The following is a 110,982-nucleotide window of genomic DNA, read 5'->3' on the forward strand; positions in this document are numbered from 1 at the left end:
CCGCATTTCTGCAGCATGAAGATCACGCAGGACGTGCGGGATTATGCGGCGGCGCAGGGCGTGAGCGAAAAGGACGCGCTGCAAAAGGGCATGCAGGAGAAGTCGGTTGAGTTCGTGAAGAAGGGGGCCGAGGTTTATCATCGGCAGTAGGTTTTGGACGTTGACATGTCGATGCTCCTGGGGCGCCCGGCACGTGGGCGCCCATGCATCGTGCTCGGCCGATTGAAACTTGACGTCGGCTGGGACGGACGGTGTGCCTAGGGGTCGCTCCACGGGCGGAGGTGGGTGGTGGATCTTGCAGGGCCCGCCCCAGGCCGGCCGCGCAGGCGGCCTCGTGGGGCGTACGCGGCGTCTTGCGTCGTGATGATGACGCTGCGCGTGTAGGGTGGTTTCTTTGTCAGGTGTCTTGTTTTTGTCAGGTGTCTGACACCCGTACGAAATGACGGCACGAATTGAAGAGATGCTCCCCGGGTGTCTGACACCCATGGGAAGATACTGTTGCCGCGGGTGGTGTCAGACACCCGTGGTGCGCTGCTTCAAGCTTGAAACGCCGTGCCGTAGGGTGTCAGACACCTGACTTGCAAGGACTCGATGAAAGTGGCGCACTTCTGCTCCATGTGCGGGCCGCATTTCTGCAGCATGAAGATCACGCAGGACGTGCGGGATTATGCGGCGGCGCAGGGCGTGAGCGAAAAGGACGCGCTGCAAAAGGGCATGCAGGAGAAGTCGGTGGAGTTCGTGAAGAAGGGGGCCGAGGTTTATCATCGGCAGTAGTTTTGGACGTTGACGTGTCGATGCTCCTGGGGCGCCCGGCACGTGGGCGCCCACGCATCGTGCTCGGCCGATTGAAACTTGACGTCGGCTGGGACGGGCGGTGTGCCTAGGGCTCGCTCCACGGGCGGAGGGGGCGGTGGATCTTGCAGGGCCCGCCCCAGGCCGGCCGCGCGGGCGGCCTCGTGGGGCGTACGCGGCGTCTTGCGTCGTGATGATGACGCTGCGCGTGTAGAGTGGTTTCTTTGCCAGGTGTCTTGTTTTTTGTCAGGTGTCTGACACCCGTACGAAATGACGGCACGAATTAATGAGATGCTCCCCGGGTGTCTGACACCCATGGGAAGATACTGTTGCCGCGGGTGGTGTAAACGCCGTGCCGTAGGGTGTCTGACACCTGACTTGCTTGCCCTGATATCACGGCTGGTGTCTGACACCCTGGATACTGTTGCCGCGGCTGGTGTCTGACACCCGTGGTGCGCTGCTTCAAGCCTGAAACGCCGTGCCGTAGGGTGTCAGACACCTGACTTGCCCTCGCCGCTGGTGTCTGACACGTGAAGAGAATCTTCCATCGTCGCGTCAACCACGGCGCCGGATGGGCGGCGCGCGGCGAGCTCTGCACGCGCAAGCAAGTGCCCAGCGCGCCGCCCATCACCGCCCTCCCCCCACATCGGCGGGACCCACCACCAGCAAACCCCTCCCCGCATTCGCGAAAGCGCACACCATCACGACGCACACGACCGCGTATGCCGATGTCGGCCGCCCGCGCGGCCGACATCGGCGGGCACGGCAAGATTCGACACCGACCACGGCTCCAGCAGCGCCACAGGCCTAGACGGCGGCAGCCCGTCGGCGCGGGCGACATGGACGCGAGCAACCTCGATGCGCCCGAGGGAATCTGAAGGAACCGCCGAAGGCGGTGACGAAGATGACGAAGGGGCAGTCCGGCGCCCGCGCGCCGGACCGCAATCGTGGGCGCGAGCGTCCATGTCGCCCGCGCCGACGGGCGACCTACGAAGACACCCAGACGAGCCTACGAAGACCTAAGCCCTAAGCCCTAAAGCAGCTTCCCAGGATTCATGATCCCCGCCGGATCCAGCACCGCCTTGATCTCCCGCATCAACCGCAACTCCAGCGGATCCTTGCTATGCAGGAAATGATCCCGCTTCAACTGCCCGATCCCATGCTCCGCCGAAATACTCCCCCCGTAGCGATTCACCTCGTCCAGCACCACGTCCGTCACCGCCGCGCCGTGCACCGCCGCCCAATCGCGGTCGGCGCCCGCGGGGCGCGACAGGTTGTAGTGCAGGTTGCCATCGCCAAAGTGGCCGAAGATGAATGGGCGGATGTCCGGGTAGAGCGCGCGCACGCGCGCCTCAGCGGATTCCATGAACTCGGGGATGCGTTCGATCGGCAGCGACACGTCGTGCTTCAGGTGCGGGCCGTCGGCGCGCTGCGCCTCGGAGATCTCCTCGCGCAGCTTCCACAGCGCCTGCAACTGCGCCAGCGACGCCGACACGGCGGCGTCCAGGCACAGGCCGCGCTCCAGCGCCGTGCCGATCACATTTTCCAGCAGGGTGTTCAGCGCGGCCTCGTCGGCGGTGTCGGCCAGTTCCACCAGCACGTAGCCCGGATAGCGCTGGGCGAAGGGTTCCTGCACGCCTTCGGCGTGCGCCAGCACCAGGTCCAGGCAATCGCCCGAAAAGTATTCGAACGCCTGCAGGCGCGCGCCGCATTGCTCGAACAGGAGTTCGAATAGCTGCAAGGCCTGGGCCGGCGATTCCACCGCGGCCAGCACCACCGAGCGCACGTCGGTGCGCGGGAACAGGCGCAGGGCGACGGCGGTGATGACGCCCAGCGTTCCTTCCGAGCCGATCAGCAATTGCTTGAGGTCGTAGCCGGTGTTGTCCTTGCGCAGGGTGCGCAGGCCGTGGAAGACCTCGCCGTTGGGCAGCACGGCCTCCAGGCCCAGCACCAGTTCGCGCGCCATGCCGTAGCGCACCACGTTCACGCCGCCGGCGTTGGTGGCGACGTTGCCGCCGATCTGGCTGGAATCCTCCGCCGCCAGGCTCAGCGGCAGCAGGCGGCCGGCCTCCTGCGCGGCGCGGCGCAGATTGCCGAGGATGGCGCCCGCCTCCGCCACCATGGTGTTGGCCACGGTGTCGATGGCGCGCACGGCGTTCATGCGGTCCAGGCTGAGCACGACGTTGGCCGCGCCCGAATCCGGCGTGGCGCCGCCGCACAGGCCGGTGTTGCCGCCGCGCGGCACGACCGGCACGCCGGCCTCCTGGCACAGCGCCAGGCAGATGGCGACCTCGTCCGTGGTGCGCGGGCGCACGACGGCCTGCGCCTGGCCCTTGTACAGGCCGCGCCAGTCGGACAGCCACGGCGCGATATCCGCTCCGGCGGTAAGGACGGTGTCGGGGCCCAGGGCCCGGACCAGGCGTTGTGTGAAGTCGGATGCGCTCATGATGTCTGCCTTGCGGCCGGAAAGAGGTGATCGAGTCGCAGGCGGCTGGCCGCCTGTTGTAGATGGCGGGTCGCCGCCAGCCGGGCGCGCTCGGGGTCGCCCGCGAGAATGGCCTCGTACACGGCCACGTGCTCCTGGTGCACGGCCGCGGTCAGGCCCTCCTGCAGGCGGCTGTTGCTGCGCGCGGTGCTGACGGCCAGCCGCAGTTGCAGGTTCAGGTACTGCAGCAGGTCCTGGTAGTAGCGGTTGTGCGTGGCGGCGGCGATGGCGACGTGGAACGAGATATCGTGCTCCACGCCCTGTTCGGGATGGTCGAGGTGCGCTTCCAGCGCGGCCAGGGCCTGGGCCATGGCCGCGAGGTCCGCGGCATTGCGGCGCACCGCCGCCAGGGCGGCCGCGCCGCCCTCCAGTTCCATCCGCAATTCGTAGACGCTGGCCAGTTGCTCGCGGTCCGCGATGCCGGCGGAGACCTGGAACCCCTGCGCGCCGGTGCGCGACAGCACCACGCTGCCCGAGCCCTGGCGGCTCTGGATCAGCCCCTGCGCCCGCAGGCGTTCGGTGGCCTCGCGGATGACCGCGGCGCTGACGCCGTACTGCTCGGCCAGGGCGCGTCCGGGCGGCAGCTTGGCGCCGACGGGGTGGACGCCCTCGGCGATGTCGCCCGCGATCCGGCGGGCGACCTGTTCGGTCAGGGTAAGGCTCTTGCTCAGCATGCGCCCATTATAGACAAACCTTTCAGGTTATCTGATAACTTTTGCCGGATGCAGGCCGGGATCGGCGCCCGCCGGCGCGTCAGGCCACGGCGCGCGCGCCGCCGGGCAGGATGCCGTTCTCGGCGTCGCCGGCCTCGTCGCCCCCGGCGACCGCGCAGCAGCGTCCACCGCGCGCCTTGGCGCGGTACAGCGCGGCATCGGCCGAATCCAGGGCGCCCTGCGGGCTGCGGTTGGCGCCCGACACGATGGAGATGCCGATGGACAGGCCCACGCTGACGCGCGTGCCGTCGGCCAGCCCGATCGGCTGCGACACGTCGTGCAGCAGGTGTTCGCCCAGCCGCAAGGCGGAGGTGGCGTCGATGCCGGTCACCAGCACGATGAATTCGTCGCCGCCGATCCGCGCCGCCACGTCGTCCACCCGCAGCATGGCCCGCATGCGCTGGGCGATGGTCATGAGCACCTGGTCGCCCGCGGCATGGCCGTAGGTGTCGTTGATCAGCTTGAAATCGTCCATGTCCATGTACAGCAGCGCCGCCGAACTGTCATGGCTGCGCGCGCTGGCGCAGACGCGTTCGAGCGCGGCCTGCAGGCCCGCCCGGTTCGCCAGGCCGGTGAGCGCATCCTCGCTGGCGCGGCGCTCGCTGTCGCGCTCGGCCAGCATCGTGGACACCAGGATGCGGTTGAGCCGGTGCGACGCGATGCTCATGCTGACCAGGTAGAACGGAATCTGGATGAAGACGATGGCCGTGACGTATTCGCCGGTGAAGGCCGCGCCCAGGCACATCGGCCCCAGGCTCAGGAAGATCATGGCGCCGACCAGCCTGGGCGCGCCGTAGTTGCGGAAGCAGATGCCGCCGGCCATGGCGCCGCAGGACACCCCCGCCAGCGTGGCGGCCAGCCAGTCGCCGTTGATGAACGTGACGAAGACGCCATAGCCCACGCTGAACGCCCACAGCAGCGCCAGCAGGATGTAGATGTCGGTATGCGTGTTGCCGCCCTTGGGCGCGGCCCGCAAGGCGGACCGCAGGACCGTGACGCGGACGGCGGCCAGGATCACCTCCATCGCCAGCCACGACAAGTACAGCGGCTCGGGCCGCCGCCAGGCGACGACGCCGGAAATCATGAGGGTGTTGATGACGCCGCCGGCAAAAATGGGAAGCGTGCCGAACAGGCTGGCGATCAGCGCCGCGCGGATGTCCGCGGGCGTATCGTGTCCGGAATGCGTCAGCCAGCGCGTGAGGCGCCATTTGGGTAAGCTGAACTTCAGTGCTGTATCCACGCTGTCACGTCCCTGGCCGCCTCTACCCGGATCAGATAGGCTGGCTGGCGTTATAGCAGGTATTTCAAGCCTTTAATATTGTCCGCCGGTTCAATATGCCGGGGCATTCAGTGCCCGCGGTGCCCGCAGACGGCGCATTCGGGATCGCGCTGGACGTTCACACTGCGCCACTGCATGGTGCGCACGTCCAGCCACAGCAGTCGGCCGGACAGGCTTTCGCCCACGCCGGACAGCAGCTTGAGCGCCTCTGCCGCCTGCATGCTGCCGATGATGCCGACGACCGGCGCAAACACGCCCATCGTGGCGCAGTTGGCCTCTTCGACGTCGTCGGCCTCCGGGAACAGGCAGTGATAACAGGGCGAATCGTCGTCGCGCAGGTCGTAGACGCTGACCTGGCCGTCGAAGCGGATCGCGGCGCCGGACACCAGCGGCTTGCGGTGCTGCACGCAGGCGCGGTTGATGGCGTGGCGGGTGGTGAAGTTGTCGGTGCAGTCCAGCACCAGGTCGGCCTGCGACACGGCGTCGGACAGGGCCTGGCCCTGGAGCCGCTCGACGCGGGCATGGACCCGCGCCTGCGGATTGAACGCCGCCAGCATGTCGCGCCCCGATTCGGCCTTGTGGCGGCCGACGCTGGCGGTGGTGTGCAGGATCTGGCGTTGCAGGTTGCTGAGTTCGACGACGTCGTCGTCGGCCAGGGTGATGTCGCCCACGCCGGCCGTCGCCAGGTAAAGCGCCGCGGGCGAACCCAGTCCGCCCGCCCCCACGATGAGCACACGCGCCGCCAGCAGTTTTTCCTGCCCTTCTATTCCCAGCTCGTCGAGCAGGATGTGGCGGGCGTAGCGCAGCAGTTGCTCGTCGTTCATTTGTCCTTGCTGGGCTCGACTCCGGTCGGCGTGATCTTCATGCGCTGGGCGGCGCCGCCGCCCGGCTTGGCGTCGGCCTTGGCCTGGGCGCGGGCCGAGCCCTTCTGCACCGGCTTGCCCGCCAGCAGGTTCAGCGCCTGCTGCAACTGGAAGTCGTCCTTGCCGCCGAATTCGAACACCTTGGCCGGCAATTCGACGTTGTCCTGGTCGGCGGTGGACTTCACTTCGTTGGCCGTCTGCTGGTTGGACAGGTGGCGCTGCAGGTCGGCTTCGCGCGGCAGGCGGAACAGGTCGCCGTCGGCCGTGTCGGCGACGACGTAGTCCGGTTCGATGCCGGTGGCCTGGATGGAACGGCCGCTGGGCGTGAAATAGCGCGACGTGGTGAGCTTGACCGCGGTGGTTTCCGACAGCGGCAGGATCACCTGCACCGAGCCCTTGCCGAAGGTGCGGTTGCCCAGGACCTTGGCGCGCTTGTGATCCTGCAGCGCGCCGGCCACGATCTCGGAGGCGGACGCGGAACCGACGTTCACCAGCACGACCATCGGCACCGTCTTGGTCCAGGCCGGCAGGCCGGACAGGTAGTTGCTTTCGCCGCGGGCGTATTCGGATGGCGTGGCCAGGTACTTGTGGCGGGCGTCGGGGGTGCGGCCGTCGGTGGACACCACCAGGGCGTCGGGCGGCAGGAACGCGCCCGACACGCCGATGGCGCTGGTCAGCAGGCCGCCCGGATCGTTGCGCAGGTCCAGCACCAGGCCCTTGGGGGCTTCCTTCGCGCCGAGGTCCTTGAGCTGCTTGGCCAGGTCGGCGCCGGTCTTTTCCTGGAACTGGGCGACGCGCACGTAGCCGATGCCGTTGTCCAGCATCTTGCTGCGCACGCTGCGCACCTTGATGATGTCGCGCACGATCTTCAGCACGATCGGCTGCGGACGGTCGGCGCGCATGATGGTCAGCGTGATCGGCGACTTGGGCGCGCCGCGCATCAGCTTGACCGCGTCGTTGAGCGTCATGCCCTTGGTGGGCGTGTCGTCGATCTTGATGATGAGGTCGCCGGCCATCACGCCGGCGCGGGCGGCGGGCGTGTCTTCGATCGGCGAGATCACCTTCACGAAGCCGTCTTCGGCGCCGACCTCGATGCCCAGGCCGCCGAACTCGCCCTGCGTGGCCGTCTGCATTTCGCGGAACGCGTCGGCATCCAGGTAGGCGGAGTGGGGGTCCAGGTTCGACACCATGCCGGAAATGGCATTGTCGATGAGGGTCTTGTCGTCGACGGCTTCGACGTAGTTGTTCTTGATGGCGGCAAACACGTTGCTCAGTTGCCTGAGCTCGTCCAGCGGCAAGGGGCTACCGCGCTGCGCGACCGCTGTCACGCCCACGCTGAGCAACACACCCGCCACCGCACCGATGGCAATCAGACCGAAACCGCGAAACTTACGAGTGCCCATGCACACTTCCCGAATTGTGTTTTCGCCGATGGGGTTTGGTAATTACCAACGACATCAATCTACTGCGCCAGCCACTGGGCCGGATCCACAGGAGCGCCACGATGGCGAATTTCAAAGTATAGGCCGGATTCCACTTGGCCGCCGGTTGCGCCCACCGTGGCGATCGTATCGCCACCCGTCACCGAATCTCCCACCCGTTTGAGCAGGCTTTGGTTGTAAGCATAGACCGTCAGGTACTGCTGCCCATGGTCCACAATGATGAGGTTGCCGAAGCCGCGCAGCCAATCGGCGTAGACCACGGTGCCCGGGGCCACCACCTTGACCGGCGTGCCCTCGGGCGCGCGCAGCACCACCCCGCGCCAGACGCCGCCGTCCGGGCGGTCGACCCCGAAACGGCCCTGCACCTGGCCGCGCACCGGCATGGCCAGGCCGTGGCGCAGGCCGTTGCCGCCGCCGGCCGGCGCGGCGCGCGCGGTCTGCTGGGCCGGTTCGCTGTGGGTTGAAGCGGGTTTTTCCTGCGCGGGCTCCGCCTTGGGGGGCGGTTCCGCGGGTTTGGCGGCAGGCGCCTCGCCGGGCGAGACCAGGCGGGACTGCCTTTGCTCGGCCGGACGCAGCCCGGCGGAGTCCGGATCGGCCACGGCGACGGGCCCGCGGCCCTGGCGCGAGGCCGCCTCGACCTGCTCGCGGGCCTGGGCCGCCTCGCGGGCGTCCCGGGCGTCGCGTTCGCGCCGCGCGCTGTCCGCGGCGACCTTGCGGTCGGCCTCGGCCTTCTTGCGGGCGTCCTCGGCGCGGCGCTCGGTTTCGGCGCGCTTGCGGGCCTCTTCGGCGGCGCGGCGCGCCTCTTCCGCCTTGCGGGCCTCTTCGGCCTTCCTGCGCGCCTCTTCGGCCTTGCGGGCTTCCTCGATCTGCTTGGCGATGGCCGCGTCCAGGTCGGTGATGAGGCGGGACAGGCGCTGGTCGTCGCGCCCCAGCTTGCTGGCTTCGGCCCGCTGGGCGGCGATCTGGCCTTCCAGCCGCGCCAGGAGCGTGGCGCGCTCCTTTTGCTGCCCGACCAGCGCGGTTTTCTGTTCGGTGGTTTCGGCCACGACTTTTTCGATCTCGGCGCGCCGGGCGTCGGCGCGCCCCTGGAGGGCGGCCAGGCGGTCGATGTCCGCCCTCAGGGCCTTCACGGCGGCGGCCCGGGCCTGCGAAACGTAATCCAGATAGCCCAGGTTGCGTCCCAGCACCTGGGGATCGTCGCCGGACAGCAGGGCCGTCCAGGGCGACAGGCCGCTGGTGTACTGGGTGCGGAGCTGTTCGGCCAGTTCGGTGCGGCGCTTGGCCAGCACGGCCTGCTGCGCGTCGATCTGCTTTTCCAGCCCGGCCAGGTCCACCTGGGCCTGGCGGTTGGCCTCGGCCAGTTCCCGCAGGCGCAGGTTGATCCCGGAAATGGCCGATTCCGACTGTTTGAGCGCGTCGGCCGCTTCCTTGCGGGCGGCCTCGCGGTCATCGATCTCCTTTTGCAGGTTCTCGATGCGGCCGCGCAGGGCGGCCTGCTGCTTTTCGGCGTCGGACTGGCGGCCGGCGAGGTCATTCGGCGCGGCGCCGGCCGGCAACGCCCCACCGGCCAGCATGACCGCCAACAACAACCCCGCCGCGCGACACATGGAAATATCAGTCCTTCTCAGGATGTCAGTCCTTCTTGGCCTTGCCCTGGGCGGCCACGGCCGCCATGGCCGCCTCGATCTCGGCGGCATCGCCCAGATAATAGTGGCGGATGGGGCGCAGGTCATCATCCAATTCGTACACCAGCGGCTGGCCGGTGGGAATGTTCAGGTTGACGATGTCGTCGTCGGACACGTTGTCCAGGTGCTTGATCAGGGCGCGCAGGCTGTTGCCGTGGGCGGCGATGAGCACCTTGCGGCCCGAACGGATGGCCGGAGCGATGGATTCGTTCCAGAACGGCAGCACGCGGGCCACGGTGTCCTTCAGGCATTCGGTGGCCGGCAGCTCGCCGGCCGGGATGCGGGCGTAGCGGCTGTCGAAACGCGGATGGCGCTCGTCGTCCAGCGACAGCGGTTCCGGGGCGATCGCATAGGCGCGGCGCCAGATCAGCACTTGCTCGTCGCCGTACTTGGCCGCGGTCTCGGCCTTGTTCAGGCCCTGCAGCGCGCCGTAGTGGCGTTCGTTCAGGCGCCAGTTGATGCCCACGGGGGTGTACATGGCGTCCATGGCGTCCAGGGCGATCCACAGGGTGCGGATGGCGCGCTTGAGCACCGAGGAGTAGGCCAGGTCGAAGGTGTAGCCTTCTTTCTTGAGGAGTTCGCCCGCCTTGCGGGCCTGTTCGCGGCCGGTGTCGGTGAGGTCGACGTCGGTCCAGCCCGTGAAGCGGTTTTCCAGGTTCCACTGGCTTTCGCCGTGGCGCATCAGAACAAGTTTATGCATGGTTTGGCGCGGATTTGCCGCGGGTTAAAGTTGGAAAATGGTCAGGGAATGCGCTCATTTTATAATTGAGTGATTTTGCCCTTGATTTTGCCCTGGCGCACCCGCCCATTTCGGTGGGGCTTCCCAGGGTTCGCCGATACCAGGCTAGCCGCCGCTCTTCAGGATGCCCCGTGGATCTTCTGCAATTCTTGCTCGATAAAAACAACATCTTCATTGTCGCCGTCGCGGTGGTTTCCGGCGTCATGCTGGCGATCCCCGCCCTGCGCAAGGGCCGTACCGGCTCCGCCGTCAGCACGGGCGAAGCCATCCAGATGGTCAACCAGCGCCAGGCCGTCTGGGTCGACGTGCGCCCGGCGGAACAGTTCCAGGCCGGCCACATCGCCCAGGCGCGCAACGTGCCGGCGGCCGACCTGGAGCAAAAGGCCGCCTCCCTGCCCAAGAACAAGCCGCTGGTCGTGGTGTGCGACAACGGCCGCGATTCCGCCCGCGCCGCCGCAAAGCTGCGCGCGCAGGGCTTCGCCGACGCGGTGCCGCTGGAAGGCGGCATGCGCGCCTGGGCGGCCGCCAGCCTGCCGGTGACCCAGAAGGGTTGAATTTCGGGGGCCTCGCCCCCATTTGCCTATTCTTGTACCCACAGGAGCGCCCATGAACAAAGTCGTCATGTACAGCAAGGACTATTGTCCCTATTGCGCGCGCGCCAAGTCGCTGCTGGAGCAGCGCGGCGTGACGGACCTGGAAATCATCCAGATCGACCGGGACCCGGCCCAACGCGACGTCATGATCGAACGCACCGGCCGGCGCACCGTGCCGCAAATCTTCATCGGCGATACCCACGTCGGCGGTTGCGACGACCTGATGGCGCTGGACCGCTCGGGCGGCCTCGCCCCCATGCTGAACGGCTGACCGCCCCTCCTTTTTGCCCTCCCACCAACGGAAACACTCATGGCTGATCAAGACCAAAACACCCAGCAAGAAGGCGGCAACGACGCTCCCTCGTTCAATCTGCAGCGCGTCTACCTGAAAGACCTTTCGCTGGAAATGCCGAATGCGCCTCACGTCTTCCTGGAGCAAGAAGCGCCCCAGGTCGAAGTGAGCATCACCGTGGGCGGGCAGCGCCTGGCCGAGACCGTGTTCGAAACCACGGTCACCGTGACCGTCACCACCCGCGTCAACGACAAGGTCGTGTACCTGGTCGAAGGCACGCAAGCCGGCATCTTCGAGGCCGCCAATATCCCCGAAGAGCAGCTCGACCCGCTGCTGGGCATCGTCTGCCCGACCATGCTGTACCCGTACCTGCGCGCCAACATCGCCGACGCGATCACCCGCACGTCGATGCCGCCGCTGCACCTGACCGAAGTGAACTTCCAGGCCCTGTACGAACAGCGCCTGGCCGAACTGCAGCAACAGCAGAACCCGGCCAACGGCAACGGCAGCGATTCCGGCATCATCCTGCCCCCCGGCGCGACCCGCCAGTAAGCCTGCCGCGGCGCCCCAATGGAAATCGCCCCCCTGCCGCCGCTGCGCGTCGCTATCCTGGGTGCGGGGAGTTGGGGCACCGCGCTGGCGGCGGCCGCCAGCCGCCGCCATGCCACCCGGCTCTGGGCGCGCGACGCCGCGCAGGCGGCCGACATGGCCGCCACGCATGAAAACGCGCGCTACCTGCCTGGCATCCCCTTGCCCCAGGCATTGAGCATCTCCTCCGATCTCGACGCCACGCTGCGCAGCCTGCAAGACGAAGGCGCGCAACGCCTCATCGTGCTGGGCGTGCCCGTGGCCGGCCTGACCGCCCTTTGCGGCGAACTGTCCCGCCGGCTGCCCGCGCTGGGATTGCAGGACACCCCTATCGTCTGGACGTGCAAGGGCTTCGAAGCCGACACGGCCAGGCTGCCCCACGAAATCATGCGCGAGGCCCTGCCCGGCGCAACCGGCGGCGCCCTGTCCGGCCCGTCGTTCGCGCGCGAAGTCGCGCAGGGCCTGCCCGTGGCGCTGACCGTGGCCAGCGACAGCGCCGCGTTGCGCGCCGCCACCACGGCCGCCTTCCATGGCGCGGCGCTGCGCGTCTACGCCAGCACCGACCTGGTCGGCGTGGAGGTGGGCGGCGCGCTGAAGAACGTCATCGCGGTCGCCTGCGGCATCTGCGAAGGCCTTGGCCTGGGCACCAACGCCCGCGCCGCGCTGATCACCCGCGGCCTGGCCGAAATGACCCGCTTCGGCGTGGCCCTGGGCGCGCAGGCCGAAACCTTCGCCGGCCTGACGGGCCTTGGCGACCTGGTGCTGACCGCCACCGGCGAACTGTCGCGCAACCGCCGTGTCGGCCTGGAGATCGGCGCCGGCCGCAAGCTGGCCGACATCCTGGCCAGCGGCATCACGGCCGAAGGCGTGCGCTGCGCCCGCGCCGCCCTGGAACGCGCGCGCGCCATCGGCGTGGAACTGCCGATCACCGACGCCGTCTGCGCCGTGCTGTTCGACGGAGTGGCCCCCATGACGGCCGTCTCCGCCCTGCTTGCCCGGGACGCCCGCTACGAAAGCGCGGCCGGCCTGCCGGACGACCCGCCGGACGGCCGGACCCACTGACCAACGACAAGACACCACGCCCCCACCGAGGAGACATCCTTCATGACGCAAACCCGCAAGTTCCGGGTCGGCCAACTGCTACGCGGCCTGTGCCTCAGCCTGGCCGCGATCCTGCCCGCCACCGCCCATGCCGACTGGCCCGACCGCCCGATCCACATGGTCGTGCCGTTCCCGCCGGGGTCCTCGCCCGACATCCTGGCGCGCACGATCTCGGAACCGCTGTCCCAGGCGCTCGGCCAGCCCATCGTGATCGACAACAAGCCGGGCGCGGGCGGCAACATCGGCACCCGCATCGTGGCGCAGGCCAAGCCGGACGGCTATACGCTGCTGTATACGATCAACGGCCCGCTGGTCACCGCGCCCACGCTCTATAAGAAGACGCTGGGCTACGACCCGCTGCGCGACCTGGCGCCCGTATCGCTGGTGGGCACCAGCCCCAACGTGCTGGTCGTGCCGGCCAGCCTGGGAGTCGACAACGTCCAGGACTTCGTCAAACTGGTGAAGGGCCGGGGCAATTCGCTGAACTACGGCTCCGTGGGCCCGGGCAGCTCGGCCCACCTGGCAATGGAGATGTTCAAGGAAAGCGCGGGCGTCGACCTGGCGCACATTCCCTATTCCGGCTTTCCGCAGGTGATCACCGCCATCATCGGCGGCGACGTCCAGGCCGGCTTCATGGTGCCCGCCATCGCCGCGCCCCAGGCGCGCGACGGCAAGGTGAAACTGCTGGCCGTGACCAGCCTGCAGCCCAGCGACGCGCTGCCGGGCGTTCCGACCATGGCGTCCCAGGGCTACCCGGACTTCGAGGCCATCTCGTGGAACGCCGTGCTGGTCCCCGCTGGCACGCCCGCCCCCATCGTCGAGCGGCTCAACAGCGAACTGGCGCGCATCATCGACAGCGAAGCCGTGCGCAAGCAACTGGCGTTGCAATACTTCACGCCCGCGCCCTCCACGCCGGAAGCCCTGACCGCCCGCATCAAGAATGAAAAGGCGCGCTGGGACCAGGTGATCGAAAAGCTGAAGCTGTCGCTGGATTGAGGGGGGGAACGTCTTTCCCTGGGTGCCTGACACTCGGGGAGGCTACACCTTCCACCGGTGTCTGACACCCGAGGAGACAAGCTTCGGCTTGCACCGGCGTTTCAGGGGTGTCAGACACCTGCATTGCACTGTCTGCCCACGGCAGCATGGGTTGCGCGCGCTGGATACTTGAGTTCTTCCTTAAGAACTCTCGCGCTCCACCCATCCTACACCCCGCCTTCGTACCCCTGCTGGCGCCAGGCCTCGAATACCGTCACCGCGACGGCGTTGGACAGGTTCAGGCTGCGCTGGCCGGCGCGCATCGGCAGCCGCAGCCGCTGCTGGGGCGGGAACATCGCCTGGTGTTCCTCCGACAGCCCGGCCGTTTCGCGGCCGAACACGAACACGTCGCCCGGCTTGAAGCCGATGTCCGCCACGCTGCGTTGCGCGTGCGTGGTCAGCGCATAGATATTGGACGGCGCGGCGCCCGTATCGGCCAGGGCCTCTTGCAGCGTATCGTGCACCCGGACCGGCTGCCATTCGTGGTAATCCAGCCCGGCGCGGCGCATGCGGGCGTCATCCAGTTCGAAACCCAGCGGGCGCACCAGATGCAATTGGGCGCCCGTATTGGCGCACAGGCGGATGGCGTTGCCGGTATTGGGCGGGATCTCGGGGCAGACGAGGATGACGTGGAACATGGCGGATGGAGTTCGGCTTGCGGCGCAGATGGCCGTATGGCGGGATTGTCGCCGATTTGCCGCCGGGCCGGCTCAGGGGGTGCGCGCCGCCACCAGCACCGTGACGCTCGCCGCCCCCGCGGCCAGCAGCGCGGCGGCGGCGGCATCGGCCGTGCTGCCCGTCGTCATGACGTCGTCCACTACGGCCACGTGCCGGCCCGACACCCCGCCCGCGCAGGCAAACAGGCCGACCGCGCCGCGCCGGCGGGCGCGCCGGCTTCTGCCGGTCTGGCGCGGCGCCTCGCGCCGCCGCAACAGCACGCCGCGCGCCAGGGGCAGCGCCAGTTCCGCCGCCAGGCTGCGGGCGATTTCGGCGGCCGGATTCATGCCGCGCCGGCGCAGCGAGGCCCGGCTGGCGGGGATGGGCACCAGCAGGACGCCGGCGGGCAAGGGGCCGTCGCGGGCGACGGCGGCCGCCATCAACCGGGCGAGCACGGGCGCCATGCCGAGCCGCAGCCGGGCCTTCAGCATCAGGATCAGCGCATCGGCGGGCGGTGCGTAGTCGAAAGCCGCCACCGTGCGCGCGAAGGACCGAGGCGCCCCCAGGCAGGCGGCGCAGCACGGGGCGCCCCGGGGCAGGCACAGGGCGCAGCGAGGACAGCGCGGCCGGGCGGCCGGCCCGGCGGCGAGAATGTCGGCCTCGCAGCCCGGGCAGAGCCGGGCTCCGGCCACCCGCGCGCCGCACAAGGGGCAGTCGCAGCCGATCCGGGACAGCAGCAGCCGCCCCATGGCCCGTAGGGACAATCGGGGCCCGCGGCCGGGATGCGCAATAATGGATGCCATTCCCCATGAAACCATGATCCGCTCCGCCACGAAGGCGCGGGCGCGACCGAAATGTCCCTGCCAGAACCCGCAACGCTCCCCTCCCTGCCCATCGTCGGCGCCGACGTGCCCAGGCAGTTCGCCCGCCGCGGCGACCTGTCCGGCGCCCAGTTCCTGTACGGAGAAATCGCCCGCCGCATGCTGGGCCGGCTGCAATACATCCGCATACAGCCCCAGGCCATGCTGGACGCGGGCTGCGGCGCGGGCGACAACCTGGCGCTGCTGCGCGAACGCTATCCCGAAGCCGCCTATACCGGGCTGGACAATTGCGCCCCGCTGCTGGACCTGGCGCGCAAGCGCCATGCGCCGGCCGGCCTGTCCGCCTGGATCGGCAAGCTGGCCCGCCGCGGCCCGGCCGCCCCGGTCTTCGTGGAGGCCGACCTGGCGGATACCGGGCTGCCGCCCGAATCGCTGGAACTGGTGTGGTCCAATCTGGCCATGCACTGGCACCGCGCCCCGCACGCCGTGCTGGCGGAATGGCGCCGCGTCCTTAAAGTGGGCGGGCTGGCCATGTTCTCCTGTCTGGGGCCGGCCACCTTGCGCGAACTGCGCCAGGCCCTGGCCGACGCCGGCCTGCGCACGGCCACGCCGTCCTTCGTGGACATGCACGACTTCGGCGACCTGCTGGTGGAAAACGGCTTTGCCGACCCGGTCATGGACCAGGAGATCCTGACCCTGACCTACCGCAGTCCCGAAAAACTGCTGGAGGACGTGCGTGCGCTGGGCGGAAACCCCGCCGAGGGCCGCCGGGGCGGGCTGGTGGGCCGGGATTGGCGCGACCGCCTGTGCGCCGCGCTGGAAGCGCAGCGCAGGCCGGACGGCGTCATCGCCCTGAGCATCGAAGTGGCCTACGGCCATGCCTGGCGCGCCGCCGCGCGCCGCACGACGGCCGGCGAAACCCACCTGTCCGTCAGCGCGATCGGCGGCCGGCACCGCGGGAACCCCTGAAGCCGGGCCCCCGGGGATACCGGCCCTAGTGCAGGCGCTCGGGCAGCGGCACGCTGACCCCGGGCTCCGAGGCCCGCAGAGGCTGCATGGGTTCGGAGGTGGCCCGGATGCGGCGCCGCAGGACCGCCGTGGGTTCGGCGGGCGCGGCCGCGCCCGCGGCCACGCCGCGCCATGCGTTCGACATGGCTTCCACGACCAGCGGCAGGTCGCGCAGGCGGTGGAACTGGCTGCGCAGCCAGCGCGAATCGTTGCCGCTGCGCAGGGATTCGTCGCGCAGGGCCGCGATCATGTCGCCGGTGCCCAGTTCTTCGGCCACCGGCATCAGGCGCTGGAACAGCGCCCGCAGGTGGTCCATCAGGCGCAGGCGCTGGCCGTCAGGCGTCACGTAGCTGCCCTGCAGGCCGAAGCGGCAGGCCTGGAAGTGGTTGCTGCGGTAGGACAGCCAGGCGCTGTCGCTGGGATCGTCCTCGCGCATCAGCAGCACCGCCAGGGCCTGGGCGAACGCCGCGATCTGGCAGGCCCGCTCGACCGTCAGCGGCGTGTCGCAGACGCGGATCTCGACCGTGCCGAATTCCGGCTTGGGGCGGATGTCCCAGTACAGGTCCTTGATGCTCTCGGCCAGGCCATAGGCGCGCAACTGGGCCAGGTGCGCCTCGAACTGGTACCAGTCCTTCACTTCGGGGGGCATGTGGCCCGCCAGCGGGAAGCTGTTGACCGCATTCAGGCGCGAGCACGAGAACAGTGTGTCCACGCCCTCGCAGTACGGCGACGAGGCCGACAGCGCGATGAAGTGCGGCACGTAGGGGGACAGGCGGCGCAGCAGTTTGATGGAGTCGTCGCCGCTTTTGACGCCCAGGTGGATGTGCTGGCCGAAGACAGTAAATTGACGCGCCAGGTAACCATACATTTCGGCCAGGTACTGGAAGCGCGGGGTGTCGGAAATGGAGCGCTCTTGCCAGCGCATGAAGGGGTGGGCGCCGCCGCCCGCGACCGATACGCCGACGGCGTCCGCCGCCTCGACCAGCGCGTCGCGCATCTCGCGCATTTCGGCCAGGAGGCCCATGGGGTGCTCGTGCACCGACGAATTCAATTCGATCATCGACCGCGTGATTTCGGGTTTGACGCGGTCTGCGATGGGGTGGTTGGCCATTTGGGCCAGCAGCTCGTCAGAGGCTGCGGTCAGGTCAAAACTGCGGGGGTCGATCAGTTGCAGCTCGAGCTCGATGCCCAGGGTGTTGGGGGCCGACGAAATGAACGGGATCTGTTCCATCTCGGACTCCTTTGAATGTTTGATGAGGGAATGCGCCGTTCGACCTTGAAGCCCGGCAACTTCCCGGGGGGCGCTAGACGGCGGCTTGTGCATGCATGATAGCCGCAACTTTGTGGCAAAACGATTGAGAATCGTGACATTTATGTGCAACATCGCGAAGCATCCGGTTTTCCCCTGCGAGAGAAAGTGAGCAAGCGCTTACGACATAGAAACGACGCGGGTTTCCGGCCCGCGCGGTCCGGATGGCCAGTCTGCAAGGGGCTTCCGGAGAGGGGTGGGATAACCCTATTTAGGGTTATTGCGGATCGAATCGGGGGGGCGGCGGGGGATCGAGGGGTGTCAGACACGGGGGGGGTGTCAGACACCCTTGCCGCGCCTGCGTGCCTTGGCGGTTGTCTCACCAGGGTGTCAGACACTTGACGGACGGTTGTCTCACAAGGGCCGCGGCCAGGTGTCTGACACCCCATGCGTTGCCGCCACGGCTTTGGGATCGTCTTCCCGGGTGTCTGACACCGATGGAATTCAGCCGGTGTCTGACACCCTTGCCGCGCCTGCGTGTATTGAAGGTTATCTCGCCAGGGTGTCAGACACCGGAAGAGGTTACTTACGCCAGAAGATCGGCGTGAACAGCACCAGCACGGTCAGCAGTTCCAGGCGCCCGATCAGCATCGCGAAGGTACAGACCCAGATCTGGAAGTCGGACAGTACGGCGAAGTTGCCCATGGGGCCGACGGGCCCCAGGCCCGGGCCGGTGTTGTTCACGCTGGCGAAAACGGCCGAGAACGCGGTGATAGGGTCCAGGCCGGACAGGAGCAGCAGGCTGGTGAAAACGGCGATGGAGAGGCCGTAGAACAGCATGAACGCCAGCACGGACGACATGGTCCGGCCCTCGACCGCCCTGCCATTGATCCGCACCGGGCTGATCGCGTGTGGATGCAACATTGTTACAAGCTCGTTGCGCGCCTGCTTGACCAGCAGGATCGCCCGGATCATTTTGATACCGCCCCCGGTCGATCCCGCCGACGTGGCGAAGCCCGAGAGCAGCAGCATCGTCAGCGGCGCGAACAGCGGCCACTGGGCGAAATCGGTATTGGCATAGCCGGTGGTGGTTGCCATCGAGATCGTGTTGAACATGCCGTACCGCAGCGCCTCCAGCGGTTCGGCGTAGACCCCTTTCAGGTAGAGGTACACGGAAATGACCAGCCCCACCCCCAGGACGACGACCAGGTACGGGATGGCTTCGGGGCAGCGCAGGTAGGCCCGCGGGCTGCGCTGGCGGAAGGCGTTGAAATGGGTGGCGAAGTTGATGCCGGCGATCAGCATGAACACCATCGCCACCATTTCCACGGCCACCGAATCGAAATGGGCGAAGCCGTCGTCCCAGGTGGAGAAGCCGCCCAGCCCCATGGTCGTGGCCATGTGGCACCAGGCCTCGAACCAGGACAGGCCGACGGCGCGGTACGCCAGGAAGCACAGGATGGAGAACACGAAGTACACCGCGTACAGCGCCTTGGCGGTGCTGGCGATGCGGGGCGTCAGCCGCTCGTCCTTCATCGGTCCGGGCGTTTCCGCGCGCACCACCTGGTGGCCGCCGACGCCGAGGAGCGGGAGGATGGCGACGGCCAGGACCAGGATCCCCATGCCGCCGATCCAGATCAGCGTGGCCCGCCACAGATTGATCGACGCCGGCAGGGTGTCGAGGTTGGTCAGGACGGTGGCGCCGGTGGTGGTCAAGCCCGACATGGCCTCGAAGTAGGCGCCGGTGAACGACAGCGGCGTCCCGGCGCCATGGAAATAGAGCAGCAGCGGGATGGCCGCCAGCAGGGGCAGGCCCGCCCACACGGCCGACACCAGCACGAAGCCGTCGCGCGCCCGCAGTTCGCAGCGGGCGCGGCGCGTCAGCGCGGCCAGGCCGCCGCCGATGCCCACCGAGATCAGGAACCCGTCCAGGAAGGCCTGGCGCGCCGCATCGCCGCCCACGTAGGCCACGCCCAGCGGAATCAGCATGGTGAGTGCGAACATCACCATCGTCAGGCCCAGGATGTAGAGGGTGCCCAGGACGCGCTTCATGGAGCTATCCGGCCGCGCGCGGCCCGCGAGGAAGGGAGGGGCCGGCGCGCATCAGAAGAAGGACGCCGAGACTTGGAACAATTTTTCCACGCGCGGCATCTGCCGGCGCGACGGCACGAACACGATGACGTGGTCGTCGGATTCGATCACGGTATCGGCGTCCGGCAGGATGATTTCGTCTTCGCGCACCAGCGCGCCGATGCTGGCGCCCTTGGGCAGGCTGATCTGCCCCACCGAGCGGCCGACCACCTTGGAAGTGGAGCGGTCGCCGTGGGCGATGGCCTCCAGCGCTTCCGCCACGCCCTGGCGCAGCCGGTGCACGGCGACCACGTCGCCGCGGCGCACGTGGCGCAGCAGTTCGCTCATGGTGGCCTGGGACGGCGACACGGCGATGTCGATATGGCTGCCCTGCATCAGTTCGCCGTAGGCCTGGCGGTTGATCAGGGCGATCACCTTGCGGGCGCCCAGGCGCTTGGCCAGCAGCGAGGACATGATGTTGTCCTCGTCGTCGCTGGTGAGCGCCAGCCAGGTGTCCATGTCTTCGATGTTCTCGCGTTCCAGCAGGGCTTCGTCGGTGCCGCTGCCATGCAGCACCAGCACGCGGTCGGGTAGCTGCGTGGCCAGGTATTCGCAGCGCTTCAGGTCGCGCTCGATGATGCGGACGCTGTATTTTTCCTCGGCGAGCTGGCGCGCCAGGCGCAGGCCGATGTTGCCGCCGCCGGCGATCATCACCCGGCGCACGTCGCGCTCGGCCTCGCGCAGTTTGCGGACCGCCCGGCGCGCGTCGCGCGAATCCACCACCAGGACCACTTCGTCGCCCGGGGCGATGACGGTGCCGCTGCCGGCGCGCAGCGGCCGCCCCCCGCGCAGCACGTCGATCACGCGGGCCTTCACGTCCGGCCAGACGTCGCGCAGCTTGTCCACGGGGGAATGCGCCATGGGGCTGCCATGCCCCACCCGCACGGTCACGACGCTGACGCGTCCCTCGGCGAACTCCACCACCTGCAGGGCCTCGGGAAACTCGATCAGGCTGTGCAGATAAGTGGTGACGCTGCGCTCCGGGCTGATCAGGGCGTCGATGCAGAAGCCCTCTTCGCTCATGAGTTCCGCGTGCTCGGCGAACTCGGCCGAGCGGATGCGGGCGATGCGGCGGGGAACATTGAACAGTTGGCGCGCGATCTTGCAGGCCACCATATTGGCGGTGTCGGAAGCGGCGCAGGCGATCAGGAGATCGGTGTCGGCGGCGCCGGCGGCTTCCAGCACCGATACCTGCGAGCCGTCGCCATGGACGACGCGCAGGTCGAAGTGCTCTTGCAGGTACTGAAGCTGGACGGGATCCGAATCGATGACGGTGATGTCGTTCTCTTCCGACACCAGGTTCTCTGCCACGCTGGTGCCTACGCGACCAGCGCCCATGATCAGGATCTTCATGTGCTCCGCTTGCGCGCGGACTCGATGCCCAATTGCTTGAGCTTGCGGTACAGGTGGGTGCGCTCCAGGCCGGTGCGCTCGGATACCCGGGTCATGCTGTGGCTTTCGCGGACCAGGTGGTATTCGAAATAGATGCGTTCGAACTCGTCGCGCGCTTCGCGCAGGGGCTGGTCCAGCGAGATGCTGCCCAACTGGCCGTTGGACGCGACCGGGATTTCGTTGGCGGGCGCGGCGGCCAGCACCGGGGGATCCAGTTCGTCTTCCAGCGCCACGGCGGGGCTGGCGGCGGCCGGATGCGCCGCGGCGGGCGTCGGGTGCGGCGCGCGGCCGCGGGCCAGGCCGGCGGCCACGGTCTTCAGCAGGCGCTGCAGCGTAATGGGTTTTTCGAGGAAATCCATGGCGCCGATGCGCGTGGCTTCGACCGCCGTATCGATGGTGGCGTGGCCGCTCATCATGATCACGGGCATGTCGAGCAGCCCTTGCGAGCCCCATTCCTTGAGCAGGCTCACGCCGTCGGTGTCGGGCATCCAGATGTCCAGCAACACCAGGTCAGGACGCATGCGCAAGCGTGCGGCGCGCGCTTGCGCCGCGTTTTCAGCCAGCTCGACCGTGTGTCCTTCGTCGTAAAGGATCTCCGACAAAAGCTCGCGTATACCGACTTCGTCGTCAACCACCAGAATTCTGGCCATAAAGCATCCACCTATTGCGTAGCCGCATTATCCTTTTCTTGCGCGGTCGCGTCCATAGTATCGGCCTCGGAAGCAAGCCGGGTCAACAAGATGGAGATCCGCGCGCCCCCCTCCTTGCGGTTTGCAAGGTCGATACGCCCGCCGTGTTCTTCCACGATCTTGCGGACGATTGCCAATCCTAACCCAGTCCCGTGGGACTTGGTGGTGACGTAGGGCTCGAACGCGCGCTGCATGACCTGGGGCGGGAAGCCGGGCCCGGTATCGGCCACGGTGAACCGGAGCGCCTTGTGGTCCGCGCGGTCGGGCTGTTCGCTGCGCATGAGCTGCGTCGTGACGCTGACCCGCCCCTGCCCGCCCTGCTCGGCGATCGCATCGCGGGCGTTGGACAGCAGGTTGTGGATCACCTGGCGCAACTGGGTGGGATCGCCTTCGATGTCCGGCATGTCCGGCCCCAGGGTCACATCCAGATTCAGGGCCTTCCCGCCGTGCCGCGGCGAACCGCCTTCGGGCTCCCAGCCGTACAGCGACAGCACGTCGGCCACCAGCGCATTGAAATCGATCCGCTGCATCACGGCCGGCGGCGTGCGGGCGTATTCGCGGAAATCGTCCACCATCTGCTTGAGCGAGGCCACCTGGTTGACGATGGTGTTGGTGGACCGTTCGACGATCTGGGCTTCGGCCGCGGGCAGTTTGCCCTCCAGTTTCATGGCCAGGCGCTCGGCCGATAGCTGGATCGGGGTCAGGGGGTTCTTGATTTCGTGCGCGAGCCGCCGGGCCACCTCGCCCCAGGCCACCGTCCGGTTGGCCGAGATCACTTCGGTGATGTCGTCGAACACCACCAGATAGCCGTTGCCGCGCCCGTCCACCTTCAAATGGGTGCCGCGCGCCAGCAGGGTCAGCGGCTGCGGCGCGACGGGCGCGCTGCCCTGGGCCGGACTGATCTCGAATTGCTGCTGCCAGTGCTGGCGTTCCGAACCCACCGCCGCGTGGGCGGAAAAGGCCTGCCGGACGATGTTGGCGAACTCCAGCATGCCGTCCGCCGTCTCCAGCGGGCGGCCGATCACCGAGCGCAGGTCGGCGCCCAGGATGGTCTGGGCGCCCTGGTTGACCGTGGTGACGCGGAACGACTCGTCGAACACCAGCACCCCGGAAGACAGGTTGGACAGCACGCTTTCCAGATAGACGTTGGAGCGTTCGAGCTGCTGGCGGTTGCTTTCCACCATGCGCCGCGCCTCGTCCAGTTGGCGCGTCATGGCGTTGAACGACCGCGTGAGCTGGCCCACTTCGTCGCGCTCCGGCGGCTCGGGCAAGGGCCGGTAGTCGCCCACGCCCACCGCCTGCGTGCCGCCCGCCAGGCTGAGCAGCGGACGCACCAGGCGCTTGGACAGCGACAGCGCCACCGCGATCGCGCCGAACGCGGCCAGCAGCAGCGCCAGGGTCAGGGTGATGCCGTACAGCTTGCGCAGCCCCAGCCGCGACAGCGCCAGTTCCTGGTAGTCGCGGAACCCCTGCTGCACCAGGTTGGCGTTGTGCGCGATCTGCTCGGGCACGGGTTGCAGCAGTTGCAGCCAGCGGGGCTCGGAAGCGGCGCCCAGCAGGTTGTCGTAGCGGTCCGGGCCGGCCAGCGGGATCACCACCCGCAGGTGCAGCCCCCCTTCGACGCCGGGCGTCATGGGGTCGTCGGCCTCGGCGGCGGAGTAGCCGCGCGCCAGCCGTAGCTGGTTCATGACGGTGGACGGCGGCATCGCCGGCAGCAGTTGGCCGTACTGGCTGGTGGAAAACGCCACCATGCGCCCGCTGCCGGTGAACACCATGGCTTCCTGCACGCCGTTGGCCTCGCGCAGCCGCGTCAGGGTCAGCGCCACGCCGCTATCGCTGTTGCGGTTCAGTTCGACCGCCATGGAGCGGGCGCGCGCGTCCAGGTCGGCCAGCAGCGAATCCAGCGCCGCCCGCCCCAGGTTCAGGCCCGCCTCCAGCGCGGAATCAACCCGCACGTTGAACCAGGATTCGATCGAGCGCGACATGAACTGCACCGACACGGTGTAGATCAGGGCGCCGGGCACGACGCCGATCAGGGCGAACGCCAGCGAAAAGCGGGCGGTCAGCCGCGCCCCGAACTGGCGGCGGCGGATCTGCCGGGCCAGCCGCACGGTCAGCGCCACCACCCAGACGAAAAGCGCCAGCGCGAAAATGCCGTTCAGGACCAGCAGCGTGTCGTAATAGCGGGCGAAGCGCGAGGCGTTGCCGGTGGACCAGGCCAGCAGGCCCAGCAGCGCCAGGCCGCTCACAGCGCCGATCATCAGGGCCAGCCGAAGCAAAAGCCTCATGAGGGGTCTTTCTCCTTGTCGCTCAGCACGAACGAGAAGTCGGTCCAGGGCGTCGCCTGCACCCACGAACTGCTGTTCAGGGCGTTGACCTGGAAGGGCCGCGGCAGCAGCGAGGTATCCAGGCGCAGGCGCAACTGGCCGCCATAGAGCACGTCCGCGTCGAACTCGGCGGCGTCCGCCACCGGCCAGTTGCGGACGTGGCGGACGACGCCCATGGCGTCATCGAGCGACGCGACCGGGAAGGACAGTTCGCCCACGCCGGCGCGCCACTGCCGGGTCAGCGCGTTGTAGACGATGCGCCAGGTCCGGGAAGTGTCCACCAGGGACTTGTCGAACCACCACCAGCGCTCGCGCGTGATGGTGAGATCGGCGGTGAAATACAAGGGGACGCCGCGCTGGGCGGCGTCCCGTAGCTGATCGTTCAGCACGAATTCGATGTCGGCGTCTATCTCCAGCTTGCCGTCGCGCACCGCCGGGCGCACTTGGCTGATCTTGGGCTCGGCTCCATGGGCCTCTCCGCCCGGTGCGAACGAAAGCAAGGCAGATACGAGCAACAACCCAAGAAATAAGCGCGAAATAATGGACATACGACACCGAGACTACGTCATGCCCCTATTCTTGGCGATTCAGGACTGCTTGGCAAACAAGGCGTAGAAAAACCCGTCGTGCTGCGCCCCGGGTGTTGCGTCGACCGCAACTGGCAGCAATTGGCCCGGCGCGTCCAGCCGGACCGCCTCGGGATGGCGCTGCAGGAACTCCAGCGCCTGGCGCGTGCCCTCGATGGGAAATACCGAGCACGTTACATAGAGCAGCCGGCCGCCGGGCGCCACGGTGCGCCACAGCGCATCCAGGATCCGGGCCTGCAGCGTGGCCGTGCGCCGCACGTCGTTCTCGCGCCGCAGCCAGCGGATGTCGGGGTGGCGGCGCACGATGCCCGAGGCCGTGCAGGGCACGTCGGCCAGCACCGCGTCGAAGGGCTTGCCGTCCCACCAACTGTCCAGGTCGGCGGCGTCGGCCGCCTGCAGCCGGACATGGCCGCCGGCCAGGCCGAGGCGCTCCAGGTTCTGCTCCACCCGGGCCAGGCGGCCGGCGTCGGCGTCCAGGGCCAGCAGGTCGATGTCGGCCAGTTCCAGCAGATGCGCCGTCTTGCCGCCCGGCGCCGCGCAGGCGTCCAGCACCCGCATGCCGGCGGCCGGGGCCAGCAGTTCGGCCGCCAGTTGCGCGCCGGCATCCTGCACCGACCACCAGCCCTCGGCGAATCCCGGCAACTGCGTCACCGGCCGGGGCGTGGACAGCGCCAGGCCGGACTGGCCCGTGGGTTCGGCGTCCAGCCCCGCCGCCTGGAATGCCGCCAGCACCTGCTCGCGGCTGGCGCGCCGGCGATTGACGCGCAGGGTCAGCGGCGCCGGCACGTTGGCGCTGGCGAGGATCTCGCGCCATTGCTGCGGATAGGCCACCGCCAGTTGCCTGACCCACCAGCCGGGATGGTTCCACTGGGCTTCCGGGCTGTCGGCGACCGCCGCCTCCAGCGCCGCGCGCTCGCGCAGGAAGCGGCGCAGGCAGGCGTTGAGCATGCCTTTGAACGCGGCCAGGCCGCGGTTGCGGGACGCCGCCGTCACCGCCTGGTCCACCACCGTGTGGGGCGCGTAGACCGGCATGCCGGGCAAGGCCGCGGCGGCCTCGCCCTCTTCCTTCAGCAGGGTCAGGGACACCAGCAGCAGCGATTCGAACAGCACGCTGGGGTAGCGCTGCACCAGTTCGCGGCCCACGGCGTCGGCCCAGCCCAGGTAGCGCATCGCATGGAACGACACGGCCTGGGAGGCGGGCCGCAAGGACGATTCCACGTCGGCGAGCGCGTCCGTCAGGGAACGGCCGTCCAGCACGCCCTCCACCACCCCCGCGCTGGAAAGCAGGACGGAGGAAAGCGGGGGAGCCAGATGGGGGGAGTCGGAACGCGTGGGCATGATGCGGATTCTGTGGATAAGACCGCTATGGTAGCCGGACCTGGACGAACCGCGGCCGGGGCGGCAAACTGGGTCCAGTTCCGGAGCCCGCCCATGACCCTCGCCACCCTGCTGCTTTTCGTCCTCGCCTCGGCCGTCACGATCGTCACGCCCGGCCCCACCGTCCTGCTCGCCATGAGCAACGGCTCGCGCCATGGCGTGCGGGCGGCGTGCTGGGGCATGGGCGGCGCGGTGCTGGCCGACCTGATCCTGATCGGCGCGGTGGCCTCCGGGCTGGGGGTGGTGCTGGCGGCGTCCGAGATCGCCTTCCAGGCGATCAAGTGGGCCGGCGCGGCCTATCTGGCCTGGCTGGGCTGGAAGATGCTGCGCTCGGACGCGGCGCTGGTCATGCCGTCCGCCCGGCCGGACGCCGCGCGTCCCGGCGGGCTGGCCCTGGGGCTGCGCAGCTTCGCCGTGGCGCTTACCAACCCGAAGGCGCTGCTGTTCATGTCCGCCTTCCTGCCGCAGTTCATCGACCCGGCCGCGCCCCTGTTCGCGCAATACGCCATCCTGGCCGGCGTCATGGCGTTCATGAACGTCGCCGTGATGCTTGCCTATGCCTCGCTGGGCGCGCAGATGGTGCGCGCCTTCCGGGGCGCCGGCCTGCGCTGGCTGAACCGCGTCTGCGGCGGCCTGCTGATCGGGCTGGCCGGCACCCTGGCGCTGTACCGGCGCGGGGGCCCCTGATCCCGGATACGCGGGCCGGCAATCGGGGACGCGGCGCGGCGCCTGAATCCGCCGCGCGCGGCGCGCTTATCCCGGCAGCCGGTCCGGCACGACGGGCCGTTCGGGCGCGGGGCCAGCCCGCTCGAACGATTCGGCGGCGGACAGCAGGTCGCTGTCGGCGTGGCAGCGGCCGACCAGTTGCAGCCCGATGGGCAGGCCGTCCCGCCCCCGCCCGCAAGGAACGCTGATCGCGGGATTGCCCGTCAAGTTGAAGAGCATCGTCCAGGGATACCAGTGGGCCCGGATATCGTCGAACGCGCGGCCGTCGATGACGATGGAATCGAAAATATCGGTGCCCAGCGGCACGGCGGTCCGCGAGATCGTGGGCATCGCCAGCAGATCGGCCCCCTCGAACAGCGCCTGGACCTTGCGGTAGATCGCCGTGCGCGCAAACATGGCCTCCTGGTACTGCACCGCGCTGAACTGCGCCGCCGACTCGATCTGCCGGCGCAGGGACGCGCTGTAGGCGTCGGGCGCCTGCTCGATCAACGGCAAATAGCGCGCGCGCCAGACCGTGTGATTGATCACGCGCCAGATCGGCTCCACATCGAAGCCGGCCCCGTCGAAGGCCTCCACCTCCGCGCCCAGGCCGGCCAGGCGCTCGAGCGCGGCGTCGAACGCGCGCCGCACGTCGGCATCCACGGGCCGGCCGGGCGGCGCGGCGCAATAGCGCACGCGCTTGCCCCGCAGGTCTCCGGGATGATCCGCCCGCAGGTAGTCGGTCTTCGGAATGCCCAGCGACCAGGGATCGCTGGGATGGGGGCCGCTCATGGCGGCCATCATCAATCTGGTATCGGCGACCGTCCGCGTCGTGGGCGTGACGTAGGTCTGGTTGCCGATGGCGTCGAGCGCCTGGCTGTGGGGAATGGCCCCCATGCTCTGCTTGAAACCCACCACGCCGTTACAGGCCGCCGGAATCCGGGTCGAGCCCCCGCCGTCCGTGGCCACGGCCAGGGCGGTGATCCCGGCCGCGGTCGCCGCCGCCGCGCCGCCGCTCGATCCGCCGCAGGTGCGGCCCAGGTCCCAGGGGTTGCGGGTGTGGCCGAAGAGCGGGGAATCCGTCATCGACTTGGCCCCGAACTCGGGCGTCGTGGTTTTCCCGATCAATATCGCGCCGTGTTCGCGCAGCCGCGCCACGGCCAGGGCGTCCTCGGTGGGCACGTTGTCGCGGAACGGCACGGCGCCGAAGGTCGTCCGGACTCCCGCGGTATTGACCAGGTCCTTCACCGTGAACGGCAATCCGTGCAGCACGCCCGGCGCATCGCCCCGCATGAGCGCCGCTTCGGCCGCCCGCGCCTCGTCCAGGGCCCGCTCCGGGCAAAGCGTGATGAAGCAGTTCAGCACCGGCTGCAGGCGTTCCGCCCGATCGAGGGCCGCGCGGACGAGTTCGACGGGAGAAAGGGACTTGCCGCGGATCAGGCGCGCCGCTTCGACGGCGGTCAACTCACAAAGGGAATCGCTCATGGCTTCGATCCCGGCGTCATTCGTCGAAGACGATGCCGGCGGCCTTGACGATGGGAGCCCAGTGCGCCCGCTCCGTTTCCATGCGGCGCTTGGCCTCGGCGGCGGGCTTCGGGTCCACCAGGAAGCCGCTGGCCTGCAGCTTGGCGATCAGCGCCGGATTCCTGCCCGCGGCCAGGAACGCCTGTTCCAGCGCGCCGACGGCCGCGTCCGGCGTGCCAGCCGGCGCGTAGATGCCATACCAGCTAGAGGCGTGCTGGTACTGGGGATAGCCCTGTTCCAGCAGCGTCGGCACGTCGGGCAGCATGGGCAGGCGGCGGCTGCCGGCCACGCCCAGGAATTTCAGCTTTCCGCCCGTATAGAGCGGCATCATGCTGGCCACCGCGTCCCAGCCCATGGAGACTTCGCCGCTGACCACGTCGACCAGCATGGGCGCGGCGCCCCGGTAGACCACCGGCTCGACCTGAAGCCCGTTCTGCTTGCTCATTTCGATCGTGCCGAGCTGCCCGGGGCTGCCCAGCGTCGCCAGCCCGAGATTCGCCTTGCCCCGCGCCTGCCTGGCCCATTGGACGTAGTCGGGCATGTCGCCGTAGGGCTGATTCGCCCCCGCCACCGCCGCCGTCGGCACATCGGCCACCAGGGCCACGGGGCGCAGATCGCGGTCCGGATCGTATCCGAGCTTGCGGTAGGTCAGCGGGAAGATCACGAACATCGGCGATGAACCCAGATAAAGCGTCAGACCGTCCGCCTTGGCTCTTTTCACCGCGTCGAAACCCAGACGCCCCGAGGCGCCCGGCCGGTTCTCGACGATGACGTTGGCGAAGCCGGCCGTCTGCAATTGCTCGGCGTAGGCCCGGGCCACGGCGTCGGCCGCCCCGCCGGCCGCGTAGCCGACCACCAGCCGCAGCACTTTGGCGTCGCCGCCGGCAGCCTGGGCCGCGGCGTCGAGCGGCATCCAGCAGGCCGTCGCGAGGGCAAGGAAAAATGCGTGGAGACGATGTCGGACTATCAAGGCGATTCTCCGGTTGGCAGTGAATGAATGAATCGGCGACATATCGCGCGGCCGCCAGGCTGGCCGCCCTGCTGCCGATGCGGGCATGATCGTGCCAGCCGGACTTGCCGTATAGTGAATTTTTCTACAAACAAATTGAGCAAATGGTTAACCGTAAGCCCATCGACCTGCTGGCTGCCCGGATCAAGCTGCGCCATTTGCAGATCGCCCTGGCGGTGCGGGACGCGCCCACCGCCAAGGAAGTCGCCCGGCACGCGAACATCAGCGAATCCGCGGTCTCGAAGACGCTGGCGGAGCTGGAGGAGCGGCTGGGCTTCAAGCTGTTCGAACGATCCGGCAATTCCAGGCGGCCCACGGCGATGGGGGCTCAAGTGCTGCCGGTCATGGAGGCGCTGGTCGCGCGGGCGCGCTCGATGGCCGGGATCATCGTCGACGTGCGTTCCGGATTCCAGGGCAGCTTGCGGGTCGGGGTCGCGACGGACATGGGGAAACTGGGCCTCGCCCCGCTCATCCATGCGTTCAACCAGGCGCAGCCCGGCATCGGGCTCGATGTGCAGACCGGCGGATTCCGGGCCATGGCGGAACTGCTCCAGCAGGACGGGCTGGACGCGCTGGTGTGCTACGACGACCACACGCTGGTGTCGCCCGAACTGGGACGCCTGCGCCTGGCGCCGCCGCAGCCGCTGGTGGTGGTCGCCAACGCCCGCCTGTCGCCGCTGGCGTCGCGGCAAAGCGTCACGCTGCACGATCTGCACGGCCAGCCGTGGTGCAAACCCAGGCCGGGCACCATGATGCACGCCAAACTGGCCGACCTGTTCCTGCGGGCCGAACTGGACCTGCCGCCCCGCGGCATCCACGTAAGCGACCTGCTGCTGACCGACGAGTTCGTTCGCTCCACGGATTATCTGGTCATGCTGCCGGTTGCGGCGGCCCTGCGGCTGACCGCGGGCCTGGACGCGGTCATCCTGCCCATCGAACTGGGCGCGCACAACCCGCCGACCATCGTCGTCTGGCAGCGCGCGCACGAATGGCAGCCGCCCCTGATGCGGTTCCTGGATTTTTGCCGGCACCGGCTCGGCCAGGAGGCCGCGTCCGGCGCCGCCGCGCAGTGAATGCCCGCGGCCCGAAGACCCGCTTCTGTTTACGCGGCCAGCATATGCAGGCCGCTGCCGAGATGGGCGGCGCCGTCGATCTGCAGCAGTTGGCCCGTCATGAGATGGCCTGCGGGAGTGGCAAGGAAGGCGACCAGTTCGGCGACGTCATCGACGGAGGTGGCACGGCCCATCGGCGTGGCGGCGATCAGGCGGTCCAGCATCGCTTGCGCGGCTTCGCCGGCCAGCCCTTCGGTGATCACCGCGCCCGGGCCGATGCAGTTCAGCGCGATGTCGTCGGCGGCCCATTCCAGGGCCAGGGTGCGCGTCAGGCCCAGCACGCCGGCGCGCGCGGCGATCGAATGGGCAATGCCCATGGAGCCGCGCTCCACGCCGGACAGCGAAATATTGATGACCGCCCCCTGGCGCCTCTTGAGATACGGGTAGGCCGCCTTGGTGATCACGAAGACCGCGTTGAGGTTGGTGTCGATCACCGCGTCCCAGCCCTTCCGGCTGATCTCCGTGGCGGGAGCGAAAAACTGGCCGCCGGCGTTGTTGACCAGAAGGTCGATGCCCTGGCGTTCGCCCACTTCGGCGATCAGCGCTTCGATGGCGGCGGTGTCGCGGATGTTCGCGCTGGCGTAGCTGAAGTCTCCGGGCAGCCGTTCGGCCATCGCCGCCGTTTCGGCCAGGGGCGCTTCGCGCCGCCCGATGCCGAACACGTCCATGCCCAACGCCAGCAAACGCAGGGCGATGCCGCGGCCGATACCGGAGCCTGCGCCGGTCACCAGCGCGCTGCGGCCGATCAGCACACCCGGCCGCATGACCTGGGTGGAATCCGCACAAGGGGAAGTATTCATCGTGCTCACCTGAAAGTAGGGGTTCAAGAGAGGTGCCGCAGCGCGCCGCCGACGGCCGGGGTGGGGCTGCGGGGAATGCGCTGCCCGTCGAACAGGGCGGGAAAGGCCGGCACGTGCTCGCCGCTGGCGAGCGCCTGCGAGACGGCGCCCGGCCGCAGTCCGCGGATGAGCGCCAGCGCCTCGCCGGGCGGCCGGACATTGCCGGCCGGAATCTGCAGGTCGCGCATCCGCCTGAGCACGGCTTCGCGGGTTTGCGGCAGGGTCCAGGCTTCCACCTGCGCATCGAAGTGCGCCGCGCGCCGTATGCGTTCCTTGATGGGGGCGTCGTCGGCGCCGATGAGCGGACGCAGGCGCGCCCAATAACTGTCCAGCCCGCCCAGGATGTAGACGTGGCCGTCGGCGCAGCGGTAAATGCTGGACGGCGCCGAGGCGCGGTCGCGGTTGCCCATGGGCGGGTCCAGCGTCTCGCCTTCGCTCAGCGCCAGCGCCGCCGGGCCCAGCAGCATCGCCGAGGCCACCTCCATCATGGAAAGATCGATCAGCCGCCCGCGGCCTTCGAGCACCGCCATCGCGCAGGCCAGCCCCGCGTACATGCCGCTGAACATATCCACGGGCCAGCCGGTCGACAGGCGCGGCGAACCGTCCTCGTCGCCGTTGAGCAGCGCGAAGCCCGATTCGCACTGCGCGATGGTATCCATGCAGATGCGGTCGTCATGCTGGCCGTAGCCGGAAATGAGCACGACGGTCAGGTGCGGATGCCGCGCGCGCAGCGCCTCGCCCCGCAGGTCGAGCCGGGCCAGCGAACCCGGCGCCAGATTGCAGATGAAGGCGTCCGCGTCCGCCAGCAGCGTCTCCAGGGCCTGGCGCCCTTCGGGCGACGCCAGGTCCAGCACTTGGCTGCGCTTGCCGGTATTGAAGCTGCGCGCGTAGAAGCTGCCGAAGCCGTTGCCCGGCAGGGTGCGCACGCCGTCGCCGCGCGGCGGTTCGATCTTCAGCACGTCGGCGCCGAAATCGGCGAGGTACTGCGCGGCGGTGGGGCCGGCGATGAACTGCGAGAGTTCGACGATGCGCCTGCCGGCCAGCGGCCTGGGAGTCGCGGACTCAGACATGGATCACCCGCTTGGCCTTGTGGACCGTGCGCGGCAGCGTGCCGTTCTCGACCACTTCGACGTGGAAGCGCACCTTCAGGCGGTCGCGCAGCAGCCGCGACAACTGTTCGCCGAGGTCGGCGCCAGCGCCGGATTCGCGCTCGACGCGCAGTTTCACGCCGGTGAGGAATCCCGTCTTCGGATCCTTCACGCTGTCGTCGATGATGATGACGTACTCGTTGCTGACCCCGGCAAAGCCGCGCACCACATCTTCGATGGCGGAGGGGAAGAGATTCACGCCGCGCACGATCAGCATGTCGTCGGAGCGGCCGAGCACGCCCCCGGGCAGGCGGGCATGCGTGCGGCCGTCCGGGCCCGGGCGGCTGTCGCGCACCACGATGTCGCCGGTCCACCAGCGCACCAGCGGGCAGGCCTGTTTGTCCAGGTGGGTGAGCACCAGCACGCCGCGCTCGCCGTCCGCCACCGGTTCGTGCGTGTCCGGATGCAGGATCTCGACGTAGATGAAATCCTCGGCCAGCGTGGGGCCGAGCTGCGCGGCGGTGTCCCAGCCGATGGGCTGGCATTCCAGCGCGCCGTAGCAGTCGAACATTTTCGCGCCCCAGAGGCGTTCGATGCGTTCGCGGGTGCCGGAAACGCTGGCGCCGGGCTCGCCGCCGACGCAGACCATGCGCACGCGCGATTCGCGCAGGTCCCGGCCCATGGATTGGGCCGTTTCGGCCATATGGGCCATGAAAGACGGCGTGCCGATGACGCAGTCCGTACCGTATTCAAAGATGGTCTCGACCTGGCGCTGCGTGTCGCCCGAAGAGGCCGGGATCACGAGGGCGCCGACCCGCTGCGCGGCCAGGGTGGCGCCCAGGCCGCCCACGAACCACGCGTAATTGAACATGCACTGGAAGACGTCGCCGCGCCGCAGGCCCTGGCCGTAGAGATACCTTGCGTAGAGTTCGGCCCAGCGGTCCACGTCATGCTGGGTCCAGAGCATCGGCGCGGGCTGGGCCGTGGTGCCGGAGGAAAAGTGCACCCGGACGGCCTCGCCGGGCTGGACGGCGGCCAGGGTGCCGAAGGGCGGCGCGGCGCGCAGGCCTTCGAGATAGTCGCGCTTGTGGGTGAAAGGCAGGCGTCTCAGGTCTGCCAGCGTCTTGAGGTCTTCGGGCACGAAGCCCGCGTCCGCAAACACCTTCCTGTAATGCACGCTGGTGTCGGCCACGCGCCGCAATTGCCGGCGCAGGGCGTCGAGCTGGAAACTCTCGATGCGATCCCGCGACCAGGTTTCGACCTCATCCCAAATGGTATTGGAATAAGGGGGTTGCTCTTGCTGCTTCATCGTTGGAATCCTTGAGTAGACCCCGCAGCGCATAGGCCGCGAGGGTGTGCGCGATATCGTCGATCGCCGCTTCGCTCTGCAGGCGCCGCTGGCTGTACCACACGGTGGCCCAGTTCAGCGCGCCGAAGAAAGGTTTACTCAACAGCCTGGCGGGAAGGTCCACGAAGGAGCCGGCGCGGATGCCGTCGTCGATCACTTCGACGAACATCTGCTCGTAGTCGTCGCGCATCTTCACCACGGAACGCAGCCGCTTGGCGGCCGCGGACGCTTCGAGCAGGTGGCGTTCCAGCCCTTGCACCGCCACCTTCTGCATCGGCAGTTCCTTGAGCAGAATCTGGGTATGGCGCAGCGCCATGGCCGACAGGCGCTCGACCGCGTCGCCGCTGCTGCGCGCGATCGGCTCGATTTGGTCGGTCAGGCGCGTCATCGCCGCCACCTGTACGTCGAAGAACAGATCTGCCTTGCTCCGATAATGGTGATAGATACGGCCTTTGGTCGCGCCCAGGCGCTGGGCGACAGCGTCGATGGAGGTGGCGGCGTAACCGAACTCCATGAAAAGTTCGGCGGCCGCCTGCAGAATTTCCTCTCGCGACTCGCCGCCGCTCATCTCTGCCGGATTCTGTTGTGCACTCACCATTACTACCTCGTGTCGGATTCGGGTCAATTAGCCAGCTCTTCCGCCTCCTTGCGCACCGCTCGCGACAACACCAGCCGCTGGATTTCGGAAGAGCCCTCATAGATCTCGAGTATGCGCTGGTCGCGGTACAGCCGCTCGGCCACCGTGGGCTTGCAGTAGCCCAGCCCGCCCCAGATCTGGACGGTATTGTCCACCACCCGGTGCGAAACCTCCGAGGCGAACAGCTTGGTCATGGCGCCCAGGTTGGACACGTCTTCGCCCCGGTCATAGGCCTGGGCGGCCTGGTAGAGCATCATGCGGGCGGCCGAGATTTCGGTCGCCATGTCGGCCAGGCGAAAACCGATGGCCTGGTTTTCCCCGATGGGTTGGCCGAACGTCCGCCGCTCGACGGCGCGGGCCGCCGCCACGCGGTAGCCGGCGAGCGCCACGCCCAGGGACTGGGCGGCGACCATGATGCGGCCGACGTTCAGCGTCTGCAGCGCCAGGCGCAGCGCGCGGTTGAGTTCGCCGACCCGGGCGCTGTCCGGCACCACCAGGTCCAGCTTCAGGTTCGAGGTCTGGGTGCCGCGGATCCCCATTTTGTCGGACAGTTCGTCGATGACGGCCCCCTCCTGCTCCTTGTCGACCATGAAGGCGCTGATGCCGCGTCCGCCGGCCGAGGGATCGGTCTTGGCGAACACGACGTAGTAGCGCGAAGCGCCGCCATTGCCGATCCAGTATTTCTCGCCGCGCAGGCGCCAGCCGCCTTCCTCGCGCACCGCCGTGGCTTCGATGGCCGCGGCGTCCGAGCCCGCGATCCGTTCGGAGAGCGCGAAACTGGTGGCGCGGCCGTCGGCCATTTCACGCAGGTAGAAGGATTTCTGCTCGTCCGTGCCGGCCAACAGCAGCGGGAAGGCGCCCAGTTGATAGGCGCACATGATGGCGGCGGTGGACGCGCAATGCGTGCCCAGCGCCTCCACGGCCGCCACGGTGGTGACCAGGTCGGCGCCCTGCCCGCCCCATTGCGTGGGCAGGAACAGGCCGGTGAACTTGTGCTCGACAAGCGCGGAGATGGTTTCCCAGGGATAGCGTTGTTCGCGGTCCAGCTCGGGGGCGAGCGGCGCGAAGCGTTCGGCGCCCAGTCGATGGGCCAGGGCTTGCCAGCGGGTGGCGGTATCGTCCAGCGTCGGATTCCAGATCACGGTCACTTCGGGTTCTCCAGGGTGGTCGCCATGGCCCGGGGCTGTTTGCGACGCGTCGCCAGCAGCCCCATGAGCCCTTGCGGAAAAAAGGCCAGGACAAGGATCAGCAGGCTGCCGAGCACAATCTTGTCGACATAGCCGCCAAAAGAAAAAAACTTCTCCTGGATCAGCACAAGCGCGGTGGCCAGCAGCGGCCCGAGCAACTGGCGGCGGCCGACGAGCACGACGGCGGTCAGCATCAGGATGAGGAAATAGGTTTCCAGGATGTCGGCGCTCACGTAGGCGCGCTGATAGGCGTAGAGCCAGCCGGCGCAGGCGGTGATGGGCGCGGAGAACAGGAATACCTGCAGGCGCACCTTGAGCGGATCGATGCCGTTCATGGTGGCCAGGCGCGGGTTCAGGTGCACCATGAGCGCCGCCTGTCCAAGACGCGAATGGCGGAAGCGGTCCACCAGATAGAGCGTGACCGCCAGCAGCGTGAACGCATAGGGCCAGAGCGCCTGGTCGTTGCCCGCGGTCAGCGGCCAGGCGCCGATCGACAAGTCCAGCGTCGGCAGGCCCCTGATGCCATCCGAGCCGCCCAGGAACGCCCAGTTCGCGGCCAGGGCCACGGCCACCACCGAGACGGCGTACGTCACCAGCGAAAAGACGAATTCGCGCAGGCGCAGGGTAACCAGGCCGACCACGGCCGCCAGGCCCAGCGCCACCGCGATGGACGCGGCCAGCGTCAGCCAGGCGCCCGCCCCGGTGCGGGTGGCGAGCAGGGCCGTGACGTAGGCGCCGGCAGCGAAGAAAACGGTATGGCCCAGGCTGACCTCGCCCAGATCGGAGACGATGACGTCCAGGCCGTAGGCCATGACCGCCATGATCGCGATCAGCACGGCGGCGCTGTAGAGAGCCTGGCTGCCGCCCAGCCAGGCGGGCAGGAAGAACACCACGGCGGCGCCCGGCAGCAGCGCGAGGCGGGAGGCGGAAAACGCGGCCATCAATGGACTCCTTTCATGGCGCCGGCGCTCAGGCCGCCGGGGCGCAGCACCAGGACGGCTATCAGCACGGCGAACGCGGCGGCCGTGGCATAGGCCGGCGAGATCAGGGCGCTGAAGAGCGCGGTGAACACGCCGAGCGCCACGCCGGCGACATAGCTGCCGGTCACGCTTCCGATCCCTCCCAGCACCACCACCACGAAGGTGATGATCACCTCCTCGAACCCCATGGAGGTCAGGATGGGCGTGCGTGGAGCCACCAGGCCGGCCGCCAGCGCGACGGCCGCGCCTTCGAAGGCGAACACGCCGTAATAGACCCCGCGCACATTGATGCCCGCCAGTTGCGCGAGCTTGGGATCCTCGGCCACCATGCGCACCAGCCGGCCGGCGCGGCTGCCGTCGAGCGCCCGCTTGAGCAGCAGGAACAGCAGAATGGCGGCCGCCACGATGGCCGCGTCCTGCCAGGTCAGCCAGAGGTCGCCGATTTCGATGTCGCGCTGGGACCAGGCAGTGTCCAGGATCTGGCCGGTCGAGCCGAAGGCCAGCGACGCCACGCCGTGCATCACATAGCCGAAACCCAGCGTCATGATCATGATCGACACCAGATTCTGTTCGAAGGTGGCGCGCAGCATGATGCGCTGCATGAAGAGCCCGATCAGCGCGCCGGCCGCCATGGCGAGCGGCAAGGCCAGCAGATAGGGCAGGCCGGCGGTGGTGGTGGCCCACCACGTGACGAAGGCGCCCAGCATGTACATCTGGCCATGGCCGAAATTGACCAGCCGGGCCACGCCCAGCAGCAAGGTCCAGCCGATGGCGATGAGGGCGTAGGCGTGGCCGAGCACCAGGCCGTTGATCAACTGCTGCAGGAGGCTCATGCGGTATGTGCTCCCAGATAGGCTTGGGCGATGCGCGGATCCACCCCGACCTCGGCGGCGGGCCCTTGCAGCACCAGCCGGCCGCGCTCGAGCAGCAGCAGGCGGTCGACCACCTGCAAGGCGGCGCGCACGTTCTGTTCGACCAGCAGGACGGCCAGGCCGGCGCTGGCCAGGGCGCGCAGGCTTTGCAGCACCTGCGTCACCAGCATGGGCGCCAGCCCGATGGAGGGTTCATCCAGTAACAAGGCGCGCGGCCCCATCATGAGCGAACGGCCGATACCCAGCATCTGCCGTTCGCCGCCCGACAACTGGCCGCCAAGATGATGGCGGCGTTCGCGCAGGCGCGGGAAGAGTTCATAGACGTCGTCGCGGCGGTAGTAGCGGCGTCCGGGTTCGTCGACCGGCGCGACCGCGGGGGTGAGATTCTCTTCCACCGTCATCCGCGAAAACACCAGGCGCGACTCGGGCACCAGCAACAGGCCGGCACGCACGCGTTCGTGTGTCGGCAGCCGGCCCACCGGCCGCCCCGACAGCGTGACGTCGCCGGTGACGGCGGGGCGGCCGCGCGACCAGCCCAGCAAGGCGTTGATGAGGGTCGATTTGCCCGCGCCGTTGGCGCCGATCACGCCGACGATCTCGCCTGCCCGGATGTCCAGTTGGTCGAGCTGGAGCACACGGTTGCCGGCATAGGCGACTTCCAGCCGGCGCGCGCTCAGCACAGGGGATGCGGAGGTCATGGCTCGCCTCCCAGATAGGCCTGCAGCACACGCGGATCGCGCTGGATTTCCGCCGGCGTTCCGCAGGCCAGCGGCCGGCCCAGGTTGAGGACGCAGATGCGGTCGGCGACGGACATGATGAGATCCATGTGGTGTTCGATGACCACCAGGGCCACGCCTTCGGCCTTGAGCGAACGCAACAGCGCGCTCAGGGCGGCCATGTCGGCGCCGCCGAGGCCGGCGGCCGGTTCGTCCAGCAGCAGCACCTCGGCGCCCGCGCCATAGGCGAGCGCGATCGACAGCATGCGCTGCATGCCGTACGAGATTTCGTCGGGCCGCAGGCCATGGCATTCCGGCGGCAGGCCGAAGCGCGCCAGGCAGTCGCCGGCCTGCTCGCGCAGCGCCTGCGCATGGCGGCCGGCCGCCAACGGACGCAGGATGCTGGTTCCCAGGCTGGCCGTGCCGCCCAGCGCCGCCACCATGTTGTCGCGCACCGTCAACTGGTCGAAGAAGGCGTTCTGCTGAAATGCCCGCTTGATGCCCAGCCGCGCCAGGCCGTGCGCCGGCACGCCGCTGATATCGCGTCCGTGCAAGTACACGCTGCCGCTGCGGGGCATCAGCGCCGACACCGCGTCGTAGCAGGAACTCTTGCCGGCGCCATTGGGGCCGATGATCCCCAGCAGTTCGCCCCGGCTGACTTCCCAACTGACGTCCTCCAGAGCGACCAGGGCGCCGTAGCACACGCCCAGGCCCTCCACCCGCAAGGCGGCGGTCATGGCCGTGGACGTCATGGCTTGACCACGATCTTGCGGCCTTTGACCGTAAACAGGTAGTAGTGCGACTGCAACTGGCCGTTCGGATCGAAGGTGATGTCGCCCATGAGCGTGCCCTTGAAGCTGCCGCCGCGTATGCGCTTGGCGACGGGTTCGCGATCGAGCGTCTTGAGCTCGTTGGCCGCCTGGGCCCACACCTGCAGCGAGGTCGCGCCCAGCGCCATGAACTTGTCGGGCGTGAGCTTGAACATTTCCTCCGTCTTGGCCACGAAGCGCTTGTTGGCGGGGTTCGAGGCGAAGGGCTCCACGTCGGGAAAGTAGATGTCGGCGCCGATCAGGCCGTCCGAGGCATCGCCCGCCACGCCGATGACGCTGGGCGCCACGGTGCCGACCGCGCTCACCAACTGGCCTGGCAGCCGCGATTGGCGGGCCTGGCGGATGATGGCGGGCATGCCCAGCCCTTCGTTGGCGTTGATGGCGACCGTGACGTCCGGCCTGGCCGCGCGCACGTTGGTCATGGCCACCCGGAAGTCGGCCTGGGTGAAGGGGAATTTCTCTTCGGCCACCTTTTCATAAGAATGCCCGAGCGCCTTCAAGCCCTTTTCGATGGACTCCTGCGCACCATTGCCGTAGGCATCGTTCTCGGTCAGAAAGGCGACCCGCTTGGCGCCCGCCGTCTTGGCGATGTAGTCGGCGATGACCGCGCCGTCCTGGGCGTTGGAGCTGTTCAGCCGGATGGCCAGCGGATTGCCTTCGCCGGAGAGAATCGGGTCCGCCTTGGAGATCGCGGTGATGTCCAGGACGCCGGCGCGCGCGATCACCGGCTGCATCGCCAGCGTTACGGGGCTGTTCCAGCCCTCGATGATGACCGATACCCCCGCGCTGACGAGTTCGGTGGCGCGGGACACGCCGACGGCCGGCGTGGATTCGTCGTCGCGCGACACGATCTCGATCGGGCGGCCGAGCACGCCGCCGTCTTCATTGATCACCGCGGCCATGGCCTGGATGGCCTGCGTGACGTGCTGGCCCTGCGGGCCCGCGCCGCCCGACAGCGGGAAGATGACGCCCACCTTGATGGGCGCCGCGGCGGCTTCCGCCGCTCCCCCCATGGCCATCGTGGCTGCCAGCGCCAGAGGGGGCGCCATCCGCAACAACTGTTGTAACCGCTTCATGCCTGTCTCCTGGTCTTGTGTCACCGGTCTGCGCCGGCGCTGCGGCGGCCGAGGCCGTCCGTGCTGCGTGAAGGGGGACTGCGTGGTGCAACGGCTGACGGCGGCTTCCCGCAGGGCCATGTCCGGCTGGAATCGCGTCTCGAAGCAAACATACCATTTGGTATCTTTGAAGGTCAATCTTCTATTTTGAATTTAGATCTAGGCATTTTCCCTAGGAAAAATATCGACTTAACTTTATCGTTGAAAAGATACCGCATGGTATGTATGATGAATTTTCCCTTTTCGGCACGGAGTCGATGGCATGAAGACAGAAGGCAGTAGCGCGCTGGTGACGGGCGGCGCGTCCGGGCTTGGCCTGGCAACGGCGCAACGGCTTGCCGCCCGGGGCGTAAAGGTGGTGATCGCGGATCTTCCGGGCTCGAACGGCGAAAGCGCCGCCCGTGAAATCGGAGCGCGGTTCGCGCCCGCCGACGTCACCCGCGAAGCGGACGTGCAGGCGGCCTGCGAACTCGCGGCCACGCTCGGTCCCCTGCGGGTGCTGGTGCACTGCGCGGGCCGGGGCGGGCCGGTGCGCCTGCTCGACAAGGAGGGAAATCCGGGGTCGCTGGAGACCTACACGGATATCGTCCGCATCAACCTGATCGGAACCTTCAACACGCTTCGGATAGCGGCGGCGCACATGGCCCGCAGCCCCCTGGACGACGAAGGCGAGCGCGGCGTCTGCATCCTGACCGCGTCGGTGGCGGCCTATGAAGGCCAGATCGGCCAGATCGGCTATGCCTCGTCCAAGGCCGGCGTGGTGGGGATGACCATCGTGGCCGCGCGCGACCTGGCCAGCAAAGCCATCCGGGTCTGCACCATCGCGCCCGGCATCTTCGACACCCCCATGCTGGCGCGCGTGTCGGAAGATGCCCGCAAGACCTTGTCCGCGTCGGTGCCGCACCCGGCCCGCCTGGGCACGCCGGCGGAATACGCGCTGCTGGCCGAACACATCATTGCCAATCCCATGCTCAACGGCGAGACCATCCGTCTGGATGGCGCCCTGCGCATGGCCCCGCGTTGATACGAACAGGAGACAGCCATGACCGCGACAACGGCGGAGCAGGACGAGGTGCTGCTGGAAAGCAGCGAAGGCATATTGACGATCACCATCAACCGGCCGCAGGCGCGCAATGCCGTGACGCTTGCCGTGGCGCGCGCCATCGCCGCGGCCGTGGACGAACTGGACGCCCGCGACGATCTGCGCATCGGCATCCTGACCGGCGCTGGCGGGTCGTTCTGCGCCGGCATGGACCTGAAGGGTTTTCTGCGCGGCGAACGGCCCAGCATCGAAGGCCGCGGATTCGGCGGCCTGACCCTGCGTCTGCCGAAGAAGCCGCTCATCGCGGCCGTTGAAGGCTATGCCCTGGCGGGCGGGTTCGAACTGGTGCTGGCCTGCGATCTGGTGGTGGCCGCCGAAAATGCCCAGTTCGGCGTCCCCGAGGTCAAGCGGGGCCTGGCCGCCACGGCGGGCGGACTGGTGCGCTTGCCCCGGCAACTGCCCTATCGCGTGGCGCTGGAGCTGGCGCTCACCGGTGATATGTTCCCCGCAACGCGGGCCCTGGGCTACGGCCTGATCAATCAGATCAGCCCGCCCGGCCAGGCGCTGGAGCGCGCGCGCGAACTCGCGCGGCGCATTGTCGCCAACGGGCCGCTGGCCGTGGCCGCAAGCAAGCGCGTCATCGTGGAGTCGCAGGGGTGGCCGGCGGACGAGGTCTGGCGCCGCCAGGCCGAATTGACCGAACACGTCTTCACTTCGGCCGACGCGCGCGAAGGATCGGCCGCGTTCGCCGAGAAACGCGCGCCCGTCTGGCAAGGGAGGTAACGCATGGCAAGCGATGCGCGTTTTGACGGACCGGGGCCCGACGCCCGCCATCAGGCGGGTCTGCGGGAAGGCCGGATTCTATTGCAGCACTGCGACGATTGCGCCAGCGTCCGGTTCCCGCCCGCGCTGGTCTGCCGGGCCTGCGGCAGCCCGCGGCTGACGTGGCGGGAATCTCCCGGCCTGGGCGTGGTGTATTCGACGACGACGGTGCGCGACCGCGCCGGCGATTACAACGTCGCGCTGGTCGACGTGGAAGGCGGAGCGCGCATGATGACCCGCGTCGAAGGCGCGGACGCGCCGGCCATCGGCCTGCCGGTGCGCGCCCGCATCGTCTCCGGCGACGAGGGCGCCTACATCGTGTTCGACGCGGCGGGAGAACGCCCATGAGCGCCCGCCTGCGCGGCCGCTGCGCGATCGCCGGCATCGGCAATACGCGGCGCTGGAACGCGCCCGGCCGGTCGCCCTTCGATCAACTGCAGGAAGCGGCAGTCCTGGCGCTGGAGGATTGCGGCCTGGGACTGCGCGACGTCGACGGCCTGTACTGCGCCATGTCCACCTCCGGCCTGCCGGTGCTCAACGTGGCCGAACGCCTGGGCATCCGGCCGCGGCACGCGGATGGCACGATGGTGGGCGGGGCGTCGTTCCTGTTCCACCTGCAATCGGCGATGGCCGCGCTGGAAACGGGCCTGTGCGACGTGGCCCTGATCTGCTATGGCTCGAACCAATTGACGGCCGGCGGCAAGCTGGCCTCCATGCCGGATCCGCAGCCCTATGAAGCCCCGTTCGCGCCGCGCTATCCGATCTCCAGCTATGCGCTGGCGGCCGCGCGGCACATGCATCAGTACGGAACCACGCGCGAGCAACTGGCGGACGTGGCCGTGGCCGCGCGCCTGTGGGCGCAACGCAACCCCGACGCCTACGCGCGCGGGGCGCTGACGCGCGACGATGTGCTGGCCTCGCGCATGATCAGCGATCCCCTCAGCAAGGCGGATTGCTGCCTGGTGACCGACGGAGGCGCCGCCGTGGTGCTGGTGAGCGCCGAGCGGGCGCGCGACCTGCGCAGGCAACCGGTCTATGTGCTGGGGACGGGCGTGGCGGTCAGCCACCGCCAGATTTCGGCGATGCCGGATCTGGCCGCCACCGGCGCGGTCGAGTCGGGGCGGCGCGCCTACGCCATGGCCGGGCTGTCGCCGCGCGATATCGACCACGTGATGCTCTACGACGCCTTCACCATCAACACCCTTCTGTTTCTCGAGGACCTGGGCTTTTGCGCCAAGGGCGAAGGCGGAAGCTTCGTCGCCAGCGGCGCGATCGCGCCGGGGGGCTCGCTGGCGGTCAATACCAATGGCGGCGGGCTGTCCTGCAATCATCCGGGCATGTATGGCCTGTTCACGCTGCTGGAATCGGTACAGCAATTGCGTGGAGAGGCGGGCGAACGGCAGGTGCCGAACGCCCGCGTGTCGCTGGCGCATGCCAATGGCGGCGTGCTGTCCAGCCAGGCAACGGCCATCCTCGGCACCGCCGACACCTTGTGAGGCCCGCATGCCCATCGATCCCGAAGCCCTGCTGGCCGCGCGCATTCCCGATTCCATCCAGCAATACGGATGGCGCGATTGCGCGCTGTATGCGCTGGCGCTCGGCGCCGGTCTGCATCCGGCCGACGAGGCGGAGCTTGCGTTCGTCGACGAAACCCGCCTGAAGGTCGAGCCGACCCTGGTCAATGTGCTGGCCGACCCGGGCTTCTGGCTGCGCGACCTGCCGCTGGGACTGGACTGGCGGCGCACAGTGCATGGCGAACAATCCATTCGGCTGCACCGGCCGCTCGCCACCGAAGGGCGGGTCAGAGGGGTCACGCGCATCGCCGACCTGGCGGACAAGGGGCTGGACAAAGGCGCCCTGCTGTATGCCGAACGCGATCTCTTCGATATGGCGGACGGCGCCCTGCTCGCCACCTTGCAGCAGACCGTGTTCTGCCGCGGCGATGGCGGCTTCGGCGGCGCGGCGTCGGTGCGCCCGGCGCCGCGGCCCTTGCCGGAGCGCGAACCCGACGCCCGCGTCGAGTGCCCGACCTCGCCGCAGGCCGCGCTCATCTACCGCCTGTCGGCCGACCTGAATCCCTTGCACATCGATCCGGCCGCCGCGCGCGAGGCCGGTTTCGACCGGCCGATCCTGCATGGCATGGCGAGCTTCGGCGTCGCCGGGCATGGCCTGGTGCGCCAATGCTGCGCCGGCGCGCCGGAGCGGGTCCGCGCCATGAGCGGCCGGTTTCGCGCGCCGGTCTATCCCGGCGAGACGCTGCGGCTCGATGTCTGGCTGGAGCAGCCCGGCCAGGCGCGTTTCCGCGCCGTGGCCGCGGGGCGCGACGCGATAGCCATCGACAACGGCACATTCGAATTCGGAGAAGCCCAATGACAGCAAGAAAAGTGCTGGTGGTCGGCGCCCTGGGGGTGGTGGGCCGCGCAGTGATGGAACACCTGCGCGACAGGCCCGGCGTGCTGCGCGCCGGCCTGTCGCGCCGCGCGGCCGACTTCGCCCCGGAGGCGGCCTGGATTTCGGCGGATCTGCGGGATGCCGAGGCAACGCGGCGGGCCCTGGCGGACCATGGCGACGTGACCCATCTGGTCTATGCCGCCTTGAACGAGCAGCCGGACCTGCTCAAGGGCTGGCGGGACCCCGACAATGTCGCCCTCAACACGCGGATGCTGGCCAATACGCTGTCGGCGCTGGACGGCGCGCCGCTCGCGCACGTAACGCTGATGCAGGGGACCAAGGCCTACGGCGTGCATACCGGCCGGATGATGCATGTCCCGGCGCGCGAGCAGGACGCCGTGCGCGATCATGCGAACTTCTATTTCGACCAACAGGACCTGCTGGTCGAGCTGGCGCGGCAGCGGGGATTCGAATGGACGATATTCCGTCCGCAGATCGTGCTGGGCGTTGCCCTGGGCAGCGCCATGAACCCGGTAGCCACCCTGGGCGCCTATGCCGCGCTGTTGCGCGAAGCGGGGCGGCCGCTGGCTTATCCCGGCCATCCGGAGTTGCTGACGGAGTGCACGGACGCGCGCCTTATCGCCCGCGCGGTCGAATGGGCCTGGGATGCGCCGGGAGCCTGGGGCGAAGCCTTCAACATCGCCAACGGCGACGTCATCGTCTGGCGCCATCTGTTCGAACGCCTGGCGAAATTCTTCGGCATGCCGCTGGGAGACACGGTGCGCACGCGCATGCGCGAGGCCATGCCGGGCGAAGCCCAGGCATGGCGCGAGATGGCGCGGCGCGAACGATTGCGGGTGGGAGAGCTGTCGGATCTTATCGGGCTGTCGTGGCAATACGCCGACGCGACCTGGTCCGCGCAGCACCCGCTGCCTTTGCCGCCGCTGGTATCCACCATCAAGCTGCGCCAGGCCGGCTTCGGCGATTGCATCGACAGCGAGGTGTCGGTGCTGGACCATCTGCGCGGGATGCAGGCGCTCGGCTATCTGCCGCGTTGAGCCGGGCGCCTGCGGTCCCTCCGTTCACTGCACCGGCGGGATCTTCAATTTCTGGATCAGATCGCCCCAGCGCTGGCTTTCGCGCAGGGTGATCTCGCGCAGTTCCTCGGGACTGCTGCTGCGCGGCTGGTTGCCGATCTGCTGCATGGTCTGGACGAATTGCGGCGACGCCGTGATCTTGCGCAATGCGCCATTGAGCCTTTCCACCACCGGCGCCGGCGTGCCGGCCGGGGCAAAGACCGCATACCAGGTCTCTCCGACGATCTCGGGGTAGCCCAGTTCGGCGAACGTGGGCACATCGGGCAGCAGCGGCTGGCGCTGCGGGCTCAACACGGCGAGGGCGCGGTATTGCCCTGCGCGCACATTGGGCACGGCGCTGGTAAGCGCTTCCACGTTGGAATCGACCACGCCGCCTATCATGTCCACGGTGGCCGGCGAAGCGCCCTTGTAGTGCACCTGGGTCACGTCCACGCCCATGCCGGTGGCGGCCAGTTCGCCAAGCAGGTGCACCATGCTGCCCAGCCCGTTGGTGGCATTGTTGATCTTGCCCGGGTGGGCCTTGGCATAGGCGGCGTAATCGGCCACGGTCCGGGCGGGGAAATCTTTCTTCACCACGAAGGCGAACGGGACCGTCGCGATGGCGGAGACCGGCGCGAAGTCATCCAGGGTGTACGGCATCCGCGTCATCAGATGCGGAGTGACGGTGAAGGTGCTGCCGGACGACAGCAGCAAGGTGTAGCCATCCTTGGGCGCGCGGGCCACGAAGGTGGCGCCGATCATGCTGGACGCGCCGGCCTTGTTGTTCACGACAAAGGTCCCGCCCAATTCCTCGCCCAGTTGCATGGCGAGCTGCCGGCCCACCACGTCGCTGGTGCCGCCGGGCGGGAAAGGAATGACGAGCGTCACGGGTTTGTCGGGATAGCCAGGGGCGGCTTGCGCCAGCGGCGCGAGGCTGGCCAGGGCCACGAGGGCCCAGGCCGGAATGCGAACGGACATTGCGGTCTCCGGAAAGAGGCAGTGAAAGCCGGGGCGGCGCCCGGCGGCGCTAGACGGTGGCGACAGGCGTGACGGGCGACCCCACGGCGCCGGGCAGGCGCAGGGGCGGAGCGGTCAACAGGAAGGTGCTGCGCCCATGCTCGCGCAGCCATTCCGCCAGTTCCGCGAAATACCAAAGCTCGCCAAGATGCAGCCCGAGTTTGAAGAGGCAATGCGCATGCAGGGGAAGGCCGGGATAGTGTTCGCCCTTGCCCGGCGTGGCCGGATAGGCCTCCACCGCGAAGTTGTCGGCGCAGATCGCCACGATGCCGGAGTCGGTGATCCATTGCAGCAGGCGTTCGTCGCGGCCGTCGAGCACGGCGCAGGAGCGCGCCAGCACGTCGCCATCCGGCTGCTTGTTCATTTCGAGCACCAGATCGGCGAAACCCGTATAGAGACAGAGAAAATCGCCCGGCAGCACGGTGACGCCCTCCAGCGCCGCCATCAGTTCGTCGTAGCCCACCAGCGCGCGCTCGCGCCCGTAACGGCGTTCAAGATCGACCATCACGCCGCGCCCCTGGACGCCGGCGGTGGCCATGCGCTCGATGCCGATGGCCTTGGCGCCCAGCCCGCTCTTGGCATCGTCCGGGCCGATCACTTCCAGCCCGCCGCGATAGCCGTTGTAGTAGACCTTCTCGGGAAGGCCGTCGCCATTGGCGTCGAACATCTGCCCGACATGGCCGAGCCCGTCCCATTGGGTCGAGTACTGCAGGAACATCAGGACCGCGTCGTCGGAGACGACATCGTTGAAGCAGGGGCAGACTTGCGATAGGCGGTAGTTGTAATTGTGGCCGTCGCCGCGCTTGTCGTACGAAAACTGCGGTTCCCGGCGATGCTGGAACAGCGTATTCCCGCCCGGGTAATCGAGCGGCAGGCTGAGGCAGAACGCCCGGCCCTCCTGGACCTCGCGAAACGCGCGCAAGCGCGTTTGGGGGGTCAGTAGATTCATGCGGCCAATCTGGTCGTCAGGACCGAAATCGCCCCAATTCGATCCCTCTGGGCGCTGCTTCCAACGGGGGGTATCCATATCTTTAGACATCCTTGCCATGGGTTGGTGAGCCTGTGTGTGTCCCCTTCGCGCGGTTGTCTCCTCCGCCGTGGTCACATCTTGGGATCAAACATACTATATGGTATGTATAGAAGTCAATTCAATGAATGATATTGGATTAATGCCCTTTAAAAATAAGGATTTATTTCAGAAAATCGTGGATGAAAATTAAGTACCAATCGGTATCTATTCGGGCGTTTTCATCATATTTGGCCTGCAAACGCGGTCGCGCCGGCCCACGCCCGCAAGGTATTCCGTGTCGCCGGACACGGCTTAGGCTGCGTCCGGTTTGCCTTTTTCGGAAAGTGATCACTAAAAGTGCTCTTTTTTCTTTCCGATCAAACCATCGCCACTTGGCGAAAGTTTATATAAAGTGTATTTTGATCACTATGAATGATCAAAAAAAAGGAAAACTAAACCTCCTGCTGACCGAACTGGGCGACACCAGCTTGGTGTCGAGTCGCTGGCTGCATGCTCACGGCTATTCCAACAGCCTCGTCGCGCGCTATGTGAGCAGCGGCTGGCTGGTGTCGCCCGCACGCGGCGTCTACCTACGCAAGGGTGGGCGCCTGCAATGGGAAGGCGCGGTTCGCAGCCTACAGACCAGGGAGGACCTGCGACTGCACGTGGGAGGCCGCTATGCGCTCAGTCTGCAAGGGCATGAACACTACCTGCGTCTGGGCGAAGCCGGCACGATCACCCTATATGGAGGGAAGAGGCCGCCGGCCTGGCTGGGCAAGCTGCCCTTGGCGCAGCGCTTCGAGTATCTAGGCAAAGGGCCATTCGATTGGCTGCCCGCGTCCTTCGCGGTGGAGAACTCCGAGGCGACATTGTCCGAACGGGGCCTGATGCGGCATCAGGCGGCACCCGGCGCCGATGCCTTGATCTGTTCCACCGCGGAACGGGCCATACTGGAACTGTGCGGCGACGTCTCGGACGCAGCCTTGATTTACGAGGTAGATGCATTGATGCAGGCCATGACCACCCTCCGGCCGCAGCGGGTCGGCCTGTTATTGCGCCATTGCCGCAGCATCAAGGCCAAACGGCTGTTCTTGGCGCTTGCCGAGCGCCATCGGCATGCGTGGCTGCCGCAAGTGCCGATGGATGGCGTCGATCTGGGGCGGGGGAAGCGCGCGCTGGTGCCTGGCGGCCGCCTGCATCCGATCTACCAGATCACCTTGCCAGGAGACCTCGATGAGCACTTGGCTTGACCACTGGGACAGGCGCTACATCGATCGGGTACGGCTGCTGGTCGAAATTCTGCCAGCGCTGGCGCATGAGCCTCGCTTCGCGCTCAAAGGCGGCACGGCGATCAACCTGTTCGAGCACGATCTGCCTCGATTGTCGGTGGACATCGATCTGGCCTGGCTGCCCGCGCACGACTATGCGGAGGACGCAAAGCTCATAGCCGACGCGCTGGGCCGGCTGGCCGATGTGCTGCGCGCCCGGCCTCTGCAACTGCAGGTTCAATTGTCGGCGAGCGAGGGCGCAAGCGCCACACGGCTGGTGGCCAGTCGCGGGCGCGCCCGGGTGCAAATCGAGACGACGCCGGTGATGCGCGGCACAGTGCATCCCGCGCGGAACATGGTGGTACGGCCGAAGGTGGAAGATGCGTTCGGTTTCGCCTCCGCACAAGTGCTGGACTTCGCCGATCTCTATGCTGGCAAGCTGGCTGCGGCATTGTCGAGACAGCACCCTCGCGATCTTTTCGATGTTGGCTTGCTGCTGGAAGACGAACGGGCGGATCAGAGACTCTGGCGGACGTTTCTCGTCTACCTGACTTGCAGCCCCAAGCCCGCCTGCGAAATGCTGGCGCCCCGCATACCCGCAGATTTTGCAGCGACCTTCGATGCGCACTTCAGGGGCATGACGACTGAACCCATCGAAGCTCAAGCCTTGCTGGACATCCATGCGCGACTGTTATCGCGTGTAGCCGGATGGCTGGACGAGCCGTCGTGCGCGTTTCTACGATCCATCGAGGATGAGCGGCCTGACTTCAATCTGATCGGCCTTCCGCGCGCGGCCGAACTGCCCGCCGTGCGGCGCAAGCTGCAAAATCTCGCCCAGCGCACCGGCGCCAAGCGCGCGACGGATCGAATCCTGTTGGAAGAAACGCTGGCGCGGATCGTGGGCGCCAAATCGTTGAGTTGACCAGCCCCTCATTGACCTACGGCAATGCCGTATAATTCAAAATTCGCCTTCGCCGCCATCATGGCGCGACGGCCTGAACCCCCGGGAAGCCACGCACAGGCGCCACCCGACTTTTGAACGAGCCATGAAGAATGCAGCCCCGACGGCGCGCAGCGTACGGTGGCAGGCATCGCATATCAGCGAAGCACGCAGCCGCGTGGGCCTGCCGCAGACGGATTTCGCTGAACTGCTGGGCGTAAGCGTGCGCACTCTGCAAGATTGGGAACAAGGACGGCGCAACCCCTCGGGCGCGGCGAAGACCCTGCTGCAGGTGGCAATGCTGCACCCAGAGACCCTGCGAGAGCTGCGCCCGTGGCGCGCCAGCGAGCACGCCGAATCCTGAAGCCCGCCGCCCCGGCATCGCCCGACACGAACAACACATCCGCCGCGCGACACGTTCGCCGCGCGGTTTTTTGGTGAACGACATTGGAAATCCTCGAAACCTCCCGGCCCGGCAAGGGCCCCGGCAAGGCCACCGGCGCTGACGCGAACGCGTCCGCCGCCTCCACCCTGGCCGACACCATCGCCGCCGCCAACGCCAACGGCCGAACCCCACGCGTGGGGTTCGTTTCCCTGGGCTGTCCGAAAGCCCTGGTCGACTCCGAACGCATCCTGACCCAATTGCGCACCGAAGGATACGAAGTCACGCCCGAATACGATGACGCGGACGTCGTCGTCGTCAACACCTGCGGCTTCATCGACAGCGCCAAGGCGGAGTCGCTGGAAGCCATCGGCGAGGCCCTGGCCGAAAACGGCAAGGTCATCGTCACCGGCTGCATGGGCGTGGAGGAATCGGTGATCCGCAGCGTGCACCCCAGCGTGCTGGCGGTGACCGGCCCGCAGCAATACGAAGAGGTCGTGCGCGCCGTGCACGACGCCGCGCCGCCCAGGAAGGACCACAATCCCTACCTGGACCTGGTGCCGCCGCAAGGCGTGAAGCTCACGCCGCGCCACTACGCCTACCTGAAGATTTCGGAAGGCTGCAACCACCGCTGCAGCTTCTGCATCATCCCGTCCATGCGCGGCGACCTGGTCAGCCGTCCGGTGGGCGACGTATTGAGCGAGGCCGAACGCCTGGTCAAGGCCGGCGTCAAGGAACTGCTGGTGATCTCGCAGGACACCAGCGCCTACGGCGTGGACGTCAAGTACCGCAGCGGCTTCTGGAACGGCCGTCCTGTGAAGACCCGCATGACCGAGCTCTGTACGGCCTTGTCCGAAATGGGCGTGTGGACGCGCCTGCACTACGTCTATCCGTATCCGCACGTGGACGAAGTGATTCCGCTCATGGCCGAGGGCAAGATCCTGCCTTACCTGGACATTCCGTTCCAGCACGCCAGCCCGCGCATCCTGAAGGCCATGAAGCGTCCGGCCTTCGAGGACAAGACCCTGGCCCGCATCAAGCGCTGGCGCGAGATCTGTCCGGACCTGACGATCCGCTCGACCTTCATCGTGGGCTTCCCCGGCGAGACCGAGGAAGACTTCCAGTACCTGCTGGACTGGATGCAGGAAGCGCAACTGGACCGCGTGGGCTGTTTCCAGTATTCGCCGGTGGAAGGCGCGCCCGCGAACCTGCTGGACAACCCGGTGCCGGACGAGGTCAAGCAGGAGCGCTGGGAGCGCTTCATGGAATTGCAGCAATCCATCTCGGCCGCGCGCCTCGCACGGAAGGTCGGCCGCGAGATCGACGTGCTGATCGACGAAGTGGACGAAGACGGCGCCGTGGGCCGCAGCGCCGGCGACGCGCCCGAGATCGACGGCTGCGTCTACGTCAGCTCGGACAAGCCGCTGAAGGCCGGCGACATGGTGCGCGCGCGCGTCACCGAGTCCGACGAATACGACCTCTGGGCCGACGCGGTCTGAATTCGCCCGCGGGGCTCAGGCTTCCAGCAGCTTCAGCCCCGCCACGCCGCCCGCTAGCGGCGGGCCAGGAAGTCCGACATATCGTCGGCGTGCTCCTCTTCCACGGCCAGTATCTCTTCCAGCAAACGACGCGTGGTGGAGTCCTGCTCGCCGACGTAGTCGATCATCTGCCGATAGCTGTCGATGGCGATGCGCTCGGCGATTAGGTTTTCCCGGATCATCTCCTCCAGCGATCCGCCTTCGACGTACTCGGAATGGCTGCGATCGAGCAAGCCCTTGGGAGACAGGTCGGGTTCGCCGCCCAGTTGCACGATGCGCTCCGACAGCCGGTCCGCGTGCTCCTGTTCCTGCGCGGCATGTTCGGCGAATTCCGCCGCCACGGGCTCGGCGTTCAAGCCCCGGGCCATGAAGTAGTGGCGCTTGTAGCGCAGCACACAGACGATCTCGGTGGCCAGCGCTTCGTTGAGCAGCTTCAGCACGGCCTGCCGGTCCGCGCGATAGGTGCCGGTCACCGCTCCGGATTCGATGTCCTTGCGCGCCTTCGCGCGTATCGCCTTCACGTCCATCTCGAACGGGCGGCTCGCCTGCGTTTGGGTACGGGTTGCTTGTTCCATATCGTGGCTCCTCTTGGTTGAGTCAAAGCACTGCGACACTGGGCTTCCAGTCGTTCCGAACAACCCAGTCTACCGATCGTGGCGGAACATGCTGTGTCCAAACATTGCCCCCGACCCCCAATACGGCGGCGGCCGAAACCGTTTCCGAACCTTGCGTAAACTATGGGCTTCCCGAAAACCCGTGAAGCAATCTGTAACGGGGAAAAGCCTTACCCGAACGTTTATGACTCTGAAGAATATTTGCGTGTATTGCGGCTCGAACCCCGGCTCCCGTCCGGAGTACATCGAACAGGCCCGCGTGCTGGCCAGGGAACTGGTCCGGCGCGATCTGGGGCTGGTGTACGGCGGCTCGGTGGTCGGCATCATGGGCGTGGTGGCCAATGAAGTGCTGGCCGGCGGCGGACGCGTGATCGGCGTGATCCCGGAACTGCTGTTGAAGAAAGAACATGCGCACCGCGGCCTGACCGAACTGCACCTGGTGCAGGACATGCACGAGCGCAAGGCCATGATGATCGAAAAGGCCGACGGCTTCATCGCGCTGCCCGGCGGCGCCGGCACGCTGGAAGAGTTCTTCGAAGTCTGGACCTGGGCGCAGTTGAACATGCACCAGAAGCCCTGCGGACTGCTGAACATCGCGGGCTACTACGATGCGCTGGTCCAGTTCGTGGATCACGCCGTCGAAGAAGAATTCATCCGCCCCCAGCATCGCGACATGCTGGTGGTGGAAGACGACCCCGCCCTGCTGCTGGATCGCTACGCCATCTACGAGCCGCCCAACGTCTCGAAGTGGTTCGATCCGGTCAAGGCCTGACGCGGCCCGCCCCCGAGAAGCCTCTTAACGGAAGCCCTTGCGATGTCCATCGAAGCATTGCCCCCCTCCAGCACCGAATCCGTACTGCGCGACTATTTCCACGCCAAGGACGAGAACCGCCCGCACTACATGGCGCGCGCGTTCGCGCCCGACGCGGTGCTGAAGATGGCCCTGCGCACGCAAGCCATCGCCTTCCCTCCCGAATCGCACGGCCTGGCCGCCATCGCCGATACGCTCGTGCGCAAGTTCGGCCAGACTTACGAAAACGTCTACACGTTCTACCTGTCGCGGCCCGAGCCCGGCGTCCGCCTGCCCGGCTACCGGTGCGACTGGATCGTCGGCATGACCGAAAAAGCCACGGGCAACGTGCGCGTGGGCTGCGGACGGTACGACTGGGAATTCCAGGAAGCGCCCTATCGCGCCTCCAGTCTGGTCATCACCATCGAAACCATGGTGAGCCTGCCGGCGGCGGACGCGGAAGCGGTCTTCGGCTGGCTACTGGCACTGGACTACCCCTGGACGAACGCCGCCCGCGTCGTGGCCACCGCGCCGCCGCTTGAAGCCCTGGCGCCGGTCGTGCACTATCTGCTCCATCCCAACGGCGTCTAGCCTCGACGCCGGCGCCGGCCGAGCATTGGATTCCTCACTTGAAATACGACATCGCCGCTTTTGACTTCGACGGAACCTTGGCCGACACCATGCCCTGGTTCAATTCCATCCTGAACACGGTGGCCGACAAATACGGCTTCCGCAAGATCGACGCGGCGGAACGCGATCAGCTCCGGCACCGCGAGGCGTCCGAAATCCTGAAGTTCCTGGGCATCCCGCTCTGGAAGCTGCCGGCGATCATGGCGCACGTGCGCACGCTGATGCAGGACATCGACCCCAGCGTGCGGCTGTTCGACGGCGTCCCCGAGGCGCTGGCGCGGCTGAAGGCGGGCGGGCTGCGCCTGGCCGTGGTCAGCTCGAACTCCATCGAGAACGTGCGGCGCGTGCTGGGTGCGGAAACCGCCGCCCTGTTCGACGACTTCGAATGCGGCACCGACCTGTTCGGCAAATCCGCCAAGATCGACCGCCTGCTCAGGCAGCATGGCACCGCCCCCGAACGCTTCCTGCTGGTGGGCGACGAAATGCGCGACATCGACGCCGCCCGCAAGGCCGGCGTGCGCGTGGGCTCCGTCGCCTGGGGCTACAACCATGTCGAGGCCCTGCGCGGACGCGGCCCCGACGAACTGTTCCTGACTGTCGGCGACCTGCCCTCCACCCTGACCTGAACCCGGAACCCCGCCGCCATGCGCCTCGATCCCGCCCACCTCGTTTCCGACGCCGATGCGCTGCAAGCCTTGTACGGCGCGTCCGGCGAGGCCTCGATCAAGAAGGAAGTGGATCACGTGCATCCGCACTACCGCGCTTTCATCGAAGCCGCGCCGTTCGCGGTATTGGCAACGGCCGGACCCGGCGGGCTGGACGCGTCGCCGCGCGGCGACCCCGCCGGCTTCGTCGTGGTGGAGGATGAAAAAACGCTGCTGCTGCCGGACCGCCGAGGCAACAACCGCATCGACAGCCTGCGCAACGTTCTGGCCGATCCGCACGTCGCGCTGCTGTTCCTGGTGCCCGGCGTGGGCGAAACCCTGCGGGTCAACGGCGCGGCGCGCATCAGCGTGGACCCGGCCCTGCTGGCGCGCTTCGACATGGACGGCAAGCTGCCGCGCTCGGTGCTCGTCGTCGACGTGCATACCGTGTACTTCCAATGCTCGCGCGCGCTGCTGCGCTCGAAGCTGTGGGATCCCCAGACGCAAGTGCCGCGCAGCGCGCTGCCCAGCGTGGGCCGCATCCTGTCGGACCTGACCGCGGGCACTTTCGACGGCGCCACGTACGACCGCGAGCTGCCTGCGCGCGTGGCCGGCACCCTATACTGACACGGTCCGGAGGATCTCTCCATGGCCCGCAATGTCGAAATCAAGGCCCGGGTCGACAGCCTGGACGCCATCGAACCCCTGGCTGCCGCGCTGTCCGGCCGGGAGCCCGTGCCCATCGCCCAGGACGATACCTTCTTCGCCTGCGCCAACGGCCGCCTGAAACTGCGCGCTTTCGCCGACGGCACGGGCGAGCTGATCTTCTATCGCCGCAGCGACGAGGCGGGGCCTAAAGAGAGCTTCTATGTGGTGTCGCGCACGGATTCGCCCGATACCCTGCGCGAGGCGCTCACGCTGGCCTATGGCGCGATCGGCCGCGTCAGGAAGCAGCGGCTGCTGTACCTGGCGGGACGCACCCGCATCCACCTGGACCGGGTCGAAGGCCTGGGCGAATTCCTGGAACTGGAAGTCGTGCTGCGCGACGGCGAAACCGTGGAAGCCGGCATGGAAGAGGCCCGCAGCCTGATGGACGGGCTGGGCGTGGCGCCGGAACGGCTGCTGTCCGGCGCCTACCTGGATCTGCTGGCCCGCAATCCCTGATCCGGTTTGCGGGCTCGGGCCTTCAGGCCGGCTGCCAGCCGCGCGCGAACACGTCCACGGGCTGGCGCTTGCCGCCCGCCTTCTGCAATTCGAGCAGCCGCAGCACGCCCTGGCCGGTGGCGATATCGATCCCCGCGCCATCCGCGCGCAGCACGCTGCCGGGCTCGGCCGTCGCTGCCTCGTCCAGCGCCTGGGCGCGCCAGACTTTCACGGGATCGGGCAAGCCGGGCAGGCGGATACTGGCGCCGGGCACGGGGTTGAAGGCCCGCACGCGTCGCGCCAGCAGCTCGGCGGGCTGGGCGCAGTCCAGCGCGCTCTCGGCCTTGTCGAGCTTGGCCGCGTAGGTCACGCCCGCCTCGGGCTGCCTGCGCGGCGTCAGCCCGCCCTTGGCCAGGGCGTCCAGCGCCTCGACGATGGCTTCGCCGCCCACCTGGGCCAGCGCGTCGTGCAACTGGGCCGCGTTGGTGTCGGCCGCGATCGGCACGACGCGCTCCAGCAGCATGTCGCCGGTATCCAGGCCCTGGTCCATCTGCATGATGGTGACGCCGGTCTGCGCGTCGCCCGCCTCGATGGCGCGCTGGATGGGCGCGGCGCCGCGCCAGCGCGGCAGCAGACTGGCATGGATATTCAGGCACCCCAGGCGCGGCAGGTCCAGCACCCATTGCGGCAGGATCAGGCCGTAGGCCGCCACCACCATCACGTCGGGCGCCACGCGCTCCAGCAGCGCCCGGGCCTGTTCGGCCTCGTCGGGATAGCGGCCGTCCAGGCGCAGGCTGCGCGGCTGGGCGACCTCGATGCCGGCGTCCAGCGCCGCCTGCTTGACGGGGCTGGGCGTCAGCTTCAGCCCCCGTCCCGCCGGACGGTCGGGCTGGGTCATGACCAGGGGGATTTCGTGGCCGGCGGCCCGCAGGGCGTCGAACGCGATACGGGCGAATTCCGGCGTGCCGGCAAAGACTAGGCGCATGGGAATTGGAAAAGAATGAAAGAGGGGCTCAAAGAATCGCGTTTCCGCGCATGCTGATGCCCTGCCCGATTCGGGGCGAAGCGGGTAGGGGGTGGGTCACGCCCTTTCGCGCTCGGCCTTCCTCAGCTTGGTCTTGATGCGGTTCTGCTTCAGGCTGGACAGGTATTCCACGAACACCTTGCCTTCCAGGTGGTCCAGTTCGTGCTGCACGCAGACCGCCAGCAGACCGTCGGCCTCGAACTCGAAGGGCTTGCCGTCGATGTCCAGCGCCTTGCAGCGGATGCGGGACGCGCGCTCGACCTCGTCGTAGATGCCGGGCACGGACAGACAGCCCTCTTCGTAGATCTTGTAGTCGTCGCTGCGCCAGGTGATCTCGGGATTGATCAGGACCAGCAACTGGTTGCTTTCCTCGGACACGTCGATCACGACGACGCGCTCGTGCACGTCGACCTGGGTCGCGGCCAGGCCCACCCCGGGCGCGTCGTACATGGTTTCGGCCATGTCGCGCACCAGTTGGCGGATGCGGTCGTCGACCTCGGCGACCGGCTTGGCCTTTTTGTGCAGGCGCGGGTCCGGGTAGCGGAGAATAGGAAGTAAAGCCATTGAAGGGGAATTGCCAAGTAATGGTGCTAGATAAGAGTTTAATTCATTAGAGTCTTGATTTCTAATAGTTTTCGGCTAATTCCGGGATTGGCCGGATTGCTGCGTCCCCGGTTGTTCCACGGTCTTGCGGCGCCACGATTCGGTCCACCCCGGACGGCGCTCGGCGCCCTTGCATGCGACACTCACGCACCGCCACCGACGCCCTTGCGCGCCCGCTCCATGCCGCTTACGCAATCCCCGTCCGAACTGTCCGCCTGGCTGCGGCTGTCCCTGGAACCGAACGTCGGTTCGGCCACCGCCTGCACGCTGCTCAGCGCGCTCGGCCTGCCCGAACAGATCTACGCGCAGCGCGCCACGGCGCTGTCGCGGCACCTGCCGGAGGCGCTGGCGCGCCAATTGGCGGCCCCCATGCCCGCCGACATGGCGGCCCAGGTCGAGGGCGCGCTGGAATGGGCCGCCGAACCCGGCCGGCGCATCCTGACGCTGGCGGACCCCGCCTATCCCCAAAGCCTGCTGACGATCGCCGATCCGCCCATCCTGCTCTACGTCGCCGGCGACCCCGCCTTCCTGCAAGGTCCATCGCTGGCGGTGGTGGGCGCGCGCAATGCCACGCCCGGCGGCCGCGAGAACGCCCGCGCCTTCGCCCGCCACCTGGCCGCCCATGGCTGGCGCGTGGTCAGCGGGCTGGCCCTGGGCATCGACGGTGCCGCCCACGAAGGCGCGCTGGACGCCGGGCCCGAAGGCGCGGGCACGGTGGCGGTCATGGGCACGGGCATCGACCGCGTCTATCCCGCCCGGCACCGCGAGCTGGCGCACCGTATCGCGGCGCATGGCGCGCTGGTGTCCGAACTGCCCCTGGGCACCGGCGCGCTGCCGCAGCACTTCCCCAAGCGCAACCGCATCGTGGCGGGACTGGCCCGCGGCGTGCTGGTGGTGGAAGCCGCAAGGCAGAGCGGATCGCTCATCACCGCCCGCCTGGCCGGCGAATGCGGGCGCGAAGTCTTCGCCATCCCGGGGTCGATCCATTCGCCCCTGTCGCGCGGATGCCATGCGCTGATCCGCCAGGGCGCGAAGCTGGTGGAGACCGCCAGCGACATCACCGACGAACTCGGCGGCGGCCCGATGCCCGCGCAGCGCACCACCCCCGCCGTGCTGCCGGACCACCCCGTGCTCGACGCGCTGGGCTTCGACCCCCTGCACCTGGATGCGATACAGGCCCGTTGCGGACTGGCCACCGGCGACCTGCAGGCGCAACTGGTGGAACTGGAGCTTCAGGGGCGGATCGCCCGCCTGGACGACGGCCGATACCAGCGCCTGAAGTAGGCGCTAATATTGAGCGATAGCGCCGCAGTCTTGCAGCGCCGCTCATCCCATCCCGGAACAGGAAGAGACATGGCTTTGCCCTCCCGCGTAAAGATCGTCGAGGTGTCGCCTCGCGATGGCCTGCAGAACGAAAAGGAATTCGTGCCCACCGACGTCAAGGTGGAACTGGTCGACCGGCTGAGCGCCGCCGGCTTCCCGAATGTGGAAGCCGCGTCGTTCGTGTCGCCCAAGTGGGTGCCGCAAATGGCCGACGGCGCGGACGTGATGGCCCGCATACAGCGCCGCCCGGGCACGATCTATTCCGTGCTGACGCCCAACATGAAGGGCTTCGAAGGCGCGCTTGCCGCCCGCGCCGACGAGATCGTGATCTTCGGCGCCGCCAGCGAGGCCTTCTCGCAAAAGAACATCAACTGTTCCATCGCGGAATCCATCGCGCGTTTCGAGCCCGTGGTGCAGGCCGCCCGCGAAGCCGGCATCCGAGTGCGCGGCAGCATTAGCTGCGCGCTGGGCTGCCCGTACCAGGGCGAGGTCCCGGTCGAAGCGGTGGCGGACGTGGCGCAGCGCTACCTGGCGATGCAGGTCGATGAAATCGACGTGGCCGACACCATCGGCGTGGGCACGCCCAAGCGCGTGCGCGAAGTGATGGCGGCGGTGACGCGCGTGGTGGATCCGGCGCGCGTATCCGGCCACTTCCACGACACCTACGGCCAGGCGCTGGCCAATATCCTGGCGGCGCTGGAGTCCGGCATTTCCATCTTCCACACTTCCGTCGCCGGCCTGGGAGGCTGCCCGTACGCCAAGGGCGCCACCGGCAACGTCGCGACCGAAGACGTGCTGTACATGCTGCGCGGCCTGGATATCGAGACCGGCGTGGATTTCGACGCCGTGGTCGACATCGGCCAGTGGATGTCTTCCCACCTGAACCGCAAGGGTTCCAGCCGGGCCGGCAACGCCATTGCCGCCAAACGGGCCGCATGAGCTCGCCGGGCCGCCCCAAGAGCGAATACCGGAATGCACAGCATGAAGGTAGTCCAGCAAGCTCGCCGGGCCGCCCCCAGGGCGAATACCGGAGTGCGCGGCACGAAGGTAGCCCAGTGAGCGCGCCCGCCCCCGAAGACCACGCGGCGCTGCTGCGCGCCATCGGCCCCCTGCCCTTGTCGGGCCAGGCATGGCCCGACTGGGTGCGCATCCTGACCTGGGTCGTCCTGGCCGTGCTGGGCGTGCAGGTGGTGACCACCGCCATCCGCGCGCCCTCCCAGCAGCCCTACGATACCCTGCTCATCGCGGCGGTCGCGCTGTGCTTCCTGGGCCTGCTGTTCGTGTCGTGGCACATGCAGACGTCCATCACCACCATCGACGAACGCGGCCTGCGCCAGACCTGGTTCACGCGCCGCGAAGTCGCCTGGGAAGACGTGCGCTACGCGCGCTTCGTGCCCATGGTGTTTTCAAAGCGTTTGGTGGTGTTCACGCACCGCGGGCGGCCGATGATCTTCCAGGGCGGCACGCGGGAATTGCGCGCGGCGTTTTTGAAGATTGCGGAGGTCTATACCTCGGGGGGGTGACATACCCCCTATTCCGCGCAACTCCACGTGTCTGACATACCCTCTATTCCGCGTGTCTGACACCCTTATGGGATGAGCTTACGAACTGGTAGCGGTCTACCCGGGTGTCTGACACCGGCCGTATTTGGACGGTCTCTCAAAGTTGGCCGGTGTCAGACACCCGGGACCATCGCTTCAGCTTGACGGTCACACCATAAGGGTGTCAGACACGCGGAATAGAGGGTATGTCAGACACACGGAGTCATCGTATTGGCAACGCATACATCAACCCCCCCTGCGTCCATTGCGCATTCAATCCGCGCTGGATCTTCAGGGGGCTGCCCTGGCCGACGTTGCGTTCGAAGCTTTCGCCGTAGTTGCCGACCTGCTTGATGATGTTGTAGGCCCATTTCTCATCCAGCCCCAGGTTGGCGCCGCTGCCCGGGGTGACGCCCAGGATGCGCTTGATGTTGGGGTTGGCGCTCTTGGCCTGCTCGTCCACGTTCTTGGACGACACGCCGTACTCTTCGGCCTCGATCATGGCCGACAGCGACCAGCGCACGACGTTCAGCCAGGCATCGTCGCCCTGGCGCACGAAGGGGCCCAGCGGCTCTTTCGAGATGATCTCCGGCAACACGATGTAGTCGTCGGGATTCTGCAGCTTGGAGATGCGGATCGAGGCCAGGCCCGACGCGTCCGTGCTGAAGACGTCGCAACGGCCGGCCGCGAATGCGTTGACCACTTCGTTGAAGGTTTCGATCACGACCGGCTTGTAGCTCACGTTATTGGCGCGCGCCCAGTCGGCCAGCGTGTTCTCGTTGGACGTGCCCGTCTGCAGGCAGATCGTGGCGCCGTTGATTTCCTTGGCGCTCTTCACGCCCAGCGACTTCGGCACCAGGAAGCCCTGGCCGTCGTAGAAATTGATGCCGGCATGGATGAGGCCCAGCGCGGTATCGCGCTGCTGCGTCACGGTGGTGTTGCGGGTCAGCACGTCGACCTCGCCGGACTGCAGCGCGGTGAAGCGCTGCTGCGAATTCAGCGGCACGACCTTGATCTTGTCGGCGTCGCCGAAGACGGCCGCCGCGATGGCGCGGCACAGGTCCACGTCCAGCCCTTGCCACTTGCCCTGGGCGTCGGGCGCGGAAAAACCGGCGAACCCCGTCGTCATGCCGCAAGCCACCGCGCCGCGCTGGCGCACCACGTCCAGCGTGGCCGCCTGCGCGCCCTGCGCCGCCGCCATCAAGAGCGCCGCGCCCATCAACCCTTTTGCAATGTTCATGACCTGTTTCCTGTTCCGCTTCCGGGCGCGGGGACGCGCCGAGGCAAGAAGCTTATAGACATGAAGCGCCCGCGCCAAATAACAAGCGCTTATTTAGGTATGCGCCCGGACGGGCCGGGGCGCATGCGCAAGCATAGCAACCGGGCGGGCGGCGGCGGATGCGCGCCGTCAAGCCGCCAGCGAGATCGACACGGGTTCGTTGGCCTCGCAGGCGTCCAGCGCGCGGCCCAGCCGCTGCATGCCCTGCGCGATCTGGCTTTCGTTCATGGTGGCGAACGACATGCGCATGGCGTGCAGGTCGGCCTGCGCCGGGTCGGCGTAGAACGCCTTGCCCGGCACGTAGACCACTTCGTGTTCGATGGCATAGGGCAGCAGGCGGGTGGCGTCCACGTCGCCCGTCAGGCGCGCCCAGAAGAACATGCCGCCCTCGGGCTTGCGGAACGTGATCCGGCCGTCGAGTTCGCGGGCGAGCGATTCGGCCATCGCGTCGCAACGCAGGCCGTAGGCGGCGCGGATGCGCGGCACGTGCTCGGCGTAGCGGCCGTTGGCCAGGTATTGGGCCACCACTTCCTGGATCCAGGCGGACGATGCCATGTCGTCGGCCGCCTTGGCGCCCACGCAGCGGCGGCGGACCTCGGGCGGCGCGACCAGCCAGCCGATGCGCAGCGCCGGCGCCATGGTCTTGGACATGCTGGCCAGATACACCGCCCAATGGCGGGCCTCGCCTTCGGCCAGGGCCGCGATGGGCGGCACCGCCTCGCCGGCGAAGCGCAGTTCGCTGTAGGGGTCGTCTTCGACGATCAGGAAGCGGTGCTTGACCGCCAGTTCCAGCAGCCGCAGGCGGCGCTGGCGCGTGAGGGTGGCGCCGCAGGGGTTGGAGAACGACGCGACGACGCAGACGATCTTCGGCTTGACCCGGGCGGCCAGTTCGTCCAGCGCGTCCACGTCGATGCCCTCGGGCCCGGACTGCACCGTGTGCACCGTTGCGCCGGTGTAGCGCAGGGCCTGCACGGAATTGGGGAACGCGGGCGATTCGATGATGGCGTGGTCGCCCGGCTGCAGCATGACGCGGCTGAGCAGCGCCAGCGCCTGCTGGGAACCGCCGGTCACGGCCAGTTCGGTATCGGCGTTGCAGGCCAGGCCGCGCTCGGCGGACAGGCGCGCCAGTTCATGGCGCAGGCTGGCCTGCCCGTCGATGTTGGAATACTGCAGGCATGCGCCCAGCCGCGCCATGACCTGCGTCGACGCGATCGTCAGGCCCTCGACGTCGAACAGTTCCTGGGCGGGATACCCGCCCGCCAGCGAAATCGTGCCGGGCCGCAAGGCGTACGGCATCAGCGAGCGGATGGGAGAGGCGGGGGGAGTCAGGAAAGGCGTGGCAAAAGCGTAATCGGGCGCTGCGCTGGACATGGCGGGGGGACTGGAAAAGTGGAGAACCGCGTCGCCCGCAGAGGGGCAGCGCCGGGAGGGCATAGAACATTGAAATATAAACAAATCCCTTCAAATTCTAAGCCTGCCGATTACGCAGGGTCAACGGCGCGGCCGCGCAGTGTGGCGAAACGATCCCCCACAGTCCTACACTATGGGACATCCTGTTCCCAAGAGAGCCGCATGACCGCCGTAGACACCATGGCCGGGCGCCTTGCCCAGATCCAGCAACGCATCGCCGACGCCTGCGCGCGCGCCGGCCGCCCCCCGGAAAGCGTGACGCTGCTGCCCGTCAGCAAGACCTTCGGCATCGAAGCCATCCGCGAGGCCATGGCGCTGGGGCTGACCCGTTTCGGCGAGAACAAGACGCAGGAGATCCGCCAGAAGGCCGCCGCCCTGGCCGGCCAGGGCCTGCAATGGGTGCTGATCGGCCACCTCCAGACCAACAAGGCCCGCGACGCCGCCCGCGACGCGGCCGAAGTGCAATCCCTGGACCGCGTGGAGCTGGCCGAGGCCCTGCACCGCCGCCTGGTCGGCGAAGGCCGCAGCCTGGACGTGCTGGTGCAGGTGAAAACCTCGTCCGAACCCAGCAAGTACGGCATGGCTCCCGCGGACGTGCCCGCCTTCCTGCGCCGGATCGCGGCCGACTTCCCGACCTTGCGGGTGCAGGGCCTGATGACGCTGGCGGTGAACTCGCCGGACCCCGGCGAGGTGCGGGCCTGCTTCCGCGCCCTGCGCGAGCTGCGCGACCGCCTGCGCCAGGAAAACGTGCCCGGGGTATCGCTGGACCGCCTGTCGATGGGGATGAGCGGGGATTTCGAGCTGGCGATCGAGGAAGGCTCGACGGAAGTGCGCATCGGCACGGCCGTATTCGGCGCGCGCAGCTACCCCGATCCGCAGTAATCCGTCTGCCGGAGGGACGAAAAAGGGGCCCGTTTTTCGGGCCCTTTTTGCGCAAGCGCAAGGCATAATGGCGGCGCAAGAAAAAAGCGACGCGGATTTGACGACGCTCAAGGACGAAATCGTCGCGCTTTCGACATCCCGCACGAGGAGACACCCCATGCATAAACCCATGAAGCGCCTGCTGGCGCTTGCCGCCCTGTCCCTGGCCGCCGGCGCGGCCTCCGCCCAAGCCTGGCCCACCCAACCGGTCCGCTGGATCGTCCCCTATCCGGCCGGCGGCGGCACCGACGTGGTGGCGCGCACCGTGGCCAGCGGCCTGGAAAAAGCGCTGGGCCAGACCATCGTGGTCGAGAACCGTCCCGGCGCCGGCACCATCATCGGCGCGACCGCCATCGCGCAGGCCGAACCCTCCGGCTACGTAGTCGGCACCGCCGACTCCGGCACCCTGGCGTTCAACTCGTCGCTGTACGCCAAGCTGTCCTACGACCCGGCCAAGTTCACCTACATCGGCGGCATCGCCAAGTTCCCGCTGCTGCTGGCCGTGAACGTCAATTCGCCGTACAAAACGGTGGACGAGGTGCTCGCGGCCGCCCGGAAGGAACCGGGCAAGCTGACGGCGGCCTCGGCCGGCGCGGGCTCGCCGCACCACCTGGCGCTGGAGCTGTTCAAGCAACGCACGGGCGCCAACCTGCTGCACGTGCCCTACAAGGGCGCCGCGCCCGCCATCCAGGACCTCCTGGGCGGACAGGTCGACCTGATGTTCATCGACCTCGCCTCGGGCCTGCCAAACGTGAAGGCCGGCAAGCTGCGCGTCCTGGCGGCCGCCACGCCCGAGCGCCTGTCGGTGCTGCCGGACACGCCGACCATGGCCGAGCAGGGCGTCGCCAACTTCACCGCCTACGCCTGGCAAGGGCTGGTGGGCCCGGCCGGCTTGCCGGCCGACGTGGTCAAGAAGCTGTCGGCCGACCTGGAGGCCGCTCTCAAGACCCCTGCCGTGTCGCAGAAGATCCTGGACATGGGCGTGATTCCCATGCCGATGCCGGCCCAGGAGTTCAAGGCCTACGCCGACCAGGAGCGCAGCGCCTGGGCGGACGTGATCAAGAAGGCGGGCATCAAGCTGGAATAAGCCCGCCGGCAAGAAAAAGCCGCGGCCATCCGATGATGGCCGCGGCTTTTTTTCGTTGGCGCTCAGACCAGCACGCGCTCGATGCCGCCGGCGTTGGCGCGGCGGACGTATTCCTCCATCCAGCTTTCGCCCAGGATGTGGCGCGCCATCTCGACCACGATGTAGTCCGCCTCCATGCCGGTGTCGCCCTCGTAGCGCGACAGGCCCTGCAGGCACGACGGGCACGAGGTCAGCACCTTCACGTCGCCGGCGAAGCCGTCGCCGCGCAGCGCGGCATCGCCCTTGAGCAGTTCTTCCTGCTTGCGGAAGCGCACCTGCGTGGAGATGTCCGGGCGGCTGACCGCCAGCGTGCCCGACTCGCCGCAGCAGCGGTCGCTCTTGACGGCGTCGTCGCCCACCAGCGAGCGCACGGTCTTCATCGGATCCTGCAGCTTCATGGGCGTGTGGCAGGGGTCGTGGTACATGTAGCGCACGCCCTTGGCGCCTTCGAGCTTGATGCCTTTTTCGAGCAGGTACTCGTGGATGTCGATCAGGCGGCAGCCGGGGAAGATCTTGTCGAACTCGTAGCCCGCGAGCTGGTCGTAGCAGGTGCCGCAGCTAACCACCACCGTCTTGATGTCCAGGTAGTTCAGCGTGTTGGCGACCCGATGGAACAGCACCCGGTTGTCGGTGATGATCTGCTCGGCCTTGTCCGTCATGCCGTTGCCGCGCTGGGGATAGCCGCAGCACAGGTAGCCCGGCGGCAGCACGGTCTGCACGCCCGCGTGCCACAGCATGGCCTGCGTGGCCAGACCCACCTGCGAGAACAGGCGCTCCGAGCCGCAGCCCGGGAAGTAGAACACCGCCTCCGTATCGGCCGTGGTGGCCTTGGGGTCGCGGATGATGGGCACGTAGTTCGCGTCTTCGATGTCCAGCAGCTTGCGCGCGGCCTGCTTGGGCAGCCCGCCCGGCATCTTCTTGTTGACGAAGTGCACCACCTGCTCACGCAGCGGCGGCTTGCCCACCGTGGCCGGCGGCGCGGCCGTCTGTTTCTTCACCAGGCCCGACAGCAGGTCGTGGGCGGCGCGCTGCACCTTGTAGCCCACGCCCACCATCGCCTTGCGGGTGGCGTTGATGGTGGCCGGATCCTTGGCGTTCAGGAAGAACATGGCGCTGGCCGTGCCCGGATTGAACGACTTGCGGCCCATGCGGCGCAGCACGGCGCGCATGTTCATGGACACGTCGCCGAAGTCGATGTCGACCGGACAGGGGTTGTAGCACTTGTGGCAGACCGTGCAGTGGTCGGCCACGTCCTCGAATTCTTCCCAGTGCTTCAGGCTGACGCCGCGGCGGGTCTGCTCTTCGTACAGGAAGGCCTCCACCAACAGCGAGGTGGCCAGGATCTTGTTGCGCGGCGAATACAGCAGGTTCGCGCGCGGCACGTGGGTGGCGCACACGGGCTTGCACTTGCCGCAGCGCAGGCAGTCCTTGATGGATTCCGAGATGGCGCCGATGTCGCTCTGCTGCATGATGAGCGATTCGTGGCCCATCAGGTTGAAGCTGGGCGTCCAGGCGTGGCGCAGGTCGGCGCCGGGCATGAGCTTGCCGGCGTTGAAGTGGCCCTTGGGGTCCACGCGGCGCTTGTAGTCCTGGAACGGCGCCAGTTCGGCCTCGGTCAGGAATTCGTATTTCGTCAGGCCGATGCCGTGTTCGCCGGAGATCACGCCGTCCAGGTCGCGGGCGATCTGCATGATGCGCTCGACGGCCTGGTGGGCCTCTTGCAGCATCTCGTAGTCGTCCGAGTTGACCGGGATGTTGGTGTGCACGTTGCCGTCGCCGGCGTGCATGTGCAGCGCCACGAACACGCGGCTTTTCAGCACGCGGCCATGGATGGCGACCAGCTCGTCGACGATCTTCTTGTAGGCCGCGCCCGAGAACGTGCGCTGCAGGCCGGCCAGCACTTCGGCCTTCCAGGACACGCGGATCGTGCGGTCCTGCACCACGTCGAAGACGCGCGCGCCGGGCTGCGCCGCCAGGCGGTCCGACAACGCGGCCTGCAGCTCGCCCAGGCCCAGTCCGTGCAGCTCGGGCAGGGCCCGCAGCAGCGGCATGTCCAGGTTGTCCAGCAGCCACTGCCAGCGCTTGCGGGCGCCGGCCAGCAGTTCCAGCGCCTGGCGCGTGCGGTCGGCCAGCACTTCGGCGCGGGTGGTTTCGAGGTCAGAATCGTCGGCCTTGCCCACCGGCAGCGGCGTGCACAGGTAGGCGTCCAGCGCCCCCAGCAGCTTGAGCTTGTTGCGGGTCGAAAGCTCGATGTTGATGCGTTCGATGTGATCCGTGTATTCGCCCATGCGGGGCAGCGGGATCACCACGTCTTCGTTGATCTTGAAGGCGTTGGTGTGGCGGGCGATGGCGGCGGTGCGCGAGCGGTCCAGCCAGAACTTCTTGCGCGCCTCGGGGCTGACGGCCACGAAGCCTTCGCCGTGGCGGGTGTTGGCCAGGCGCACGACCTCGCTGGCCGCCGCGGCGACCGCGTCGTCGTCGTCGCCGACGATGTCGCCGATCAGGACCATCTTGGGCAGCACGCCGCGCTTGCTCTTGGTGGCGTAGCCCACCGCGCGCAGGTAGCGTTCGTCCAGGTGTTCCAGGCCCGCCAGGATGGCGCCGCGTTCGCGGCCCTCGCCGTCCAGATAGCCCTTGACCTCGACGATCGACGGGATGGCGTCGCGCGCCTGGCCGAAGAACTCCATACAGACCGTGCGCGTGTGGCGCGGCATGCGGTGCAGCACCCAGCGCGCCGACGTGATCAGGCCGTCGCAGCCTTCCTTCTGGATGCCCGGCAGGCCCGCCAGGAACTTGTCGGTGACGTCCTTGCCCAGGCCTTCCTTGCGGAACACGCGGCCCTGGATCTCCAGCGGCTCGGTCTTCAGCAGGCGTTCGCCCGGCTTGCCGCGGCCGTCGAACCACTTGAGTTCGAAGCGGGCCACCTCCACGTCATGGATCTTGCCCATGTTGTGGTCCAGGCGGGTCACTTCCAGCCAGTTGCCGTTCGGGTCGACCATGCGCCACCAGGCCAGGTTGTCCAGCGCGGTGCCCCACAGCACGGCCTTCTTGCCGCCCGCGTTCATGGCGATGTTGCCGCCCACGCACGAGGCCTCGGCCGAGGTCGGATCGACCGCGAACACGAAGCCCGCGGCCTCGGCCGCTTCGGACACCCGCTTGGTCACCACGCCGGCGCCGGCATGGATGACCGCCACGGGCTCGGAGAGCCCGGGCAAAATACAGGACTCGACCTTGCCGAGCTTGTCGAATTTCTCGGTGTTGATGACCGCCGACTTCCAGGTCAGCGGGATGGCGCCGCCGGTATAGCCGGTGCCGCCGCCGCGCGGGATGATGGTGAGGCCCAGTTCGATACAGGCGGTGACCAGGGCGGCGATCTCGTCTTCCGTGTCCGGCGTCAGCACCACGAAGGGGTATTCCACCCGCCAGTCGGTGGCGTCGGTCACGTGCGATACGCGCGACAGGCCGTCGAACTTGATGTTGTCGCGCGCCGTGATGCGGCCCAGCACCTTCTGCGCCTGTTTGCGCATCATGGCCGTCTGGTCGAATTCGCCCTCGAAGGCGGCAATGGCCGAACGCGCCCGCGCCAGCAGGCCGACGACCTTTTCGTCGCGGTGCGGATCGTGGCCGGCCTCGGCCGGCACGCCGGGTTCGCGGCGGCGGTCGATCTCGGCCAGGCGGTGGTGCAGGGCTTCGATGAGCTGCTTGCGGCGCTTGGGGTTGTCGAGCAGGTCGTCCTGCAGATAGGGATTGCGGCGCACCACCCAGATGTCGCCCAGCACTTCGTACAGCATGCGGGCCGAGCGGCCCGTCCGGCGCTCGCCGCGCAGGTCGGTCAACAGGCTCCAGGCATCGTCGCCCAGCAACCGGCCGACGATCTCGCGATCGGAGAACGAGGTGTAGTTGTAGGGGATTTCGCGCAAGCGCGCGGGTGCTGCGGGCGGCATCGCCCCGTTCAAGATGTGGCTAGCGAGAGGGGCGTTCATGGCTGCAAGAGGGGCCCGTAAAAAACTATTTTATGCCATTGATCGAGTCTGCCCCCGAATACCCCCAGGGACGCGCCCGAAACCGCGGGGAAACCGGCCTTATATGTCCCCGATTAAATCCGTGCCGGCGCTAGATCTGCCCGGGGAAGAACCACAGGAGACTGGCCGTCATGACCAGGTAGCGCAGGAATTTGCCGATGGCCATGTAGAGCACGCAAGGCCAGAACGACAGCCGCAGCCATCCCGCCACGGCGCACAGCGGGTCGCCCACGGCGGGCAGCCACGACAGCAGCAGGGCCGGCGGCCCCATGCGGTGGATCCAGTCGTGGGCCCGTTCGTTCCAGCGCCCGCGCATGCGTCCGCCTTCGGTCGCGTCGGGGTGCGGATGGGGATGTTTTTCCTTCCAGCGCTGGACCGCGCGCTCGGCGCCCAGGCCCATGGCGTAGCTGATGGCTCCGCCCACTGTATTGCCCAGGGTCGCCACCAGGACCGCCGGCCAGAACATGTCCGGGGCCAGCTTGATGTAGCCGAACACGGCCGGCTCGGATCCCATAGGCAGCAGGGTCGCGGACACCAGCGAGACCGTGAAAATCGCGGACAGGCCGACCGAGGGCAGCGCCAGCACCCCCAGCATCCAGTGAACGGCGGATAGCAGACTTTCTTCCATGATGTGGCGCAGTGTAGCCGCGCCCGGGCGGATTTCCCTGCAATAATCTCCCCCACTTTCCCACTCTCGACGCCGCCGCAGTCCATGTCCACCGATTATCTGAAACGCATCCTGACTTCCAAGGTTTATGACGTCGCGGTCGAATCCCCGCTGGAAACGGCGCCCCTGCTGTCGCAGCGGATATCGAACACGATCCTGCTCAAGCGTGAAGATACCCAGGCCGTGTTCAGCTTCAAGCTGCGCGGGGCCTACAACAAGATGGCCAACCTGGCCCCGGCGGCGCTCAACCGCGGCGTCATCGCCGCCTCGGCCGGCAACCATGCCCAGGGCGTGGCGCTGGCGGCCAGCCGGCTGGGCTGCCGCGCCGTCATCGTCATGCCCACCACCAGCCCGCAGGTGAAGATCGACGCGGTCCGCCGCCTGGGCGGCGAGGTGGTCCTGGCCGGCGAGAGCTTCTCCGACGCCTACGCCCACGCGCAGATCCTGGAAAAGAAGGAAAAACTGACCTTCGTCCATCCCTTCGACGATCCCGACGTGATCGCCGGCCAGGGCACGGTGGGGATGGAGATCCTGCGCCAGCATCCCGGGCCGATCGACGCCATTTTCGTCGCCATCGGCGGCGGCGGCCTGATCGCCGGGGTGGCGGCCTACATCAAGCAGCTACGTCCGGAAATCAAGATCATCGGCGTGCAGACGGAGGACTCCGACGCCATGCTGCGCAGCGTGCGCGCGGGCCGCCGCGTGCAGTTGAACGACGTCGGGCTGTTCTCGGACGGCACGGCGGTCAAGATGGTGGGCGCGGAAACCTTCAAGCTCACGCGCCAGTACGTCGACGATTTCGTGGTGGTCAACACCGACGCGATCTGCGCGGCCATCAAGGACGTGTTCCAGGACACGCGCAGCGTGCTGGAGCCCGCGGGCGCGATGGCGGTCGCCGGCGCCAAGCAGTACGCGGCCGAACACAATCTGAAGGGCAAGACGCTGGTGGCCATCGCCTGCGGCGCCAACATGAACTTCGACCGCCTGCGCTTCGTGTCGGAACGCGCGGAAGTCGGCGAAATGCGCGAAGCCATCTTCGCCGTCACCATGCCGGAACAACGCGGCAGCTTCCGCCGCTTCTGCGAACTGGTGGGCGAACGCAGCGTCACCGAATTCAACTACCGCATCTCGGACGCCGACCGCGCGCACGTCTTTGTCGGCATCCAGGTGTCGTCGGCCTCCGAGCCCGACAAGATCGCCGCGAACTTCCGCCGCCACGGCTTCGATACGCTGGACCTGACCCATGACGAAATGGCCAAGACCCACTTGCGCCACATGGTGGGCGGGCATTCGGCGCTGGCGCGCAATGAATTGCTGTACCGGTTCGAGTTCCCGGAACGTCCGGGCGCGCTGATGCGCTTCCTGAACGCGATGAATCCGGACTGGAACATCAGCCTGTTCCATTACCGCAACCAGGGCGCGGACTACGGCCGCATCCTGATCGGCATCCAGGTGCCGCCGGCGGACAAGAAGCAGTTCCGCAATTTCGTGGCGGAACTGGGCTATCCGCACTGGAACGAAACCGACAACCCGGCCTACAAACTGTTCCTGTAGCCTGGGGCCGGCGGCCCCGGAAATGCGAGAGGGCCTCCTTGCGGAGGCCCTTCCCTTTCCTGCTCTAGATACGTCCGGCGGCAACCAGTAGGGGGGGTTCGCTGTCACTCGGCGGCCCACGGAGATAGGCCGCGCATTCAGCAAGGTCTGGCCGGACGCCCCTATCGCTTAGAAACGGTGACGCACACCCACGGCGACGGCGGTGTCGCGCGCATCGCGCTGGAACGCGTAGTTGTCGCCATAGGAGGCGTACGCGTACAGGTTGGTGCGCTTCGTGAAGTCGTAGGTGTAGCCCAGGCTGTAGACGTTGAACGTCGCGTCGTCGCCGGTCAGCTTGTCGTTGCTCGGCGTCGCGCGCTGCCACGAACCGAAGACGGCATGGCGGCCCAGCGGCACGGTGGCGCCGATCATGTACGAATTGGCGCGGAAGCCATCGGCCAGCTTGAAACTGCCGAGCTTCTGCATGCCATCGGGCGTGGTGCCCATGTTCTGTCCGATGAACCAGCCGTCGCGGGTCTGGCCGAACGCGGCGGCCACTTTCACGACTTCGAAATCATAGGAACCGCCGACGATGTATTCCTGGATTCGGGCGGACGACTTGCCGCTGGCGCGATCGTTGGAAGGATTGAAGCGGTCGTACGCGGCGGCCAGGTTCAGCGGGCCGTTGGCGTACTGCACGCCAGCGGTCAGCACGCGGTTGTTGTTGCCGCTTTCGAAACCGGTCTGCTCTTCATCGTCGATCGAATCGTCGGCGCTGAACGAGTAGCCGACGCCGACCTTGAAGCCGCCCAGGCTGGGGGTCTGGTACAGGACCATGTTGTCCAGGCGCATCGTGTTGGCGCTGCCGAACGTGGTACCCATGTTGGCGGTGTTATAGCTGATCGAGAACGGGTCGATCGAACCGAAGTACTTGGAAGCCAGGTTCGTCTGGCGGCCGAATTCCAGCCGGCCCCAGGAATCGCTGTCCAGGCCGAGGGTGGCCTGGCGGCCCCACAACCGGCCGTTCTGCAGCGAACTTCCGTTCATGGGACCGAAGCCGCCTTCCAGCGTGAAGACGGCGCGCAGGCCGTCGCCCAGGTCTTCGGTGCCGCGCAAGCCGAAACGCGAGCCGCTGCTCACGCCCTGCACGCCGCCGAAACGGCTTTGCGAGTTGCCGTCGAACTTCACCTTCTCATAGCCGACACCGGCGTCGATCAAGCCGTACAGCGTCACGGAGTCGGCAGCCTGCGCGGCACCGGCAAAGCCGGCCAGCAGCGCGGCGGCCAATAGCGTCTTCTTCATGTAAGTCCCCAAAATGGCGAGATGAAAGGCAAACCGCAAACCCGCCACGCAAACGGCCGGGATCTGCGTGCCGCAGCGAACAAGCAAGCGGCGCATGCACTGAAGATAGTGTCCAGCCTGGGGCAATTCGAAGTAACCCGGATTTCGAAGAACTACTTTCCATGGTTGGGATAATGATCCGCCCCTGGAGGCGCCGCCACGTTGAGAACCTGCGCTAACGCATTGATATCAAATGTGAATTATTGCTCGCAATACGGCCGGCACTCGCGCGGGCAATCTCCGTCCGGCCAGGGAACCAACAAGAGTTGTTGTGGAGAGCGCCTAATTTCTGATGCGTAAACGCGACACCTGCCGCGTAGAGAAGCAATCCCCCGGCGCCGCGCCCTTTAGGTTTGCCGGGCGGGGCCCAAGACAAAAAAACCCCTCGGCGTCACGAGGGGTTTCTCTGACCATCCGGGCCGAACGGCTTACCGGCCTTGGGGCGGGTAGTCAAGTTCGCCGAAGGAGTAATCGCCGCGCGCCTTGGCCTCGGCCAGTTCCTGGCGGACTTGTTCGCGGCTCTTGCCGGCCGATTGCGATACGGCGGCCTTGGGCGGGTAATCCAGTTCGGCCGACGTCACCTGGCCGGCGGCCTTGGCGGCTTGCAGTTCCTGCTGGACCTGCCCGCGGGACAGGCTGGTCTGCTGGGCCGCGGCGGGCGGATAGTCCAGTTCGCCGAACGAGACCTGGCCGGCGGCGCGGGCGGCCTGCAATTCCTGCTGGACTTGTTCACGCGTCTTGCCATCGGCGTGGGCGGCGGACATACCCGCCAGCGTGGCGGTAACCATAAATGCGGTAGCTAGGGCTTTCATTGAGAGGACTCCATCCTAAACCTTGCACAGCGTCTTCTGCCAGGCTGACAGGTGCGATGTGACAACTTGATTGCTGGGCTGAAGTATCTGGCGATTGTTGCCTAGTAAAAACCCTTATTTTGGTGAACATATTTGCACAGGCGGGACAATTTCAGGTCGTATCCCCTGAAATCTGCGCAATTCCTGCACAGTTCCCTATGAAGCCCTTCTGCCGCAAGCCTTGCCGGCGTTCAGCCTGGCGCAAGCTACGTAACGGAACGTGCTGTCGCCATACGCTGAGCGTGTTTGTTGGGTGTGGGGAAATAGACATTTCTGCTGGCGGGACAATAATTCCATTTATCATATGAATCTGCCAGCAATGGAATTTTGAATCACGAGGGCCCCATGGACATTCTGCTTAACGACATCGCGCTATTCGTCGAAGTCGCCAAGCGCAAGAACTTCAGCCACGCCGCCGAAGCCTTGAATATTCCGACGTCCACGCTCTCGCGCCGCGTCAGCGAACTGGAACGCAGCATCGGCATGCGCCTGCTCAACCGCAGCACGCGCAAGATAGACCTGACCGAGGCGGGCGCCATCTATTTCGAGCGCTGCCGGCACATCGTGGAAGAAGCGCGCGTCGCCCACGACCAATTGCTGGATATGGCGGTGCAGCCCAAGGGGCGCCTGCGCATTTCCCTGCCGACCAGCCTGGCGCAGTTGTTCCTGCCCGCCGTCATCCGCGAGTTCCGCGAGCAGCATCCCGATATCGAATGCGACTTCGACCTCAGCATGCGGCCGATCGATCCCATCAGCAATCCGTTCGACCTCGTCCTGCGGTTCGGGCAGCAGCCGGACTCCAGCCTGATTTCGCGCAAGATCGTGCTGATGGCCCACCAGTTGTACGCTTCGCCCGATTACCTGGCCCGCCACGGCGAGCCCAGGGTGCCGGCGGATCTCAGCCACCACGAATGCCTGCGCCCCACGATGCGCGAGGAATCGTCCTTCTGGATGCTGCATTCGGGCGACAAGGTGGAACGCGTGCAGGTGTCGGGACGCCTGTCGGCCAACAATGTGGGCATGCTCGGCCGGCTGGCCAGCCAGGGCCTGGGCATCACGCCGCTGCTGGTGTTCGACGCCATGGAGCGGGCGATCAAGCAATCGGGACTGGTGCGCGTGCTGCCCGAATGGAGCCTGACGCCGCTCCCGCTATTTGCGCTGCTGCCCTCGCGCATGCTGCCCGCCAAGACCAAGGCCTTCCTGGACTTCATCCAGCCCAGGTTGTCGGACGCGTAATCCCTTCAGGGCTACGGCGTGTCGGCGCTGTACTGACAGACGGTGAAGAGCGGCGTGCCGGTGGCGGCCACCTTGGCCGAGCCGCCCAGGTCGGGCAAGTCGATGATGGCGGCGGCCTCGACCACGTTGGCGCCCAGGCGCTGCAACAGATTGATGGCGGCGAGCATGGTGCCGCCCGTGGCGATCAGGTCATCCACCAGCAGGACGCGCTGCCCGGTGCGCACGGCATCCGTGTGCATCTCGACCGACGCATTGCCATATTCGAGCGAGTATTCCTCGGCCACGGTGCGAAACGGCAGCTTGCCCTTCTTGCGCACGGGCACGAAGCCGAGGTTCAGTTCGTAGGCCAGCACGCTGCCGACGATGAAGCCGCGCGCGTCCACCCCGGCGACGAGGTCCAGGCGCTGGCGCATGTAGCGGTAGACGAAGAGATCGATAAGCACCCGGAACGCACGGGGATCCTGCAGCACCGGCGTGATGTCGCGGAAAACGACACCGGGTTGGGGCCAGTCTGGAACGCTGCGGATGGTGCGCCGGATGTACTCGGCGTAGTCGGTCTGCATGGAAGACGGCCCTGAAGAATTGAAGCAAGGCGAACTATAACCTCGCAACCGCGCTTAAGCCAGGATTGCCGCCCCGCATGACAATTCATGAAGCCGGCCGGCCCGCAGTTCGCAGCAGCGGTCCACGGCGCCGGGCGGCAGGGCCGCGTGGGTGGCGAGCACCACGGTGCGTCCGCGCACCGCCTCCCGCAGGTCCAGGAAGAACGCGGTCTCGGCGGCGGCGTCCAGGCCCGCGGTCGGCTCGTCCAGCACGATCACCGCGGCCGGCGACAACAGCGCCCGCGCCAGGCACAGGCGGCGCGCCTGCCCCGCCGACAACTGGGATCCGGTTTCGCCCGCCCAGGTGTCCAGGCCCTCGGGCAGGCCGCGCACGAAGTCGCCCAGCCTTGCCGCATCCAGCGCGCGCCACAACGCGGCGTCGTCCGCCTCCGGATCGCCGATGAGCAGGTTGGTGCGCAACGTTCCCAGGAAAACGGGGGCCTCCTGCGACAGCAGCGCGATGCGCCGGTGCCAATCGGCCTGCGCGCAGTCGCGCGCGTCGAGGCCGCCAAAGCGCACCTGCCCCGCCTGCGGATCCTCCAGGCGCAACAGCAGATGCAGCAAGGTCGACTTGCCGGCGCCGCTGGCGCCCGCGATGGCCACGCTTTCGCCGGGGGCCACGCGCAGGCTGACGTCCACCAGCACCGGCGGGCCCTCGTCCCGCGACGCCGCTGGATAGGAAAAGCGCACGCGGTCCAGTTCCAGCGCGCCGCTGGCGGGCAGGGTCCGCGGCGCGTCCGGGTCGCGCATGTCGGGCTCGCACTGCGTCACCTCCCGGATGCGCGCGGCCGCCGACATCGCGGACCCCATGCGCGAGGCGCCCCGCATGATCGGGCCCGCCACCTCGAAAATGCCGATGACCGCCAGCAGCAGCCCCGCGAGCGCCGGCCCGCCGATCCGTCCCGACTCGAGCGTGTCCAGGCCGAACCACAGCAAGGCCAGCACCGCCGCGCCGGCCGCGGCCTGCAGGAAGAACTGCCCCCGGGCCGCCACCCGCGCCTGGCTGCGGCGCGCCAAGGCGCTGGCCTCGCACAGGCGTTCGAAGTGCTCGGCCGTCTGGGCCTGCGCGTGCAGCGCCACCATGTCCGCGTGGCCGTCCACGGCGTCCAGCGTCGCGGCGCGCAATCCCGCCGCGCTTTCCTGGGCGGCCGCGCCCGGCCGGCGCGCGGCGCGCACCAGCCACAACGGCACCAGCACGCAGGCCGTCAGCAGCGCCAGCGCGAACGCCAGCGCGGCGGCGGGCATCCAGTGCCCCAGCACCGCCGTCAGGACGGCCCCCGCCAGAATCGCCGTCGCCAGCGGCGCCAGCACGAACAGGAAAACGGTATCCAGCGCGTCCACGTCGCCGGTCATGCGCGCGACCAGGTCGCCGTCGCGAAAGCGCGCCAATTGCCGCGGCGTCAGCCGGACCAGCGCCGCGAACACCGCCGCGCGCAGGTCCGCCAGCAGGCGCAGCGTGGCGGCGTGCCCGACGACCCGATCGGCGTAGCGCGACACGATGCGCAGGAATGACAGCCCGCGCACCAGCGCCGAGGGCGCGAACAGGTTGAACGCGCCGCCCGCGCCCGCCAGCGCCGCGCCGGTCAGGAACCAGCCCGACACGCCCAGCAGGCCCACGCCCGCCGCCACCGTGGCCAGCGCACAGAACAATGCGAGTAATAGCCCGCTTTTGCGGCGCGCATACAGCGGCAGGAGCAACAACAGGTTTTTCATGCGTCCTCCACTTTTCCGCCGGCCACGCGCAAGGTCCGGCCCAACCGGTCGGCCACGGCGGGCGCGTGCGTCGCCAGCAGCAGGGTCCGGCCCGCGGCGAATGCCAGGATCTCGTCCAGCACGCGCGCCTGCGTCGCCTCGTCCAGGTGCGCCGTGGGTTCGTCCAGCAGGATCAGCCCCGGATCGCGCAGGAACAGGCGCGCCAGCGCGACACGCTGCGCCTGCCCGCCGGACAGGCCATGCCCGCGGCCGCCCAGCGGCGTGTCCAGCCCCTGCGGCAAGGCCGTCGAAAATTCGAGCACACAGGCGCGCCTCGCGGCGTCGATCACGTCGGCGTCGGAGGCACTGGGACGCCCCAGCCGGATGTTGTCGGCGATGGAACCCGCCAGCAATTGCGGCTTCTGTCCGATCAGCGCCACGCGGTCCCGCAGCGCCGGCTCGCTCCATTCGGCCAGGGGCAGGCCGTCGATGCGGATGTCTCCCTGGCACGGCCGCAGGCGCGCGATGGCTTCGATCAGGGTGGACTTCCCGATGCCGCTCGCGCCCATCAGCGCCGCGTGTTCGCCCGGCGCCAGCGCCAGCGCGGCGCCCGACAGCACTGCCTGGGCGCGGCCGGGCGCAAGCATGGTCAGCCCTTCGACGGCGACGGCCGCGCCGCGGCCGCGGTCCGCGGCGGCCGGACAGGCGGCGCCCTCGGCATCGCCGCGGGCGGCGCCTTCTTGCGGCAGGCCGTCGAACAACGCGGCGATCTGCGAGACCGCCGCGAGGGCGGCCGCGCGGTCGTGATAGTGCGCCGCGAACTGCCTGAGCGGCGCATAGACTTCCGGCGCCATCAACAGACAGAACAGCCCCGCCTGCAAGGTCAGCGGCGTCCAGCGCAGGTCGAGGAATCCCAGGTAGGTCAGGCCGATGTAGACGGCCACGCCCGCCACGCCCAGCGCGGCGAAGAACTCCAGCACGGCCGACGACAGGAAGGCGATGCGCAGCACCGACATCGTGCGTTGCCGCAGGGCGTCGCTGGCCGCCACGACGGACGCCGCCTCCGCCTCGGCCCGGCCGTGGAGCTTCAGGGTGGACAACCCGCGCAGGCGGTCGGCGAAGAACCCCGACAGGCGGGCGAAGGCGCGCAGGTGGCGGCGGCTGGCGCCCTGGGCGCCCCACCCCACCAGCGCCATGAACAGCGGAATCAGCGGCGCGGTGATCAGCAGGACCAGCCCGGCGATCACGTCCACCGGGAACAGCAGCACGGAAAACGCCACGGGCAGCAAGGCCGCCGCGGCCATGGCGGGCAGGTACTTGGCGAAGAAGCCGTCCAGCGCCTCGACTTGGTCCACCACCGCGCTGGCCAGTTCGCCTGCGGCGCGGCTGCGGCTCCAGTGCGGCCCCTTCAGGACCAGGCGCCGAAAGAGCGACTGGCGCACGTGGCGCTTGATGCGTTCGGCAGCGTCGGCGCCGGCGCGTTCGCCCGCCCACGTAATGCAGGCGCGCAGCAGCATGAGCCCGGCGATGCCCAGGATGCCGCCGGCCAGTTCGTGCCGGGGCACCTGCCTGGCGATGGCGGCGTCCAGCACGCTGGCCAGCAGCCAGGCCTGCACGACCAGCAGGACGCCGCCAAGCAGGGGCGCGGCGCCCGCCAGGACCAGCGGCAGCCTTGCCGCCCCGGCAAGCGCCATCAACCACCGCGACTGCTCGCGCGGCGGTTTGCCCAGCACTGCCGAAGGATCGTGCTCGAGGGTGCTAGCCGGTAGTCCGGAGCCGCCCCTCACTCGTCGTTGCGGCTGGCGCGCGGGTCATGCGTATGCCCTTCGCGCAGCTCGAACCACATTGCGTTGAGGATGGCGAACGCGCACGCCAGGCCCAGGCCGAGTATCCACGAGAAATACCACATGGTGGAGGCTCCTTGTCAGTATGAGTTGGGCGTGCCGCCCACCGATTCTTCGGTGACCTTGCCGCGCATCACGCGGTACACCCAGGCGGTGTAGACGGTCACGATGGGCAGGAAGATGGCGACCGCGATCACCATGATCCACAGCGTCAGGTGGCTGGACGAGCCGTCCCAGATGGTCAGGCCGGCCTGCGGCTTCGACGACGAGGGCATGACGAACGGGAACAGCGAGAAGCCCACCGTCAGGATCACGCCGGCGATCGACACCGAGGACGCCAGGAAGGCCAGCACGTTGGCTCGCGCGGTCAAGAGCAGCGCCACCAGCACGGCCCCGGCCACGCCCAGCGCGGGCGCGATCCACATCAGCGGCCACTTCGCGTAGTTGGCCATCCATGCGCCGTCCCGCACCGCCACCGTCTTCAACATCGGGTCGGACGGACCGGCCATGTCCACCGCGCTGGTGATGACATGGCCGCCGACGCCGCCGGCCACCCAGAAGCCGCCCGCGACGAACAGCGCCGCGGTCAGCAAGGCGCACAGCCGGCCCCAGTTGCGGGCGCGCGAAGACACCGGGTCCTCGGTGCGCCAGGCCAGCAGCACCGCGCCGTGCATGGCCAGCATCACCACGCTCAGCACGCCGGCCAGCAGCGCGAACGGCATGAACAACTGGAAGAAATGCCCTTCGTAGACGGGGCGCAGCGTCACCGGGTCGAAGGTGAAGGGAACGCCCAGGATGATGTTGCCCATGGCCACGCCGAACACCAGCGATGCCACCACGCCCGAGAAGCACAGCACGCCGTCCCAGCTATTGCGCCAGCGCGTGCCTTCCATCTTGCTGCGGTATTTGAAGCCCACGGGCCGCAGGATCAGCGCGATCAGGACCAGCATCATCGCCAGGTAGAACCCGGAGAACGACGCGGCGTACAGCAGCGGCCACGCGGCGAAGATGGCGCCGCCCGCCGTGATCAGCCAGACCTGGTTGCCTTCCCAGACCGGCCCCACCACGTTGATCACCACCCGGCGCTCCACGTCGGTCTTGGCGACCACCGGCAGCAGCGCCGCCACGCCCAGGTCGAAGCCGTCCATGACGGCGAAGCCGATGAGCAGCGCGCCCAGCAGCACCCACCACACTACGCGCAGCGTGCCGTAGTCGAAAGGAATGAGAGTTTCCATCGCTGTCTCCCCCTCAGGCGCGCACGGCGGCGCGCACAGGATCGGCGGCGCTGGAGGGCGCCGGCCCATCGGATTTCGGCCCCGCCTTGACGGCGTGCAGCATGACCTTCACGCCGATGATCAGCAGCGCCGTGTACAGCACCAGGAAGATCGCCAGGCTGATGGCCAGGTCGACGATGGTCAGGCCCGAGGCCGCGTAGTAGGTCGGCAGCACGCCTTCGATCACCCAGGGCTGGCGGCCGTACTCGGCCACGAACCAGCCGCTTTCGATGGCCACCCACGGCAGGGGCAGGCTCCACAGCGCCACCTTGAGCAGGCCGCGCCGGCTGTCCAGCCGCCCGCGCGAGGCCAGCCAGAAGGCCACGCCGAAGAACAGGATCAGGTACATGCCCACCGCCACCATGATGCGGAACGCCCAGAACAGCGGCGCCACGTTGGGCACGGTGTCCACCGCCGCCTTCTTGATGTCGGCCTCGGTGACCTGGCTCATGTCGGGCTGGTAGCGCTTGACCAGCAGCGCGTAGCCCAGGTCGGGCCAGGTCTTGTCGAAGACCATCCGCGCGTCGGTGTCCTTGGGATTGGCCCGGATCTTCTGCAAGGCGTCGTAGGCCACCATCCCGTCGCGGATGCGGTTCTCGGCGCGCAGGATGAGATCGTCGATGCCCAGCAGCGGCGTGGTCAGCGAACGCGTGCCGATGATGCCCATCACGTAGGGGATCTCGATCGCGAAATCGTTCTTGCGCTCCGCCTGGTTGGGAATGGCGATCAGGTTGAAGGACGCGGGCGCGGGCTCGGTGTGCCACATGGACTCCATGGCCGCGATCTTCATCTTCTGGTGTTCGGTGGTGAGATAGCCGCTCTCGTCGCCCAGCACCACGACGGACAGCGCCGAGGCCAGGCCGAAGCTGGCGGCGACCGCCATCGAACGCTTGGCCAGGTCGACGTGGCGGCCCTTCAGCAGGTACCACGCGCTGATCGACATGACGAACATGGCGCCGGCGACGTACCCCGCGCTGACCGTGTGCACGAACTTGGCCTGCGCCACCGGGTTGAAGATCACCGCGGCGAAGTCGGTCATCTCCATGCGCATGGTGTCGGGGTTGAAGATCGAGCCCACCGGATTCTGCATCCAGCCGTTGGCGATCAGGATCCACAGCGCCGAGAAGTTGGTGCCGAACGCCACCAGCCAGGTCACCACTAGGTGGCTGACCTTGGACATGCGGTTCCAGCCGAAGAAGAACAGGCCGACGAAGGTGGCTTCCAGGAAGAAGGCCATCAGCCCTTCGAGCGCCAGCGGCGCGCCGAAGATATCGCCCACGTAATGGCTGTAATAGGACCAGTTCATGCCGAACTGGAACTCCATCACGACGCCGGTGGCCACCCCCAGCGCGAAGTTGATGCCGAAGAGCGTGCCCCAGAACATGGTCATCCGCTTCCAGATGGGGCGGCCGGTCATGACGTACACGCTTTCCATGATGGCCAGGATGAACGAGAGGCCGAGCGTGAGGGGAACGAACAGGAAGTGATAAAGCGCGGTCGCGGCAAACTGAAATCGCGACAGGTTAACGACGTCGATATCAATCATTGGGGCGCTCCCAAGCAGTCGAGATGCCACAGCAACCGGCATGGTTCCCAGGCCGTCTCTCGCGCCATGTTACGGGCGTTGGATACAACTTCATAGAGGTTTCCTGAAAAATCGAGGCGGATCAAAGTCAGGCCTTGCCCCGCAATTTGCCGGCGAAACCCAGCACCTTCTGCACTTTCGAACCGAGTTTCATCAGGTTCTGCAGGGTCTCGGGCGGCAGCCGTTGAACCTCATCGAACCATCCGGTGGACAGTTCGATGAGCTCCAGCATTTCGTTCATGCGCTGTTGCGCGTAGGCCTCATCGGGCCCCGACGGGGGCTCCAGCAGGGTGTCGCGCAACAGGGAGAGTGTGGGATCGATTTCGCGCTTGCGCTTTTCTTCCATCAGGATCCGGAAGATCTCCCAGACGTCCTTGGGCGTCTCGAAGTAGTCGCGGCGGTCGCCCACCTGGTGGATGAGCTTGACTAGGCGCCAGGACTGCAACTCTTTCAGCCCCAGGCTGACGTTGGAGCGCGAGAAGCCCAGCGTTTCGGCGATGTCGTCGGCGTTCAGGGGCCTGGAAGACAGGAACAGCAGGGCGTAGATCTGGCCGACCGTGCGGTTCACGCCCCAACGGCTGCCCATCTCGCCGAAATGCAGGATGAAGCGTTCGTTTTGAGGAGTGAGAGCCATGATCGATCAGCGCCGGCAGGATACGGACAGCGGCGCGACTGGATAAACCTGGTTACACCGCTTTCAGAAATTCCTGAAATTATCGAACAAACCATGAGAAAGCGCAAACCACACTGGAGGCAGGGGCAAGGCGGCAAGCGAAAGCCAAATAAGACCCGCCGCCTGCCCTGAAACGGCGGCGGACGAACGCCAGCGGCCACCTGCCGGGTGGCGGGTGGCCGCTGTGGGATACCTGGATGGAAGAGGAAAAGCGGGGGTCAGCCGGCCTTGACGGACACGGCGGCGGACACCCGCTTGGCCTTGGCGCGGGCGGCGGCGACGTCGTCGGCCACGGCCAGGCCCACGCCCATGCGGCGCTTGACGAAGGATTCGGGCTTGCCGAACAGGCGGATGTCGGTGCCGGGCTCGGCCAGCGCCTCGGCCACGTTGTGGAACGAGACCGCGGCGGCATCGACGCCGCCGTAGATGACGCTGCTGGCGCCGGGCTGGCGCAGGCCGGTGTCCACCGGCAGGCCCAGCAGCGCCCGGGCGTGCAGTTCGAATTCGTTCTGGACCTGGGTGATCATGGTGACCATGCCGGTGTCGTGCGGGCGCGGGCTGACTTCCGAGAACCAGACCTGGTCGCCGGCCACGAAGAGTTCCACGCCGAAGACGCCCTGCCCGCCCAGGTTGGACGTGACGGCCAGCGCGATCTCCCGCGACCGCTCCAGCGCGGCGGGCGACATGGGGTGCGGCTGCCAGCTTTCCACGTAGTCGCCGTCGACCTGCTTGTGCCCGATGGGCTCGCAGTAGCGGGTCTGGATCTGGCCGTCGGCGCCGCGCGCGCGCACGGTGAGCAGGGTGATTTCGTAGTCGAAGCGGATGAATCCCTCGACGATGGCGCGCCCGCCGCCCACCCGCCCGCCTTCCTGGGCGTAGCGCCAGGCGGCGGCGACGTCGTCCGCGGTCTTGATCAGGGCTTGCCCCTTGCCCGAGGAGGACATGACCGGCTTGATGACGCAGGGGTAGCCGATGCCGCCGTCGATGGCCTGCAGCAATTCGTCTTCCGTGTCGACGAAACAGTAGGGCGAGGTGGGCAGCCCCAGGGTTTCCGCCGCCAGCCGGCGGATGCCCTCACGGTTCATGGTCAACTGGGCGGCGCGGGCCGTCGGGGTCACCCGGGCCACCCCGGCCGCTTCCAGTTCTACCAGTAAATTGGTGGCAATAGCCTCGATTTCGGGGACAATAACGTGCGGTCGCTCCTGTTCGATGATCTTGCGCAAGGCCTCCGGGTCAGTCATCGAGACCACATGCGCCCGGTGCGCCACCTGGTGGCCCGGGGCGTCGGCGTACCGATCCACCGCGATGACTTCCACGCCCAGCCGCTGCAGGGCGATGATGACCTCTTTGCCCAGTTCGCCCGAACCAAGCAGCATGACGCGGGTGGCCAGGGGGGACAAGGGCGTGCCAAGGACGGGGCTGGGAATGCTGGACATGGGACGAACCTGGAAAGGGAGTTTGAAATCCGTTGAAAAGAGCCGCCAGGATGCCATACCCCCCTGCCCGGGGCAAACCCGCCCACTGATATTAAAATCCGTCCATGACTGACCATCCCACAACATCGTCCGAGACCGCTCTGGCATCTGCGCGCAGGACGCTGCAAATCGAAAGCCAGGGGCTGCTGGACCTGTCGGCAAGGCTGGACGACAGCTTTACGCATGCCGTGGCCATGCTGCTGGCCTGCCGCGGCCGCGTGGTCGTCAGCGGAATCGGCAAGACCGGCCACATCGCCCGCAAGATCGCGGCGACGCTGGCCTCGACCGGCACGCCCGCCTTCTTCCTGCACGCGGCCGAGGCCGTCCATGGCGACCTCGGCATGATCACCCGCGACGACGTGATCATCGCCATCTCCTATTCGGGCTCCGGCCAGGAACTGCTGACCATCCTGCCGGTCGCCCGCCGGATGGGCGCGCGCCTGATCGCCATCACGGGCAATCCGCAGTCCGACCTGGCCGTGCTGGCCGACGTCCACCTGGACGCCAGCGTGGCCCAGGAGGCCTGCCCGCTGAACCTGGCGCCCACGGCCAGCACCACCGCGGCGCTGGCGCTGGGCGACGCGCTGGCCGTCGCCTGCCTGGAAGCCCGGGGGTTCGGGCCGCAGGATTTCGCGCGCTCGCATCCGGGCGGCGCGCTGGGCCGCCGCCTGCTGACCCACGTGCGCGACGTAATGCGCCAGGGCAGCGCCCTGCCCATCGTGACGGCCGGCACGCCGGTGTCGCAGGCGCTCGAAGTCATGTCCGCCAAGGGCATGGGCATGACGGTCGTGACCGACGCGCAGCACCGCCCCCTGGGCATCTTCACCGACGGCGACCTGCGCCGCCTGATCGCCCGGCACGGCGACATCCGCAGCCTGACCGTGGAAGCGGGCATGACGCGCTCGCCGCGCAGCATCAACCCCGAGGCGCTGGCGGTCGAGGCCGCCCAGCAAATGGACGAGCAACGGCTCAACCACATGCTGGTGCTCGACAACGACGGCGCCCTGCTCGGCGCCCTGCACATGCATGATTTGATGGCCGCTAAAGTGGTATGACTATGACTCTTCCTGCTTCCGTGACTCACCCGGCCGAAGCGCTGGTCCTCGCCCGCATCCCCCCCACCGTGCGCGAACGCGCCGCCACCGTGCGCCTGATGGTGTTCGACGTGGACGGCGTGCTGACCGACGGCAGCCTCTACTACGGCGAAGGCGGCGAACTCCAGAAGCGCTTCAACGCGCTGGACGGCCACGGGCTGCGCCTGCTGATGGAAGGCGGCTTGACGGTCGCGCTGATGACCGGCCGTTCGGGCCCGATCGTGGCGCGCCGCGCCGCCGAACTGGGCATCGCCGAGGTCATCCAGGGCGTGCGCGACAAGGGCGGCGCCCTGGCCGAACTTGCGCAGCGTTCCGGTGTCCAACTGAATCAGACCGGCTACATGGGCGATGACATCATCGACCTGCCGGCCATGCAGCGCGCGGGCTTCGCCGCCAGCGTGCCGAACGCGCCGGGCTACGTCAGCCAGGCCGCCCACTGGGTGGCCTCGCAACCGGGCGGCGGCGGCGCGGTGCGCGAATGCTGCGACCTGCTGCTGGCGGCCCAGGGGCGCCTCGGCGCATTCCTGGCGGCCCCGGGCCTGCTGGGCCCGGGCGCGATCCAATGACGGCCGCGACAACCAACGCGCCCTTGCGGCGAACCCAATGAAAGAACGCTTTCCCTCCCTGATCGCGCTGTTCCTGCTGCTGGTGCTGGTCACCAGTTCGTGGTGGGCGGCCGATTACGCGCAGCGGGCCATCCAGGTGGACCCGCCGCGCCGCATCACCCACGAGATGGACGCGTGGTCTCGCGACTTCGTCATGCTGCGCACCGACCCCAACGGCCGGCCCATCAACCGGCTGGAAGGCGAGTACGCGGAGCACTTCCCCGACGACGACTCGTATCACATCACCGAACCGCGCGCGGTGGGCCAGCGCGAGACCAATCCCATCACCGTGGCCGTCTCGAAGACGGCCGTGATGGAGCAAGGCGGCAAGCGCATCGTCATGAACGGCGACGCGCACGTGCACCGCCAGCCGGACGCCAACAACGACATGCTGGACGTGCGCAGCCAGCAACTGATCATCCTGCCCGACGACGACGTGGTCTACACCGACCTGCCCGCGGAGGTGCTCAAGGGCCGCTCGCGCATGAACGGCAAGGGCATGCATTACAACAACAAGACCCGCCAACTGCAGGTTTCGGCATCGACCGATGTGGAAATCGCCGGTTCCGAAGGCAAGCAGCAACGTCGGACCGAGATTCCCGCCAACAACACTGACCAGAAGAAACCATGACCGACCTCCGGATTCTCCTTGCCCCGACGACCCGCCTGATCGGCGCCGTCCTGCTGGCGGCTTCGGCGCTTGCGCCGGCCCACGCCGCGGATCCGGCGCCCAAGCCGGCCGCGCCGGCCGAAGAGCCCAGCACGCTGATCCTGTCGGATACGCTGCACTACGACGACGTGAAGAAGCAAAGCGTCTTCACGGGCAACGTCAACCTGACGCGCGGCCTCATGACCCTGACGTCGGACACCCTGCAGATGAACGAGGACGCGCAAGGCAACCAGTACGGCACCGCGACGGCCAACAAGGGCAAGGTCGTGACCATCCGCCAGGAACGCCCCGAGAACTTCGAACTCATCGAAGGCAAGGGCCTGCGCGCCGAATACGACGGCGCGAAGAGCACCTTCGACCTCATCGGCCAGGCCGTCGTGGTCCGCTACGTCTGTGGGAAGCCGTTCGACACCATTCGCGGCGAACGGGTACGCTACAACGAAAAGACCGGCACGTACGAAGCCCAGGGCGGGCCCAATTCCTCCGCAGCGGGCGGCCGGGTCCGCTCCGTGGCCGAGCCGCGCGCCAAGTCGGACGCCGCCATCGCGGAATGCCGCAAGCAGCAAGCCGCCAAGAAAGGGCGTTGAAGCGCCTCCCCCCGCAACACCACTCGCAGCCACGATGAACCAACCTTCAGTGCAGACTCCCGTGACCTCCGCCCCTTCGGGCGTCAAGCAGGGCAGCCTGCGCGCAACCGGCTTGCGCAAGACCTACAACGGCCGGACCGTGGTGCAGGACGTATCCCTGTCCGTGGTCAGCGGCGAAGTCGTCGGCCTGCTCGGCCCCAACGGCGCCGGCAAGACCACCAGTTTCTACATGATCGTCGGCCTGGTGCCCGCGGACGCCGGACGCATCGAGATCGACGGCGACGTCATCACCGCGATGCCCATCCACAAGCGCGCGCGCATGGGCCTTTCGTACCTGCCGCAGGACGCGTCCGTGTTCCGCCGCCTGACGGTGGAACAGAACATCCGCGCGGTGCTGGAATTGCAAACAGGGCCGGATGGACGGCCGCTGTCCACGCCCAGGATCAACGAACAGATGGAGTCCTTGCTGGAAGAACTCCAGATCGGCCACATCCGCAGCAACGCGGCCATTTCGCTGTCGGGCGGCGAACGCCGCCGCGTCGAAATCGCGCGCGCGCTGGCCACCAGCCCGCGCTTCATCCTCCTGGACGAGCCCTTCGCCGGCGTGGATCCCATCGCCGTCATCGAAATCCAGCGCATCGTGCGTTTCCTGAAGGGCCGCGGCATCGGCGTGCTGATCACCGACCACAACGTCCGCGAAACGCTGGGCATCTGCGACCGCGCCTACATCATCAGCGAGGGCAAGGTGCTGACCGACGGCCATCCCGATGAAATCGTGGGCGATCCCGCCGTGCGCCGCGTCTACCTGGGCGAGCACTTCCGCATGTAACGGGCGGCTCCGGGAAGACCCCTAGGGCGCCTGCGCGCACCGCCAGCGCGCCCCGGGGGCTCAGCCATAAAATTGCCACGATCTTGCGCTAGGTCAGCTTGTTTTATCGGCCCGAGTCTATACACTAGTACTAAACGAACCCTCTCAATCAAGGAGAACGCCTAACGAATCAACCGCGCTCTTTTGCGCACCTTTTTTCCTCTTTTAGAAGGAGAGCACACTATGAACCTGAGCATCTGCGGTCGTCACCTCGACGTCACCCCGGCCATCCGGGAATATGTCATGAACAAACTGGCGCGAGTGCTGCGGCATTTCGATCACGTCATCGATACCCAGGTCATGCTCTCGGTAGAGCCCCTGCGGCATAGAGCCGAAATCACCATGCGTCTGAGCGGTAAGGACATTCATTGTGAAGCAACCGATGAAAATCTCTATGCAGCCATAGATCTTCTTGCTGACAAAGTCGACCGTCAGGTCATCAAGCACAAGGACAAGGTACGAAGTCACACAGCGGAGTCCGTGAAGCGGCAAGCGGCGAATCTTTCGTCACCCCAGCAGTAACGCGCCTCACGATAGCTCGCCCTGCGCGACTAACGAAACAGCGATTCTCGAATCCTGACTGAGTCCCGGTGTCCCGCTAGACCACGAGTCCAGCCGGGGCATCGGCAAACTTCCCCCGCTTTGCCCCCTCTGCGTCCCCCATTCCCGGCCCAGCCGGCGATCCCAGATTCCCCCCAGATTCCGACGTTTCCCGAGCCGCGAGGCTGCGCCTGGCGCAAGAATGCCCACAATCCGCCGCTATCGGTCTATGCTGTCGCTCTTGCCGCCCCACGGAGCGCCCACGCAGAGGACGTGCCGCAGAGGCCGATTATTGCACTGCATCATATAACCATATAATGACCCGATGAATCATTTGTCGCGCATCCTACCCGCCGGCAACGTCGTGCTCGATATGCTCGCAACGAGCAAGAAACGTGCGTTCGAACAGGCTGGCCTTCTCTTTGAAAACAACCACGGTTTGGCGCGGGCACTCGTGTTCGACAGCCTGTTCGCCCGGGAACGCCTGGGCTCCACGGCCCTGGGGCAGGGAGTGGCCGTTCCGCACGGCCGCGTGAAAGGCCTGGAACAGGCCCTGGCGGCCTTCATCCGCCTGGCGCAGCCCATCTCCTTCGATGCGCCCGACGGCCAGCCGGTTTCGATGCTGCTGTGCCTGCTGGTGCCGGAAGCGGCCACGCAACAGCACCTGGACATCCTGGCCGAACTGGCCCAGCTCATGTCCAACAAGGCATTGCGCGAGGCCCTGGCCACGGAAACCGATCCGGCCATCGTCCACAAGATGCTCACGACCGGCCAACTCTGATCTCCTCGCGGAAACGCTGCCATGCTCACGGTGCAGGAACTCGTCGACGACAACGCCGACAAAATCCCCTTTAACTGGATTTCGGGCCAGGGCGCCGCGGACCGCGCGATTCCCGACGACGGCATGTCGGCCGCGGACCTCGTCGGCCACTTGAACCTGATCCACCCGTCCCGCATCCAGGTGTTCGGGCAGGAAGAGCTGGCGTACTACACCCGCTTCGACCTGCGCCGCCGCATGCACCACATGGACGAGCTGCTGATCGGCGGCGTCCCCGCCATCCTGCTGGCCGACGGCCTGACGCCGCCCCAGGACCTGATCGACCAGTGCGACCAGCACCAGGTGCCGCTCCTGTCCACGCCCGTGGCGGCCGCGCAACTGATCGACCTGCTGCGCATCTACCTGGGCAAGAAGCTGGCGCCCACGACCACGGTGCACGGCGTATTTCTGGACGTGCTGGGCCTGGGCGTGCTGATCACCGGCGAATCCGGCCTGGGCAAGAGCGAACTGGCGCTGGAACTGATCTCGCGCGGGCATGGCCTGGTGGCCGACGACGCCGTGGAGTTCTCGCGCACCGCGCCCAACATGATCGAAGGCCACTGTCCGCAACTGCTCCAGAACCTGCTGGAAGTGCGCGGCCTGGGCCTGCTCGACATCCGCACCATCTTCGGCGAAACCTCCGTGCGCCGGAAGATGCGGCTCAAGCTCATCGTGCACCTGGTGCGCGCCACCGCGCAGGACAAGTTCGAACGCCTGCCGCTGCAGGACATCACGCAGGACATGCTCGGCCTGCCGGTGCGCAAAGTCATGCTGCAAGTCGCCGCGGGCCGCAATCTGGCGGTGCTGGTGGAGGCCGCCGTGCGCAACACCATCCTGAAGCTGCGCGGCATCGACACGCTGGGCGAATTCATGGAACGCCAGGCCATGGCGATCCTGCAAAGCAGCAAATAGGCGCGTGTCGCCCGGCGGCGCCGTGAGCCTCTACGAAACGCTGGCCGCCGAGATCGCCAAGTCGATCCGCGACGGCGTGCTGCGCGCGGGCGACAAGCTCCCCTCCGTGCGCGACGCCTGCGCGGCGCGGGGCGTCAGCCCCTCCACGGTGTTCCAGGCCTATTACCTGCTGGAAGCGCGCGGCCTGATCCGGGCGCAGCCGCGTTCCGGCTACTACGTCAGCGCGCCCGCCGTCTCGCTGCCGCCGGAACCCGGCCCGTCGAACCCGGACGGCGAATCGACGGAACTCGCGATCAGCGAGCGCATCTTCGACATCCTGGGTTCCGTGCGCAACCGCGACGTCGCGCCGCTGGGCTCGGCCTTCCCCTCCCCGCTGCTGTTCCCGCTGCCGCGGCTGGCCCAGGCCATGGCCGCGCACCTCAAGCGCCAGGATCCGCTCGATACCGTGGAAGACCTGGCCCCCGGCAATCCCGGCCTGCGCCGGCAGATCGCGCTGCGCTACCTGATCGGCGGCATCAACGTGCCCGCGGCCGACATCGTCGTCACCAACGGCGCGCTCGAAGCGCTCAATCTCTGCCTGCAGGCGGTCACCCGGCCCGGCGACACGGTCATGGTCGAGGCCCCCACCTTCTACGGCGCCCTGCAGGCGCTCGAACGGCAGGGACTGAAGGCGCTGGAAGTGCCCACCCATCCTCGCACCGGCATCGACCTGGACGCGATGGAAACCGCCATCCGTCGCCACGCGCCCAAGGCCTGCTGGCTGATGACGCAGTTCCAGAATCCGCTGGGCAGCCTGATGCCGGACGACAGGAAGCGGCAGTTGGTGGACGTGCTGGCGCGCCACGGCATCCCCCTGATCGAAGACGACGTGTACGGCGAGCTGTACTTCGGCGCCGCGCGGCCCGTGCCCGCCAAGGCCTACGACACCCAGGGCCTGGTGCTGCATTGCTCGTCGTTCTCGAAATGCCTGGCGCCGGGCTACCGCATCGGCTGGACGTCCGCCGGCCGCTATACCCAGCGCGTGCAGCGCCTGAAACTGTCGTCGACGCTATCGGCGTCCGGCCCCGCCCAGGGCGCCATCGCCGAATACCTGGAGCAAGGCGGCTATGACCGGCACCTGCGCCGGCTGCGCGCGACGCTGCAGGCGCAGCAAGAGCGCATGGCCGACGCGATCGCCCAGGAGTTTCCCGCCGGCACGCGCGTCACCCGCCCGCAAGGCGGGTTCTTCCTGTGGCTGGAACTGCCCGCGCCGGTGGATGCGCTGGCCTTGCACCGGCAGGCCCTGGCGCGCGGCATCAGCGTGGCGCCGGGCCCCATCTTTTCCGCCAGCGGCCAATTCGGCAGCGCGCTGCGCCTGAACTATGGACACCCCTGGAACGCCGGCACGCAGGACGCGGTCCGCGTCCTGGGCGAACTGGCGCGCAAGGCCTGCGCGCAGGCCTTGAAGGCGGGCTAGCCCCTAGTTCCGCGTCGACGCGGCGCGCGCCCGCTTGACCTCCAGCGGCGTCACGCCACCGGCCTCGTTGCCCCAGCTATTGCGGATGTAGGACACGAGCATGGCGACGTCGCCATCGTTGAGCGACTGCCCGAACGGCGGCATGCCGTGGGGCCGGGGATTCGCCGCGGTGGCGGGCGCGTAGCCGCCGTCGAGCACCATGCGGATGGCATTGACGGGCGACGGCGCCGTCACGGTGGGGTTGCCGGCCAGCGCGGGCCAGGCCGCGCCGCTGCCCTCGCCCGCGGGCTGGTGGCATTGCGCGCATTGCTGGCGGTAGAGCTTGCCGCCCAGTTCCATCGCCGCCGGCGAGACCGCCGCCTTGGGCGGATCCGCCGCGGCCGGCCCGGCAGGCAGGGACTTGAGATAGACCCCGATGGCCAGCGCGTCGCCGTCGCTCAGGTGCTGAGTGCTGCCCAGCACCACTTCGGCCATGGGGCCGCTGGCGCTGGAATGCCGCGAGATGCCCGTCTTGAGCAGCGCGGCGATGTCTTCCGCCGACCAGCGGCCCAGGCCGGTCTGCATATCGTTGGTGAGCGGCGGCGCGTACCAGTCCAGCACCGGAATCACGCCGCCCGCCAGGGACTGGTCCGAACGCAGCGCGCCCATGCCGTTGCGCGGCGTGTGGCAGGCGGCGCAATGCCCCAGCCCTTCGACCAGGTAGCGGCCGCGGTTCCATTGCACCGATTGCCCCGCGTCGTCGTCCTGGACGCCCGGCTTGAAGTACAGCGCCCGCCAGGCGGCCAGCAGGGCGCGCCGGTCGTACGGGAAATCGAGTTCGGGCGGCCGGCTGGGCTGGCTGACCGGCGGCACGCTGCGCAGATAGGCGTACAGGGCATCCGAATCCGCGCGGGTGATGCGCGTGTATTCCGTGTACGGGAAAGCGGGATAGAGCAGCGTGCCGTCCCGCGACTTGCCGTTGTGCAGCGCCTGCCAGAAGTCGTCGGCCGTCCAGGCGCCGATGCCGGTTTGTTCGTCGGGCGTGATGTTCGGGCCGTATACCGTGCCGAACGGCGTGGGAATGGGCGTGCCGCCGGCCAGCGCCTTGCCGCCGCGGCTGGTGTGGCAGGCCATGCAGTTGCCCGCCAGCGCGAGGTAGCGCCCGCGCTCGACCAGGGTGGCGGCGTCCGCCGCGGCGGCGGGGCCCGTGCTGGCATCGTCGCGCGTGCCCGCCCAATAGAGGCCGCCCGCCGCCGCGACCGCCGCCAGCAGCAGGACCCACAGGACTTTCTTCATCGGTTTCATCTGTTCCCCCGCCTAGCGTTGCGCCTGGCTGCCGCATTCCGCGGGCAGGCGCAGCGAGCCCGCGGGTTCGGGGGCATAAGGTTCGGCGACGGGCCGCGACGACAGCCACGCGGCCAGCGCGCCGATGTCGGCGGGAGTGAGTTTGTTGGAGATATCGGCCATGCAGTCCGGTTCGGCGGCGCGGCGCAGGCCGTTCTTCCAGCCGCCGATCTGCGAACCGATGTAATCGCGCGGCAGGCCGAGCAGGCCGGGAATGGCGGGCAGCACGCCGCCCAGGGCGGCGCCATGACAGGCCGCGCAGGCGGGCAGGCCGCGCGCCGCGTCGCCGTCCAGCGCCAGCCTGCGCCCGGCTTCCAGCGTCGCGGCGGACACGTCGGGACGCACCGGCGGCGGATACGGCACGTGCTGTTCGGAGAAATAGCCGGCCATTTCGCGCAGGTAGTCGTCGGGCAGGCCGGCCAGCAAATGGGCCATCGGCCGGTACTGCCGCCGGTCGTCGCGGAAATTCAGCAACTGGTGGTACAGGTAGTCCTGGGGCTTGCCGGCCAGGCGCGGATAGTAGCCGTCGGCGCCGGCCCGGCCCTGCGCGCCATGGCAGGCCGTACAGGCCGCCACGCGGGCGGCCATGGTGTCCGGGCGCAGGGGCGCAGGGGACGCCTCCTGGGCCTGCGCGGGCGCTGCCGAAAAAACGACGGCGGCAGCGGCCGCGAGAACGGAAATTGCCCAAAACCGCGGCAGTGAAACACTACGAAAGGAAATGAGGGCTAACATCTAGGTCGAATTCCAATCCCCCGAAACGCATGGCGGCGGGGCGCGTATGTGAATCTATCGAGTACCCGGCGCCAAGCTTACGTCAGGGCAGCCAAAAAGGTACAGGCGCAGATTCCGAGTTTACGGCCATATCAGATGCCATCCCGCCGGCATCGTCCTGGAAAAGCGTGCCACAATCATGTCCATGTTGAAAGTCGTCCTCGTCACCGGCATCTCCGGCTCCGGCAAGTCCGTCGCCCTGCGCATGCTCGAGGACGCCAGCTACACCTGCGTCGACAACCTGCCCGTGCGGTTCCTGACCGAATTCATCGCCAACGCCCGGGACGAAGGCCTGGAGCGGGTGGCCGTCGCCATCGACGTCCGCTCGCCCGGCGAACTGGCCGAGCTGCCGGACGTGGTGACCGCGCTGCGCGCCATGGGCACGAGCCTGCGCGTGATCTTCCTGGACGCCAGCACCGCGACGCTGGTGCAGCGCTACTCCGAATCCCGCCGGCGCCATCCGCTGACCGACCGGCTGCAGCGCGGCGGCACCGCGCCTTCCCTGACCGACTGCATCGCGCTGGAGCGCGAACTGCTGGCGCCGCTGCGCGACCAGGAACACGTCATCGACACCTCGGACCTGACGCCGGGGCAACTGCGCGCCTGGATCCGCGACCTGATCCAGGCCGATCGCGCGCCGCTGGTGCTGACGTTCGAATCCTTTGCCTACAAGCGCGGCGTGCCCGGCGACGCCGACCTGGTGTTCGACGTGCGCTGCCTGCCCAACCCCTACTACGACCGCAACCTGCGCCCCCTGACCGGGCGCGACGAGCCCGTGGCCGCCTGGCTGGCTGGCTTCGACCTGGTGGGCCAGATGATCGACGACATCGCCGGTTTCCTGAACCGGTGGCTGCCCCAATACACGCAAGACACCCGCAACTACCTGACCGTCGCCATCGGCTGCACCGGCGGCCAGCACCGTTCCGTGTACGTGGTCGAGCAACTGGCGCTGCGCTTCGCCGACCACGACCCGCTGCTGGTGCGCCACCGCACCCAACTGCCCGACGAATCCGCATGACCCTGTCCCGCCCGCTCCAACTGATCCCGATGCTGTTGCTGGCCATTGCCGTGGCCGGCTGTTCTTCCACCGGCGGGCGTAAAAAGGGCGGCTACTACAAGGACGACGGGCCCGACGCGAATCCGCCCGCGAACCTGGACCAGGTGCCCGACGCGGTGCCGAAGGTGGAACCGTACGCCAGCGGCGCGAACCGCCCCTACGTCGTGTTCGGCCAGCGCTACGTGCCCGACACCAGCGGCCAGCCCTACAAGAAGCGCGGCACCGCCTCCTGGTACGGCAAGAAATTCCACGGCAATTCCACGTCCATCGGCGAAGCCTACGACATGTACTCCATGACGGCCGCCCACACGACGCTTCCGCTGCCCAGCTACGCGCGCGTCACCAGCCTGGTCAACGGCAAGACCGTCGTCGTGCGGGTGAACGACCGCGGCCCCTTCCACAGCGACCGCATCATGGACCTGTCCTATGTCGCGGCGTACAAGCTCGGCATCATCGGGCCAGGCAGCGGGCAGGTGGTCGTGGAGGCCATCCCCCCGGACGAGATACGGCGCCTGGCCTCGCAGGGCGCGCCGGCCGCGGCCCCGCCGGAGCCCGCATCGGCGACCGGGTCCGCGCCGGTGTCCGCCCCCGTGGCCGCCGTCCCCGTCGCGCTCACGGCGGAACCCCTGCCGGCGCCCGCGCCCGGCTCGGCCCCCGTGCGCCAGTCGGCGGCGGGCGGCCCGGGCAACGTCTATCTTCAGGTGGGCGCGTTCAGCCAGCCGGCCAACGCGCAATCGCTGGTCAGCCGGATCAACACGCAACTGGGCGCCGAAGGCGCGCCGCCCGCGTCGATGGAACAGTCCAATAGCCTGTACCGGGTCAAGATCGGCCCCTACCCCGACCGGCAAAGCGCCTTGAACGCCGTGCCGCTGGTGTCGGACCGCATCGGCATCCTGCCCAGCATCGCCGCGCAATAAGGAATTCCCTGGCTACCAGGGCAGTTCCGCCTGCCCGTCGCAGACGCGGCGCGCGCGCGGGTTGCGGCTGCGGTACAGATTGCCTTCGTGCGCCAGCAGCGCCTGCTTGCGCGGCAGCCCGCCGCCGAAGCCGGTCAGCGCGGTGTCGGCCCCGATCACGCGATGGCACGGAATGATGATGCTGATCGGGTTGCGCCCCACGGCGCCGCCGACCGCCTGGGCCCCCTTGGGCCGGCCCACCGTGCGGGCCAGTTCGCCGTAGCTGGCCAGCACCCCGAACCCCAGGTCGCACAGGGCGTGCCAGACCTGGTGCTGGAAAGCCGTGCCGACGGGATCCAGCGGCACGTCGAACGTACGCCGCCGGCCGGCGAACCACTCGTCCAGTTCGCGGCGCGCCTGCTCCAGGATGGGATCGGATTCCGCCAGCAGCCAGCCTTCGGCCGACGGCAGCAGGGCCTGGTCGCTGAACCAGGCGCCGCGCAGGCCCTTGGGGCTGGCGACCAGGCGCATGTCTCCCAGCGGCGTGGGCATGTCGCGGTAGGTGAGCCGTTCGTTGGGATCGGCGGGCTTGTTGGACACGACCGTTGCGTAAGTCATGGCTTATTCCGACGATTTCTTGCGGGCCAGCGCCCGGTTGTACAGAACGTCCCGCGGCAGGCCGGAGACCTTGGCCGCGACGCGGGCGGCGTCGCGCAGCGACAGCGACTCCAGTAGGGCGTCCAGCAGCGCGTCGGTGCGCGGGTCGGCGTCGTCCTGCACGGGTTCGTCCTCGCGGGCGTGCGCGATCAACACGAATTCGCCCTGCTCGCGGTGGGCGTCCGCCGCCAGCCAGGCCGCGCCCTCGCCCATCGGGAAGGTGGCGATCTCTTCGAAGCGCTTGGTCAGTTCGCGCGCAACGGTCAGCCGGCGGTCCGGGCCGCAGACTTCCAGCAGGTCGGCCAGGGTGGCCGCGATCCGGTGCGGCGATTCGAACATCACCACCGGCGCGGGCAGCGCGCACCAGGTGCGCAGCCAGCGCTGGCGGGCCGCCGCCTTGGACGGCGCGAAACCGGCGAACGCATAGGCCGGGTTTTCGTCCGTGGTGACGCCGCTGCCCATCAGCGCCGCGATCACGGCGCTGGGGCCGGGCACCGGCACCACCTTGAAGCCGGCCTCGCGCACGGCGCGCACGATCCGCGCTCCCGGATCGCTGACGGCGGGCGCGCCGGCGTCGGACACCAGGGCCACGCGCTGGCCCTGTTCCAGCCGTCCGCAGATGGCCTGGGCGGCCGCGGCTTCGTTGTGGCGGTGGGCCGCCATGAGCGGCGTGGCGACGCCCCAGGCGTCCAGCAGCGTGCGGCTGGCCCGGGTGTCCTCGGCCGCGATCACGTCGGCGCGCTGCAAGGCATGCCAGGCGCGCAACCCCAGGTCGCCCAGGTTGCCGATCGGCGTGGCCACGACGTACAGCGTCGAGGCGGGCCAATGCTGCTCCGCCACGCGTTCGGCAACGCGGGACCAGGCATCTCCGGCTGGCGGGGGTGAGACATTTTGATTCATTGCAGCCTACTGACACGGAAAACCATGTCAGTGTAGCCGCCTATGCCCGCCGCCTCCGGAGCCCCCATGACGGATGAGACCTTGCGCCTGGCCTGCGAACTGGCCCTGGCCGCCCGCCGCCTCGCCAACAGGCGCCGCCGCCGCGCGGAACGCCGGCCGCCGGCCGAACGCCCGCCGCCGCGGCGCTCGCCCACCCAACGCGCGGGCGACCGCCACGAAGCCGCCGCGCTGCGCCTGCTGCGGGCGCAGGGCCTGGCGCTGCTGGCGCGCAACCTGCGGACCCGCGCCGGCGAGATCGACCTGGCCATGCGCGATGGCGACACCCTGGTGTTCGTCGAAGTCCGCTCGCGCGGCCGCACCCGCTATGGCGGCGCCGCGGCCAGCATCGGCCCCGAGAAACAGGCCCGGCTGGCCCGCGCCGCGGCGCATTGGCTGCCCGAACTGGCCCGGCGGCACTGGCAAGGCAGGCCGCCGCCGGCCCGCTTCGACGCGGTCGTTTTCGAGGCGAGCCGTCCGCAATGGCTGCGCGGGGCGTTCTGGCTGGCCTGAATCCCGCCGCGCCGGTTACGTCCCGCCCGAAGCTCGTTACGCCTGGATAGAACGGCGTGACGGCCCCGTGAGATAATCGCGGCCATGGACATGACCTCTCGTATGACGTCGCACTTTCGCGACGCCATGGCTGCGTACGAACAAAGCATGAACGTGCTGGCCGAGCCGCTGGCGATAGCGGTGGACGTGCTGTTCGGCGCCCTGGCGAACAACGGCAAGATTCTGGCTTGCGGCAATGGCGGCTCGGCCGCCGACGCGCAGCACTTCATCGCCGAACTGGTGGGCCGCTTCGAGCGCGAACGCCTGCCCCTGGCCGGCATCGCGCTCAATACCGATACCTCCATCCTCACGGCCGTCGGCAACGACTACGGCTTCGACGAGGTCTTCGAGCGCCAGGTCAATGCCTTCGGCCAGGCCGGCGACGTGCTGGTGGCGATCTCCACCAGCGGCAATTCCCCCAATGTGGTGCGCGCCATGGAAGCCGCCAGCGCCCGCGAAATGCACGTGCTTGCCCTGACCGGCAAGGGCGGCGGCGTCATGGGGGAACTCATTACGCCCATGGACGTCCATCTATGTGTTCCCAGCGATCGCACCATGCGCATCCAGGAAGTCCACATTCTGCTGCTGCACGCACTGTGCGACGGCATTGACGCTCTTCTGCTTGGAGACACCGAATGATTTCTGACGTCCGAACCGCCGCCCGCCCGCTGATGCTTGCCGCGGCGCTGTCCACCGCCGCCCTGTCGCTGTCGGCCTGCGCGCCGCTGATCATGGGCGGCGCGGCCGCCACCACGGCGGTCGTCGTGACGGACCGCCGGACTTCCGGCATCCAGCTCGAAGACCAGAACATGGCGTTCAAGGCGCAGAGCCAGATCTCGCAGAAGCTGGGCGAAACCGCCCGCGTCAACGCCATGGCCTACGGCGGCCACCTGCTGCTGACCGGCGACGTGCCCACCGAAGAAGCCAAGAGCCAGGCCACGGCCATCGCCCAGGGCGTGGAAAACGTCAAGCAGGTCACCAACCAGTTGACGGTGGGCCCCATCGCTTCGTTCGGCGTGCGCTCCAACGACACCTGGCTGACCTCCAAGGTCAAGACCGCCCTGATCAACACCAAGTACGTGCCTTCGGGCACCATCGCCGTCACGACCGACCACGGCGTCGTCTACCTCATGGGCAAGGTGACGCAGGCCGAGGGCGACTACGCCGCCAATGCCACCGCGGACGTGGGCGGCGTGGCCAGGGTGGTTAAACTGTTCGAAACCATCAGCCGCGAGGAAGCGATCCGGCTGTCGAACAGCGGTTCCCAGTCCAACACCGCCACGGAAACCAAGGCGCCGATCGAAAGCGGCGCGGGCGCGGCCAGCGACAACGCGGGCGGCACGGGCGGCGGCGTAGAGGTCATGCCCATCAAATGAAAAAAGCCATCGTAGCGCTCGCCGTCCTGGTGGCGGTCGGCATCGGCGCCTGGTTCGTCCTGCGCCCCGCGCAGACCGCCCCCGACGTCACCTTCACCACCCTGGAAGGCAAGACCTTCTCCATGCAGGACCTGCGCGGCAAGGTCGTGCTGGTCAAGTTCTGGGCGACCAGTTGCGTGACCTGCGTGAAGCAGATGCCCGAGACCATCGCGGCCTACAACGAATACGCCGGCAAGGGCTATGAGGCGGTCGCGGTCGCCATGGACTACGATCCGCCCAACTTCGTGCTGAATTTCGCCGAAACCCGCAAGCTGCCGTTCCCGGTGGCCCTGGACACCAAGGGCGACATCGCCCGCGCCTTCGGCGACATCCGCCTGACGCCCACGGCCTTCCTGATCGACAAGAAAGGCAACATCATCAAGCGCTACCTGGGCGAATACGATGTCGCGGAATTCCACGCGACGGTGGAAAAGGCGTTGGCGGGGTAGGCTCCCCCCAAGTGTCTGACACCCGTACGAAATGGCCGCCAGGTTGACGCCGGCGTTCGCGGGTGTCTGACACTGACTTCAGATACGGCCGGTGTCAGACACCCGGGGGGCACTATCCCGCGTTCGTCAGGCTATCTCGTACGGGTGTCAGACACGCGGAAGGGTTGTACAGGGTGTCAGACACGCGGAAGGGTTAGAAAGCCGGAACCACCGCCCCCTTGTACTTCTCCTGGATGAACGCCTTCACTTCCGGCGTGTGCAGGGCATTCACCAGCTTCTTGATCCCCGGCGCGTCCTTGTTGTCCTCGCGGGTCACCAGGATGTTGGCGTAGGGCGAATCCGAGCCTTCGATGAACAGCGCGTCCTTGGTCGGCACCAGGCCGGCTTCCAGCGCGTAGTTGGTGTTGATCAGCGCCAGGTCCACGTCGTCCAGCGAACGCGGCAGCATCGCGGCTTCCAGTTCGCGGAACTTCAGCTTCTTGGGATTCTCGACCACGTCCGCCGCGGTCGCGAGGATGTTGGCCGGGTCCTTCAGCTTGATCAGGCCCTGCTTCTGCAGCAGCACGAGCGCGCGGCCGCCGTTGGACGGGTCGTTCGGGATGGCGACGGCCGCGCCGTCCTTGAGTTCGGACAGGCTCTTGATCTTCTTGGAATAGCCGCCGAAGGGCTCGACGTGCACCAGGGCCACCGGCACCAGGTTGGCCTTGCGGTCCTTGTTGAACGAATCCAGGTAGGGCTTGTGCTGGAAGAAGTTCGCGTCCAGTTGCTTGTCCGCGAGCTGCAGGTTCGGCTGCACGTAGTCGCTGAACACCTTGATGTCGAGCTCCACGCCTTCCTTGGCGAGTTGCGGTTTCACCACTTCCAGGATCTCGGCGTGCGGGACCTGAGTCGCGCCGACCACCACTTTTTCGGCATGGGCGGCGTTCGCCGCCACCAGGAAGGCCGACGCCACCAGGGCGGAACGGACAAGATTCAAACGCATGTATTGCCTCTTATATAGGTAAAAATTGGGGACAAAAGTCCTGCCAATACGGCCTAACCCCCTTTTGCGGGGTTCGCCGTTGCGAAAACGCCCCCAATTTACCTGAATGCCGGTTATTTGTCGGGCATATGAACATGGGTTTAAAGCATAAGAAACCTGTGGGTACTACAATCCGTCGTATGCTTGCGCTACCGCGTCCCGAACGCGTTTTTGTGCAGGCATTTTTTCTAACCATTCATACGTATATTTGCCGACTTAGCTGCCATGACCGACACCCCCGACCCTGCCGCCGTTTCGTCTCCTGCTGTCAAAGCCGCCGTGCTGTCTGAAGCACTGCCGTACATCCGACGATTTCACGGCAAGACCATCGTGGTCAAGTACGGCGGCAACGCCATGACGGAAGAGCGTTTGCAGCGCAGCTTCGCGCACGACGTCGTGCTGCTGAAGCTGGTGGGGCTGAATCCGGTGGTGGTCCACGGCGGCGGTCCGCAGATCGATGACGCGCTGCGCCGCATCGGCAAGCAGGGCACCTTCATCCAGGGCATGCGCGTCACCGACGCCGAAACCATGGAAGTCGTGGAATGGGTGCTGGGCGGACAGGTCCAGCAGGACATCGTCATGATGATCAACGAGGTCGGCGGCAAGGCCGTCGGCCTGACCGGCAAGGACGGCGGACTGATCCAGGCCCGCAAGAAGCTGATGGACAACAAGGACAACCCGTCCGAACCCATCGACATCGGCTTCGTCGGCGACATCACCATGGTCGAGCCCGCGGTGGTCAAGGCGCTGCAGGACGACCAGTTCATCCCCGTCATCTCGCCGATCGGCTATGGCGAGGACGGCACGGCCTACAACATCAACGCCGACGTCGTGGCCGGCAAGATGGCTGAAGTGCTGGGCGCCGAAAAGCTGCTGATGCTGACCAACACTCCCGGGGTGCTGGACAAGAGCGGCAAGCTCCTGCGCAGCCTGTCGGCCCAGACCATCGACGAACTGTTCGCCGACGGCACGATCTCCGGCGGCATGCTGCCCAAGATCTCGTCCGCGCTGGATGCCGCCAAGAACGGCGTGAATTCCGTGCACATCGTCGACGGCCGCGTGCCGCACTGCCTGTTGCTGGAAATCCTGACCGACCAGGGCGTGGGCACGATGATCAGCTCGCACTGATGCCCCCCCCGCAGCGCTGCGCGCTTCCCCCCAGGGGGCGCCGCTGCGGACCGGCGGAGCCGGATCCGCGCGGCCCTGATTGGGGCGGCCTTGCCATGTTGGGGTGCTTTGCCTGCCTTGCCGCATTGCCGGCGGAAACCTCTTCGTTCGGCCTCTTTCGGGTGGCGCGTAGCGCCATGGGCAATTGATGCGGGCCCATCGCCAGTTGCTGCGGCCGGCGGTGCGGCTGCGCCGCTCCCGGCAGACGGCCGCGGCCGTTTCCGAGCGACTGTGGCTGTTCGACCTCGACAACACGCTGCACGATACCTCGCACGCCATCTTCCCCCGTATCGACCACGGCATGACCATGGCCGTGGCCGAGGCGCTGAACGTGGACATCGACACCGCCAACCGCGTGCGCTCGCTGTACTGGAAACGCTACGGCGCCACCATGATCGGCATGGTCAAGCACCACGGCGTGGACCCGCATGCCTTTCTGCACCGCAGCCACGATTTCGATGTGAATTCGCTGGTCCGCGCGGAGAAAGCGCTGGCGTACAAGCTGCGGCGTCTGCCTGGCCGCAAGGTGCTGCTGACCAACGCGCCCCTGGGCTACGCGCGCGCCGTGCTGGCCCGCCTGGGCATCCTGCGCCTGTTCGACAGTCTGTGGGCCATCGAACACATGCGCCTGCATGGCGAATTCCGCCCCAAGCCCTCGGCCGCCCTGCTGCGCTACGTGCTGGCGCGCGAAGGCGTCCCGGCCCACCGCGCGGTCCTGGTGGAAGACACGCTGGCCAACCTGCGCGGCGCGCGCCGGGCCGGCCTGCGCACCGTGCACGTGTACCATCCGGGCACGCCTTTTTCCCGCGGCCGGTCGCAACGCCCGGCCTACGTCGACTTGCGGGTAAACTCCGTCAGTGATTTGCTGTTACGCCGACGTCCCTTGCGGGGATAGCGGCGCGCTCCTCCCTCCCCTTCACCGTCAGCCTGCGCGAGAGCAGACACTTCCATGGCGAGCAAACCCGGCGAGCGCAAGACCCAGATTCTGCAAACCCTGGCCGAGATGCTGGAGCAGCCCCATGCGTCCCGCATCACCACGGCCGCCCTCGCCGCGCGCCTGGAAGTCTCGGAAGCCGCGCTGTACCGGCACTTCGCCAGCAAGGCGCAGATGTTCGAAGGGCTGATCGAATTCATCGAGACCAGCATCTTCACGCTGGTCAACCAGATCGCCACCGCCGAGCCCTACGGGCTGGCCCAGGCCCACCAGACCGTCTCCATGCTGCTGACCTTCTCGGAACGCAACAAGGGCATGACGCGGGTACTGACCGGCGACGCCCTGGTAACGGAAGACAACCGCCTGCAGGAACGCATCAACCACATCAACGACCGCATCGAAGCGTCGCTGAAGCAATCGCTGCGCATCGCGATCACCGACGGCGGCCTGCCGCCGGAAGCCAACGTCGCCGCGCATGCCAGCCTGCTGACGCACCTGGTGCTGGGCCGCTGGCTACGCTATGCCCAGAGCGGCTGGCGCGTTGCGCCCACGTTGCACCTGAACGAACAATTGCGCCTGGCGCTGGGCTGAGCGGCTTGCCGCCGGCGGGGGCCGACGAGCATAATGCGCGGGATAGGTTTTCCACAAGCGCAAATCTCCATCTGCTTGACTTGAATCAATACGGGTTTTCCGCAATGCCGTCACGATCATCCTGTAGCGTCGACATGCCGAATTGATTAATCCCGTGCTCGCGGGGCGGCGTGTCGTCAGTTTGACCTCAACCGGAGATGGATATGACCGCGCAAGCCGCCGTTCCTGCCTCGCAAGCCCCAAAGAAAACCAAAATTCCCATCGGACTGGTCGCCGGCATCGTCGTGATGATCGGCGTGCTGCTGCTGCCCCTGCCGGCCGACCTGCCCGTCGCGGGCCATCGGATGCTCGCCATCCTCGCGTTTGCCGTGGTGGTCTGGATTACCGAAGCCGTGTCCTACGAAGCCAGCGCGATCATGATCACGACGCTGATGGCCTTCCTGCTGGGCACGGCTCCGACAGTCAAAGACCCGCAAGTGCTCTACGGCACGTCGGCCGCGATCAGCATGGCGCTGACCGGCTTCTCGAACTCGGCGCTCGCGCTGGTCACGGGCGCCCTGTTCATCGCCGCGGCGATGACGTTCACCGGGCTGGACCGGCGCATCGCGCTGGTGACCCTGTCCAGGGTGGGCACCAGCACCCGCCGCATCCTGATCGGGTGCATCGCCGTCACCATCGTGCTGAGCCTGGTCGTGCCCAGCGCCACCGCGCGCAGCGCGGCCGTGGTGCCCATCATGATGGGCGTGATCGCGGCCTTCGGCGTGGACAAGCGCTCCAACATCGCCGCCGGCATCATGATCATCGTGGCCCAGGCCACCAGCATCTGGAACGTCGGCATCCAGACCGCCGCGGCGCAGAACCTGCTGACCGTCGGCTTCATGGAAAAGATGCTGGGCGAACGCGTGGCGTGGTCGGACTGGCTGATCGCCGGCGCCCCCTGGTCGCTGATCATGTCGGTGGTGCTGATCGTCATCGTGCTCAAGCTGCTGCCGCCGGAAAGCGACAGCATCGCGGGAGGCAAGGAAGCGGTCGAGAAGTCGCTGCTTGAACTGGGCCCCATGACCGCCGCGCAGAAGCGCCTGATGGCCGTGTCCATCATGCTGCTGCTGTTCTGGTCGACCGAAGGCAAGCTGCACAAGTTCGACACGACCTCCACCACCTACTTCGGCCTCGTGCTGCTGTTGCTGCCGCGCTTTGGCGTGATGACCTGGAAAGACGTGCAATCGCGCATCCCATGGGGCACCGTGATCGTGTTCGGCGTCGGCATCAGCCTGGGCACCGCGCTGCTGACCACGCAGGCCGGCCAATGGCTGGGCAACCAGGTCGTGGCGCACACCGGCCTGGACCACCTCGGACCCCTGGCCATCTTCGCGATCCTGGCGGCCTTCCTGATCGTCATCCACCTGGGTTTCGCCAGCGCCACCGCGCTGACCTCGGCGATGCTGCCGATCCTGATCTCGGTGCTGGCCACGCTGCCGGGCGACTTCAGCCGCCTGGGCATGACCATGCTGCTGGGCTTCGTGGTGAGCTACGGCTTCATCCTCCCGATCAACGCGCCGCAGAACATGGTGTGCCTGGGCACGGAGACCTTCAACGCCAAGCAGTTCGCCAAGGTCGGCATCCTGGTCACCATCATCGGCTATGCGCTCATGATCCTGATGGGCATGACCTACTGGCGCTGGCTGGGCTGGCTGTAAGGAGGGCGGACGATGAAACTATCGCTAGCCCAGGCCAACGAATACGGCCGCCTCGTGCTGATGGCGCAAGGCGTGCCCGAGGACATCGCCCGCGATGTGGCCGAGCACCTGGTGGAGTCCGACCGGGTCGGCTACACCAGCCACGGCCTGTCCATCCTGACGAACTACCGCCGCGTGCTGTCCGAGGGCCTGGCCCGGCCGGACGGCCGTCCGGAACTGGTCAACGACCGCGGCGCCATGCTGGCCTACGATGGCCACCACGGGCTGGGACAGTACGTCGGCAAGGTGATCATCGAAAAGGCCATCGAGCGTACGCAGGAACACGGCCAGTGCATCCTGACCCTGCGCCACAGCCACCACCTGGGCCGCATGGGCCACTTCGGGGAAATGGTCGCCGCCAAGGGACTGATCCTGCTGGCCTTCACCAACGTGATCAACCGCTCGCCCACCGTCGCCCCTTTCGGCGGCGCGCAGGCGTGCCTGACCACCAACCCGCTGTGCTTCGCCGGCCCGCTCCCCGGCGGCCGCCCGCCCTTCATCGTGGACATGGCCACCAGCTCGATCGCCGTGAACAAGGCGCGGGTGCTGGCCGCCAAGGGCGAACAGGCCCCGCCGGGATCGCTGATCGACGCGCAGGGCAATCCCACCACGGATCCCAACGCGCTGTTCTCCGATCCCCCCGGCGCCCTGCTGCCGTTCGGCGGCCACAAGGGCTACGCGCTGGGACTGGTGGCCGAACTGCTGGCCGGCGTCCTGTCGGGCGGCGGCACGATCCAGCCCGAGCATCCCCGCATCGGGGTGGCGACGAACAATATGTTCGCGCTGCTGCTGGATCCGCAGGTGGACTTCAATACGGACTGGCGGTCGATGGAGGTGGGCGCGTTCATCGACTACCTGCACGCCTGCAAGCCGCAACCCGGCGTCGAAGCCGTGCAGTATCCCGGCGAATACGAAGCCCGCAACCGGGCGGTGAACGCGGATTCCGTGGAATTCGACAGCCGGATCTGGGATGGGTTGAAGCAGTTGGCGAACGATCTGGGCGTGCCGGAGGCATTGCCGTGAGGTAGCGTTTCGCGGGTGTCTGACACCTGGCATTCTTGAGGCACCTGCGCCAGTGTCTGACACCCTCAGGCCGGGGCATGTCAGGCTTGAAGCAGCGCTTCGTGGGTGTCTGACACCCGGGAAGATCGCTTCAATCCGCGAGGTCATCTCGTACGGATGTCAGACACCTGGCATTCTTGGGACACCTGCGCCAGTGTCTGACACCCTCAGGCCGGGGCATGTCAGGCTTGAAGCAGCGCTTCGTGGGTGTCTGACACCCGGGAAGATCGCTTCAATCCGCACGGCCATCTCGTACGGGTGTCAGACACCTGGCATTCTTGAAACACCTGTGCCAGTGTCAGACACCCTCAGGCCGGGGCATGTCAGGCTTGAAGCAGCGCTTCGTGGGTGTCTGACACCCGGGAAGATCGCTTCAATCCGCGCGATCATCTCGTACGGGTGTCAGACACCTGGCATTAACTGGCATTCCTGAGACACCTTCCGGGGCGGCGCTCCGCTGATCGTCATTTCAACCCCGATGCCGGATGGGCGGCGCGCGCGTCCGGGTCTGCATGCGCAAGCGGCAGCCTGCCGCGCGCGCCGCCCATCACCGCCCCCCCCTCGCACGATAGTGCACACCAGCAAACCACTCACCCGCATTCGCGCAAGCGCACCCGCGCCGACGCACAAGGCTGCGTATGCCGCTTGCGGCCGCCCGCGCGGCCGCAAGCGGCGGGCAACGCAAACCCCGTCCCTGAACACAGGTCCAGCAGCGCGGCGAGCCAAGACGGCGGCAGCCCGTCGGCGCGGGCGCCGTGGACGCGAGCAACCTCGATGCGCCCGAGGGAATCCGAAGGAGTCGCCGAAGGCGAGGACGAGGATGACGCAGGGGAAGTCCGGAGCGAAGGCTCCGGACCGCAATCGTGGGCGCGAGCGGCCATGGCGCCCGCGCCGACGGGCGACCTACGAAGAACAACCTACCAAGAACAACCTACCAAGAGAGACCTAGGAAAAGCAACCGACAGCGCCTACAAAGCCCACCCCGACGCCCACCAGAAGAATCAACTCTTCACCGACCGATGCCGACTAATACTCATCATGATGCCGAAAGCAATCCCCATGGTGAACAAAGCCGTCCCCCCGTAGCTCATGAACGGCAACGGCACTCCCACCACCGGCAGAATCCCCGTCACCATCCCCACGTTCACGAACACGTAAATGAACAGCATCATCGTCAACGCCCCCGACAGCAAGCGCCCGAACTGCGACGACGCCCGCGACGCGATGGTCAGCCCCCGCGCCATCATCAGGCCGTACAGCACCAGGAGGGCGATGCCCCCGTACAGGCCGAATTCCTCGGCGTACACGGCGAAGATGAAGTCGGTGGTGCGTTCGGGGATGAAGTCCAGGTGGGTCTGCGTGCCCTTCATGTAGCCCTTGCCGTACATCCCCCCCGAGCCCACCGCGATCATCGACTGGATCGTGTGGAAGCCCTTGCCCAGGGGATCGGAACTGGGGTTGAGCAGGGTGCATACCCGGTGCTTCTGGTAGTCGTGCAGCACCACCCAGTCCACCTCGGGTTCGCACAACTGGTCCTCGTAGTAGATCAGCGTGCCGATGGCGATGATGCCCGCCAGCATGACGGGCACCAGCAACTTGAACGACAGGCCCGCGAAATAGATCACGAAAAAACCGGCGCCGAACACCAGCAGCGCCGTGCCCAGGTCGGGCTGCAGCACGATCAGCCCGAACGGCGCGGCCAGCATGGCGGCGGCGGCCAGGAAGTCGCGGATGCGGACGGCGCCTTCGTGGCGCTGGAAGTACCAGGCCAGCATCATCGGCACGCCGATCTTCATCATTTCCGACGGCTGGATGCGGGTCACGCCCAGGTTGAGCCAGCGGGTGGCGCCCTTGCTGGTTTCGCCGAAGAACTCCACGCCCAGCAGCAGCACCACGCCCACCACGTAGAAGGGCAAGGCCAGCTTCATCAGCCACTTGGGCGGAATCAGCGCCATGGTCCACATCGCGAAAAAGGCGATGATGAAGTTGCGCGACTGCTCGGCGAACCGCCAGTCGGTGCCGCCCACGGCCGAATGCATGACGGTCAGGCCCAGCGCCGCGAACATCAGCAGGATCGCCAGCAGCGGCCAGTCGAAGGCCGTGAACACGCGCAACAGGATGAGGCCCAGGCGTTTCATCGTTCGCGCACCACTTCGGAGGCTATGGTTTCAACCGAGGCCAGGGGGTCCGCGCGGTCGGGCCGCACGATCCTGTCCTGCCTGTCCTTGGCCAGCCAGTAATCGAATACCTTGCGCGCGACCGGCGCGGCGACGCTCGCGCCCCAGCCGGCGTTCTCGACGATCAGCGCCACCGCGATGCGGGGGTGCTCCAGCGGCGCGAATCCCATGAACAGGGCGTGGTCGCGCAGGCGCTCGTCGATGGCGCTGGCGCGGTAATGGCCGCCCCGCAGGCTGAACACCTGCGCGGTGCCGGTCTTGCCGGCCGCCTGGTAGGGCGCGTTCGCGAAAGCGCGCCGCGCCGTGCCGGCGCGCACCACGTCCGCCATGGCGTTCTTGATCACGTCGACGTTGGCCTGCTTGAGCGGAATGCGGTAATCGGGCACGGATTCGGTCGGCTTGGCCACGCCGCTGCGCGGATCGCGCACGGCGTGCACCAGGTGCGGACGGCGGTAGAGCCCGTTGTTGGCCAGGGTGGACGTTCCCTGCGCCAACTGCAGCAGCGTGAAGGCGTTGTAGCCCTGTCCGACCGCCACGGAAATCGTCTCGCCCGCATACCAGCGCTGGCGCTCCTTGTCCTTGTAGGCCGAGCGTTTCCAGTCGGTGGACGGCAGCACCCCGCGCTTCTCGCCTTCCAGGTCGATGCCGGTGATCTGGCCGAAACCGAACTGCTTGGTGAAATCGTGCAGCGCGTTCACTCCGATCTCGGGGCCGAGGGAATAAAAATAGGTGTCGGATGACACCACGATGGCCTTGTGCATGTCGGTCATGCCGTAGGCCGCGCCGCCGGCGTTGCGGAACTTCTGGCCGCCGAACTCGAAATAGCCGGGATCCGAAATCCGGTCCGTGGCGCGGCGCTTGCCCAGTTCCAGCGCGGCCAGGCCCACGAAGGGCTTGTACGTGGAACCGATGGGATAGGTGCCGTAAAGCGGCCGGTTGATCAGCGGGTGGTCCGGCGATTCGTTCAGCATGCGCCAGTTGTCCACGTCGATGCCGTCCACGAACAGGTTGGGGTCGAAGGACGGCTGCGAGACGAAGGCCAGGACCTCGCCGGTGTCGGGGTCCAGGGCGACCAGCGCGCCGCGCTGCCCTTCGAAGGCCTCTTCGGCCACCTTCTGCAGCCCCAGGTCGATGGACAGCATGATGTCGGAACCGGGCACCGGGTCGATCCGGCGCAGCGTGCGCATCGGCCGCCCGCCGGCGGTCACTTCGACCTCTTCCAGGCCGGTGCGGCCGTGCAGTTGCTCTTCCCAGGTCTTCTCGATGCCCTTCTTGCCGATGACGTCGGTGCCGCGGTAGTTGCCCAGCAGGCCGGCGCGGTCCAGTTCTTCGATGTCGCCCTCGGCGATGCGGCCGATATAGCCCACCACGTGGGCGGCCGACAGGCCTTGCGGATACTCGCGCACCCAGCGGGCGCGCAGTTCCACGCCCGGAAACTGGAAGGCGTGCGCCGCGAACCAGGCGGCCTCGGTCTCGTTGAGGTTATTGCGCAGTTGCAGGCTGGCGTAGCGGCTGGATTCCGCGGCGCGGCGCTTGAAGCGCCGCTGGTCCGTCGGGCTGATGTACACGACCTCGGTCAGCCGGTCGAACAGCTCGTTCATGTTGCCGGCCTGGGCCGGCACGACCTCGAGCGTATAGGTGCGGTAGTTGCGCGCCAGCACCTCGCCGTTGCGGTCCAGGATCTCGCCGCGCCGGGGCGGGATCGGCACGACGGCGATGCGGTTGCGGTCGGCGCGCTCGGACAGGCCTTCGTAGCGGTCGACCTGCAGATACCAGAACCGGCCGACCAGCACGCCGAAGCAGGCCAGCGCGAAGATGCCGCCCACCCAGGCGCGCAGGCGGAAACGCTGCTTCTGCTGCTGGCCGGTTTTCTTGAATTCGAACATGACGCGGCGCCGCCGTCAGGCGGAGGACGATTCGGCGTCGTCGGCACCGCGCTGCGGCAGGTGCAGGACCCAGCCCGCCAGGGGCCACAGGGCGGCGGTCAGGAGCACGCTCACGCCCCAGTCCCAGCCCGGCCATTGCCCGGCCAGCCATGCGTGGATGATCTGGGTCAGGAAGCGGGCAAGGAAGAAGACAGGCAGCATGTGCATCGCCTGGCTCCAGAGGTCGAACCGCTGCAGCCGGCGGTGCAGCACCACGGCCCCGTAGGCGACGAGCGTGTAGGACAGCGCGTGCTCGCCCAGCAGGCCGGCGTCGTGCACGTCCATGAGCAGCCCGAAGAAAAAGGCCGTGAACAGCCCCACCCGGCGCGGTTCGTGGACGCACCAGAAGGCGATGATCAGCAGCAGCACGTCGGGCGCGCCCTGCCACAGGCGCCAGGGCAGCAGGGAAATCAGCCACACCAGCAGCAAGGAGCCCCAGACGAACACGCCGTGCGCCGGGCCGGACAGGCGGTCGGGCTGCACATTGCTGGGCGTGCCCAGGCGGGGCCGGGCCTGCCCCGCGGATTGATTAGTCCGATCCACCGGAATCGACCTCCTGACGGTTGGATTCGGCGCGGGCCACGTCCACCTGCAACACCAGGAAGTGGCGATAGCGTTCGGGATGGGCCAGCGGTTCGCAGACGGCGCGCGCGAAGCCGGATGCCGTGTCGCGCTCGACCGAGGTCACCTTGGCCACCGGCAGGCCGGCGGGGAACAGGCCGCCGACGCCGCTGGTAACGATAGTATCGCCTTCCTTGATGTCGGCATTGGCCGCCAGGTAGCGGACTTCCATCTTGCCCGGCGAATTGCCTCCGAACGCGATCAGCCGCAGCCCGTTGCGCAGCAACTGCACGGGGATGGACACCTGTTCGTCGGTGACCAGGGCCGCCTCGGCCGTCATGGGCGTCACGCGCACGATCTGGCCGACCACGCCGCCTTCGTCGATCACCGGCATGCCCGGCGCCAGGCCGGCCTTGCTGCCCTTGTTGAACACCAGGCGCTGGGTAAACGCGTTGGTGGGCTCGTACATGACCTCGACCACCACCGCGGATTGCGCCACCGTGTCGGTCACGCCCAGCAGGCGGCGCAACTGCGCGTTCTCGGCGGCCAGTTGGGCCGCGTGCGTGGCCACCTGGGCCAGCTCGATGCGCTGGCGCTGCAGGGCTTCGTTCTCGCTACGGATGAGATTGGCCGCGTTGACCCATTCGTTCACCTGCTGGACGAGGTCGCGCGGCGCCATGACGGCGCGCTGGAACGGATACAGCGCCACGGACATCGCCCGGCGCGCCGGTTCCAGCATGCGCCATTGCGAATCCATGACGATCAAGGCCAGGGCAAGGACGACCAGAACGACCAGCCGCACCTCCGCGGGTGGGCCGCGCCTGAATAGGGGGGGAGTCCCTTGTCGTTGCATGAATCTCAGCCCGGACGCCCGCGTCCGTCGCTCCGGCAGCGGCCGGAGCCGTGAAAAAGCGGGGCTCCGGGCTGGCGGGCAAAATTAGTCGTTGATGAAGATGGCGCCCAGCTTTTCAAGATGTTCCAACGCCTCGCCGCAACCGCGCACGACGCAGGTAAGGGGATCGTCCGCCACCACGACGGGCAGGCCGGTCTCTTCCTGCAGCAAGCGGTC

At 67.7% G+C, this 110,982-nt stretch carries 107 protein-coding genes and 1 pseudogene (1 of these 108 only partly in view); 51 read left to right on the forward strand and 57 right to left on the reverse strand.

Annotation, left to right across the window (positions count from 1 at the left end):
* Window positions 1-582 precede the first annotated feature (582 nt).
* A pseudogene (locus AVE30378_RS07685) lies at window positions 583-774 on the forward strand (hypothetical protein); the annotation flags it as partial.
* A 1,051-nt stretch (window positions 775-1,825) separates the two neighbouring features.
* Here the strand turns inward: AVE30378_RS07685 and AVE30378_RS07690 are convergent.
* From AVE30378_RS07690 to gpmA, 7 genes are all read right to left on the reverse strand, one after another.
* Window positions 1,826-3,238 (reverse strand): FAD-binding oxidoreductase, encoded by a 1,413-nt coding sequence (locus tag AVE30378_RS07690; protein WP_129240192.1) that lies wholly within the window; start codon window positions 3,236-3,238, stop codon window positions 1,826-1,828.
* Window positions 3,235-3,951 (reverse strand): FadR/GntR family transcriptional regulator, encoded by a 717-nt coding sequence (locus AVE30378_RS07695; RefSeq protein ID WP_129240193.1) that lies wholly within the window; start codon window positions 3,949-3,951, stop codon window positions 3,235-3,237. Before AVE30378_RS07695 ends, AVE30378_RS07690 begins: the two co-directional genes overlap by 4 nt.
* A 79-nt stretch (window positions 3,952-4,030) precedes the next feature.
* Window positions 4,031-5,230, reverse strand: a complete 1,200-nt coding sequence (locus AVE30378_RS07700; protein WP_129240194.1) for a GGDEF domain-containing protein — start codon at window positions 5,228-5,230, stop codon at window positions 4,031-4,033.
* A gap of 107 nt (window positions 5,231-5,337) precedes the next feature.
* Entirely contained in the window at window positions 5,338-6,093 is a 756-nt protein-coding gene (locus tag AVE30378_RS07705; protein ID WP_129240195.1) for a HesA/MoeB/ThiF family protein, read from the reverse strand.
* Complete coding sequence (locus tag AVE30378_RS07710; protein WP_129240196.1) at window positions 6,090-7,535, reverse strand: S41 family peptidase; 1,446 nt, start codon at window positions 7,533-7,535, stop codon at window positions 6,090-6,092. Before AVE30378_RS07710 ends, AVE30378_RS07705 begins: the two co-directional genes overlap by 4 nt.
* Before the next feature lie 59 nt (window positions 7,536-7,594).
* Complete coding sequence (locus tag AVE30378_RS07715) at window positions 7,595-9,181, reverse strand: murein hydrolase activator EnvC family protein (protein WP_129240197.1); 1,587 nt, start codon at window positions 9,179-9,181, stop codon at window positions 7,595-7,597.
* Between the two features lie 25 nt (window positions 9,182-9,206).
* Entirely contained in the window at window positions 9,207-9,959 is a 753-nt protein-coding gene (gpmA, locus tag AVE30378_RS07720; protein WP_129240198.1) for a 2,3-diphosphoglycerate-dependent phosphoglycerate mutase, read from the reverse strand.
* Window positions 9,960-10,129: 170 nt separating this feature from the next.
* On the opposite strand from gpmA, the gene AVE30378_RS07725 reads away from it, so the two are divergent.
* Genes AVE30378_RS07725 through AVE30378_RS07745 form a run of 5 tightly spaced genes read left to right on the forward strand, consistent with a single transcriptional unit; the run spans window position 10,130 to window position 13,568 of the window.
* Window positions 10,130-10,552: a rhodanese-like domain-containing protein gene (locus AVE30378_RS07725; protein ID WP_165360122.1), complete on the forward strand. Its 423-nt coding sequence runs from the start codon at window positions 10,130-10,132 to the stop codon at window positions 10,550-10,552.
* 52 nt (window positions 10,553-10,604) lie between these two features.
* Complete coding sequence (gene grxC, locus AVE30378_RS07730; protein WP_043546853.1) at window positions 10,605-10,862, forward strand: glutaredoxin 3; 258 nt, start codon at window positions 10,605-10,607, stop codon at window positions 10,860-10,862.
* Between the two features lie 39 nt (window positions 10,863-10,901).
* Window positions 10,902-11,435: a protein-export chaperone SecB gene (gene secB, locus AVE30378_RS07735; protein WP_129240199.1), complete on the forward strand. Its 534-nt coding sequence runs from the start codon at window positions 10,902-10,904 to the stop codon at window positions 11,433-11,435.
* Between the two features lie 18 nt (window positions 11,436-11,453).
* Window positions 11,454-12,533: an NAD(P)H-dependent glycerol-3-phosphate dehydrogenase gene (locus AVE30378_RS07740; RefSeq protein ID WP_129240200.1), complete on the forward strand. Its 1,080-nt coding sequence runs from the start codon at window positions 11,454-11,456 to the stop codon at window positions 12,531-12,533.
* A gap of 42 nt (window positions 12,534-12,575) precedes the next feature.
* Complete coding sequence (locus tag AVE30378_RS07745) at window positions 12,576-13,568, forward strand: Bug family tripartite tricarboxylate transporter substrate binding protein (RefSeq protein WP_129240201.1); 993 nt, start codon at window positions 12,576-12,578, stop codon at window positions 13,566-13,568.
* A gap of 206 nt (window positions 13,569-13,774) precedes the next feature.
* Here the strand turns inward: AVE30378_RS07745 and AVE30378_RS07750 are convergent, their stop codons facing one another.
* Together AVE30378_RS07750 and AVE30378_RS07755 are read right to left on the reverse strand one after the other, a co-directional pair.
* Complete coding sequence (locus AVE30378_RS07750; protein ID WP_129240202.1) at window positions 13,775-14,245, reverse strand: tRNA (cytidine(34)-2'-O)-methyltransferase; 471 nt, start codon at window positions 14,243-14,245, stop codon at window positions 13,775-13,777.
* 72 nt (window positions 14,246-14,317) lie between these two features.
* Window positions 14,318-15,067, reverse strand: coding sequence for a ComF family protein (locus AVE30378_RS07755; protein WP_425265779.1), 750 nt, complete (start codon window positions 15,065-15,067; stop codon window positions 14,318-14,320).
* Between the two features lie 51 nt (window positions 15,068-15,118).
* Between AVE30378_RS07755 and AVE30378_RS07760 the strand changes: the two genes are divergently transcribed.
* On the forward strand, window positions 15,119-16,054 hold the full coding sequence (locus tag AVE30378_RS07760) for a methyltransferase domain-containing protein (RefSeq protein ID WP_129240203.1): 936 nt from the start codon (window positions 15,119-15,121) through the stop codon (window positions 16,052-16,054).
* A 25-nt stretch (window positions 16,055-16,079) separates the two neighbouring features.
* On the opposite strand, the gene AVE30378_RS07765 is transcribed toward AVE30378_RS07760, so the two are convergent.
* From AVE30378_RS07765 to rsmB, 7 genes are all read right to left on the reverse strand, one after another.
* Complete coding sequence (locus AVE30378_RS07765; protein ID WP_129240204.1) at window positions 16,080-17,324, reverse strand: YbdK family carboxylate-amine ligase; 1,245 nt, start codon at window positions 17,322-17,324, stop codon at window positions 16,080-16,082.
* Window positions 17,325-17,924: 600 nt separating this feature from the next.
* Window positions 17,925-19,394: a TrkH family potassium uptake protein gene (locus AVE30378_RS07770; RefSeq protein WP_129240205.1), complete on the reverse strand. Its 1,470-nt coding sequence runs from the start codon at window positions 19,392-19,394 to the stop codon at window positions 17,925-17,927.
* Window positions 19,395-19,445: 51 nt separating this feature from the next.
* Window positions 19,446-20,825, reverse strand: coding sequence for a Trk system potassium transporter TrkA (gene trkA, locus AVE30378_RS07775; protein WP_129240206.1), 1,380 nt, complete (start codon window positions 20,823-20,825; stop codon window positions 19,446-19,448).
* Window positions 20,822-21,514, reverse strand: coding sequence for a response regulator (locus tag AVE30378_RS07780; protein WP_129240207.1), 693 nt, complete (start codon window positions 21,512-21,514; stop codon window positions 20,822-20,824). The genes trkA and AVE30378_RS07780 overlap by 4 nt, the downstream gene beginning before the upstream one ends.
* Before the next feature lie 11 nt (window positions 21,515-21,525).
* Complete coding sequence (locus AVE30378_RS07785) at window positions 21,526-23,841, reverse strand: sensor histidine kinase (RefSeq protein ID WP_129240208.1); 2,316 nt, start codon at window positions 23,839-23,841, stop codon at window positions 21,526-21,528.
* Complete coding sequence (locus tag AVE30378_RS07790; RefSeq protein ID WP_129240209.1) at window positions 23,838-24,428, reverse strand: DUF4390 domain-containing protein; 591 nt, start codon at window positions 24,426-24,428, stop codon at window positions 23,838-23,840. Before AVE30378_RS07790 ends, AVE30378_RS07785 begins: the two co-directional genes overlap by 4 nt.
* Window positions 24,429-24,467: 39 nt before the next feature.
* Window positions 24,468-25,805 carry a 16S rRNA (cytosine(967)-C(5))-methyltransferase RsmB gene (gene rsmB, locus AVE30378_RS07795; protein ID WP_129240210.1) on the reverse strand — a complete coding sequence of 446 codons (1,338 nt, stop codon included), beginning with the start codon at window positions 25,803-25,805 and terminating at the stop codon, window positions 24,468-24,470.
* 93 nt (window positions 25,806-25,898) lie between these two features.
* Between rsmB and AVE30378_RS07800 the strand changes: the two genes are divergently transcribed.
* Entirely contained in the window at window positions 25,899-26,531 is a 633-nt protein-coding gene (locus tag AVE30378_RS07800) for a LysE family translocator (protein WP_129240211.1), read from the forward strand.
* 66 nt (window positions 26,532-26,597) lie between these two features.
* Here AVE30378_RS07800 and AVE30378_RS07805 read toward each other — a convergent pair whose 3' ends face one another.
* Both AVE30378_RS07805 and AVE30378_RS07810 read right to left on the reverse strand, forming a co-directional pair.
* Complete coding sequence (locus AVE30378_RS07805) at window positions 26,598-28,034, reverse strand: amidase (RefSeq protein ID WP_129240212.1); 1,437 nt, start codon at window positions 28,032-28,034, stop codon at window positions 26,598-26,600.
* A gap of 16 nt (window positions 28,035-28,050) precedes the next feature.
* Entirely contained in the window at window positions 28,051-28,986 is a 936-nt protein-coding gene (locus AVE30378_RS07810; RefSeq protein ID WP_165360123.1) for a Bug family tripartite tricarboxylate transporter substrate binding protein, read from the reverse strand.
* 200 nt (window positions 28,987-29,186) lie between these two features.
* On the opposite strand from AVE30378_RS07810, the gene AVE30378_RS07815 reads away from it, so the two are divergent.
* Window positions 29,187-30,155 (forward strand): LysR family transcriptional regulator, encoded by a 969-nt coding sequence (locus AVE30378_RS07815; RefSeq protein ID WP_129240214.1) that lies wholly within the window; start codon window positions 29,187-29,189, stop codon window positions 30,153-30,155.
* Window positions 30,156-30,184: 29 nt separating this feature from the next.
* Here AVE30378_RS07815 and AVE30378_RS07820 read toward each other — a convergent pair whose 3' ends face one another.
* Genes AVE30378_RS07820 through AVE30378_RS07865 form a run of 10 tightly spaced genes read right to left on the reverse strand, consistent with a single transcriptional unit; the run spans window position 30,185 to window position 39,740 of the window.
* Window positions 30,185-30,994 carry an SDR family NAD(P)-dependent oxidoreductase gene (locus AVE30378_RS07820; RefSeq protein WP_129240215.1) on the reverse strand — a complete coding sequence of 270 codons (810 nt, stop codon included), beginning with the start codon at window positions 30,992-30,994 and terminating at the stop codon, window positions 30,185-30,187.
* Between the two features lie 23 nt (window positions 30,995-31,017).
* Complete coding sequence (locus AVE30378_RS07825; protein WP_129240216.1) at window positions 31,018-32,103, reverse strand: CoA transferase; 1,086 nt, start codon at window positions 32,101-32,103, stop codon at window positions 31,018-31,020.
* A complete protein-coding gene (locus AVE30378_RS07830; protein WP_129240217.1) occupies window positions 32,096-33,430 on the reverse strand; it encodes a phenylacetate--CoA ligase family protein in 1,335 nt (444 codons plus the stop codon). Before AVE30378_RS07830 ends, AVE30378_RS07825 begins: the two co-directional genes overlap by 8 nt.
* Window positions 33,384-34,067, reverse strand: a complete 684-nt coding sequence (locus AVE30378_RS07835; RefSeq protein WP_129240218.1) for a TetR/AcrR family transcriptional regulator — start codon at window positions 34,065-34,067, stop codon at window positions 33,384-33,386. Before AVE30378_RS07835 ends, AVE30378_RS07830 begins: the two co-directional genes overlap by 47 nt.
* A gap of 23 nt (window positions 34,068-34,090) precedes the next feature.
* The gene (locus AVE30378_RS07840) at window positions 34,091-35,254 is read right to left on the reverse strand and encodes an acyl-CoA dehydrogenase family protein (protein WP_129240220.1); all 1,164 of its coding nucleotides are present in this window, start codon (window positions 35,252-35,254) and stop codon (window positions 34,091-34,093) included.
* Window positions 35,251-36,234: a branched-chain amino acid ABC transporter permease gene (locus AVE30378_RS07845; protein WP_129240222.1), complete on the reverse strand. Its 984-nt coding sequence runs from the start codon at window positions 36,232-36,234 to the stop codon at window positions 35,251-35,253. Before AVE30378_RS07845 ends, AVE30378_RS07840 begins: the two co-directional genes overlap by 4 nt.
* Window positions 36,234-37,106, reverse strand: coding sequence for a branched-chain amino acid ABC transporter permease (locus tag AVE30378_RS07850; RefSeq protein ID WP_129240223.1), 873 nt, complete (start codon window positions 37,104-37,106; stop codon window positions 36,234-36,236). Before AVE30378_RS07850 ends, AVE30378_RS07845 begins: the two co-directional genes overlap by 1 nt.
* Entirely contained in the window at window positions 37,103-37,843 is a 741-nt protein-coding gene (locus tag AVE30378_RS07855; RefSeq protein WP_129240224.1) for an ABC transporter ATP-binding protein, read from the reverse strand. The genes AVE30378_RS07850 and AVE30378_RS07855 overlap by 4 nt, the downstream gene beginning before the upstream one ends.
* The gene (locus AVE30378_RS07860) at window positions 37,840-38,613 is read right to left on the reverse strand and encodes an ABC transporter ATP-binding protein (RefSeq protein WP_129240226.1); all 774 of its coding nucleotides are present in this window, start codon (window positions 38,611-38,613) and stop codon (window positions 37,840-37,842) included. The genes AVE30378_RS07855 and AVE30378_RS07860 overlap by 4 nt, the downstream gene beginning before the upstream one ends.
* Entirely contained in the window at window positions 38,610-39,740 is a 1,131-nt protein-coding gene (locus AVE30378_RS07865) for an ABC transporter substrate-binding protein (RefSeq protein WP_422393651.1), read from the reverse strand. The genes AVE30378_RS07860 and AVE30378_RS07865 overlap by 4 nt, the downstream gene beginning before the upstream one ends.
* 328 nt (window positions 39,741-40,068) lie before the next feature.
* Here AVE30378_RS07865 and AVE30378_RS07870 point away from each other — a divergent pair, with 328 nt between their 5' ends.
* The 6 genes from AVE30378_RS07870 to AVE30378_RS07895 are packed head-to-tail and all read left to right on the forward strand — an operon-like array spanning window position 40,069 to window position 45,119.
* Window positions 40,069-40,830: an SDR family NAD(P)-dependent oxidoreductase gene (locus tag AVE30378_RS07870; RefSeq protein WP_129240230.1), complete on the forward strand. Its 762-nt coding sequence runs from the start codon at window positions 40,069-40,071 to the stop codon at window positions 40,828-40,830.
* Between the two features lie 18 nt (window positions 40,831-40,848).
* Window positions 40,849-41,631 carry a crotonase/enoyl-CoA hydratase family protein gene (locus tag AVE30378_RS07875; RefSeq protein WP_129240232.1) on the forward strand — a complete coding sequence of 261 codons (783 nt, stop codon included), beginning with the start codon at window positions 40,849-40,851 and terminating at the stop codon, window positions 41,629-41,631.
* 3 nt (window positions 41,632-41,634) lie between these two features.
* On the forward strand, window positions 41,635-42,018 hold the full coding sequence (locus AVE30378_RS07880) for a Zn-ribbon domain-containing OB-fold protein (RefSeq protein WP_129240233.1): 384 nt from the start codon (window positions 41,635-41,637) through the stop codon (window positions 42,016-42,018).
* Complete coding sequence (locus AVE30378_RS07885) at window positions 42,015-43,166, forward strand: thiolase (RefSeq protein ID WP_129240235.1); 1,152 nt, start codon at window positions 42,015-42,017, stop codon at window positions 43,164-43,166. Before AVE30378_RS07880 ends, AVE30378_RS07885 begins: the two co-directional genes overlap by 4 nt.
* Before the next feature lie 7 nt (window positions 43,167-43,173).
* Entirely contained in the window at window positions 43,174-44,043 is an 870-nt protein-coding gene (locus AVE30378_RS07890) for a MaoC/PaaZ C-terminal domain-containing protein (RefSeq protein ID WP_129240236.1), read from the forward strand.
* On the forward strand, window positions 44,040-45,119 hold the full coding sequence (locus AVE30378_RS07895; RefSeq protein WP_129240237.1) for an SDR family oxidoreductase: 1,080 nt from the start codon (window positions 44,040-44,042) through the stop codon (window positions 45,117-45,119). Before AVE30378_RS07890 ends, AVE30378_RS07895 begins: the two co-directional genes overlap by 4 nt.
* A 24-nt stretch (window positions 45,120-45,143) precedes the next feature.
* Here the strand turns inward: AVE30378_RS07895 and AVE30378_RS07900 are convergent, their stop codons facing one another.
* On the reverse strand, window positions 45,144-46,115 hold the full coding sequence (locus AVE30378_RS07900; protein ID WP_129240239.1) for a Bug family tripartite tricarboxylate transporter substrate binding protein: 972 nt from the start codon (window positions 46,113-46,115) through the stop codon (window positions 45,144-45,146).
* A 49-nt stretch (window positions 46,116-46,164) separates the two neighbouring features.
* On the reverse strand, window positions 46,165-47,181 hold the full coding sequence (locus tag AVE30378_RS07905; RefSeq protein ID WP_129240240.1) for a cyclase family protein: 1,017 nt from the start codon (window positions 47,179-47,181) through the stop codon (window positions 46,165-46,167).
* A gap of 410 nt (window positions 47,182-47,591) precedes the next feature.
* Between AVE30378_RS07905 and AVE30378_RS07910 the strand changes: the two genes are divergently transcribed.
* From AVE30378_RS07910 to rimO, 4 genes are all read left to right on the forward strand, one after another.
* On the forward strand, window positions 47,592-48,413 hold the full coding sequence (locus AVE30378_RS07910; RefSeq protein WP_129240242.1) for a type IV toxin-antitoxin system AbiEi family antitoxin domain-containing protein: 822 nt from the start codon (window positions 47,592-47,594) through the stop codon (window positions 48,411-48,413).
* Complete coding sequence (locus AVE30378_RS07915; protein ID WP_129240244.1) at window positions 48,397-49,353, forward strand: nucleotidyl transferase AbiEii/AbiGii toxin family protein; 957 nt, start codon at window positions 48,397-48,399, stop codon at window positions 49,351-49,353. Before AVE30378_RS07910 ends, AVE30378_RS07915 begins: the two co-directional genes overlap by 17 nt.
* Before the next feature lie 124 nt (window positions 49,354-49,477).
* A complete protein-coding gene (locus AVE30378_RS07920) occupies window positions 49,478-49,735 on the forward strand; it encodes a helix-turn-helix domain-containing protein (protein WP_129240246.1) in 258 nt (85 codons plus the stop codon).
* 167 nt (window positions 49,736-49,902) lie between these two features.
* Window positions 49,903-51,252, forward strand: coding sequence for a 30S ribosomal protein S12 methylthiotransferase RimO (rimO, locus tag AVE30378_RS07925; protein ID WP_422393652.1), 1,350 nt, complete (start codon window positions 49,903-49,905; stop codon window positions 51,250-51,252).
* 53 nt (window positions 51,253-51,305) lie between these two features.
* On the opposite strand, the gene AVE30378_RS07930 is transcribed toward rimO, so the two are convergent.
* Window positions 51,306-51,866, reverse strand: a complete 561-nt coding sequence (locus AVE30378_RS07930; RefSeq protein WP_129240248.1) for a ferritin-like domain-containing protein — start codon at window positions 51,864-51,866, stop codon at window positions 51,306-51,308.
* Window positions 51,867-52,089: 223 nt separating this feature from the next.
* Between AVE30378_RS07930 and AVE30378_RS07935 the strand changes: the two genes are divergently transcribed.
* Genes AVE30378_RS07935 through AVE30378_RS07955 form a run of 5 tightly spaced genes read left to right on the forward strand, consistent with a single transcriptional unit; the run spans window position 52,090 to window position 55,133 of the window.
* Window positions 52,090-52,677, forward strand: a complete 588-nt coding sequence (locus AVE30378_RS07935) for an LOG family protein (RefSeq protein ID WP_129240250.1) — start codon at window positions 52,090-52,092, stop codon at window positions 52,675-52,677.
* Between the two features lie 42 nt (window positions 52,678-52,719).
* Window positions 52,720-53,286: a hypothetical protein gene (locus AVE30378_RS07940; protein ID WP_129240252.1), complete on the forward strand. Its 567-nt coding sequence runs from the start codon at window positions 52,720-52,722 to the stop codon at window positions 53,284-53,286.
* 38 nt (window positions 53,287-53,324) lie between these two features.
* The gene (locus AVE30378_RS07945) at window positions 53,325-53,951 is read left to right on the forward strand and encodes an HAD hydrolase-like protein (RefSeq protein ID WP_129240253.1); all 627 of its coding nucleotides are present in this window, start codon (window positions 53,325-53,327) and stop codon (window positions 53,949-53,951) included.
* Window positions 53,952-53,969: 18 nt separating this feature from the next.
* Window positions 53,970-54,596, forward strand: coding sequence for a pyridoxamine 5'-phosphate oxidase family protein (locus tag AVE30378_RS07950; RefSeq protein WP_129240254.1), 627 nt, complete (start codon window positions 53,970-53,972; stop codon window positions 54,594-54,596).
* 21 nt (window positions 54,597-54,617) lie between these two features.
* Window positions 54,618-55,133, forward strand: a complete 516-nt coding sequence (locus tag AVE30378_RS07955) for a class IV adenylate cyclase (protein WP_129240256.1) — start codon at window positions 54,618-54,620, stop codon at window positions 55,131-55,133.
* Between the two features lie 22 nt (window positions 55,134-55,155).
* Here AVE30378_RS07955 and fmt read toward each other — a convergent pair whose 3' ends face one another.
* Complete coding sequence (gene fmt / locus AVE30378_RS07960; RefSeq protein ID WP_129240258.1) at window positions 55,156-56,097, reverse strand: methionyl-tRNA formyltransferase; 942 nt, start codon at window positions 56,095-56,097, stop codon at window positions 55,156-55,158.
* Between the two features lie 96 nt (window positions 56,098-56,193).
* A complete protein-coding gene (def, locus tag AVE30378_RS07965) occupies window positions 56,194-56,700 on the reverse strand; it encodes a peptide deformylase (protein ID WP_129240260.1) in 507 nt (168 codons plus the stop codon).
* Between the two features lie 219 nt (window positions 56,701-56,919).
* Between def and dprA the strand changes: the two genes are divergently transcribed.
* From dprA to AVE30378_RS07980, 3 genes are all read left to right on the forward strand, one after another.
* Window positions 56,920-58,023: a DNA-processing protein DprA gene (gene dprA / locus AVE30378_RS07970; RefSeq protein WP_129240262.1), complete on the forward strand. Its 1,104-nt coding sequence runs from the start codon at window positions 56,920-56,922 to the stop codon at window positions 58,021-58,023.
* Between the two features lie 69 nt (window positions 58,024-58,092).
* A complete protein-coding gene (locus tag AVE30378_RS07975; protein WP_129240264.1) occupies window positions 58,093-59,001 on the forward strand; it encodes a hydroxymethylglutaryl-CoA lyase in 909 nt (302 codons plus the stop codon).
* A gap of 116 nt (window positions 59,002-59,117) precedes the next feature.
* Window positions 59,118-59,585, forward strand: a complete 468-nt coding sequence (locus tag AVE30378_RS07980) for a hypothetical protein (protein WP_129240266.1) — start codon at window positions 59,118-59,120, stop codon at window positions 59,583-59,585.
* A gap of 241 nt (window positions 59,586-59,826) precedes the next feature.
* On the opposite strand, the gene AVE30378_RS07985 is transcribed toward AVE30378_RS07980, so the two are convergent.
* Together AVE30378_RS07985 and AVE30378_RS07990 are read right to left on the reverse strand one after the other, a co-directional pair.
* The gene (locus tag AVE30378_RS07985) at window positions 59,827-60,843 is read right to left on the reverse strand and encodes an amino acid ABC transporter substrate-binding protein (protein ID WP_129240268.1); all 1,017 of its coding nucleotides are present in this window, start codon (window positions 60,841-60,843) and stop codon (window positions 59,827-59,829) included.
* 168 nt (window positions 60,844-61,011) lie between these two features.
* Window positions 61,012-62,253, reverse strand: a complete 1,242-nt coding sequence (locus tag AVE30378_RS07990; protein WP_129240270.1) for an aminotransferase-like domain-containing protein — start codon at window positions 62,251-62,253, stop codon at window positions 61,012-61,014.
* A gap of 201 nt (window positions 62,254-62,454) precedes the next feature.
* Between AVE30378_RS07990 and AVE30378_RS07995 the strand changes: the two genes are divergently transcribed.
* Complete coding sequence (locus AVE30378_RS07995) at window positions 62,455-63,174, forward strand: YggS family pyridoxal phosphate-dependent enzyme (protein WP_129240272.1); 720 nt, start codon at window positions 62,455-62,457, stop codon at window positions 63,172-63,174.
* 157 nt (window positions 63,175-63,331) lie between these two features.
* On the forward strand, window positions 63,332-64,300 hold the full coding sequence (locus tag AVE30378_RS08000) for a Bug family tripartite tricarboxylate transporter substrate binding protein (protein ID WP_129240274.1): 969 nt from the start codon (window positions 63,332-63,334) through the stop codon (window positions 64,298-64,300).
* A gap of 62 nt (window positions 64,301-64,362) precedes the next feature.
* Here the strand turns inward: AVE30378_RS08000 and AVE30378_RS08005 are convergent, their stop codons facing one another.
* Both AVE30378_RS08005 and AVE30378_RS08010 read right to left on the reverse strand, forming a co-directional pair.
* Window positions 64,363-68,322, reverse strand: a complete 3,960-nt coding sequence (locus AVE30378_RS08005; protein WP_129240276.1) for a DUF3683 domain-containing protein — start codon at window positions 68,320-68,322, stop codon at window positions 64,363-64,365.
* A 130-nt stretch (window positions 68,323-68,452) separates the two neighbouring features.
* The gene (locus tag AVE30378_RS08010; protein ID WP_129240278.1) at window positions 68,453-68,989 is read right to left on the reverse strand and encodes a YqaA family protein; all 537 of its coding nucleotides are present in this window, start codon (window positions 68,987-68,989) and stop codon (window positions 68,453-68,455) included.
* Between the two features lie 84 nt (window positions 68,990-69,073).
* Between AVE30378_RS08010 and ilvA the strand changes: the two genes are divergently transcribed.
* On the forward strand, window positions 69,074-70,582 hold the full coding sequence (ilvA, locus tag AVE30378_RS08015) for a threonine ammonia-lyase, biosynthetic (protein WP_129240280.1): 1,509 nt from the start codon (window positions 69,074-69,076) through the stop codon (window positions 70,580-70,582).
* Between the two features lie 168 nt (window positions 70,583-70,750).
* Here the strand turns inward: ilvA and AVE30378_RS08020 are convergent, their stop codons facing one another.
* Together AVE30378_RS08020 and AVE30378_RS08025 are read right to left on the reverse strand one after the other, a co-directional pair.
* On the reverse strand, window positions 70,751-71,863 hold the full coding sequence (locus tag AVE30378_RS08020; RefSeq protein WP_129240282.1) for a porin: 1,113 nt from the start codon (window positions 71,861-71,863) through the stop codon (window positions 70,751-70,753).
* A gap of 467 nt (window positions 71,864-72,330) precedes the next feature.
* Window positions 72,331-72,714, reverse strand: a complete 384-nt coding sequence (locus AVE30378_RS08025) for a DUF4148 domain-containing protein (protein ID WP_129240284.1) — start codon at window positions 72,712-72,714, stop codon at window positions 72,331-72,333.
* Between the two features lie 384 nt (window positions 72,715-73,098).
* On the opposite strand from AVE30378_RS08025, the gene AVE30378_RS08030 reads away from it, so the two are divergent.
* Complete coding sequence (locus tag AVE30378_RS08030; RefSeq protein WP_129240286.1) at window positions 73,099-73,989, forward strand: LysR family transcriptional regulator; 891 nt, start codon at window positions 73,099-73,101, stop codon at window positions 73,987-73,989.
* A gap of 11 nt (window positions 73,990-74,000) precedes the next feature.
* On the opposite strand, the gene AVE30378_RS08035 is transcribed toward AVE30378_RS08030, so the two are convergent.
* From AVE30378_RS08035 to purT, 8 genes are all read right to left on the reverse strand, one after another.
* The gene (locus AVE30378_RS08035; RefSeq protein WP_129240287.1) at window positions 74,001-74,552 is read right to left on the reverse strand and encodes an adenine phosphoribosyltransferase; all 552 of its coding nucleotides are present in this window, start codon (window positions 74,550-74,552) and stop codon (window positions 74,001-74,003) included.
* 54 nt (window positions 74,553-74,606) lie between these two features.
* Window positions 74,607-76,304, reverse strand: a complete 1,698-nt coding sequence (cydC, locus tag AVE30378_RS08040) for a thiol reductant ABC exporter subunit CydC (RefSeq protein WP_129240289.1) — start codon at window positions 76,302-76,304, stop codon at window positions 74,607-74,609.
* Complete coding sequence (cydD, locus tag AVE30378_RS08045) at window positions 76,301-77,977, reverse strand: thiol reductant ABC exporter subunit CydD (protein ID WP_165360128.1); 1,677 nt, start codon at window positions 77,975-77,977, stop codon at window positions 76,301-76,303. Before cydD ends, cydC begins: the two co-directional genes overlap by 4 nt.
* Window positions 77,978-78,066: 89 nt before the next feature.
* Window positions 78,067-78,192: a cytochrome bd-I oxidase subunit CydX gene (gene cydX, locus AVE30378_RS08050; RefSeq protein WP_042796116.1), complete on the reverse strand. Its 126-nt coding sequence runs from the start codon at window positions 78,190-78,192 to the stop codon at window positions 78,067-78,069.
* 15 nt (window positions 78,193-78,207) lie between these two features.
* Window positions 78,208-79,362: a cytochrome d ubiquinol oxidase subunit II gene (gene cydB, locus AVE30378_RS08055; protein ID WP_129240292.1), complete on the reverse strand. Its 1,155-nt coding sequence runs from the start codon at window positions 79,360-79,362 to the stop codon at window positions 78,208-78,210.
* Between the two features lie 13 nt (window positions 79,363-79,375).
* Complete coding sequence (locus AVE30378_RS08060) at window positions 79,376-80,947, reverse strand: cytochrome ubiquinol oxidase subunit I (protein ID WP_129240294.1); 1,572 nt, start codon at window positions 80,945-80,947, stop codon at window positions 79,376-79,378.
* Window positions 80,948-81,074: 127 nt separating this feature from the next.
* Complete coding sequence (locus tag AVE30378_RS08065) at window positions 81,075-81,620, reverse strand: GbsR/MarR family transcriptional regulator (protein ID WP_129240296.1); 546 nt, start codon at window positions 81,618-81,620, stop codon at window positions 81,075-81,077.
* A gap of 257 nt (window positions 81,621-81,877) precedes the next feature.
* Window positions 81,878-83,095 carry a formate-dependent phosphoribosylglycinamide formyltransferase gene (purT, locus tag AVE30378_RS08070; RefSeq protein ID WP_129240298.1) on the reverse strand — a complete coding sequence of 406 codons (1,218 nt, stop codon included), beginning with the start codon at window positions 83,093-83,095 and terminating at the stop codon, window positions 81,878-81,880.
* Window positions 83,096-83,199: 104 nt separating this feature from the next.
* Here purT and AVE30378_RS08075 point away from each other — a divergent pair, with 104 nt between their 5' ends.
* From AVE30378_RS08075 to AVE30378_RS08115, 9 genes are all read left to right on the forward strand, one after another.
* Complete coding sequence (locus tag AVE30378_RS08075) at window positions 83,200-84,189, forward strand: KpsF/GutQ family sugar-phosphate isomerase (protein WP_129240300.1); 990 nt, start codon at window positions 83,200-83,202, stop codon at window positions 84,187-84,189.
* Window positions 84,186-84,794, forward strand: a complete 609-nt coding sequence (locus AVE30378_RS08080) for a KdsC family phosphatase (RefSeq protein WP_129240301.1) — start codon at window positions 84,186-84,188, stop codon at window positions 84,792-84,794. Before AVE30378_RS08075 ends, AVE30378_RS08080 begins: the two co-directional genes overlap by 4 nt.
* A gap of 37 nt (window positions 84,795-84,831) precedes the next feature.
* A complete protein-coding gene (gene lptC / locus AVE30378_RS08085) occupies window positions 84,832-85,464 on the forward strand; it encodes an LPS export ABC transporter periplasmic protein LptC (protein ID WP_129240303.1) in 633 nt (210 codons plus the stop codon).
* Window positions 85,461-86,090: a lipopolysaccharide transport periplasmic protein LptA gene (gene lptA / locus AVE30378_RS08090; protein WP_129240305.1), complete on the forward strand. Its 630-nt coding sequence runs from the start codon at window positions 85,461-85,463 to the stop codon at window positions 86,088-86,090. Before lptC ends, lptA begins: the two co-directional genes overlap by 4 nt.
* 34 nt (window positions 86,091-86,124) lie before the next feature.
* The gene (lptB, locus tag AVE30378_RS08095) at window positions 86,125-86,919 is read left to right on the forward strand and encodes an LPS export ABC transporter ATP-binding protein (RefSeq protein ID WP_129240307.1); all 795 of its coding nucleotides are present in this window, start codon (window positions 86,125-86,127) and stop codon (window positions 86,917-86,919) included.
* A gap of 222 nt (window positions 86,920-87,141) precedes the next feature.
* Entirely contained in the window at window positions 87,142-87,480 is a 339-nt protein-coding gene (hpf, locus tag AVE30378_RS08100; RefSeq protein ID WP_043546933.1) for a ribosome hibernation-promoting factor, HPF/YfiA family, read from the forward strand.
* A 343-nt stretch (window positions 87,481-87,823) separates the two neighbouring features.
* Entirely contained in the window at window positions 87,824-88,279 is a 456-nt protein-coding gene (locus tag AVE30378_RS08105; RefSeq protein WP_129240309.1) for a PTS sugar transporter subunit IIA, read from the forward strand.
* Window positions 88,280-88,300: 21 nt separating this feature from the next.
* A complete protein-coding gene (gene hprK / locus AVE30378_RS08110) occupies window positions 88,301-89,227 on the forward strand; it encodes an HPr(Ser) kinase/phosphatase (protein WP_013396727.1) in 927 nt (308 codons plus the stop codon).
* Window positions 89,228-89,249: 22 nt separating this feature from the next.
* Window positions 89,250-90,683 (forward strand): aminotransferase-like domain-containing protein, encoded by a 1,434-nt coding sequence (locus AVE30378_RS08115; RefSeq protein WP_129240311.1) that lies wholly within the window; start codon window positions 89,250-89,252, stop codon window positions 90,681-90,683.
* A gap of 3 nt (window positions 90,684-90,686) precedes the next feature.
* Here the strand turns inward: AVE30378_RS08115 and AVE30378_RS08120 are convergent, their stop codons facing one another.
* Both AVE30378_RS08120 and AVE30378_RS08125 read right to left on the reverse strand, forming a co-directional pair.
* Entirely contained in the window at window positions 90,687-91,967 is a 1,281-nt protein-coding gene (locus tag AVE30378_RS08120) for a c-type cytochrome (RefSeq protein ID WP_129240313.1), read from the reverse strand.
* Window positions 91,968-91,979: 12 nt separating this feature from the next.
* A complete protein-coding gene (locus tag AVE30378_RS08125) occupies window positions 91,980-92,738 on the reverse strand; it encodes a c-type cytochrome (protein ID WP_129240315.1) in 759 nt (252 codons plus the stop codon).
* A 184-nt stretch (window positions 92,739-92,922) separates the two neighbouring features.
* Here AVE30378_RS08125 and rapZ point away from each other — a divergent pair, with 184 nt between their 5' ends.
* Entirely contained in the window at window positions 92,923-93,795 is an 873-nt protein-coding gene (gene rapZ / locus AVE30378_RS08130) for an RNase adapter RapZ (RefSeq protein ID WP_129240466.1), read from the forward strand.
* Window positions 93,792-94,751 carry a septal ring lytic transglycosylase RlpA family protein gene (locus tag AVE30378_RS08135; RefSeq protein WP_129240318.1) on the forward strand — a complete coding sequence of 320 codons (960 nt, stop codon included), beginning with the start codon at window positions 93,792-93,794 and terminating at the stop codon, window positions 94,749-94,751. Before rapZ ends, AVE30378_RS08135 begins: the two co-directional genes overlap by 4 nt.
* A gap of 12 nt (window positions 94,752-94,763) precedes the next feature.
* Here AVE30378_RS08135 and AVE30378_RS08140 read toward each other — a convergent pair whose 3' ends face one another.
* Together AVE30378_RS08140 and rsmI are read right to left on the reverse strand one after the other, a co-directional pair.
* The gene (locus AVE30378_RS08140; protein ID WP_129240320.1) at window positions 94,764-95,348 is read right to left on the reverse strand and encodes a methylated-DNA--[protein]-cysteine S-methyltransferase; all 585 of its coding nucleotides are present in this window, start codon (window positions 95,346-95,348) and stop codon (window positions 94,764-94,766) included.
* A gap of 3 nt (window positions 95,349-95,351) precedes the next feature.
* Window positions 95,352-96,287 (reverse strand): 16S rRNA (cytidine(1402)-2'-O)-methyltransferase, encoded by a 936-nt coding sequence (gene rsmI / locus AVE30378_RS08145; RefSeq protein ID WP_129240322.1) that lies wholly within the window; start codon window positions 96,285-96,287, stop codon window positions 95,352-95,354.
* Window positions 96,288-96,353: 66 nt separating this feature from the next.
* Between rsmI and AVE30378_RS08150 the strand changes: the two genes are divergently transcribed.
* The 4 genes from AVE30378_RS08150 (at window position 96,354) to AVE30378_RS08165 (ending at window position 98,739) form a co-directional block, all read left to right on the forward strand.
* A complete protein-coding gene (locus AVE30378_RS08150) occupies window positions 96,354-96,836 on the forward strand; it encodes a YraN family protein (protein WP_129240324.1) in 483 nt (160 codons plus the stop codon).
* A gap of 84 nt (window positions 96,837-96,920) precedes the next feature.
* Entirely contained in the window at window positions 96,921-97,514 is a 594-nt protein-coding gene (locus AVE30378_RS08155) for a phosphoheptose isomerase (RefSeq protein WP_165359025.1), read from the forward strand.
* Window positions 97,511-98,251, forward strand: coding sequence for a BON domain-containing protein (locus tag AVE30378_RS08160; RefSeq protein ID WP_129240326.1), 741 nt, complete (start codon window positions 97,511-97,513; stop codon window positions 98,249-98,251). Before AVE30378_RS08155 ends, AVE30378_RS08160 begins: the two co-directional genes overlap by 4 nt.
* On the forward strand, window positions 98,248-98,739 hold the full coding sequence (locus tag AVE30378_RS08165) for a peroxiredoxin family protein (RefSeq protein WP_129240328.1): 492 nt from the start codon (window positions 98,248-98,250) through the stop codon (window positions 98,737-98,739). The genes AVE30378_RS08160 and AVE30378_RS08165 overlap by 4 nt, the downstream gene beginning before the upstream one ends.
* Before the next feature lie 193 nt (window positions 98,740-98,932).
* On the opposite strand, the gene AVE30378_RS08170 is transcribed toward AVE30378_RS08165, so the two are convergent.
* Window positions 98,933-99,721: a MetQ/NlpA family ABC transporter substrate-binding protein gene (locus AVE30378_RS08170; protein WP_129240330.1), complete on the reverse strand. Its 789-nt coding sequence runs from the start codon at window positions 99,719-99,721 to the stop codon at window positions 98,933-98,935.
* Between the two features lie 264 nt (window positions 99,722-99,985).
* Here AVE30378_RS08170 and argB point away from each other — a divergent pair, with 264 nt between their 5' ends.
* The 5 genes from argB (at window position 99,986) to AVE30378_RS08195 (ending at window position 105,211) form a co-directional block, all read left to right on the forward strand.
* Window positions 99,986-100,888 (forward strand): acetylglutamate kinase, encoded by a 903-nt coding sequence (gene argB, locus AVE30378_RS08175; RefSeq protein ID WP_129240332.1) that lies wholly within the window; start codon window positions 99,986-99,988, stop codon window positions 100,886-100,888.
* 187 nt (window positions 100,889-101,075) lie between these two features.
* A complete protein-coding gene (locus AVE30378_RS08180) occupies window positions 101,076-101,822 on the forward strand; it encodes a pyrimidine 5'-nucleotidase (RefSeq protein WP_129240335.1) in 747 nt (248 codons plus the stop codon).
* A 54-nt stretch (window positions 101,823-101,876) separates the two neighbouring features.
* A complete protein-coding gene (slmA, locus tag AVE30378_RS08185) occupies window positions 101,877-102,452 on the forward strand; it encodes a nucleoid occlusion factor SlmA (RefSeq protein ID WP_129240337.1) in 576 nt (191 codons plus the stop codon).
* Between the two features lie 203 nt (window positions 102,453-102,655).
* Complete coding sequence (locus AVE30378_RS08190) at window positions 102,656-104,149, forward strand: DASS family sodium-coupled anion symporter (RefSeq protein ID WP_129240339.1); 1,494 nt, start codon at window positions 102,656-102,658, stop codon at window positions 104,147-104,149.
* 12 nt (window positions 104,150-104,161) lie between these two features.
* Window positions 104,162-105,211 (forward strand): Ldh family oxidoreductase, encoded by a 1,050-nt coding sequence (locus AVE30378_RS08195; protein WP_129240341.1) that lies wholly within the window; start codon window positions 104,162-104,164, stop codon window positions 105,209-105,211.
* Window positions 105,212-106,251: 1,040 nt separating this feature from the next.
* Here the strand turns inward: AVE30378_RS08195 and rodA are convergent.
* The 5 genes from rodA to AVE30378_RS08220 all read right to left on the reverse strand — a co-directional run.
* Window positions 106,252-107,388: a rod shape-determining protein RodA gene (rodA, locus tag AVE30378_RS08200; RefSeq protein WP_129240343.1), complete on the reverse strand. Its 1,137-nt coding sequence runs from the start codon at window positions 107,386-107,388 to the stop codon at window positions 106,252-106,254.
* Window positions 107,385-109,313, reverse strand: a complete 1,929-nt coding sequence (gene mrdA, locus AVE30378_RS08205) for a penicillin-binding protein 2 (RefSeq protein ID WP_129240346.1) — start codon at window positions 109,311-109,313, stop codon at window positions 107,385-107,387. Before mrdA ends, rodA begins: the two co-directional genes overlap by 4 nt.
* 15 nt (window positions 109,314-109,328) lie before the next feature.
* Window positions 109,329-109,895, reverse strand: coding sequence for a rod shape-determining protein MreD (gene mreD / locus AVE30378_RS08210; RefSeq protein ID WP_129240348.1), 567 nt, complete (start codon window positions 109,893-109,895; stop codon window positions 109,329-109,331).
* Complete coding sequence (gene mreC, locus AVE30378_RS08215; RefSeq protein ID WP_062683291.1) at window positions 109,882-110,766, reverse strand: rod shape-determining protein MreC; 885 nt, start codon at window positions 110,764-110,766, stop codon at window positions 109,882-109,884. Before mreC ends, mreD begins: the two co-directional genes overlap by 14 nt.
* A gap of 84 nt (window positions 110,767-110,850) precedes the next feature.
* Window positions 110,851-110,982, reverse strand: the end of a protein-coding gene (locus AVE30378_RS08220; protein ID WP_006216320.1) for a rod shape-determining protein. It continues 912 nt past the right edge of the window; 132 of the gene's 1,044 nt are visible here — the last part of the coding sequence; its start codon lies beyond the right edge, outside the window — the gene reads right to left on this strand; its stop codon occupies window positions 110,851-110,853.

This window comes from Achromobacter veterisilvae (assembly GCF_900496975.1).
GTDB lineage: Bacteria > Pseudomonadota > Gammaproteobacteria > Burkholderiales > Burkholderiaceae_B > Achromobacter > Achromobacter veterisilvae.

What these genes read in the sequence shown, in the direction of transcription:
- AVE30378_RS07690 (WP_129240192.1), bottom strand. Translation starts at nt 3,238, where the DNA reads ATGAGCGCATCCGACTTCACACAACGCCTGGTCCGGGCCCTGGGCCCC.
- AVE30378_RS07695 (WP_129240193.1), bottom strand. Translation starts at nt 3,951, where the DNA reads ATGCTGAGCAAGAGCCTTACCCTGACCGAACAGGTCGCCCGCCGGATC.
- AVE30378_RS07705 (WP_129240195.1), bottom strand. Translation starts at nt 6,093, where the DNA reads ATGAACGACGAGCAACTGCTGCGCTACGCCCGCCACATCCTGCTCGAC.
- AVE30378_RS07710 (WP_129240196.1), bottom strand. Translation starts at nt 7,535, where the DNA reads ATGGGCACTCGTAAGTTTCGCGGTTTCGGTCTGATTGCCATCGGTGCG.
- AVE30378_RS07715 (WP_129240197.1), bottom strand. Translation starts at nt 9,181, where the DNA reads ATGTGTCGCGCGGCGGGGTTGTTGTTGGCGGTCATGCTGGCCGGTGGG.
- gpmA (WP_129240198.1), bottom strand. Translation starts at nt 9,959, where the DNA reads ATGCATAAACTTGTTCTGATGCGCCACGGCGAAAGCCAGTGGAACCTG.
- grxC (WP_043546853.1), top strand. Translation starts at nt 10,605, where the DNA reads ATGAACAAAGTCGTCATGTACAGCAAGGACTATTGTCCCTATTGCGCG.
- secB (WP_129240199.1), top strand. Translation starts at nt 10,902, where the DNA reads ATGGCTGATCAAGACCAAAACACCCAGCAAGAAGGCGGCAACGACGCT.
- AVE30378_RS07740 (WP_129240200.1), top strand. Translation starts at nt 11,454, where the DNA reads ATGGAAATCGCCCCCCTGCCGCCGCTGCGCGTCGCTATCCTGGGTGCG.
- AVE30378_RS07745 (WP_129240201.1), top strand. Translation starts at nt 12,576, where the DNA reads ATGACGCAAACCCGCAAGTTCCGGGTCGGCCAACTGCTACGCGGCCTG.
- AVE30378_RS07750 (WP_129240202.1), bottom strand. Translation starts at nt 14,245, where the DNA reads ATGTTCCACGTCATCCTCGTCTGCCCCGAGATCCCGCCCAATACCGGC.
- AVE30378_RS07755 (WP_425265779.1), bottom strand. Translation starts at nt 15,067, where the DNA reads ATGGCATCCATTATTGCGCATCCCGGCCGCGGGCCCCGATTGTCCCTA.
- AVE30378_RS07760 (WP_129240203.1), top strand. Translation starts at nt 15,119, where the DNA reads ATGTCCCTGCCAGAACCCGCAACGCTCCCCTCCCTGCCCATCGTCGGC.
- AVE30378_RS07765 (WP_129240204.1), bottom strand. Translation starts at nt 17,324, where the DNA reads ATGGAACAGATCCCGTTCATTTCGTCGGCCCCCAACACCCTGGGCATC.
- AVE30378_RS07770 (WP_129240205.1), bottom strand. Translation starts at nt 19,394, where the DNA reads ATGAAGCGCGTCCTGGGCACCCTCTACATCCTGGGCCTGACGATGGTG.
- trkA (WP_129240206.1), bottom strand. Translation starts at nt 20,825, where the DNA reads ATGAAGATCCTGATCATGGGCGCTGGTCGCGTAGGCACCAGCGTGGCA.
- AVE30378_RS07780 (WP_129240207.1), bottom strand. Translation starts at nt 21,514, where the DNA reads ATGGCCAGAATTCTGGTGGTTGACGACGAAGTCGGTATACGCGAGCTT.
- AVE30378_RS07785 (WP_129240208.1), bottom strand. Translation starts at nt 23,841, where the DNA reads ATGAGGCTTTTGCTTCGGCTGGCCCTGATGATCGGCGCTGTGAGCGGC.
- AVE30378_RS07790 (WP_129240209.1), bottom strand. Translation starts at nt 24,428, where the DNA reads ATGTCCATTATTTCGCGCTTATTTCTTGGGTTGTTGCTCGTATCTGCC.
- rsmB (WP_129240210.1), bottom strand. Translation starts at nt 25,805, where the DNA reads ATGCCCACGCGTTCCGACTCCCCCCATCTGGCTCCCCCGCTTTCCTCC.
- AVE30378_RS07800 (WP_129240211.1), top strand. Translation starts at nt 25,899, where the DNA reads ATGACCCTCGCCACCCTGCTGCTTTTCGTCCTCGCCTCGGCCGTCACG.
- AVE30378_RS07805 (WP_129240212.1), bottom strand. Translation starts at nt 28,034, where the DNA reads ATGAGCGATTCCCTTTGTGAGTTGACCGCCGTCGAAGCGGCGCGCCTG.
- AVE30378_RS07810 (WP_165360123.1), bottom strand. Translation starts at nt 28,986, where the DNA reads ATGCCGCTCGACGCCGCGGCCCAGGCTGCCGGCGGCGACGCCAAAGTG.
- AVE30378_RS07815 (WP_129240214.1), top strand. Translation starts at nt 29,187, where the DNA reads ATGGTTAACCGTAAGCCCATCGACCTGCTGGCTGCCCGGATCAAGCTG.
- AVE30378_RS07820 (WP_129240215.1), bottom strand. Translation starts at nt 30,994, where the DNA reads ATGAATACTTCCCCTTGTGCGGATTCCACCCAGGTCATGCGGCCGGGT.
- AVE30378_RS07825 (WP_129240216.1), bottom strand. Translation starts at nt 32,103, where the DNA reads ATGTCTGAGTCCGCGACTCCCAGGCCGCTGGCCGGCAGGCGCATCGTC.
- AVE30378_RS07830 (WP_129240217.1), bottom strand. Translation starts at nt 33,430, where the DNA reads ATGAAGCAGCAAGAGCAACCCCCTTATTCCAATACCATTTGGGATGAG.
- AVE30378_RS07835 (WP_129240218.1), bottom strand. Translation starts at nt 34,067, where the DNA reads ATGGTGAGTGCACAACAGAATCCGGCAGAGATGAGCGGCGGCGAGTCG.
- AVE30378_RS07845 (WP_129240222.1), bottom strand. Translation starts at nt 36,234, where the DNA reads ATGGCCGCGTTTTCCGCCTCCCGCCTCGCGCTGCTGCCGGGCGCCGCC.
- AVE30378_RS07850 (WP_129240223.1), bottom strand. Translation starts at nt 37,106, where the DNA reads ATGAGCCTCCTGCAGCAGTTGATCAACGGCCTGGTGCTCGGCCACGCC.
- AVE30378_RS07855 (WP_129240224.1), bottom strand. Translation starts at nt 37,843, where the DNA reads ATGACCTCCGCATCCCCTGTGCTGAGCGCGCGCCGGCTGGAAGTCGCC.
- AVE30378_RS07860 (WP_129240226.1), bottom strand. Translation starts at nt 38,613, where the DNA reads ATGACGTCCACGGCCATGACCGCCGCCTTGCGGGTGGAGGGCCTGGGC.
- AVE30378_RS07865 (WP_422393651.1), bottom strand. Translation starts at nt 39,740, where the DNA reads ATGGCGCCCCCTCTGGCGCTGGCAGCCACGATGGCCATGGGGGGAGCG.
- AVE30378_RS07870 (WP_129240230.1), top strand. Translation starts at nt 40,069, where the DNA reads ATGAAGACAGAAGGCAGTAGCGCGCTGGTGACGGGCGGCGCGTCCGGG.
- AVE30378_RS07875 (WP_129240232.1), top strand. Translation starts at nt 40,849, where the DNA reads ATGACCGCGACAACGGCGGAGCAGGACGAGGTGCTGCTGGAAAGCAGC.
- AVE30378_RS07880 (WP_129240233.1), top strand. Translation starts at nt 41,635, where the DNA reads ATGGCAAGCGATGCGCGTTTTGACGGACCGGGGCCCGACGCCCGCCAT.
- AVE30378_RS07885 (WP_129240235.1), top strand. Translation starts at nt 42,015, where the DNA reads ATGAGCGCCCGCCTGCGCGGCCGCTGCGCGATCGCCGGCATCGGCAAT.
- AVE30378_RS07890 (WP_129240236.1), top strand. Translation starts at nt 43,174, where the DNA reads ATGCCCATCGATCCCGAAGCCCTGCTGGCCGCGCGCATTCCCGATTCC.
- AVE30378_RS07895 (WP_129240237.1), top strand. Translation starts at nt 44,040, where the DNA reads ATGACAGCAAGAAAAGTGCTGGTGGTCGGCGCCCTGGGGGTGGTGGGC.
- AVE30378_RS07900 (WP_129240239.1), bottom strand. Translation starts at nt 46,115, where the DNA reads ATGTCCGTTCGCATTCCGGCCTGGGCCCTCGTGGCCCTGGCCAGCCTC.
- AVE30378_RS07905 (WP_129240240.1), bottom strand. Translation starts at nt 47,181, where the DNA reads ATGGATACCCCCCGTTGGAAGCAGCGCCCAGAGGGATCGAATTGGGGC.
- AVE30378_RS07910 (WP_129240242.1), top strand. Translation starts at nt 47,592, where the DNA reads ATGAATGATCAAAAAAAAGGAAAACTAAACCTCCTGCTGACCGAACTG.
- AVE30378_RS07915 (WP_129240244.1), top strand. Translation starts at nt 48,397, where the DNA reads ATGAGCACTTGGCTTGACCACTGGGACAGGCGCTACATCGATCGGGTA.
- AVE30378_RS07920 (WP_129240246.1), top strand. Translation starts at nt 49,478, where the DNA reads ATGAAGAATGCAGCCCCGACGGCGCGCAGCGTACGGTGGCAGGCATCG.
- AVE30378_RS07930 (WP_129240248.1), bottom strand. Translation starts at nt 51,866, where the DNA reads ATGGAACAAGCAACCCGTACCCAAACGCAGGCGAGCCGCCCGTTCGAG.
- AVE30378_RS07935 (WP_129240250.1), top strand. Translation starts at nt 52,090, where the DNA reads ATGACTCTGAAGAATATTTGCGTGTATTGCGGCTCGAACCCCGGCTCC.
- AVE30378_RS07940 (WP_129240252.1), top strand. Translation starts at nt 52,720, where the DNA reads ATGTCCATCGAAGCATTGCCCCCCTCCAGCACCGAATCCGTACTGCGC.
- AVE30378_RS07950 (WP_129240254.1), top strand. Translation starts at nt 53,970, where the DNA reads ATGCGCCTCGATCCCGCCCACCTCGTTTCCGACGCCGATGCGCTGCAA.
- AVE30378_RS07955 (WP_129240256.1), top strand. Translation starts at nt 54,618, where the DNA reads ATGGCCCGCAATGTCGAAATCAAGGCCCGGGTCGACAGCCTGGACGCC.
- fmt (WP_129240258.1), bottom strand. Translation starts at nt 56,097, where the DNA reads ATGCGCCTAGTCTTTGCCGGCACGCCGGAATTCGCCCGTATCGCGTTC.
- def (WP_129240260.1), bottom strand. Translation starts at nt 56,700, where the DNA reads ATGGCTTTACTTCCTATTCTCCGCTACCCGGACCCGCGCCTGCACAAA.
- dprA (WP_129240262.1), top strand. Translation starts at nt 56,920, where the DNA reads ATGCCGCTTACGCAATCCCCGTCCGAACTGTCCGCCTGGCTGCGGCTG.
- AVE30378_RS07975 (WP_129240264.1), top strand. Translation starts at nt 58,093, where the DNA reads ATGGCTTTGCCCTCCCGCGTAAAGATCGTCGAGGTGTCGCCTCGCGAT.
- AVE30378_RS07985 (WP_129240268.1), bottom strand. Translation starts at nt 60,843, where the DNA reads ATGAACATTGCAAAAGGGTTGATGGGCGCGGCGCTCTTGATGGCGGCG.
- AVE30378_RS07990 (WP_129240270.1), bottom strand. Translation starts at nt 62,253, where the DNA reads ATGTCCAGCGCAGCGCCCGATTACGCTTTTGCCACGCCTTTCCTGACT.
- AVE30378_RS07995 (WP_129240272.1), top strand. Translation starts at nt 62,455, where the DNA reads ATGACCGCCGTAGACACCATGGCCGGGCGCCTTGCCCAGATCCAGCAA.
- AVE30378_RS08000 (WP_129240274.1), top strand. Translation starts at nt 63,332, where the DNA reads ATGCATAAACCCATGAAGCGCCTGCTGGCGCTTGCCGCCCTGTCCCTG.
- AVE30378_RS08005 (WP_129240276.1), bottom strand. Translation starts at nt 68,322, where the DNA reads ATGAACGCCCCTCTCGCTAGCCACATCTTGAACGGGGCGATGCCGCCC.
- AVE30378_RS08010 (WP_129240278.1), bottom strand. Translation starts at nt 68,989, where the DNA reads ATGGAAGAAAGTCTGCTATCCGCCGTTCACTGGATGCTGGGGGTGCTG.
- ilvA (WP_129240280.1), top strand. Translation starts at nt 69,074, where the DNA reads ATGTCCACCGATTATCTGAAACGCATCCTGACTTCCAAGGTTTATGAC.
- AVE30378_RS08020 (WP_129240282.1), bottom strand. Translation starts at nt 71,863, where the DNA reads ATGAAGAAGACGCTATTGGCCGCCGCGCTGCTGGCCGGCTTTGCCGGT.
- AVE30378_RS08025 (WP_129240284.1), bottom strand. Translation starts at nt 72,714, where the DNA reads ATGAAAGCCCTAGCTACCGCATTTATGGTTACCGCCACGCTGGCGGGT.
- AVE30378_RS08030 (WP_129240286.1), top strand. Translation starts at nt 73,099, where the DNA reads ATGGACATTCTGCTTAACGACATCGCGCTATTCGTCGAAGTCGCCAAG.
- AVE30378_RS08035 (WP_129240287.1), bottom strand. Translation starts at nt 74,552, where the DNA reads ATGCAGACCGACTACGCCGAGTACATCCGGCGCACCATCCGCAGCGTT.
- cydC (WP_129240289.1), bottom strand. Translation starts at nt 76,304, where the DNA reads ATGAAAAACCTGTTGTTGCTCCTGCCGCTGTATGCGCGCCGCAAAAGC.
- cydD (WP_165360128.1), bottom strand. Translation starts at nt 77,977, where the DNA reads ATGGCGCTTGCCGGGGCGGCAAGGCTGCCGCTGGTCCTGGCGGGCGCC.
- cydX (WP_042796116.1), bottom strand. Translation starts at nt 78,192, where the DNA reads ATGTGGTATTTCTCGTGGATACTCGGCCTGGGCCTGGCGTGCGCGTTC.
- cydB (WP_129240292.1), bottom strand. Translation starts at nt 79,362, where the DNA reads ATGGAAACTCTCATTCCTTTCGACTACGGCACGCTGCGCGTAGTGTGG.
- AVE30378_RS08060 (WP_129240294.1), bottom strand. Translation starts at nt 80,947, where the DNA reads ATGATTGATATCGACGTCGTTAACCTGTCGCGATTTCAGTTTGCCGCG.
- AVE30378_RS08065 (WP_129240296.1), bottom strand. Translation starts at nt 81,620, where the DNA reads ATGGCTCTCACTCCTCAAAACGAACGCTTCATCCTGCATTTCGGCGAG.
- purT (WP_129240298.1), bottom strand. Translation starts at nt 83,095, where the DNA reads ATGTCCAGCATTCCCAGCCCCGTCCTTGGCACGCCCTTGTCCCCCCTG.
- AVE30378_RS08075 (WP_129240300.1), top strand. Translation starts at nt 83,200, where the DNA reads ATGACTGACCATCCCACAACATCGTCCGAGACCGCTCTGGCATCTGCG.
- AVE30378_RS08080 (WP_129240301.1), top strand. Translation starts at nt 84,186, where the DNA reads ATGACTATGACTCTTCCTGCTTCCGTGACTCACCCGGCCGAAGCGCTG.
- lptC (WP_129240303.1), top strand. Translation starts at nt 84,832, where the DNA reads ATGAAAGAACGCTTTCCCTCCCTGATCGCGCTGTTCCTGCTGCTGGTG.
- lptA (WP_129240305.1), top strand. Translation starts at nt 85,461, where the DNA reads ATGACCGACCTCCGGATTCTCCTTGCCCCGACGACCCGCCTGATCGGC.
- lptB (WP_129240307.1), top strand. Translation starts at nt 86,125, where the DNA reads ATGAACCAACCTTCAGTGCAGACTCCCGTGACCTCCGCCCCTTCGGGC.
- hpf (WP_043546933.1), top strand. Translation starts at nt 87,142, where the DNA reads ATGAACCTGAGCATCTGCGGTCGTCACCTCGACGTCACCCCGGCCATC.
- AVE30378_RS08105 (WP_129240309.1), top strand. Translation starts at nt 87,824, where the DNA reads ATGAATCATTTGTCGCGCATCCTACCCGCCGGCAACGTCGTGCTCGAT.
- hprK (WP_013396727.1), top strand. Translation starts at nt 88,301, where the DNA reads ATGCTCACGGTGCAGGAACTCGTCGACGACAACGCCGACAAAATCCCC.
- AVE30378_RS08120 (WP_129240313.1), bottom strand. Translation starts at nt 91,967, where the DNA reads ATGAAACCGATGAAGAAAGTCCTGTGGGTCCTGCTGCTGGCGGCGGTC.
- AVE30378_RS08125 (WP_129240315.1), bottom strand. Translation starts at nt 92,738, where the DNA reads ATGTTAGCCCTCATTTCCTTTCGTAGTGTTTCACTGCCGCGGTTTTGG.
- rapZ (WP_129240466.1), top strand. Translation starts at nt 92,923, where the DNA reads ATGTTGAAAGTCGTCCTCGTCACCGGCATCTCCGGCTCCGGCAAGTCC.
- AVE30378_RS08135 (WP_129240318.1), top strand. Translation starts at nt 93,792, where the DNA reads ATGACCCTGTCCCGCCCGCTCCAACTGATCCCGATGCTGTTGCTGGCC.
- AVE30378_RS08140 (WP_129240320.1), bottom strand. Translation starts at nt 95,348, where the DNA reads ATGACTTACGCAACGGTCGTGTCCAACAAGCCCGCCGATCCCAACGAA.
- rsmI (WP_129240322.1), bottom strand. Translation starts at nt 96,287, where the DNA reads ATGAATCAAAATGTCTCACCCCCGCCAGCCGGAGATGCCTGGTCCCGC.
- AVE30378_RS08150 (WP_129240324.1), top strand. Translation starts at nt 96,354, where the DNA reads ATGACGGATGAGACCTTGCGCCTGGCCTGCGAACTGGCCCTGGCCGCC.
- AVE30378_RS08155 (WP_165359025.1), top strand. Translation starts at nt 96,921, where the DNA reads ATGGACATGACCTCTCGTATGACGTCGCACTTTCGCGACGCCATGGCT.
- AVE30378_RS08160 (WP_129240326.1), top strand. Translation starts at nt 97,511, where the DNA reads ATGATTTCTGACGTCCGAACCGCCGCCCGCCCGCTGATGCTTGCCGCG.
- AVE30378_RS08165 (WP_129240328.1), top strand. Translation starts at nt 98,248, where the DNA reads ATGAAAAAAGCCATCGTAGCGCTCGCCGTCCTGGTGGCGGTCGGCATC.
- AVE30378_RS08170 (WP_129240330.1), bottom strand. Translation starts at nt 99,721, where the DNA reads ATGCGTTTGAATCTTGTCCGTTCCGCCCTGGTGGCGTCGGCCTTCCTG.
- argB (WP_129240332.1), top strand. Translation starts at nt 99,986, where the DNA reads ATGACCGACACCCCCGACCCTGCCGCCGTTTCGTCTCCTGCTGTCAAA.
- AVE30378_RS08180 (WP_129240335.1), top strand. Translation starts at nt 101,076, where the DNA reads ATGCGGGCCCATCGCCAGTTGCTGCGGCCGGCGGTGCGGCTGCGCCGC.
- slmA (WP_129240337.1), top strand. Translation starts at nt 101,877, where the DNA reads ATGGCGAGCAAACCCGGCGAGCGCAAGACCCAGATTCTGCAAACCCTG.
- AVE30378_RS08190 (WP_129240339.1), top strand. Translation starts at nt 102,656, where the DNA reads ATGACCGCGCAAGCCGCCGTTCCTGCCTCGCAAGCCCCAAAGAAAACC.
- AVE30378_RS08195 (WP_129240341.1), top strand. Translation starts at nt 104,162, where the DNA reads ATGAAACTATCGCTAGCCCAGGCCAACGAATACGGCCGCCTCGTGCTG.
- rodA (WP_129240343.1), bottom strand. Translation starts at nt 107,388, where the DNA reads ATGAAACGCCTGGGCCTCATCCTGTTGCGCGTGTTCACGGCCTTCGAC.
- mrdA (WP_129240346.1), bottom strand. Translation starts at nt 109,313, where the DNA reads ATGTTCGAATTCAAGAAAACCGGCCAGCAGCAGAAGCAGCGTTTCCGC.
- mreC (WP_062683291.1), bottom strand. Translation starts at nt 110,766, where the DNA reads ATGCAACGACAAGGGACTCCCCCCCTATTCAGGCGCGGCCCACCCGCG.